This is a genomic window from Streptomyces sp. SYP-A7185, assembly GCF_046103685.1.
Taxonomy (GTDB): Bacteria; Actinomycetota; Actinomycetes; order Streptomycetales; family Streptomycetaceae; genus Streptomyces.
Genome location: NZ_CP122310.1, coordinates 7,180,067 through 7,293,808, shown reverse-complemented (window position 1 = coordinate 7,293,808; position 113,742 = coordinate 7,180,067). Strand labels below are relative to the sequence as shown.

Genomic DNA, 113,742 nt, shown 5'->3' with positions numbered 1-113,742 from the left:
CGGGAAGAAGCGCAGGAGTTTGCCGAAGAACGGTCCGATGGCGAGGCAGAAGACGCCCGCGACCATCACCGCGCCATAGATGGCCGGGAGTTGTTCGCCTTTGGCGTTGGTCTCGGCGATGGCGAGGATGGGTGCGATGCCCGCCGACGAGGCGGCGTTGACGAAGGGGAGCCGGTTGCCGACGAATCCCTTGACGCCGAGCGTCTGGAGGATGGTGGCGAGTCCGGCGATCAGCAGCCCTGCCGCGATGAGCCGGGTCTGGGCCACGGTGTCCAGGCCGCAGGCCTGCCCGATGATCAGCGGCGGAGTGACGACGCCCGCGTACATGGCGGCGATGTGCTGGAGTGCGGCGGGGACGAGCCGCGAGGGGTGAAGCTTCTCGTCCACCGGGTGACAGTCGGGAGTTGACCGGCTGTCAGCTATGTCCGGTGGGGTGGAACACGGGCCTTTCGACGGCCCTTTTGCAGGCTGTGCCATTGCTGCTGTTCCCTCCGGTGTGGCGCGCCCCCGTCCGCTGCGGACGGGCGGGGGCGCGCGTCCCGCGTCAGAGGTTGGTCATGTCGACCGGGATCTTCGGCTGGACCCCGTCCCTGAGAACCGTGGCCTCGATGAGGCCGTAGGGGCGGTCCGCCGCGAAGTAGACCTCGTTGTCGTTCTTCAGCCCGAAGGGCTCGAGGTCCACCAGGAAGTGGTGGTTGTTCGGCAGCGAGAAGCGGATCTCGTCGATCTCGCTCCGGCTGTTGATGACGCGCGAACCCATTTGGTAGAGGGTCTGCTGGAGCGAGAGGGAGTACGTCTCGGCGAAGGCCTGGAGGATGTGCTTCTTGGCCTGCTCGTACGACTTCTCCCAGTTGGGCATCCGGTCGGCGTCGCTGGTCCAGTTGTAACGCCAGGCGGCGGCGACGTCGGTGCACAGGATGCGGTCGTACGCCTCCTTCAGCGTCGTGTACTTGTCCTTGACGTAGCCCCAGAACTCCGAGTTGGTGGAGTTCATGACCGTGAGGTCCTTGAGCCCGGAGATGATCTCCCAGTTCTCGCCGTCGAAGGTGATCTGCGTGGTGCGCAGCTCCTGGCCCTTGCGGGCGAAGGAGTGGTTCACCTCGTCCGAGCCGATGAACTTGGAGTTGTTGTCCGAGGTCGCTATGCGCTCCCAGGAGTACTCCTGGATGCGGATCCGGGCGCGGTGGATCGGCTCCTGCGTCGTCACGAAGTGACGGGCGAGGTGGATGCCGAACTGCTCGGCGGACTCGATGCCGAACTCCTTGGCGAACGCGAACACCGTGTTCTTGGTGGTGTCCGTGGGCAGGACGTTGGCGTTCGAGCCGGAGTAGTGGACGTCGTCCATGTCGCCGGAGAGGGCGACCGAGACGTTCAGGTCCTTGATGTGGTGGGTGTCGCCGTCCCGCGTGATCTTGACGACGCGGTTCTCTGCTTTGCCGTACTGGTTCTGGCCGAGAATCGTGGGCATGTCTGCTAGCTCCCTCGGTAAACGGAGTAGCCGAACGGGTTGAGCAGCAGCGGTACGTGATAGTGCTCGCCCGGCGTGACGGCGAACGTGATCGCCACCTCCGGGAAGAACGCACCGCTGTCCCTTACGCGGGGGGCGTCCTGCTGCGCCTCGGCTTGCTTCTTGGAGAAGTAGGTCTCGACCTCGAAGTCGAGTCGTACGTGGGTCGTGCCTTCCGGCAGGGCCGGAAGGTCCTTGCAGCGCCCGTCCGCGTCGGTCGCGGAGCCGCCGAGCGCCACCCACTCGGCGTCACGGCCGCTGCGGGCGGTGAGCGAGATGGCGACGCCCTCGGCGGGGCGTCCGACGCTGGTGTCCAGGATGTGCGTGGACACCGAGGCGGTGGTGTCAGTGCTCATCAGTCGTTGTCCTCTTCCACGAGACGGGTCAGCCGGATTCGGTTGATCTTCCCGAGTTCGGTGCGCACGTTGCCGCGCTCCTCCTCGGCGGTGTTGCCGATCCGGGTCTTCACCGCATCGCGCATCTGCTCACCGGTCGCGCCGGTGGCGCAGATCAGAAAGACGTGGCCGAACTTCTCCTGGTAGGCCAGGTTCAGTTCGAGCATCTCTGCCTTGAGCTCTTCGGAGGCCCCGGCCATGCCGCGCTGTTCACGCGACGACGTGGGGTCCCCGGGCTTCGGGCGGCCGATCGGCGGGTGCCCGGCCATCGCCTCGGCCAGATCCTCGGCGGTCAGCTCGGCCGTGGCGGCGTCACTGGCGGCGAAGAGGGCTTCGACGGTGGGGAAAGGGCGCTGGGAGAGCAGTTTGCTTCCCCAGGCCGATGAGGCGCAGGCCTCGTGGAGAGCGGCGGTGGCCGCAGCCTCCGGCAAGGCGTTGAACCGGGCAAGGCCCGGCGTCGAGCTCGAAGTCACGGGTGCCTCCGTGGCCATAGGGCCTTGTGCTGGACGGGCTGCGGATAGCTAACGCCAGCCGAAACACCACGTCAACACTTTGTTGAAAACTTCGAGTAACAAAGGCCACCGTCCGGTTAACGGACGGCGGCCTTCGGGTGTGCTCTGACCTGCGGTGACCCGGGACGGTCCGGAACCTCAGGTGGAGCGGTTGAGATAGTTGTACACGGTGAAGCGCGAGACGCCGAGTGCGCCGGCGACCGTCTCCACCCCGTGCCGCACGGCGAAGGCGCCTCGCGCCTCCAATATCCGTACGACCTCCTGCTTGGCCTTGCGGTCCAGCTCCGACAGGGGCATGCCGCGCTTGCGCTCCAGGGCCAGCAGGATGTGGTCCAGGGAGTCCGCCAGCTGCGGGAGCCGCACGGCGAGCACGTCCTGGCCCTCCCAGGCGAGGACGACGTCGTCGGCGCCCGCCTCGTCGGGGGCCACGATCTCGCCGCCCATGGCGTCCACGAGCGGCTTGACGGCGGCCACGAAGGGGCCGTGATCGTCTCTTGATCCGGTCATCCGATGGCCTCCCCCGACTCTCCGAGCACGTTCACCTGGAGCGAGACGCGTGTCGCGCCCGCCTCCAGGGCCTTGCGCAGCAGTGCGTCGACGGCGGTCAGGACCTCGTCCGCACCGCCTTCCGCGGTGTTGCCGAAGGGGCCGACGTCCACGGCGTCGAGCTCGGCCCCCTGGATGACGTCACGGGCCACCACCGCGTGGGCGGGCGCCTCGTCCAGGTCGAAGGGTTCGGTCGTGAACTCCACTCTCAATCGCACGCGCACAACCTACTGCCGCGTGGCGATTTTCCGGCAGCCCCCTCTTGACAAGCGCGGATGCTCGACGGCAATCTTCCATCAGACAGAAATTAACTTCCGCAATACGGAAGGAGCGCGGAAGCCCCATGGGATACTCCGACCAGCGCTTCAATGTGAACCTGTCGATCCTCTTCACGGAACTCCCGCTCCTGGAGCGCCCCGCGGCCGCCGCCGCGGCGGGCTTCACGGCGGTCGAGCTGTGGTGGCCCTGGGTCGACGCCCCCACCCCCGAGCAGTCCGAGCTCGACGCCCTTCGGGACGCGATCAAGGACGCCGGTGTAGAACTGGTGGGCCTGAACTTCTACGCCGGGCAGCTGCCCGGACCGGACCGCGGCGCCCTGTCGATCCCCGGTGAGGAGAGCGAGAAGTTCCGCGCGAACCTCCCGGTGGCCGCGGACTTCGCCCAGTCGCTCGGCTGCAAGGCGCTCAACGCGCTCTACGGCAACCGGGTCGAGGGCGTGGACCCCGCGGTCCAGGACGACCTCGCCCTGGAGAACCTGGCGCTGGCGGCCCGCGAGGCCGACCGCGTGGGCGCGATCCTGCTGATCGAGGCCCTGAACAAGCCCGAGTCGCCGCGCTGCCCGATCGTCAGCGCGGACGCGGCCATCGCCGTGGTGGACAAGGTGAACTCGGCCACCGGGCTCGGCAACGCGAAGTTCCTCATGGACCTGTACCACCTGTCCATGAACGGCGAGGACCTGCCGGCCGTCATCGATCAGTACGTCGCCCAGACCGCGCACGTGCAGATCGCCGACAACCCCGGCCGCGGGGCCCCGGGCACGGGATCGCTGCCGCTGGAGGAGCTGCTGGATCAGCTCCGCAAGGCCGGTTACGAGGGGTTCGTCGGGCTGGAGTACAAGGCCGGGGACCGGCCCAGCGCCGAGGCCTTCGGCTGGCTGCCGGCTGCGGACTAGCCGCCGCTTGGCGGCGGATCTTTCCTCCCGCCCGCCCACCCGATCACCCCGCATCACCCCGTAGCTAGAAAGGCTCCACCATGAGCAACCTTCCCAAGATCGCGTGGATCGGACTCGGCATCATGGGGTCCCCCATGTCCGAGAACCTGATCAAGGCTGGTTACTCCGTCACCGGCTTCACCCTGGAGCAGGACAAGCTGGACCGCCTCGCCGCGGCCGGCGGCACGGTCGCCAAGTCGATCGCCGAGGCCGTCAGGGACGCCGACGTCATCGTCACGATGGTGCCCGCGTCCCCGCAGGTCGAGGCCATCGCGTACGGCGAGGACGGCATCCTGGAGAACGCGCGGTCCGGTGCGCTGATCGTCGACATGTCGTCGATCACCCCGCAGACCTCCGTGGACCTGGCCAAGGCCGCCAAGGACAAGGGCATCCGCGTCCTCGACGCCCCCGTGTCGGGCGGCGAGGCCGGCGCCATCGAGGCCGTGCTCTCCATCATGGTCGGCGGCGAGCAGGCCGACTTCGACGAGGCCAAGCCGCTTCTGGACGCCCTCGGCAAGACCATCGTGCTGTGCGGTCCGCACGGCTCGGGTCAGACCGTGAAGGCCGCCAACCAGCTCATCGTCGCCGTGAACATCCAGGCCTGCGCCGAGGCCGTCGTCTTCCTGGAGAAGTCCGGGGTGGACCTGACCGCCGCCCTCGACGTCCTGAACGGGGGGCTCGCGGGTTCGACCGTCCTGACCCGCAAGAAGGACAACTTCCTCAAGCGCGACTTCAAGCCCGGCTTCCGGATCGACCTGCACCACAAGGACATGGGCATCGTCACCGACGCCGCCCGCAACGTCGGTGCCTCGCTCCCGGTCGGCGGTGTGGTGGCCCAGCTGGTCGCCTCGCTGCGCGCGCAGGGTGACGGCGGCCTCGACCACTCCGCGCTGCTGCGCGGCGTGGAGCGCCTCTCGGGCGCCGAGCTCTAAGAGCTCCCCGAACTTCCGGGCCGCGGCGGCGCTGACACCTGTCCTGTCGCGCCCAGGCGTCGCCGCGGTCCGGAACCCAAGCCGCACCACGAACCACCGAGCAAGCCTCGCCCAAAACTTCAACAAACTGTTGACGTAGCTGTTCAGGCGTACTTACGCTCACGTCACTTCAGCAGTTTCAGCAGTCCGTACGGAAGGTCAACCCCGCCACCATGTCGAAGCGTGTGCTCACGACCGAGTCCGGCGCCCCCGTCGCCGACAACCAGAACTCAGCCACCGCCGGCGTCGGTGGCCCGCTCCTCCTCCAGGACCAGCACCTCCTCGAGAAGCTCGCCCGCTTCAACCGCGAGCGCATCCCGGAGCGTGTGGTGCACGCGCGCGGTTCCGGTGCCTACGGCTACTTCGAGGTGACCGACGACGTCACCGCGTACACCTCGGCCGACTTCCTGAACACCGTCGGCAAGCGCACCGAGACGTTCCTGCGCTTCTCCACGGTGGCGGACAGCCTCGGCGGCGCGGACGCGGTCCGCGACCCGCGCGGCTTCGCGCTGAAGTTCTACACCGAGGAGGGGAACTACGACCTCGTCGGCAACAACACCCCGGTGTTCTTCATCAAGGACCCGATCAAGTTCCCCGACTTCATCCACTCGCAGAAGCGCGACCCCTTCACGGGCAAGCAGGAGCCGGACAACGTCTGGGACTTCTGGGCGCACGCCCCCGAGGCGACGCACCAGGTGACGTGGCTGATGGGCGACCGCGGCATCCCCGCGTCCTACCGCCACATGAACGGCTACGGCTCGCACACCTACCAGTGGACGAACGCGGCGGGCGAGGCCTTCTTCGTGAAGTACCACTTCAAGACGAACCAGGGCGTGCGTAGCCTGTCGTCGGAGCAGGCCGCCGAGCTCGCGGGCAAGGACGCCAACTCGCACCAGACGGACCTGCTCCAGGCCATCGAGCGCGGCGTGAACCCGTCCTGGACGCTGCACGTGCAGATCATGCCGGCGGCCGAGGCGGCCGACTACCGCTTCAACCCCTTCGACCTGACGAAGGTGTGGCCGCACAGCGACTACCCGCTCCAGCGCGTGGGCCGGCTGGTCCTCGACCGCAACCCCGACAACGTCTTCGCCGAGGTCGAGCAGGCCGCCTTCTCCCCGAACAACTTCGTTCCGGGCATCGGCCCCTCCCCCGACAAGATGCTCCAGGGCCGCCTGTTCGCCTACGCGGACGCGCACCGCTACCGCCTGGGCGTCAACCACACGCTGCTCGCGGTGAACGCGCCGAAGGCGACCACCGCGGACAACTACGGCCGCGACGGCCTGATGGCGTCCAACGCGTACGGCCGCGACCGCAAGAACTACGAGCCCAACTCGTACGACGGCCCGGTCGAGACCGGTCAGCCGCTCTCCGCCCCGCTGGCCGTGAACGGCCACACGGGCACGCACGAGGCGCCGCTGCACACCAAGGACGACCACTTCTTCCAGGCGGGTGAGCTCTACCGCCTGATGTCGGCCGAGGAGCAGGCACGCCTGGTGGCGAACATCGCCGGCGGCCTCTCGCAGGTCTCCCGCGACGACGTCATCGAGAAGAACCTGGCCCACTTCCACGCCGCCGACGCCGAGTACGGCAAGCGCGTCGAAGAGGCCGTCCGCGCCCTGCGCGAGGACTAGAACTCCCGGACTGCGCCAGGAGGCTGACGGGAGGTCGGTTTCCTGGCGCTGCGCCCGCAACCACCATGGAACCCGGATGAGGGGTGGTCCCGTGGTGGCCGGGCCGGACGAGGACCGCGGCGGCTTCGCGAGCCAGTGCGGTGGTAAAGGTCAGGCGGCTCCCTTCTCGACCTGAGGGAGGGGAACCCGCCGGTCCATTCGCAGCCGCCGCGGTCCCAGCCGAATCCCTCGGGGTTCCCCATGAACTCCGTCCGGCAGCGCGTATGCATGTTCCGCCAGTCGCGCGCGGTCGGACGGCAACAACTCCTCGGCCAGAGCGGCGAGTACGGACGGTCCCGTACTCGCCGCTCTTCTTTGTCCGCGGCCGTGTCGTGGCCGGCCGCGCCGTTCCCCGCGTCCTACGGGGCACTCCCTCGTTCCAGCTTCTCGATCATTCGCTCCAGGCGGGCCGCGCGCGTGACGGGGGTCCTGGCCGTCATCAGCCTGTGCAACACCACGTACTGGCCGGACTTGCCCAGGGCCTCGAAGGTCTCGCGTGCCGCCGGGCTCGCCTCCAGGGCCGCCCGCAGGTCGTCCGGGACCTCGGCGTTGCGCTGGGACTCGTAGGCGGCCTCCCAGCGTCCGTCCGCCTTTGCCGCCGCCACCTCCGCGAGGCCCGCCTCGCGCATGCGCCCCGCGGCGGTCAGGTCCGCCACCTTCTGGACGTTCACCTTCGACCAGAGGCCGCGCGGCCGGCGCCGGGTGATCTTCTGGAGGTAGTACACGTCGTCGTACGACCTTCTCTGACCGTCGATCCAGCCGTGGCAGAGCGCCACGTCGATGATCTCCCCCGCCGTCACGGACGGCACGCCCGAGGCCTTCTTGGCGACCTTCAGCCACAGGCCCGGCGCGGTGTCGTGGTGGGCGGCCAGCCAGGCGTCCAACTCGCCGGCGTCCGCACACGTCATGACGGGCAGCCCCTCCAGTGCGTCCATGCGCACACACTAAAGGGGCCCACGCTGACGGGGCACACACCAAAGGGGCGGTCCACCCCGCTCGGGTGGACCGCCCCTCAGTGGGCCGTGGAGACCTGCCGTCAGACCTTCAGGGGCCGGATGGCGGTGGGCGCGTGGCCCGGCTCCGTGGCCAGCTCCTCGAACTCCTTGACCGCGCTGATGTCGGCCGTGGGGCTCATGGAGATGTTCGTGATGCGCTCCAGGATGGCCTCGACGACGACCGGGACCTGGTGCTCCTGGGCCAGCTTCTTGGCCTTCTCGAAGGCCTCGCCCAGCTCGTTCGGGTCGGTGACCCGGATCGCCTTGCAGCCCAGGCCCTCGGCGACCTTGACGTGGTCGACGCCGTAGACGCCCAGCTCGGGGCTGTTCTGGTTCTCGAACTCCAGGTTGACCTGGAAGTTGATGTCCAGACCGATCTGCGCCTGGCGGATCAGGCCCAGGTAGGCGTTGTTCACCAGGACGTGGACGTACGGGATGCGGTGCTGCGCGCCGACCGCCAGCTCCTCGATCATGAACTGGAAGTCGTAGTCACCCGACAGGGCGACGACCGGGGTGTCGCGGTCCGCGGTGGCGACACCGAGCGCGGCCGGGATCGTCCAGCCCAGCGGGCCCGCCTGGCCGCAGTTGATCCAGTGGCGCGGCTTGTAGACGTGCAGCATCTGGGCGCCGGCGATCTGCGAGAGGCCGATGGTGGTCACGTAGCGCGTGTCCGGGCCGAAGGCCTTGTTCATCTCCTCGTAGACGCGCTGCGGCTTCATGGGGATGTTGTCGAAGTGCGTGCGGCGCTGGAGGGTCTCCTTGCGCTCCAGGTGGGAGGCGACCCACGCGGAACGGTCGGGGAGCTTGCCCGCGGCCTTGAGCTCCTTGGCCACCTCGACGAAGAGCTCCAGGGCGACCTTGGCGTCGGAGGCGATCCCGTAGTCCGGCGCGAAGATCTTGCCGATCTGGGTCGGCTCGATGTCGACGTGCACGAACTTACGGCCCTGGGTGTACACGTCCAGCTTGTAGCCGGTGTGACGGTTGGCCCAGCGGTTGCCGATGCCGAGGACGAAGTCCGACTCCAGGAACGTGGCATTGCCGTAGCGGTGGCCGGTCTGCTGGCCGACCATGCCCGCGTTCAGGTCGTGGTCGTCGGGGATCGTGCCCCAGCCCATCAGGGTCGGCACGACCGGGGTATTGGTGATCTCCGCGAACTCGACCAGGAGGTCGGAGGCGTCGGCGTTGATGATGCCGCCGCCGGCGACGATCAGCGGACGCTCGGACTCGACCAGGTACGTGATCGCCTTCTCGATCTGGGCGCGGGTCGCGGACGGCTTGTAGACCGGCAGCGGCTCGTACGTGTCGATGTCGAACTCGATCTCCGTCTGCTGGACGTCGATCGGCAGGTCGATGAGGACCGGACCGGGGCGGCCCGAGCGCATCAGGTGGAAGGCCTGCTGGAAGATGCCGGGGACCTGCGCGGCCTCCAGGACCGTGACGGCCATCTTGGTGACCGGCTTGGCGATCGTCGCGATGTCGACGGCCTGGAAGTCCTCCTTGTGGAGCAGGTGCGTCGGCGCCTGGCCCGTGATGCACAGGATCGGGATCGAGTCACCGATCGCCGAGTACAGACCGGTGATCATGTCGGTGCCCGCCGGGCCCGACGTGCCGATGCAGACGCCGATGTTGCCCGGGTTGGCGCGGGTGTAGCCCTCGGCCATGTGCGAGGCGCCCTCGACGTGCCGGGCGAGCGTGTGGTCGATGCCACCGCCCTGCTGCAGCGCCTTGTAGAAGGGGTTGATCGCAGCGCCGGGGACACCGAACGCGTTGGTGACGCCCTCGCGCTTGAGGATCTCAACTGCCGCGCGGACAGCGGTCATACGAGCCATGGGGTTCTCCTGCTTCGACAACAGCTTCGACAGCTGCGCCGACCTTTCGGCCGGCGTGTTCGGCTGGCGGATCCGGCTCCCGTCGCGCCCCGCGGTGAGCTTCTGTTTCCGCATTGTGGAAATTTTGTTCTGCTATATGGAAGCAATGTAGGCGGGCGCGGTGGAGACCGTCAAGAGATGTCCGGGAACCGGCCGGCGCGAAGGGCGCGTCCCAGTCGTTGAATTCGGGCCGACCATCGGGGGGTCGCGCGTGGCCAGCTCACCGGACGCGACACCCGCCGGGCCGGGCCCGCCGGACTACGGCCGCTGGACGGCCGGCCCCCTCCTGGGGCAGGGGCGCCTCGGGCGCGTCCATCTCGCGCACGACGAGGAGGGGCGGGCCGCCGCCCTGCGGGTCGTGCACCCCTCCCTCGCCCGTGACCAGGAGTTCCGTGCACGCTTGGGCCGCGAGGTCCGGGCGCTCGGCGCGGTCCGGGGGCGCCGCGTCGCCGCGCTGATCGACGCCGATCCGCACGGGGCGGCGCCCTGGCTCGCCACGGAGTACGTCGAGGGGCCGACGCTCGCCGCCCGGGTGCGGGGCCCGGACGGGCCTCTGGGTACGCCGGAACTGCGCGCCCTGGCGAGCGCCCTCGCCGGGGCGCTGGACGACGTCCACCGGGCGGGGCTCGTGCACGGGGACCTGCGGCCGTCGCACGTGCTCCTGGGCGCCGACGGACCGCGCGTGACCGGCTTCGGGGTGTGCGGGTGCGTGGAGCGGGCCGAGGAGATGGGAGCGGCCTGCGGCTGCGGGACGCCGGGGTACATGGCGCCGGAGCGTCGCGCCGCACCCCGGGGCGAGGTCAGGCCGCCGTCGGACGTCTTCTCGCTGGGCGCGGTCCTGGCCTTCGCGGCGACGGGGCGGGACCCCTTCGCCGCGGGCGGCGAGGACCCCGGACCGACGGAGCGCGTCGCTGCGGATCCCGGTCCGGCGGGCGTTCCGGCGGAACTGCTCCCCCTCGTCACCGCCTGCCTCGCCCGGCATCCCACGGCCAGGCCCGCCCCGCGCACCGTCGCCCGCATGGCGGGACTCCCCCTGCCGGGCAGCCGCCGCCGCGCCCTGACCCTGGCGGCCACGCTGACCCTGGCGGACACGTTGGCCTTGGCGGGCGGACTGACCTTGACGAGCACCCTGATCCTGCCCCAACTGGCTGCCGCGGCATGCCCACTTGGTGGACGATGGGCATCACGAACCGGCGTGCGGTGACGGTAATGGTGACGGGTGAGAGCGATGACGGACAGCGGCGTTCCGGTACGGTGCCCGGTCTGCCGGCGAGAGCATCTGTACGCCCCGCCGTCCTACCCCTGCGCGTGCGGCGCCCCCGTGGTGCCGCCGGTGGCGCGCGGGGCGACGGTGACCCCGGTGACCGACCGGACGTGGGCGGAGGAGTGGGTGACCGTGCGGTGCCGGACCTGCGGGCGCCGGGACCAGTGGCCGCAGCCCGAGCTGGGGTGCGGATGCGGGGCGGTGCTGCGCATTCCGGTGCGGGCCGTGCAGGCACCCTCGCAGGCGCCGTCGACGCCGCCGCAGCCTCAGGAACCCCCGCAGCCTCAGGAACCTCAGCCCTCGCCGACACCGCCGACACCGCCGACGCCTCAGACACCTGAGACGCCTCAGACGCCCCCGGCAACTCCCGCCCCGCCGTCCGCTCCGGCCCACATCTCGCTCCCGCGCACGGCTCCGACGCCCCGGCCCGCGTTCCGCCCCGTCCCGGTGCGTACGGCGCGGGACGCGGTGACGGTGGCGGGGCTGTATCTGCGCTGGCTCGGGTACGAGGACGTCCGCGACGCGGTGAAACGGGCGCCCTCCGGGGTGCGGGTCTCGGCGCGGGGCGTGATCGCCCTGATCGAGCCGTCCGTGCAGCCGACGTCCCTGCGTGACGTGGAGTGCGTGTGGCTCAGCGCGATGTCCGACGCCGTGAGCTGCGTCTGCTTCTCCCTCGCGGGGTACGAGGGATCGGCGCGCGCCCGTGCGGACTCGCTGTCCATCCCCTTGTTCGTCATCGACCTCACGGGCACCCCGCAACCGGTGAACGGCGCGGCGGAGGAACTCATCGCCACGGGGTGAACCGCGCTCCGGGCGCCGGGCATACTCGACGGATGCGCATCCGCCTGGCCGCTGGCGCCGATCTCCCGCTCCTCCAGGACATCGAGCGGGCCGCGGGCGAGCCCTTCCGCGCCCTGGGCATGGCGGCGATCGCCGACGACGAACCCCCCGCCGTCGAGACCCTGGAGGCCTTCCGCGACGCGGGCCGGGCCTGGGTGGCCGACGACGGCGACGGCACCCCGGTGGCGTACCTCGTCAGTGCGCCCGTGGACGCCGCGGAGCACGTCGAGCAGGTCTCCGTGCACCCCCGGGCGGCCCGCCGCCGCGTCGGCCTGGCGCTGATCGAGCACGTCGCCGACCTGGCCCGGGCGGCGGGCAGGCAAGCCCTCACCCTGACCACCTTCGCGGACGTCCCGTGGAACGCCCCGTACTACGCCCGCAACGGCTTCCGCGTGCTCGGCGAGGCCGAACTCACCCCGGGGCTGCGGAAGATCCGCGCCCACGAGGCCGAGCTCGGCCTCGACCGCTGGCCGCGCGTGGCCATGCGCCGCGAGCTCACTCCGGGTGGGTCTCCGCCCCGTACCGCTCCCTGAGTTCGATCTTCCGGACCTTGCCCGACACCGTCATGGGGAAGGCGTCCAGGAGGCGCAGGCCCGCCGGGATCTTGTAGTGCGCCAGCTGCCCCGCGCAGAATTCCCGCAGTTCCCCGAGCGTCAGCGGATCCTCCGGGTCCCGCACGATCACGCAGGCCAGCGGCACCTCTCCGTAGCGCTCGTCCGGGACGCCCACCACCTGGACGTCCGCGATCTTCGGGTGGCCGTAGAGGAACTCCTCGATCTCGCGCGGATAGATGTTCTCGCCGCCCCGGATGATCATGTCCTTGATGCGGCCGACGATCTGGACGTAACCGTCCTCCCGCATGACCGCCAGGTCACCGGTGTGCATCCAGCGCCCGGCGTCGATCACCTCCGCCGTGCGCGAGGGTTCGTCCCAGTAGCCGAGCATCACGCTGTAGCCCCGCGTGCACAGCTCGCCGGAGGCACCGCGCGGCAGGGTCACGCCGCTGACCGGGTCGACCACCTTCACCTCGATGTGCGGCAGCACGCGGCCCACCGTGCCCGTGCGCCGCTCCAGGTCGTCCGTGCGGCGCGTCTGCGTCGAGACCGGGGACGTCTCCGTCATGCCGTAGCAGATGGAGACCTCCTCCATGTGCATCTCGGCGACCACCCGCTTCATCACCTCGACCGGGCAGGGCGAGCCCGCCATGATGCCGGTGCGCAGCGAACTCAGGTCGTACGTCGCGAAGTCGGAGAGGTTCAGCTCGGCGATGAACATCGTCGGCACGCCGTACAGCGAGGTGCACCGCTCGCGCTCCACCGCGTGCAGCGTGGCGACCGGGTCGAAGGACGGCGCCGGGACGACGATGCAGGCGCCGTGCGAGGTGGCTCCCAGGTTTCCCATGACCATGCCGAAGCAGTGGTAGAACGGCACGGGCAGGCAGACCCGGTCCTGTTCCGTGTAGCCGACCGTCCGGCCCACCCAGTAGCCGTTGTTGAGGATGTTGTGGTGGGAGAGCGTCGCCCCTTTGGGGAAGCCGGTCGTGCCCGAGGTGTACTGGATGTTGATCGGGTCGTCACAGCTCAACTCGGCCTCACGAGCCGCCAGTTCATCCGCCGTCACCGTCCCGGCCGCGTCGAGCAGCTCGTCCCAGGAGCCGTCCTGGATGTAGTGCACGGATCTGAGCTCGGGGCAGCCGGGCCGCACCTGGTCCACCAGTGCCCGGTAGTCGCTCGAGTTGTGCGCCTGCGAGGCGACCAGGACGCTCACCCCGGCCTGCTTGAGCACGTACTCCAACTCGTGTGCCCGGTACGCCGGGTTGATGTTCACCATGATCGCGCCGATCCGCGCGGTGGCGTACTGCACCAGCACCCACTCGGCGCAGTTCACCGCCCAGATGCCGACGCGATCGCCCTTGCCGACCCCGATCCCCATGAAGCCGCGCGCCAACTGCGCTACTGCTGCACCGAATTCGGCGTACGTCCAGCGCGTCCCCGCCGCCACGTCCACCAGCGCGTCCCGCTCCGGCCAGGCCTCGACGGCCCGGTCGAGGTTGCGCCCGATGGTGTCGCCGAGCAGCGGCGTCGAGCTGACACCGTGGGCGTACGACGGCTCGCCCGTCGTCGTCAGAGACTCACTCACCGGAAGTCCTCCTCGCGGTACTCGGCGTCGGAGCCCGCGGCCGTCGCCTCGCGCAGCTCGATCCGGCGGATCTTGCCCGAGACGGTCTTGGGGAGCGGGCCGAACTCGATGCGGCGCAGCCGCTTGTAAGGGGCGAGGACCGCACGGGAGTGCTCGAAGAGCAGCTTCGCGGTGTCCGGTCCCGGTTCATGTCCGGCGGCGAGCACGACATACGCCTTGGGAACGGCGAGCCGCAGCGCGTCGGGCGCGGGCACGACCGCCGCCTCCGCCACCGCCTCGTGCTCCAGGAGGGCGCTCTCCAGCTCGAACGGGGAGATCTTGTAGTCCGAGGCCTTGAAGACGTCGTCGGCGCGGCCCACGTAGGTGATGTAGCCGTCGGCGTCGCGGGTGCCGATGTCGCCGGTGCGGTAGTAGCCGCCGGCCATGGACTCGGCGGTGCGCTGCGGGTCGCCGTGGTAGCCGGCCATCAGGCCGACCGGGTTCGCGGCGAGGTCCAGGGAGATCTCGCCCTCCCGCGCTCCCGGCTCTCCGGTGACCGGGTCGAGGAGTTCGACGGCGAAGCCCGGCGTGGGCCGCCCCATCGAGCCGACCTTCAGCGGCTGGCCGGGCGAGTTGGCGACCTGGACGGCGGTCTCGGTCTGGCCGAAGCCGTCCCGGATGGAGACGCCCCAGTCGCGCCGCACCTGCTCGATGACCTCGGGGTTGAGCGGCTCACCCGCGGCGACGGCCTCGCGCGGCGGTGTGCGCAGCTGGGTCAGGTCGGCCTGGATGAGCATGCGCCACACGGTCGGCGGGGCGCAGAAGGACGTGACGCCGGCCCGGTCCATCTCGGCCATCAGGCGGCCCGCGTCGAAGCGCGTGTAGTTGTGGATGAAGACCGTCGCCTCGGCGTTCCAGGGCGCGAAGAGATTGGACCAGGCGTGCTTGGCCCAGCCGGGCGAGGAGATGTTCAGATGGACGTCGCCGGGCTTGAGCCCGATCCAGTACATGGTCGCCAAGTGTCCGACGGGATACGACACATGGGTGTGCTCGACCAGCTTCGGGCGGGCCGTCGTGCCCGAGGTGAAATAGAGCATCAGGGGGTCGTCGGCGCGGGTGACGCCGTCGGGCTCGAAGGTCTCCGGGGCGCCGTCAGTCCCGTCCGGGCCGGCGTACGAGATCCAGCCGGTCCTGTCGCCGCCCACCACGACGCGGGTGTAGTCGCCGGGCACGTCGTCGAACTTCTCGGTGTCCTCGGGGCGCACGACGACGTGCTTGGCCCGGCCGCGGTCGATGCGGTCCCGGAGGTCGACGGGGCCGAGCAGGGGCGTCGCCGGGATGACCACGGCGCGCAGCTTCATCGCGGCGAGGGCGATCTCCCAGAGCTCGACCTGGTTGCCGAGCATCACGACGACGCGGTCACCGGCGCGGACGCCCCGGGCGCGGAGCCAGTTGGCCACCCGGTTGGAGCGGGCGGACAGATGTGCGAAGGAGAAGCGGGTGGCGTGCCCGTCCTCCTCGACGACGTGCAGCGCGGTCTTGTCGTTGTCCCGCGCGATGACGTCGAACCAGTCGAGCGCCCAGTTGAACCGCTCGGGCCGTGGCCAGGCGAAACCCTCGTAGGCGGCGGCGTAGTCCTCGCGGTGCCGCAGCAGGAAGTCCCGAGCCGTGCGGAACTGTCGCGTGCCGCTGGTGGCCGTCCTCGTCATTGCGCTCTCCTCGTCGCCGGTCCGCTGCCCGGCATCATCGCCGCGCACTTCGCCGGAGTCATTGCCGGACGCTACGTAACATCGTGTAATTCGTGATGCGGGTCTCACCACCCCCGGACGGGGGTGTCCCGAGGTGAAAGGTCTGACGCGTGACGGCTGACGGAGGCGAGGCGGTCGAACTGCGGTCCGCGCTGCTGCGGCTGCGGCGCGGCACGGGGCTGCCGGTGGCCTTCGGGGGGCTCGTCGAGGGACAGCGGCAGGTGCGGATCGGCGAGCTGTCGGGCACGGGGACGCGTGCCCTGTGCGGGCTCGCGGTGTCCTCCGGGAACGGCCTGGGCGGCAAGGCGGTCGCGCTCTCGCGCCCCTGCGCCGTCACGGATTACCACGACTCGCGCCACATCAGCCATGAGTACGACAGTGCCGTCGCCGCCGAGGGCCTGCGCTCGGTCCTCGCGGTGCCGGTGGTGGTCCGGCGCAGGGTCCGGGGCGTCCTGTACGGGGCGCTGCGCTCGGCCCAGCCGCTGGGCGACCGGACGCTGTCGGCGGCGGTGGCGGCCGCGCGGGACGTGGAGCAGGCCCTGCTCGTCCGGGACGAGGTGCACGCGCTCATCGCGGCCGCGCGGGAGCCGCAGGCGGGTTCCGGGCCGGCCTGGGAGCAGGTCCGCGAGGCGCACGGCGCGCTCCGGGAGCTGGCCCCGCGGATCGCCGACCCGGCCCTGCGGGCGGACATACTGGCGGTGTGCGGGCGGCTGGCGTCGGCGGCGACCATGCCCGCGGGCCCGGAGCGCGCGGTGTCCCTCGCCCCACGCGAGGTGGACGTCCTGGCGTGCGTGGCCGGGGGCGTGACGAACGCGGTGGCCGCGGAGCGGCTCGGCCTGCGGCCGGAGACGGTGAAGGGATACCTCCGGGCGGCCATGCGGAAGCTCGGCGCGCACACGCGCCTGGAGGCCGTGGTGGCGGCGCGGCGCGCCGGACTGTTGCCGTAGGTGTCTTACGGGGCGAGGCCGGCGGCGGGTTGAATGAGCGGCCAGGGGGTGATGGGCATGGTGTCCACGGACCGTTTTCTCGCATTCGCCGCGATGTCGCTGCTGGTGATCGTGATCCCGGGACCGAGCGTCCTCTTCGTGATCGGCCGGGCCCTCGCCCACGGCAGGCGCACCGCCGTGGCGACGGCCCTCGGCAACGTCCTCGGGTCGTACGCCCTGGTCGTCGCGGTCGCGTTCGGCATCGGGTCGCTCGTGGAGCGTTCGGCGGCGGTGTTCATGGCGGTGAAGCTCGCGGGCGCCGCCTATCTGGTCTTCCTCGGCGTGCAGGCCTTCCGGCACCGCAAGGAGATGCGGGCCGGGTCCCTGGGGGCGGACTCCGCGGGAGAGGCCCGCACGGATACGCGTACGGTCCTGGACGGCGCGCTCGTCGGCGTGACGAACCCGAAGGGCATCGTGTTCTTCGCGGCGGTGCTGCCCCAGTTCGTCGACCACTCGGCGGGCCGCCTGCCGGTGCAGATGCTGCTCCTCGGCCTCGTCCCGATCACCATCGGCCTCATCACGGACACGCTGTGGGGGCTGACGGCGTCCGCGGCCCGCACGTGGTTCGCCCGCTCGGAGCGGCGCCTTTCGATGATCGGCGGGGCCGGGGGCGTCACGATGATCGGGCTCGGGGTGACGGTCGCGGCGACGGGGCGGGCGGATTAGGCCGGTTGGGCGGGGGCGGGGCGACGGAGGGATGGGTACGGACTGTGAGCCGGTGAGGAGGCGGGCCGGGGGGCCGGGGGGCAGGCGGCCCGGGGGGCCGGTGGGCAGGCGAGCCGGTGGGTAGGCGGGCCGGTGGGCTTCGCCCGTTCAGCGCTCGATGACGGTGCCGAACCGGATGTCGTACGAGGCGGCCCCGCTCATGGGACCGCGCAGCAGCCGCTCCGCCTCCTCGGTGAGTTCCTGCCGCCGCGCCTTGGTCAGCGTGCCGAAAGGCTCGATGGTGAGGACGGCGGAGTCCTTGGCCGCTCCCCCCGCTCCCCCGCCCTCTTCGAGACGCCATACGCCCGCCAGGAAACCGTCGACCAGGAAGACGCTGTAGGCGAAGTTCCCCTTCCAGGTACGGCCCTTGAGGTCGGGCGGCACGATCCTGGAGCGGTCGGCGTGCGACAGGAGGAGGTTGTCGAACTCGGGCAGGAAGCGTGCCGGGGCCGGGGTGTCCGCGTCGGGGCGCGGCGCGTCGGGGAGGTCGAAGAGCTCGACGCCGTTCTCGTCGCGGAACGCGCGCAGCTGGGGCCGCAGCCGCTCGAAGGCATCCCGCAGCCGCGTCAGGCCGGCCCAGGTCTGCATGTCCTTGACGGAGGCGGGCCCGAAGGCGGCGAGGTAGCGCAGGACGGTGGCGTCGGGCGCGGGCACCGGCTCGCTCGGGCGGCCGAGCCAGTGCTCGGCGGTGGTGAGCGCCACCTGCCCGCTGCGGCGCCACAGGCCGCGCGGGGTGACCTGCACCAGGGGCAGAGTGCAGCGGGCGGCGACGGCGAGCGCCTGCGGGTCGGCGTCGGGCCAGCGGGGCAGCAGGAGTTCCCGTAGCTGCTTCATGGTGCGGGGCTCCTCCTCGACGGCGGCGCGGGCGAGCGAGGCGAGTTCCGCCAGGTCGACGCCGGGCAGCCCCTTGCGGAAGGCGTGCAGTTCGCGGTCGCGCGCGCCTTGCACCAGCGGGCGCAGGGTGAGGGCGTCGTCGGCGGTGTGCAGATGGATGGTGGAGCGCATCGTGACGATGCGGACGAGGTCGCGCGAGGCGAGGAGCGCGGACAGCGCCTCCGGGTCGAACCCTTCGAGGCGGGCGGCGAGGGCGTAGTAGGGCGGTTTCACGTTCTGCGCCTGGAGGCCGAGGAGGTGGGCGACGGCGTCCTGGACGGAGAGGTCGGCCGAGCGGCGCAGGAGGAGCTGACGGTCGAGGGTGGCGCGATTGAGGGCACGCGTGCCGAGTACGGGGTCGGCGGGACGGGCGACGGCTTTGGACCGGGAGCGGGGGGTGGCCGGGGTGCCCGGGGCGCCCGGGGTGTTCGACGTACGCGGCGTGTTCGTCATGCTCCGCACGCTAGCGGGACTTGCGGACATGTTCAGTCCGCGAGTGCGCAGGAACACGGACCGGGAGTGCGCCGGAACACGGATGGCGAGTGCACCGGAACACGGACCGGGAGTGTGCTGGAGCACGGATGCCGAGTGCACCGCCACACGGACCGGGGGTGCACCGGAGCACGGATGGCGAGTGCACCGGAACACGGACTGGGAACGGTCCCCGTAGCATCGAGCGGCGGGCGCCACACTCGCGACTTTTGGGATGGATGTCCCGCTTCGAATATCCTGCTCCGAAGCCGACAAGACACCCGTTCGACGTCCCACCCCCGCAGACGGCGACCGACACACCGGAGGCAGCAAGCATGGCGGAGCGCCGGGCCCGGCCCGTACCGAGCGTGAGCGTGAAGCGGCACGGCTGGCGGCGCACCGCCCCGGCCAAGGCCTCCTCGGCCGCGGGGAACGGCGCCGCAGCCCCCGAGGCGACGCCCGCGCCCTCCTCCCCCGCGGCGCCGGAAGCGGCGAGCGTCGTCCAGGCGGCGCTGTACCGCGACGGGGTCCGCGTCGCGACGCCCTCCTCCCTCGCCGACACCTTCCGCGAGCTGCGGGAGCAGCGCGACGGCATGGCCTGGATCGGCCTCGCCCGCCCGACGGAGGCCGAACTGCTGTCGCTGGCGGCCGAGTTCGACCTGCACGAGCTCGCCGTCGAGGACGCGATGGAGGCCCACCAGCGGCCGAAGCTCGAACGCTACGGCGAGACACTCTTCGTCGTCCTGCGCGCGGCCCGCTATCTGGACGCCCCCGAGGAGGTCGACTTCGGGGAGCTGCACGTGTTCGTGGGCCCCGACTTCGTCATCACGGTCCGCCATGGCGCCGCCCCGGATCTGACGGCCGTACGCCGTCGCATGGAGGAGAGCCCCGACCTCCTCAAGCTCGGCCCCGAGGCGGTCCTCTACGCGATCCTGGACGCGGTGGTCGACGGGTACGCGCCGGTCGTGGCCGGAGTCCAGAACGACATCGACGAGATCGAGACCGAGGTCTTCGGCGGCGACCCCGAGGTCTCCCGCCGCATCTACGAACTCTCCCGCGAGATGGTCGAGTTCCAGCGGGCGACCCGCCCCCTGGTGGCCATGCTGCACTCCTTGATGGCGGGCTTCGCGAAGTACCGCACCGACGAGGAACTCCAGCGCTACCTGCGCGACGTGGCCGACCACGTCACGCACACCAGCGAACGCGTCGACGGCTTCCGCCAGGCCCTCACCGAGATCCTGACGGTCAACTCCACCCTGGTGACCCAGCAGCAGAACGCGGAGATGCGGGCACTGGCGGAGGCGGGCTTCGAACAGAACGAGGAGATCAAGAAGATCTCCTCCTGGGCCGCCATCCTCTTCGCCCCGACCCTGGTCGGCACCATCTACGGCATGAACTTCGAGACGATGCCGGAACTGAAATGGGCGGCGGGCTACCCGTTCGCGATCCTCCTGATGGCCGTGGTCTGCGTGAGCCTGTACTTCATCTTCAAAAAGCGCGACTGGCTGTAGACCGCGGGGGCTTGAGGCGCCCGCCCCTGTCCGCCCGCCTCCCGCCCATTGCCGTTCGGGGGGCTTCGCTGCTATCGCTGGGGCATGGCTGGGAGCAGTGGGTGGCGGCGAGGCCATGGCTTGTGGCGTAGAGGGGCTCGGGGGCGGCGGGGGCGTGTCGCGGGGAAAGTCGCCCTTGTCACCGGGGCGGCCGGAGGGCTGGGGCGCAGTCATGTGCGGCGGCTGGCCGAGGAGGGTGCCGATCTCGTCGTCGTGGACCTGTGCGGGCCCGTCGACACCGTGCCCTACCCGCAGTCGACCCCGGAGCAGTTGGACGACGCGGTGGAGGAGGCGCGGGCCCTTGGCCGGCGGGTCGTGGCCCGGCGGGCCGACGTGCGGGACCGGGCCGCGCTGCAAGAGGCGGTCGACGCCGGGCTCGACGCGTTCGGGCGGCTCGACGTCGTCGTCGCCAACGCCGGGATCGCTCCCCTGCTCGTCGAGGACCGGGTGGAGGCGTGGCACGACGCCATCGGCGTGAACCTCACCGGCACCTTCCACACCGTCGAGGTGGCCGTCCCCTCGATGGTCGCCGCCGAGCGGGGCGGCTCGATCGTCCTCGTCAGTTCCACCGCGGGCCTGGTCGGCATCGGCGGCGCGAGCAACGGCGGGCTGGGGTACGCCGCCTCCAAGCACGGCGTGGTCGGCCTGATGCGCACGTACGCCAACAACCTCGCCCCGCACAGCATCAGGGTGAACTCCGTGCACCCCACGGGCGTGGCCACCCCCATGGTCACCGACCCCGCCGTCGTCGCGTTCGTCGCCCAGGACCCGGTGCTCTCCGCGACGGCGCCGAACGCCCTGCCGGTGGCGACGGTCGAGCCGGTCGACGTCTCCAACGCCATCCTGTGGCTGGCCTCGGACGAGGCCCGCTACGTCACCGGCGTCACGTTGCCCGTCGACGCCGGGTTCATCAACCGCCGCTGAGGCACCGCGCCGGGGAGGCAGACCCATGACCGATCAGTACGCGGACACGATCTTGGTGGGCGGGCACGTGAGGGCGTCGTCGGGCTGGGCCGACGGGCTCACCGTGCGCGCCGGTGTCATCGAGGTGGTCGGCGACCGCGAGGAGGTGCTGCGTCGGCGGGGACCGGGCACGCGGGTGCGGGAGCTCGGCGGCGACACCGTCCTGCCGGGCCTGCACGACCTGCACGTGCATCCGATCTACGCCGGTGTCCGCGAGCGCCGCTGCAAGGTGCCGCAGGGTTCGACGCTGGCCGCCACCCTGCGGATCGTCGCCGCGCACGTCTCCCGGGCCGCCCCCGGCGCGTGGGTCCTCGGCGGGCAGTGGGACACCTCCGCGCTCGGCGTCACCCCGGACCGGACCCTCCTGGACGCCGTCGCCCCGCATAACCCGGTCCTCCTGGAGGACACCAGCGGGCACAGCTCATGGGCGAACAGCGCGGCGCTCGCGGCCGCCGGCATCGGCCCCGGCACACCCGACCCGGCGGGCGGTGTCTTCGAGCGGGACACCGCGGGCCGTCCGAGCGGCATCCAGCGCGAGACCGCCGCCGATCTGCTCGCCGCCTCGGCGCCCAGGCCGACCGACGAGGAGGTGGAGGCGGCTCTGCGATGGGCCCTCGGGGAGATGCTCTCCCACGGGATCACCTCGTTCACCGAGGCGGCGGTCGGCTTCACCGCGGGGCCACGGGCCGAACTGCGCGCCTACACCCGCCTCGCCGCGGCCGGAGCCGTCAAGCAGCGCGTGCGCCTCTGCCTCGTCTGGTCCCCCGCCGACCCCACGTCCGACGACGTGATCGCGGCACGGAACCTCCACGCGAGCGGTCATGTGGCACCCGACTGCGTGAAGATCTTCCTGGACGGCGTCCCGACCGACAGCCATACGGCGGCGATGATCGAGCCCTACCAGGACACCGCGGAGGGGCGGGACGACGACGTCAGGCGGCACGGCATGCTCGCGATCCCACCGGCGGTCCTGGACCGGGCGGTCACCCGGTTCGACCGGATGGGCCTCACGGTCAAGTTCCACGCGGCCGGTGACGCGGCCGTCAGGGCGGCACTCGACGCCGTCGAGGCGGCCCGCGCGGCCAACGGGCACGGCCCGTGCATGCACAACGTGGGGCACTGCACCTTCGTGGCGAAGACGGACATCGAGCGCGCGGCGCGGATCGGCGCGACGTTCGAGGTCTCCCCCTACTTGTGGCGGCCCTCCCCCATCTGCTCCGACATAGCCACCGCCGTCGGCCCGGCGGCGGTGGAACGCGCGTGGCCGGTGCGCGAGATGCTGGACGGCGGGGCGCTGGTCGTGGCGGGCTCGGACTGGTGTGTCGTGCCGTCGGTCGACCCGTGGTCCGCCATCGAGACGCTCGTGACCCGGCAGGAGCCGGGCGGCGGCGGCGACCGCTTCGGCGCGTCCCAGGCGATCACGCTGGAAGAGGCCTTCGACCTCTTCACGGTCAACTCCGCGCGCCAGGAACACCTGGCGCACCGCGTCGGACGCATCGAACCCGGCATGCTCGCCGACCTCATCGTCGTCGACCAGAACCCCTTCGACGTGCCGATCACCCAGGTGCACAGGACCGGGGTCAGGGCCACCTTCGTCGAAGGCGAGCCCGTCTGGCCGTAGCGCGTCTTCCGCACTCGAGGGCCCTGGCCTCGTCAGGGCCGGGGGCGGGGCGTCCGGCCGCATGAAGGATGATGTCCTCGAACAGCATCTACTCAATCGGCCGGACTCTTGATACCTACCCTTTCGCGGATCATCCCGCGGACAAGCCGCGAAAGCAGCGGCACGGACGGCACCGGGATCCCGGTGTGGCGCCGGCCGCGCGTGATCCTGTGGACCGCCGCGGGCGTGGTGGCCCTCGGTTTCCTCGTCGCCCTGGAGATCGCCGCGCGTCACTACGGCGGCGTGCCGGGACCGATCACCAACCAGGCGCGCGAGGTCCTCTTCCCGCCCAAGCCGGGACCGCTGTACGGCGGTCTCGCGCTGATGATGGTGGTGCTGACCTGGCGGCAGCGGTTCATCGCCGCCGGGTTCGCCGTCGGCGTCGACGTCGTGTTCGTGCTCGTCCGGTGGGCCGCCGACGTCGAGGTGCCCGAAGGGCAGTTCTTCGGCAACGGCGCGCTGTGGGCGATGCTGGGCTGCGCGGTCTTCGCGCTCACGCGCCGCACCGGCGAGGACCGCGTGCTGCTCCTGAAGGGCGTCGGCCTCGGCCTGCTCCTGGTGACCGGCCGCAAGACCGGTGACACCTGGCTGCTCATCACGGCGAAGACCCGCCCGACCGTGCTCGACCCCTATGTGGCGATGGCCGATCACGCGCTCGGCAACCCGTCCTGGCTCGCGGGCCGGCTCCTTGAGGCCTCCGGCCCGGTCAGCCCCGTACTCGACCTGGTCTACGCCCAGCTCGCGGTGGCCGCCGTCGCCGTCGCCCTCTACCAGCTGCGCAACGTGGCGGCCGAGCGCCGGTTCCCGCGCCACCACCTGGTGCGCACGTTCCTGGTGATCGGGCTGATCGGTCCCGCCTTCTACATGATCTTCCCGGTGGTCGGCCCGATCTTCGCCTACGGTCCCGGCACCTCCGGCACGGGCGGCGTGGAGTGGGCCGTGGCCGACCTCTGGCCGCACACGCTCCCCCCCGTCACCGTCCCGCACCCCGTGCCCTACGACGGGATCACCCCGCGCAACTGCATGCCGAGCCTGCACACGGCCTGGGCGTGCACGATCTTCATCCACTCCCGCAAGGGCCCGCGCCTGCTGCGGTACGCGGGCACGTTCTGGCTGACCGCCACGCTCGGCGCGACCCTCGGCTTCGGCTACCACTACGGCGTGGACCTTCTCGCCGGTGTGGTCTTCGCGCTCACCGTCGACGCGGCGCTGCGCACGTACGACCACGGCTGGGACCGGGCGGGCGTCCGGCTGGTCGCCTACGGCACGGCGGTCTTCGGGGTGCTCCTGGCCTCGTACCGCTATCTTCCGCTGGAGATGGCCGCACACCCCTGGGCGTCCGGCCCACTCGTCCTGGTGGCGACGGCCTCGGTGATCTACCTCTACGTACGGACGACCGGCGCGTGGGAGCCGAAGGCCGCGCCGGCGCTCCGGCCCGAGCCCCGGCCCGAGATGGTGTGAGCCGGGCGGGCCGCGAGGGCCCGCCCGGTCGTACGTCCGCCCGGGGCCGGTCTCAGGGGCGGGTCCGGCTTTCGGTCTCCGTCACGGGACGGTCCTGCCGCAGCTCGGCGAAGAGCCGGGCCGACGCGTCGGGGTCCCACTTCAGCACGTTGCCCTTGGAGGTGGGCACGCCGAAGCCGGACACGGGCACGTTGATCCGCTTGCCCTTGCCGCCCGAGACGCTCTGCACGGCACGGAACATCTCGCCGAGATCGCGCAGGCTCATGTCCTCGTCGACGATCAGCGTGTCGAGCCCGGCCCGCACGGCCGGGCCGATCTCCGTCGGGTCGAAGAGCGTGCCGGGCCGGGCGGCCTGGTGGGCGAGGGTCGCCAGGAACTTCTGCTGGTTCTTCGACCGGCCCAGATCGCCCTCCCGCTCCTGGTGCCGCTGGCGGACGAAGGCCAGGGCCTGCTCGCCGTCCAGGACGTGACAGCCCTTGCGCAGATCGGCGCCCGACTTCTTGTCCTTGATGTCGCGGTCCAGACACATCCGGACACCGCCGATGGCGTCGACGATGTTCACGAACCCGGCGAAGCCGATCTCCGCGTAGTGGTCGACGCGCAGCCCGGTGTTCCGCTCCACGGTGTGCACGAGCAGTTCGGGGCCGCCGTAGGCGAAGGCGGCGTTGAGCTTGTCCCTCTCGGGCCGCCTGGTCTTGCCGGTCGTCGTGTCGAGGCGGCCGGGCAGGGTGACCCAGGAGTCGCGCGGCAGGCTGACCATGCTGGTCCCGTTGGCCCCGGTGTGCAGCAGCATCATCGAGTCGGTGCGCCGCCCGCCGCCCCCGCCCGCGCGCAGGTCCCGCACGGCGTCCTCCGAGAGCCCCTCGCGGCTGTCGGAGCCCACGATCAGGTAGTTGGTGCCCTCGCCGGGTGCCGGACGGTCCCCGTACGCGGCGAGGTCGACGTCACGCCGGAGCCGGGTCTCGGCCCAGCCGTACGTGCCGCCCGCCGCGACGAGCGCACCGGTCAGCAGGACGAGCACCGCCCGCCGCGTCCGCCTGCGCTTCTTCGGCCGCCGGGCGTGGGCCCGCCGGGGCCCGTAGCGCGAGCTGGGCCGGTCGGCGAAACGCTCACGGGTGGCGGCGTCGCCGCCCGGGGCGGGCGCCGGTCCCCGCCGGCGGGGACCGCTCCGGGCCCGCTGGTCAAGCGGGTCTGTCATGGTCAACTCCCTTGGTCACGTGGGCAACTCATGGGTAGACACGGCGGGCGCCTGGAGCAGGTACGGGTCGGCGGTGCCGGTCCGCTTCATGCTGTGCCACTTCAACCGGGTGCCGAGCAGCGCCGTGATGACCGAGTGGATGACCACCAGGTACATCAGCTGCCGGTAGACGAACTGCTGGAGCGGCAGCGCCCACAGCACCCGCAGCCGTTCGCGGTCCAGCCGCAGCGCGTACGCGGCGGTCACCAACTGGACGGCGAGGAAACCGGACCACACGAGGGCGGCTTCGAGCGGGTCGCGGAAAAACGCCCCGAACAGGGCGAACATGTCCACCACCGGCGCGCACAGCGGCAGCACGATCTGGAACAGCGTGACGTAGAGCAGCACGCGCCGGCCGAAGCGTCCGGCGGGACCGACCTCCACCGCCGCGTGCCGGTGCTTCCACATCGACTGGAGGGTGCCGTAGCACCAGCGGTAGCGCTGGCGCCACAACTGCCGGACGCTGACCGGCACTTCGGTCCAGGCGACGGCCGACTCCTCGTAGACGACGCGCCAGCCGGCCCGCCAGAGCGCCATCGTGAGGTCGGTGTCCTCGGCCAGGGTCTCGTCGCTGACGCCGCCGACCCCCATCAGCGCGTCCCTGCGGAACGCCCCGATCGCTCCCGGCACCGTCGGCATGCACTCCAGGACCTCGAACATCCGCCGGTCGAGGTTGAAGCCCAGTACGTACTCCAGGTGCTGCCACTTGCCCATCAGGGTGCGCCGGTTGCCGACCTTGGTGTTGCCGCTGACCGCGCCGACCGCCGGGTGGGCGAGGGGCTGGACGAGACGGGCCAGGGCCTCCGGTTCGAAGACGGTGTCCGCGTCGACCATGACGACGATGTCGTGCCGGGCGTACGCCAGACCGGTGTTGAGGGCGCTCGGCTTGCCGCCGTTGGGCTGCCGGATCACCGTCACCCGGGGGTCGTCGATGTCCTCGGCGATGGCGGCGGTCGCGTCGGTCGAGCCGTCGTCGATCACGATGATCTGGACGTGCGGGTGCGTGGAGGCGAGCAGCGAGTACACGGTGGAGGCGATACCGGCCTCCTCGTTGTACGCGGGCACCAGCACCGTCACCGGGTCCCGCACCTCCCGCAGCCGTGGCGCGCCGGGCCGCGGCCGGTGCAGCCTGCGCACGTGCAGCCGGGCGAACAGCGCGAACAGGAGCATCCGCAGGACGCCGAGCACGCCCGCGAGGGTCAGCGTCCACACCATCACGGTGAGGAAGGCGTGCCCGAGCCGCTGGGACCAGATCAGGCCCTCCCCCTCGATCTCCCGCGCGACGGGGACCCCGGTGGTGAAGGAGGGGCGGCCGAGGCCGCCGCTGACGGTGGTGAACGACCTCACCCTGCGGTCCCGCAGCAGTGCCTCGGCCTCGCGGTAGCCGAGGTCGGTCTGGCTGTGCTGGGTCACCACCCCGCGCCACGGCGCGCGGTCCTTGCGGTCGGAGGCGACCACGAGGTACCCCTGCCCGGCGGCACGCCGCGCGGCCGGCCACTGCGGGCCGCAGAGGGTGTCCGCGGCCGTGGTGTGCGGCAGCCTCAGCAGCGAGGTGTGGACGCCGGCCGCGCCCGCGAAGGCGCTCTGGGTGAGGGACAGTTCGAGCCGCGCCCGCAGCGGCGACGCGACCCCGAGGTCACCGCCGCTGTAGGTGTACGAGCCGACCTCGTGGCCCTCGCGCACGATCCGCCGCATCAGCGCGGGATGCCGGGCGGCGTCCTTCCCGTAGACGAAGAACGTCGCCCGTGCGTGGTGTCCGCGCAGCAGGTCGAGCACGCGCGGCGTCCACTCCGGGTCGGGCCCGCCGTCGAAGGTGAGGGCGGCGGTGCCGGGCGGCATGCCGGCGGTGGTCACCCCCTGCGGGCCGAACCGCAGCAGCGGCTTCCCGTCGTCCGCCGCGCGCGGTATCGGCCGGGTGCAGAGCGGTTTGGTGCGCGCGGCGTCGACCTGATGGGTCGTCCAGCCCTCGAAGAGGAGGGTCACGGTGACCACCAGAAGGACCAGCAGGAGCACGAGCCAGTGTCCGCGCGGCGGGCGGCGGACAGCGGCGGTGCGCGGGCTCACCGCCCCGGGTCTCCGGCCGGCGGCGGGGCGGATCTCCCGGTGGGCGGGCGGCGGCGGTCGTCGCGGTCCGCGTGGGCCTGGCCCGAGGTGTCCGTGCCGGGTGCGTCCCGGGCGGCGGACGCCGGCACGCCCGTACCGGGCGGCCGGGTGCCGACGGGCTGGAGGAGCCCGCCGACCAGGGTGCCGACGAACACCAGGTACCCGAGGCAGGCACAGCCCACGACGAGGGCCACGCCCTGAAGGGTGCGCCTGCGCAGGCCCGACCGGTCGATGAAGACGGGCAGTTGGTCCACGGCGGCCGGGGGACGTCGTGCGGCCGGGTTCGCGCGCGGGGCGGCCCGGTGCGGGACGTGGCGCGTCATGGCGTGCCCCGGGTGGGGCGTTCTGCGCGCGGAGGGTGTCGGCGCGGGGGGTGGTACGGGTGCGGATCGCCCGTCGTGCGGTGTGCTGGCTATGTGGGGGGTGCCCTGCACTGGTGCTCCTGATCTGCGGCCGCGCACGCGCGGCTCTTTGTGTGGGGGGTGCGGGCCCGGGGGCCCGCCGTGCTGCACGTGAGACGTCGGGAGCCGCATGCCGGTGCCCGGCGCGTGACGGGGTTCCCGTACGCGCGTGCCTCGCGCTCTCCCGGGTGGGGCCGGGAAGACCGCGTAAGCATGGCCCTGACAAGGACCGGAGGGCCACAAGGCGGCCGTCAGCCGTCACGCAGGCCCTGACCCTACTCGGACACCCGGGTGCCACGGCAACAGGCGGCGTGCGCGCGGCAGTCGGTGAAACGCCTGCCCACGGGGGTCTCGTACGCGGGGACGTGAGATATGCCATGCCCTGTCCGACGCCGCCGACACGGCCGACGGCGGTGGGAGGCGCCCCACCCGGGCACCCGGGTCCCATGGGCGACATTCTGGTGGGCACCTGCTCGTGGACCGATCCGGCGCTCGTGCGCAGCGGCTGGTACCCGAAGGGGCAGCGCGACGCGGCCGGCCGGCTGCGGTACTACGCCGAGCGGTTTCCCGTGGTCGAGGTCGACTCGACGTACTACGCGCTGCCCGGCGAGCGCAACAGCCGGCTGTGGGCCGAGCGGACGCCGGAGTCCTTCACGTTCGACGTGAAGGCGTTCTCCTTGCTGACCGGCCACCCCACACGGCCGGCCGCGCTGCCCGCGGGGGTGCCGGCGAACACCAGGGACCCGGGCGTCCTGGACGAGGTGTGGGCGCGGTTCACCGCCGGGATCGAGCCACTGCGGCAGGCCGGGCGTCTTGGCAGCGTGCTGTTCCAGTTCCCGCCGTGGCTGCGGCCCGGGGAGCAGGCCGACGAGCTGCTCGCGCTGACCGCCCGGCGGACCCGGGGCTGGCAGGTGGCCGTGGAGTTCCGGCACCCCGACTGGTGGCGCGCGGAACGGGCCGAGGCCACCCGGGCGCTGCTGGCCGGCCACGGCATGGCGGCGGTCGACGTCGACATGAACCGGACCTTGCCGTCCGCCATGCCGCCCGGCACGCCGGTCACCTCGCCCCGGCTGTCCGTCGTCCGCTTCCACGGCCGCAGCACGTCCTGGGGGCGGGGCAGCAAGGAGGACCGCTTCCGGTACGCGTACTCCGACGAGGAACTCGCGGCGTGGGTGCCCCGGTTGCGCGGGCTCGCCGAGGAGGCCGACCGGGTCCACGTCCTGTTCAACAACTGCTGCGCGGACGCCGCCGTACGCGCGGCCGAGGCCATGACGCGGCTGCTCGGGACGGACGGCGAGGGGTGATCGACGGCGTGGCTCGATTCCGCGCGTGTACGGCCGGGGCGGCGGGGTTACCCGGCCGGTGCGCCCCGAGCCAACACCCAACCGAGCGCGGAAAGGACCGTGTGATGTCACAGCAAGCCGAAACCGGCGAGGTCACGGGCACGGCGGACAAGAACTACAACTTGTTCTGGTACGTGGAGGCCTGTCTCAGCAACGCACTGCGTCTGGAGAGGTACATCCAGGACGCGGAGCGCGAGAAGGACACCGAGGTGGCGGACCTGTTCCGCAAGGCGCAGGCGGACAGCCGCAAGGGTGCGGAGCTGGGCAAGCGCCTGCTGCGCGGCCGGCTCGACGACTGACGCGGCGCGGGCCGGAGCACGGCCCGCACCCGGCGGGAGGCGTCCCAGGGGCCCCTCCCGCCGACGGCCCGCCCCGCTGGCCCTACTGGTCGGGCGTCGCGGCTCCACCGGACGCGGCGGGAGCCATGAAGTAGTCGAAGGTGCAGGTGAGGCGCAGCAGCCGGTCCAGGGACTCGGGGCGGCGGCTGAGCCGCAGGGCGACCCCGCGGGCGTCGGTGACGCGGCGGGCCATCAGCAGGGCGGCCAGGCCCATGGAGTCCACGAACGTCACCCCGGCCAGGTCGAGGTTCAGTTGACGCACCGGGCGGCTGCCCGCCAGGGCGCGGTCGAGGTGGTCGGTGACGGTGGCGAGGAGGCTGTCCGTCACCCCGAACTCCAGGCTTCCACCGACGTGGACGGTGACGACGCCCTGCTGGAACTCGGCGTGCAGGCTGAGGCGGGAGACGGGGCGAGTCATACGTTTTCTCCGGTCTGGTGTGCTCCGGTGCGGCCGTCTCCGGCCGGCAGGACGTCGCGGGCCGCGTTCAGGACGCGCGTGGCGCGCGGGAAGTCGGCCAGCCTCCCGCCCAGGACGTCCAGGGCGATGAGGAGGCTGCGGGCGGGGACGTCCCGCGCGGTGAGGATGTCCGCCGTCCAGTCGAGGAACCGGGTGAAGAGGCCGTCGTCGTCCACGTAGAGCGCCGTGGCGAGGTGGTCCACGATGTGCGCGATGTCCTCGGCGGTGTGCTGCCGCTGGAGGACCGTGTAGCCGGCCATCGGCGGGAAGAGCCGCTCCAGTTCGGCGAGGACCTCCTTGACCAGCTCGCCCCGGGTGCGGGCGACCATCGAGTACTCCTGGTCGATGAGGTGGGGCAGGTCGTCCACGGCCTGGTGGAGCAGGACGTCCGGGCGGGCGAGACCCCGGTCGAGCAGTTCGGCGGCGTCCCGCGCGTCGGCCGCCCAGGCGTCGGCGCCGAGGAGCCCGGCGTACCGGCCGCCGGGCCCGAAGGCCGCGCCGCCGACGAGGACCGGCGTCCCGACGGCCTGGCAGGCGGTGAGCGCGGCATGGGCGACCGGGAGGTTCGTCGGGATGGACGAGGAGAGCGCCACCGCGTCGGGCACCTGCTGGTGCAGGTGGCGCACCAGGTGCGGGGCGGGGGTGTGGGCGCCGAGGAAATCGACCCGCCAGCCGCGCAGGCGCAGCACCTCGGCGAGCAGCCTCGCGGGCAGCGCGTGCCACTCCCCGTCCACGCAGGCGACGGTGATCCGCCCGCGCGGCGGCGCCGGTCGCGGGTCCGGCACGCCGGCGGCCGCGGTGAGGGTGATGACCCGGTCGTTGATGGCCGTCGCCGCGTGCTCCTGGGCCACGCTGATGCGGTTGGCCGCCCATTCGACGCCGACCCTGCGCTGTACGGGGGCGATGACGTCGAGCAGGACGCTCTCGTAGGGGTGGCCCGCGTCGACGGCGGCCCGTACGGTGCGGGCGGCGGCCACCTCGTCGCCTTCGCGCACGTCGTCCCACAGCCGAGCCCGAGCCGGTGCGAGCGGGTCAGGGGTGTCCGTCGGACCAAGGGTCCCGGTCCGACCGGAGGTCCTGGTCCGACCAGGGGCCCCGGCCGGATCGTGAGGGGGAGCGATCATCCGGTGTACCTCCCTCGGGTGTGTCCGTCCACGGCGCTGAGGTGCTGGTGGCGCGGCGCGGCTATGGCGACCACGGCCATGTCGTCGTGGGGGCCGTGGCCCACCCACTGCGACGCCAGCATCTGTACGCGTTCGACGACGGCTTCGGCCATCATGCCGAAGCACTCCGAGAGCGCCCGCGAGAGCCTCTCCTCGCCGAACATCTCCGTTCCCAGTGGTCCTCCCTTGGCCTCGACGATGCCGTCGCTGAACAGGAGACACACCTCCCCCGGCTTCAGCCGGACATGCGCGGTGCTCGACGTGATCTGCGGCAGGGCGCCGATCAGGGTGCCCCGCGTCTCGGCCTCGTCGACGCTGCCGTCCGCCCGGGCGATCAGCGGCGGCGGGTGGCCCGCGCTGGTCAGACGCAGGTCCACGGCGTTCCCGCGGCGGCTCACGGACGCGAGGGCCAGCGTGGCGAACCGGGCGTCCTCGGTCCGCAGGAGCGATTCGTTGAGCAGGGTGAGCAGCTGCTGGTGGTCGTGGCCCATCGGGCGCAGCGCCTGCACCGTGTTGCGGATCTTGCCGGTGAGCGCCGCCGCTTCGAGGCCCTTGCCGCAGACGTCGCCGAGGACGGCGAGCGTCTCGTCCTCCGGTGTCCGGCCCGCGTGCACGTCGTAGAAGTCCCCGCCGACGTGTTCTCCCGCGCCCGCGGCGAGGTAACCGCCCGCGAACTCCACGCCGTTGACCGGCCGCAGCTCGGGCGGCAGCAGGTCGCGCATCAGCGTACGGGAGATGGCGCTCTGTTCGGCGTACAGCCGGGCCGCGGAGACCGCGGCCCCGGCGCGGGCGGCGAAGACCCGGGCGAAGACCTCTTCGGCGTCGGTGAACGCGTGGCGCCCGGTGGACCGCAGCAGCATCAGGACGCCCGCGGGGACCCCGTGTCCGGGCAGCGGGGTGATCACCACCGAGCACACCGGACCGGCGAAGTGCGCGGGCACGGCCCAGTCCGGCAGCGTGGCGGGGTCGATCCAGCGCGAGGGCACCGGCGGGAAGCCCTGCATCGCCTCGCTGAGACCGGGCACTTCGGTCAGGTCGAGGTGCAGGGTGGTGTGGGTGGCCGCCCCCGCCGGTCCGGTGTAGGTCACGGGGTACACGTTTCCGCGGCCCGGGGCGATCACGATCGCCGCCTCGCAGAGATGTTCCGCCGCCATGGTGGCCGTCACCTCCATGCATCGTTCGACGTTGAGGGAGGCCAGCAACTGCCGGGAGACGTCGGCGAGAAGAGCCGTGCGTCCGCGTTCCGCGCGCAGGTCGTCCTCGGCCCGGCACCGGTGGGTGTCCTCCGCCAGCCACCAGGCCCAGTGACCGGCGTCCAGGCGGCTCGGGCGGGCTTCGAAGCTGCGTCCGCCGATCTCGCCGCGTACGGCGTGCGGTTCCTGCCGCGTCGTCGCTCCGGCGAGCAGGGTGTGTGCCTCGGCGAGCCACTCCGGTGCGGCCTCGCGCAGGGCGGTGCCGCCGCGCGCGTCCGGCAGGAGAAGCCGTCCGGCCTCGTTCGTGGCCGCCACCAAGCCCGCGCCGTCGGCGACGAGCACGGCGTGCGGTGCGGTGATCCAGGCGTCGGCCAGGACCGGTGGCGCGTTGCGCGCCGTAGTTTCCCGCTGTTCCAACTGCTCCAACTGTTCCGACTGTCTCGGTGCGCTCATGGCGTTGGGCACGCGATGCGAACCCCACCTCCCTTCCGAAGCGTGTCGGTGGACGTCACGACCGTCTCCCCTTGAGTACGGCGGAAGCAACCCATTGCACGGATTCCACCCCATTCGGGGGGATTTGCGTAACTGGCCCCACCGGCCACCCGGGTACCTCGGGTCCGTCCGGCCAAACCGGCCAGGTCAGAGCTCAGGCCATGGCTCAGGCGAGCGGCAGCGAGACGGTGATGAGCTTGCCCTCGCTCCGGTCCAGAACGAGGGTGACGTCCGTGGCCAGTTGCCGGACGAGGGGCCAGCCGTAGCCGCCCTCGCCGCCCGGAACCGCGAGGTGTCCGGAGGGTCTCCGGTTCTGGGGCAGCTCCGCCGAGCGGTCGCCCACCGTGACCCGTATCACCTGGTCACCGGCGCTCACCTCGAAGCGGGTGACGCCGCCGCCGTGCCGCAGCGCGTTGGTGAACAGCTCCGAGACGACGAGGAGGACGTCGGCCAGGGCGCGCTCGCCGACCGCGTCGCCGCACCGGTCGGCCCTCTCCTGAAGGACGCGCAGGACGTGTCCGCGCGCCGCTTCCGCCGTGGCGGGGAGCGCGGGGGAAGCGGCCGGCGAGCCGGCCGGCTGCGGCGCCGACGGCCCGTTCTCGCGCGGCCAGTCGGATGGTGCGTCGGCAGTCACGCGCACAACCTCCTTACCGGGCCGGGGACAGCGCGGTGTCGAGGTCCGCCGTCAGCTCGAAGTACGCCGATGTGCCCGTCACCTCGAACAGCCGGTGCACCACGTGCCGGTAGGGACCGCAGACCACCAGCCGTTTCCCGACCGCCCGGTGCCGGCGCTGGGACGCCAGGAGGGCGTGCAGCACCGACGAATCCGCGAATTCGAGACCCGAGAGGTCCAGAATCGTGCGGACGCGCTCCTCGGAGGAGTCGACCGCCCGGGCCAACGCCTGTTCCAGATCGCCCACATTGTCCGCGTCCAGCGCACCGGCCGCGGACACGACCGAGGCCCGGCCGCGTTCCGTGACGGTCAGCTCAGCCGTCACCTCACGTCGCATCTTCACACCGCTTCGCCCTCTTCGTCCTCTTCGTCATGGGCAACTCCCTTGGCCTGGCGCGAGAACGCCGAAGCCGAAACAGTGGCACCCGGCGATTCTACGGACAGTCGGCACCGCCCCGATCCCGTGAGGGCCGCGGGACACCTGATGCCGTCCGTTCACTTCGCGGACCGCCGCCCGTCACACCATCCGACGGAGAGTCTTCACGACAAGATCACAGAGTGGATGCGCCCTGCGGTACCCATGACAGAAAGGGATCCCTCGATGGCCAAGCCCCGCAGACCCCGATCCGGCCTCCCCCGCCCCGCCTTCGCCCGCATCGCCCTCGTCGCGGCCCTCGCGGCGGTGGCCGCGACCGCGCCGCTGAGCTCCGGTGCCGTCGCGGTCTCGCCGCTGCCCGCCGTCCAGCCGCGCGCCGAGACCCCCGCCCTGCACGACGACACCGCGGGCGGCGACGCCGACGCCGACGACCCCGCGATCTGGCGCAATACCGCCGACCCGGGCCGCAGCCTGGTCGTCGCCACCGCCAAGCAGGGCGGACTGCGGGTGTACGACCTCTCCGCGCGCGAGGTGCAGTCCGTCCCCGCGCCCGCGGCGCCGGGCCCCGACGACGCCCCCGGCCGCTTCAACAACGTCGACCTGGTGCACGGTCTGCGCCTGCCATCGGGCCGCGCCGACCTGGCGGTCACCAGCGACCGCGGCAACGACCGGCTGCGCGTCTACCGCATCGACCGCGACCGCGCGGGCGGCCCGCTCACCGACGTCACCGACCCGTCGGCGCCGCCCGTCTTCTCCACCTCGCAGGAGGAGATCAACGAGCAGCGCACGGCCTACGGCCTCGCGACGTGGACGGACTCCTCCACGGGCCGGTCGTACGCCTTGGTCAGCCGACGGGAGCGGACCGCGATCGCGCTCCTCGAACTGACCCCGAAGAGCGACGGCACGGTCGGCTACCGCAAGGTGCGCACGCTCGACCTGCCCGCCGCTTTCCGCCTGCCGAACGGCACGTCGTGGACGCCCTGCGGTGAGCCCGGCGAACTGCCCCAGGTCGAGGGCATGGTGGTGGACCCGGCCGACGGCACGCTGTACGCGGGCCAGGAGGACGTCGGCATCTGGCGGCTGCGCGCCGACCTGACGGGCAAGCCCCAACTGGTCGACAAGGTGCGCGAGTACGGCGTCCCCGCGACGTACGACCCCGCGACCGAGGAGTGCACCGCGGGCGCCGACCCCGGTTACGGCGGCAAGCGCCTCAAGGCCGACGTCGAGGGGCTGACGCTCCTCGAAGAGGAGGACGGCGACGGCTACCTGCTGGCGTCGAGCCAGGGTGACGACACCTTCGCGGCCTACGACCGCGAGCTGTCCGACCGCAACGAGTACGAGGGCGGCTTCCGTGTCACCGCGGCCTCCGCCACGCTCGACGGCTCCGAGGAGTGCGACGGCGCCGCGGTCCTGAACAAGCCGCTCGGCGAGAAGTACCCGCACGGGCTGCTGGTCGTGCAGGACGGCCACGACGCCCCGGGCGACTCCGAACGGCCGTCCACCGGCTTCAAGTTCGTGGACCTGGCCGACGTGCTCGACGCCGTCGACGACTGACCGGCCGTCCACGGCAGCTGACGGCAGCCGTGGACACCAGAGGCCGGCGGACCCACGGGGCCGCCGGCCTTTCTCTTTTCTCGTTCCCTCACACGGCACGCTCCTTTGGCACGGCCGACCATGGCCAGAAGCCGTCCCGAAAGGAATCGGACGCTCCTCCCGACAGGAACACGACGAACTGGCCGGTCACATGACCATGGCAAAACTTTTTCGCCGCTGACGAGATCCCGACGGCGAATCCCCCCTTCAGCCCTTGTGCGGCCCGGAAACGGAAGGCCGGCCCCCTGTCCGAAAGCCGAGTAGGACGCCCGACGGCTGAGGTACTTGTGAACACAGATGTGGCCAAGAGTTATTGACGACCCATCAGGCGGGGCGCGCTATTTTTTGGACAGACCATTGCAAGGGTCACCTCTTCGAAACATTTACCTCTACGGTGCTCCACGTGGGGGGAACCACGAAGGAAAGGCGGCCCTTTCCAGGGGTTCCGTGCGGCTGCCACTGACCAGGGCACCGGCGGAGCGGATGAGTCACCGCCCGGCTCGACCAGCCGGGCCGTCCCATCGCAATCGAATCGGCATTCGAATTCCTTACGCCCGTCGGCATGCTCGACCACTGGATTCTGCGCAGGTCGCGTCCGCCCACACCCACATGTCGGGTAACACAGGGACTTTCCGAAGGAGACCCCCGTGACGGAATCTCGGCCGCACCATCCCGCTTCCGACAAGAGCGGGTTACTGCTCGAGGCGTTCGACGCCCAGCTGTTCCGGGCGACTTCCGAAACCGCCCTCGCGAAGCTGGAGAAGCACCTTTCGGATCTCTCGATCAGAGGGCTCGAACTGACCGATCCCGCGAGCCTGTCGCATGCGGCGAAAGCGCTGATGACGACGGAGCGCGAGCGGGTGGCGGCGTTCGACGAGGAGAAGCTGGCAGGGATCATCGACCTGTACGTCAGGACCGGTATCCAGGTGCACTCGCCCGGCTACATGGGCCGTCAGTTCTCGGGCGTCGTACCGCTCGCCGGCGTCATCGACTTCGTCAGCTCCGTCGTCAACCAGCCCGCTTCGTTCTACGAGGCGGCCCAGCTGCCCAACGCGGTCGAACGGATCATGGCCGACGAACTGAACCGCTTCATCGGCTGGGATCCGGCACGCTTCACCATGGTGACCACCTCGGGAGGGTCGCTGGCCAACCTCACCGCCCTCCTCGCGGCCCGCAACCAGAAGCTGCCCGGCTACTGGTCGGAGGGCGGTTCCGCCCTGCGGGGCCAGCCGCGGCCCGCCATCGCCGTGGGCGCGGACGTGCACTACAGCGTCGCGCGCGCGGCCGGTGTGATGGGCATCGGCGAGGCCCAGCTCGTCCGGCTGCCGCTGAACGGCCGGGGGCAGATCTGCGTGGCCGACGCACGGCCCGCGCTGGACGCGGCCGAGCGGCAGAACCTGAAGGTGTTCTGCCTCGTCGCGTCGGCGGGCAGCACGTCCCTCGGCGCCTTCGACCCCCTCGACGAACTCGCGGCGCTGGCCCGGGAGAGGGACCTGTGGCTGCACGTCGACGGCGCCCACGGAGCGAGCCTCCTGGTGTCGGACACGCTCCGCGGGAAGCTGCGGGGCATCCACGAGGCGGATTCCCTGACCTGGGACGCGCACAAGATGATGTTCGTTCCCGCGCCCTGCACGCTGCTCTTCTACCGGGACAAGGAGGCGTGCCGCACCGCGTTCCGGCAGCGGGCCAGTTATGTGTTCGACGAGGAGCCGGACATATACACCGCGTACGACAGCGGTGGCAAGAACTTCGAATGCACGAAACGTCCGATGATCATGACCCTGTGGTCACTCTGGGCCATGTACGGAAGGGCCTTGTTCGCGGAGAAGATCGAGTATCTCTGCCAATTGACGGAGGAGGCCCACGCCATCATCAGGGCCGAGCCGGACTTCGAGACGCTGCACCGCCCGGAAGCGAACATTCTGTGCTTCCGATATCACCCGGCCGGCCTCCGGAAAGAGGACGTCCATCGTCTCCAGATCGCCATACGCAACAGCGTGAAGCTCCGGGGAAACTTCTTCATCTCCAAAGTGAACGTCGACGGGGTGGCCGCCCTGCGCGTGGTCATGATGAACCACCAGATCACCGGCGAACACTTCCGGATGCTGATCTCCGAAATCAGAAGGACAGGTCAGGACCTGCTCAGCAGCGAAAAGGGAACAGAAACAGCTTAGAGGGGACGGATGTTGAGTACATCGCATGTTCCACAGGCCACACACGTTCCACCGATCGCACCGGCGCCCGGCGGCGCCCGCGAACTGGCCGACTGGCTCATCCCGGACTGGGAGTTGTCGCCGGAATCCATTGAAGCCGTCACCGTTCTTCCCTCGTTCGCGAGCAAGCTGCGCGAATGCGAGCGGGTCTGCCAGACGCCGTACAGCGAGATCGCGCACGAGATCCAGGAAGCCGTGGTGCTGCGCCGTCTGAAGCAGATGGTGAACACGGTCATGCTCAATCCCCTGTGGCGCGACCGCCTGCGCGGCGCGGGCACCGTGCGCGCCCCCGAGACGTACGAGGCGTGGCAGCGCATCCCGCTGTCGGACAAGGACACCCAGCGCGACTTCTTCATGGAGTCCCGGCCGGGCATGGTGGTGCCCCTCACCCGGGGCGAGTTCGAGATCGTGGCCAGCGGCGGCACCAGCGGCGGCCGTCCGCTCGAAGTCGTCTACTCCCTCAGGGAGTTGAAGGACACGTACGAGATCGCCGGGCGCTTCATGGGGACCTATCAGCTCGCCGGGTTCCTCGCCGGCACCGACCCCAAGTGGCTGTTCACCACGCTGGCCGACTACCAGATGTGGAGCAGCGGCACGATGGTCGGCGGTGTGCTCCAGCACGTGCCCGGGGTCAACTACGTCGGCGCCGGCCCGGTCACGGCCCCCGTTCTGGAGCACATGTTCTCCTACCGGGGCCCCAAGGCCCTGATGGGCATCTCGGCGGGCATCGGCATCCTGAGCGAACTCGGCGTGGGCATGCGCCAGGAGTACCGGGAGAGCTTCCGGGTCGCCCTGTACGGCAGCGGGGTCCTGTCGCAGCGCAAGCGGGTGGAGCTCCGGGCCCTGTACCCGAACCTGTCGATCCTCAGCTACTTCGCCGCCACCCAGGCCGAGACCATCGGCCTCCAGCTGGACCCCGCGTCGCCCCACCTCTCTGCGGTGCCCGGCCTGCACTTCATCGAGATCGTCGACGAGGAGGGGCGCTGGGTCCCCGAGGGCGAGGAGGGCGAACTCGTCGTCACCCGCCTGCACGCCCACGAGGCCCCGCTCCTGCGGCTCAAGCTGGGCGACCGGATGATCCGGCGGCCGAGGACGGAGGGCCCCGGCCTGAAGACCCAGCGGTTCGAGTTCGCGGGCCGCACCGGCGACGTGCTGCACATCAACGACAGCCAGTACTCGGCGGCCCGCGCCTACGACGCGGTGCGCGACGAGCTGAAGGCGGCCGAGGCGGTGGACCTGGACGCGGTGGCGCACGAGGTCCAGTTCGTGAACCACCGGGAGGCCAAGGTCATCACGCTGTTCGCCTCGGTCGACGACGTGCTCGGCCTGACGTACCGGACGGACACGGCGCTCGGCCCCCACGGGGTGCAGCAGCTGTTCGTGAACGCCCTGCCGCGCTCCCTGTCGCTCTTCAACCACGGCGAGGCGAACCCCGCGTCGATCCAGAAGACCGGTTACACCTTCCAGCTCACGTTCGTGCCCCGTCTGTCGGCCGAGATCGAGCGGACGGCCGTCGGCAAGGTCCCGCTGGTGCGGGACCGGGGCTAGCGCCTACAGGAGGAGTGAGGATGAAGCCGCAAGTGAACATCATCGCGGTCGTCGACGTCATCGGAGCGCTCTCGGGCAGCACGCTGCTCGACGGCAATCTCTGCATGATGGACGACGGCGGGCACGACAGCGCCCATCAGGGGACGCCGGACCTGTGCACCGTGGTCAGGCCGGGCCAGGTCGTCTCGTGGACCGCCCTGGCCGTGGACCTCCAGACGCCGGTCGAGATCAAGAACATCTCGTTCGTCCCCGAGAACCAGAACCAGGGACGGAGTGCGGCGCAGGGCCAGCAGTACGGCCAGCAGCACCACCAGCCCCACGGCCAGGCGCACGGCGCCCCGGGCGGGGGCGACTCCGAGGGCGACAAGCTCGACCTCGACGTCTGGACCGGCGTGGTGCCCAACTGGCTGACGCCCGGCGTGGCCTACCGCTACCGCCTGGAGCTCCAGATGTACGAGGGCGAGAACAGCGTCATGCACGTCGACACCCCCGCGCTGATGTGCCGGTAGCGCCGGCGTGGGCCGGAGCGCCACGGCAAGGGCCGGGAATCCAGTAACGGCGACAAAGGCGGAGACATGCCCCAACAATTGGCGATCATCGTGCTCGTGGACGTCGGCAGCGCGCTGGAGTCCGAGTCACTCGAAGGCAACACCTACCTGTTCGACAACATGAAGCTGCACGGTTCGACGAACCAGGGAACCGGCGATCTCGTGACCGCGATCAACGGCTCCTACTGGCGGGACGGCTCACAGGCCAGCGAGCAGGTGCTCAACTGGCTTCCGTACAGCCTCGGTTCCATCCCGCCGACCGTGCCGCGCGGCTACGAGTTCGACCGCGCGCGGCAGACCGACGAGCAGGCCCTGGCCGCGCTCCAGGACCTCGCGGGCAAGACCTCGGTGGCCGGCGCCGACCAGACCGAGGAGCTGAGCCAGGTCCGCAGGACCGTCGGTGCCCGCGTCAAGACCACGCGGCGCACGCGCGGGCGGCTGTCCGGCCAGAAGATCCTGGACGTCACCGGCAAGGTCCTCACCGAGGACAACACGGCCGCGTACACCTACCCCGCCCCGGTGATCACCGACATCTACGGCGAGGCCGTGGACTCGAAGATCATGTACCCGGCGGAGTACGGCTCCCCGGACCTGGTCACCGACGGCTGGTACTGGTCGGCGACGGTCGACACCTCACGGCCCGGCACGTACTCGTACGTGATGCGGATCCAGCTGCACAAGCTGGTGGGGCTCAACGGCGAACTGCGCTGGGAGGCGGTCGACCTGACCTGTCCCTCGACCCTGAAGATCACCTCGGAGCCCCGGCGGAACGCCTTCACCAAGGCGGGCATGGGCATGCTGCCGATCCCTCCGGACGCGGGCGCGCGGCCCGGCACCCCCTGATCCCGCACGGACTTCAGCCAGAAGGAGGAGCAGATGACGACGACCACGCCCAGGCGGCGGGAGACCGGAGCCGCGAGGCGCCCCATCTCGATCACCGCCGTGGTGGACTGTGTGGGCGCCCTGGCAGCCGGCAGTCTCCAGGGCCACCTGTACATGTACGACACGAACAAGTCCGCGGGATCCACCGGCTTCGGCACCGAAGAACTCCAGACGCGCGCCAAGAAGGGCGACCAGCTCCTGTGGAACGCGCTCGCGCTGGAGTGCGAGGCGTTCGTGGCGATCGACGGGATCGTGATCGACAGCTCCATCTGCGTGCCGGAGCGCAAGGTCTATCCGGGCACCGACGTCGCCTACTGGACCGGCACGGTCAAGCGTGACGTCGCGAACGTCACGTACCAGCTCAAGTTCAAGCTGGGCACGAGGGACGAGCCGATCGCCACCACCCTGTCCTCGTCCCTCGTCGGCTAGCGCCCGACACGACGACGTACGCGAAGGAGGAGAGTTGACCAGCAGCGTGCAGGAGAAGTCGGCCGGCGTGCACAAGCAGAACCCCGGCCAGCTGAACTCGGTCCAGCTGAACATCGTGACGCTCATCAACATGGAGCGGGCCACGGAGACGGGCTCCCTGAGCGACTCGATGTACATGATGGACAACAGCATCGGCGGCAAGGGGCAGGGCACGTCGTCCCTGGAGACGGTCTGCAAGCAGGGCCAGGTCCTGAACTGGATCGTGCGCCCGATCGACATGGAGAAGCGGCCGGACGGCACCTGGCCCCCCATGCCGAAGATCAACAACATCACCTTCCTCGACACCGAGCTGGGCGACGAGGAGGACGTGGCCGAGCGGAAGATCTTCACCGAGCTGAAGATCTACGGGATGGCGGACCGCATGCGGTCCCCGCTGACGCCGGTCTACTACTACTGGGCCGGCACGGTCCTGAGCAACGCCAAGCCGGGCGTGCACCGGTACCGCCTGGTGATGGAGCTGGAGCAGGAGCGCAAGAAGGAGAAGCTCTACCTGAACACGGCCATCCACCCGTCGATCAGGATCCTCGGGGTCTGAGCACGAGCGCACCACCGCGTGTCCGCCAGGCCGGATATCGGCCTGGCGGTCATGCGGCGCCGGGCGTAGAGAGGAAAGTTCAGGCCAGCGATCCCAGGGAGGCCGTCATGGACAGGACCATCGGCAAGGGAACGTTCCGGGACGCGTTCAAGAACCAGAGCGTCGCGCTCTCCGCCCTGCCGCCGGGCACGGGACGGCGGCTGGCCGAGCGGGCCAACGCGGCGGCGGGCCCGGCCGATGCCTCGCTGCGCACGAAGGCCGAGTTCAGCGCGTTGTACGACCTGCTGCTCGCCGAGCAGGGTGATCTCTCGGGGGCCTCGGCCGACGGGAGCCTCGTGCTCCTCGACGCGGACGGACGGCTCACGGAGATGGGGCGGATCGTCGACGAGCTCCTCAATACGGCCGAGAACAAAACGGAGTTCTTCGCTCAGGACATGTATCAGGTCAAGGTCACCGGCTGGCCGCCGGGCGTCCTGACGGCCGACGAGGTGATGGAGGCGCCGCCGGGCGCCCGGCTCACCCTGGCGAGGAGCGCGACCCCGGCCGACACCCTGCTCGCGACACCGTCGTTCTCGATGGTCAACAGCGGCAACATGACGGCCCATGCCCCCAAGCGCTCCTGGAAGATCGACTTCGAGGTCGGCGACAGCGAGGACCGGCTCTACGGCATGGAGCGGATCAACCTCAAGGCGATGTACAACGACCCGTCGCAGATGCGCGAGGCCGTGGCCTGGCGGCTCCTGGAGCGGGCGGGCATCCCCGCCGCGCAGCACACGTACGCCACGTTCTTCCTCAACGACCGCTACATGGGCCTCTATTCGGTGATCGAGCAGGTCGACAAGAAGTTCCTGAAGGACCACTTCGGCAAGAACGCCGAGGGCAACCTCTACAAGGCGTACTGCGGCGACGTCGGCTGCGCGACCCTGGAGCACCGCTCGGGCACGGACGGCACCGACGACGGACGGCAGTACTTCACCCGGGGCAGCCAGGAGGACGAGCGCACCTACCGCCTGAAGACGAACGAGGACGATCCCTCGGCCAACACCTACGACGACCTCGCGACGCTCGTACGGGCCATCAACGGCGTGCGACTCGGCGGCGGCAGCGACCGGTTCGCGTCCGACGCGTTCCGCGACGCGGTCGAGCAGATCCTGAACGTGCCGGCCTTCCTGCGCTGGGCGGGCGCCAACGTCCTGCTGGGCAGCTGGGACAACTACTTCGCGACGCCGTCGAACTACTACCTCTACAACGCGGGCCGCCTCGGCGACCCGGCGGGCTTCATGTCCCGCCCGCACTTCACCTTCATCCCCTGGGACTACGACAACAGCTCCGGCATCGACTTCTTCTCGACGCCGTGGCAGTACACGGACCTGCTCGACTGGCCCGCGATGACCCGTGACTACTGCCGCCTCACGCACGCGCCGCACGCGGAGTCACGGATCCCGCTCTTCACCAACCTGCTGCGCAACCACGACTTCTGCCAGTACTACCTCGACCACATCGAGTACCTCCTGGACACGGAGTTCGGCCCCGACCGGGTCGCCGCGCTGCTCGGTGCGGAGGGCTCCGGGCAAACCGACGGGCTGTGGCAGCTGGTCGCGCCGGCCGCGTACGGCGAGTCCACGACCCCGCACGGACAGCCCTTCACCGGACGGCAGTTCACCAACGACGAGGTGTACCGCGCGGCGTACCGGCAGTGGGAGCTGAGCCGCGGCCGGCAGTTCACCCACGGGATCTTCCACTACACGCGGATGCGCTACGACCACGCACGACAGCAGCTCGCCGAGCTGCGCAAGACCTATCCCAACGGCGCCAGCGGGGCGTCGTTCCCGGGTGCGATGGAGGTACTGCCGTCATGACCGCGACGAAGAAGCCGGCCAAGGCCGACGCCGTGCACGAGCTCCGCCTGGTCAAGGAAGCCAAGATCAAGGACCTGATCGGTGACGGGGCGGGCTCCCGTCTGGAGGCCAGCGGTGTCGTCTACCGCGACGGCGCCTTCCTGATCGTCTGCGACAACCTGCCCTCCTTCATCCGGGTCAGCAGCGAGCTGTCGCCCAAGGCACCGGAGAACGGCGTCCTCGACCCCCGCAAGAGCAAGGGCAAGGGCAAGACGGCCGGCCAAGGCAAGGGCAAGGGGACCAAGGGGAAGGCCGGCGGGGCGCGGGCGAACGAGGGCTACGAGGATCTCGCCCACGACGACCGACGCGACCACTACTTCACGCTGAGCGAAGCCGAACCGGTCAAGCCCAAGGGCTTCCGCGCCCGCGTCCACGAGTTCGACGAGAAGCTGCGCCCGGTCGGCTCCACCCTGCTCGACTTCGATCTCACGGACGCCAACAAGGGCATGGAAGGCCTGGAGTGGGTCGAACGCTCGGGAGCGAACCATCTGCTCGCCTTGTGCGAGGGAAACCGGTGCGCGGGCGGCAAGAAGGGCAGGACCCCGGGCGGCGGCCGCATCCAGGTCTTCCGGCAGGGCGGCAAGCGCTGGATCCGCACGGCCACGATCCGGCTGCCCGCGTCCCTGCCCTTCGAGGACTACGCCAGCGTGTCGGTGCGCGACGGACGTATCGCCGTCCTGTCGCAGGCCTCGTCCGCGCTCTGGGTGGGCCGCATCGACACCAAGAAGTGGCGGGTCGACGAGGGCACGGTCCACCGCCTCCCCACGGACGGCAAGGGCCGCGCGGTCTACGGCAATCCGGAGGGCGTGTCCTGGGTCTCGCCGGACTACGTGGTGATCGTGTCCGACCGGGCGAAGAAGGGCGCGGCGAACGAGCGCTTCCGCGCCAAGGACCAGTCGATCCATCTGTTCCTGGTCCCGGGCGACGGCGTCTGAGCTGACGGGCGTCCGGGCTGGCGGCCTCTGCGCTACTCGGCGGCCCACAGGCCGCGCACATGGCCGAGGTGTCGGGTCATGACCGCGCGCACGGCGTCCTCGTCGCGGGCGAGCAGCGCGTCCAGGATCTCCAGGTGCTCCTCGGCCGACGCCTCCAGGCGGCCCGCGTCGACCAAGGCCTGGAGCCCGTACAGGCGCGAGCGCTTGCGCAGGTCGCCCACCACCTCGACCAGGTGGTCGTTGCCGGAGAGCGCGAGCAGGCCGAGGTGGAAGCGGATGTCGGCCTCGACGTACGCGATGAGGTCGCCGTCCGCCGCCGCGGTGACGATCTCCCGCGCGGTGGGGCGCAGGGCCTCGAGCGCGGCGGGGTCGGCCGACGTGGCCAGCTCCGCCGTGGTGGGGATCTCGATCAGGGCGCGGATGTGCTTGTACTCGTCGAGCTGCTTCCCGGAGACCGCGGTGACCCGGAAGCCCTTGTTCGGCACCGTGTCGACGAGCCCCTCCTTGGCGAGGTCGAGCATGGCCTCGCGCACCGGGGTGGCCGAGACGCCGAAGCGCACGGCGAGGGTGGGCGCGGAGTACACCTCGCCCGCGCGCAGTTCACCCGCGATGAGCGCGGCACGCAAGGCGTCGGCGACCCGCTCGCGGTAGCTGCTGCGCGTGCCGCCCAGGCTCGGCAGGGCGGCGGGGGCGGCGGATGGGGCGGGGGTGCGCCGGGCGGCCATGGGAGCGGTTCCTCCAGGGTGCAATGTCACGTGCTACGAGTGCCACGGGGCCACGATTATCCCAGCCCGCCGGGGAACGGATCCCCGCCTAGAGGACGAACCCCGCGGGGAACGGGTCGTCCGGGTCGAGGAGGTACTGCGCGGTGCCGGTCACCCAGGCGCGCCCGGTGAAGCTGGGCAGCACGGCGGGGACGCCCGCGACCTCGGTGGTTCCAAGGAGCCGTCCGCCGAACCGCGTGCCGATGAAGGACTCGTTGACGAACTCGGTGTCCAGGGGCAGCTCCCCGCGCGCGTGCAGCTGGGCCATGCGCGCGCTCGTCCCGGTGCCGCAGGGCGAGCGGTCGAACCAGCCGGGGTGGATGGCCATCGCGTGCCGGGAGTACCGGGCGGTGGCGCCGGGAGCGTAGAGGTGGACGTGGTGGCAGCCGCGGATGGACGGGTCCTGCGGGTGCACCGGTTCCTCCTCCGCGTTGATCGCCGCCATCAGCGAGAGGCCCGCCGCGAGGATCTCGTCCTTGCGCCCGCGCTCGAAGGGGAGACCGAACTGCTCCAGGGGCAGGATCGCGTAGAAGTTGCCGCCGTAGGCCAGGTCGTACGTCACCGGGCGGCCGTCGGGCAGGGTGATCTTGCGGTCGAGGCCGACGGCGAAGGACGGCACGTTCTTCAGCGTGACGGCCTTCGCCGCGCCGTCCTCGACGGCCACGTCGGCGACGACGAGGCCCGCGGGCGTGTCCAGGCGGATCGTGGTGACCGGCTCGACGACCTCGACCATGCCGGTCTCGACGAGGACGGTGGCGACGCCGATGGTGCCGTGCCCGCACATCGGCAGATAGCCCGACACCTCGATGTAGATCACGCCGTAGTCGCAGTCGGGCCGGGTGGGCGGCTGGAGGATCGCGCCGCTCATCGCCGCGTGGCCGCGCGGTTCGTTCATCAGGAGCTGCTTGATGTCGTCGCGGTGCTCGCGGAAGTGGAGCCTGCGCTCGTTCATCGTGGCGCCGGGGACGGTGCCGATGCCGCCGGTGATCACCCGCGTCGGCATGCCCTCGGTGTGCGAGTCGACTGCGTGCAGGACGAGTTTGCTGCGCATGTGCGGTGCCTTTCCGTACGCGGGCGGGTGCGGGCGGCGCTGCTAGCGGAGGCCGGCGGCGATGGCCCGCTCGGTGGCCTCGCGCACCGCCTTCTCCTGCTCGGGCAGCAGCGGCACCCGCGGGGGCCGGCACGGGCCGCCGTGGCGCCCCGCGATGTCCATGGAGAGCTTGATGGCCTGGACGAACTCCGGCCGGGAGTCCCAGCGGAGCAGGGGGTGCAACTGGCGGTAGAGCTTGCCCGCCGTGGCCAGGTCTCCGGCGACGGCCGCGCGGTAGAGCTCGACGGACGCGGCGGGGAGCATGTTCGGGTAGCCCGCGACCCAGCCCTTGGCGCCCGCGACGGCGAGTTCCAGCAGGACGTCGTCGGCGCCGGCCAGCAGGTCGAGTTCCGGGGCGAGTTCGGCGATGCGGTAGGCACGCCGTACGTCGCCGGAGAACTCCTTGACGCCCTGTACGTACCCCTCGGCGTGCAGTTGCGCGAGGAGCTCGGGCACGAGGTCGACCTTGGTGTCGACGGGGTTGTTGTACGCGACGACGGGCAGGCCCGCTCGCGCGACCTCGGCGTAGTGGGCGAGGACGGAGCGCGCGTCGGCGCGGTAGGCGTTCGGCGGGAGCAGCATCACGGACGCGCAGCCCGCGTCCTTGGCCTGCTCGGCCCAGCGGCGGGCCTCCGCGGAGCCGTAGGCGGCGACGCCGGGCATCACGCGGTGCCCACCGACCGCCGCGACGGCGGTCTCCACGACCTTGGCGCGCTCCTCGGGGGTGAGGACCTGGTACTCGCCGAGCGATCCGTTCGGCACGACGCCGTCGCAGCCGTTCTCGACGAGCCAGGCGCAGTGCGCGGCGAAGCGGCCGTGGTCGACGGAGAGGTCGTCGTTCAGCGGCAGCGCGGTGGCGACGAGGACACCGTGCCAGGGGCGGGAGCGGTCGGGGGGCGTGGTCATGGGCGTGGTCCCTTCGGTGCAGGTGAGGAGGGAGGCGGCGGGTGACTGGCGGGTGGGGTGCAGTGGGGTGCGGTGACGGCGGGTCAGCGCGGGGCGGGCGGTTCGTCCTCGTCGCCGTCCCGCGCTTCGGGGGTCTGCGCGAGGACGCCGAGCGGTACCGGCCGGGCGAACGGCCGGCGCGCGGACCGCTCGGCGCAGCCCACGAGTCCGGCGACGGCGGCCGAGCACATGCGACCCTGGCACCAGCCCATGCCGGCCCGGGTCAGGAGTTTCACGCTCCGCGCGTCGGTGGCCCCCAGTTCCCCGACGGCCGCGCGGACCGCCGATGCCGGGACCTCCTCGCAGCGGCAGACGAGGGTGTCGTCGCGCAGCTGCTCGGCCCAGTGCGCGGGCGGCGCGTACACGGCGTCGACGGCGGCGGCGAACGTCCGGGCCTTCGCACGGGACGCGGCAGCGGCGGCCCAGGCACGTGGGTCGGGCACCTCGCCCCGGAGCCGGGCGGCGGCCGAGCGGCCGGCGATGTGCCCCTCGGCGAGCGAGAGGGCGGCGCCTCCGATGCCGGTGGTCTCGCCCGCGGCCCAGACGCCGGGGACGTCGGTGCGCTGCTCGGCGTCGACGGCGACGTCCGGCCCCTCGACCCGGCAGCCGAGCCCCTCGGCGAGATCGGTGTGCGGCAGCATGCCGTGACCGACGGCCAGGGTGTCGCAGGGGATGCGCCGCCCGGTGCCGGGCCTGACCCGCCCTGCCGGGTCGAGGGCGGCGACGGTCACCGCGTCGAGCGCGCCCTTGCCGTGTGCCTCGACGACGGTGTGGCGTGGCAGCGAAGGAACCCGGTGGCGCAGCAGGCGTGCGGCGTATCCGGCGCCCTCGGCGAGCTTGTCCGGGTGGGCGGCGAAGGCGGCCGCGTGCCGCGCGAAGGCCTGGGGGCCGGTGGACTCGACCAGGGCGGCGACCTTCGCCCCGGCCGCCGCGAGCCCCACGGCCACGGGCAGGAGCAGCGGTCCGGTCCCGGCCACGACGGCGGTACGCCCGGGCAGGACGAGGCCTCCCTTGAGCATGGCCTGCGCGCCGCCGGCGGTGAGCACTCCGGGCAGGGTCCAGCCGGGGAACGGCAGGACCTTCTCGTATCCCCCGGTCGCCAGGAGAACGGCGTCGGCGTGCACGGCCGCGGACCGCTCCTGTGCGGGTCCGAGGAGCGCGTGGACGGTGAAGCGGTGTCCGCCGGGGGGCGGGGGCAGGGGCCTGGCGTGCGCGGCGGCGGGTTCGTCGTCCCCGAAGTGCCGCTCCACGCACCAGACATGATGCTCGGTCAGGTGGGCCACGCGGCCCTCGGCGATCAACGACGCCAGTCCGTCGCGCAGTTGCTCCCACGTACGCCACCGGTGGTGCAGGGCCCGCGGCCTGCGCGCGCCGAGCTCCGCCGCGGGCTGCCGGTAGAACTGCCCGCCCGCCTGCCCGGCCGCGTCGATCAGGATCACCCCTGCCCCGCGCCGCGCCGCGGCGAGCGTCGCCGCGAGTCCAGCGGGTCCGGCGCCGACCACGGCGAGCGTGCCGCCCGGCGGTGCGTCTGCGCGCGATCCGTTCATCGCCCCTCCCCCGGCTCCCCGTCGTGGCCGTCGCCGTCCTGCGTCCGGATCGTGTCGCCCGGTGCGGCCGGTGTCAGGCAAGCCCGTTGGTTCGGACGGCCGTTGATCTCCACCAGGCAGTCGAAGCAGACGCCGATGCCGCAGAAGACCCCCCTCGGTTCGCCGTGCCGTCGCGTGGTGCGCCAGGCGGTGACGCCCGCCGCCCAGAGCGCGGCGGCCACCGTCTGGCCCGGCAGGGCCGGGATCGCGCGGCCGTCGAAGGTGACGGTGTGCGGCGGTTTCGGGCGGGCGCGGGTCAGGGCCAGGGGGGTGCGTTCCTTCACGGGGCCTCCTGGGGCGGGGTGTCGGCGAAGCGGTCGGGGCGGAAGGGGGCGAGGTCGAGCTCCGGGGCCGCCCCGGTGAGCGCCTGGGCGATCACGTGCCCGGTCCCGGTGGCGAGTCCGATCCCCGCGCCCTCGTGGCCGCAGGCGTGGAAGAGTCCCGGCACCCGGGCGTCGGGACCGATGGCGGGGAGGTGGTCCGGCAGATAGGGGCGGAAGCCGACGTACGTCCGCAGCGCGCGGACCTCCGCGAGGAACGGGAAGAGCCGGGTCGCTCCCGCCGCCAGGGCCCGCACGACCGGCAGCGAGAAGCTCCGGTCGAAGCCGACCCGCTCGCGGCTCGCGCCGATCAGGACCGGCCCCGCCGCCGTGCCCTCGACCACCGGTGAGGTCTGGAGCGCGGCGGATCCGCTGGCCACGTCGGCCACGTAGTCGGCGGCGTACACCTTGTGCCGGATCCTGCGCGGCAGCGGCTCGGTGACCAGGACGAAGCCGCGCCGCGGCAGCACGGGCAGGCCGACCCCGGCGAGGGCGGCCACCTCGCCGCCCCAGGTGCCGGCCGCGTTCACCACGTACGGGGCGTGGATCTCGCCCCGGTCGGTGCGGACCCCGCGCACGCCATGGGCCGCGGTCCGCAGCACGGCGGTGACGGTCGGGCCCGTACGGAGTTCGGCCCCCGCTCCGCGCGCCAGGCGCACGAGGTGGGCGGCCGCCAGCGACGGCATCACCTGGGCGTCCTGCGGGTACAGGACGCCGCCCGCCACGTCCGGAGTCAACCACGGTTCGAGAGCGCGGAGTTCGGAGGGCGTGACGGGCCGTGCGTCGACCCCTGCCGCACGCTGCCCGGCGGCGAACTCCGCGAGCGCCGGGAGCCCTTCACCGGACGACGCGACGACCACGCCGCCCTTGGCGTCGTACTCGATGCGGGTGCCGATGCCGGGCTCGGCGGCCAGCTCCGTCCACAACCGGCCCGAGAGAAGGGCCAGTTCGAGCTCGGGGCCGGGTTCCTTGTCGGAGACGAGGAGGTTTCCCTCGCCGGATCCTGTCGTGCCGCCGGCCACCGGGCCGCGGTCCACCAGGACGACGGACAGGCCGGCCCGCGCGGCGTACAAGGCGCAGGCGGCGCCCACCATCCCGGCGCCGATCACCACAACATCGCAGGTCAGCCGCTTTGTCACGCCAGTACTATGTCACATGTTCCCTTACGGGCCAAGGGTCTCTACGCTGGCGGTACCGCCAGCCGCACCCGCGCCACGAGCCCCCGAACGGGGAAGAAAAGGTGAACCGCATGGCCAAGTCCACGGCACGCAAGAACAGCCTCTACCCCGGGATCTCCCCCGAGCTCTCCGCCCTGATGAGGACCGGCTGGGCCGACACGGAACAGCGCGACCTGCGCCCGGCCGAGCAGGCCCCGCACGCCGCGCGCCGCCGCGCCGCCCTGTCCGCGCTGTTCCCGGGCGAGCGCCTGGTGATCCCCTCCGGCAAGCTCAAGACCCGCTCGAACGACTGCGCTTACCCCTTCCGCCCGTACTCCGCGTACGTCCACATGACCGGCGACCAGGCCAGGGACTGCGCCCTCGTCCTGGAACCGCGCGAGGGAGGCGAGGGCCACGACGCGTACGTCTACCGACTCCCCCGCGACAGCCGGGACGGCGACGAGTTCTGGACCGGCATGACCGCCGAGCTGTGGATGGGCCGCCGGCGCAGCCTCGCCGAGTCCGAGCTGCTCCTCGGTCTGCCCTGCCGCGACATCCGCGAAGCCCCCGCCCGACTCGCCGCGTCCGGCGCACCCACCCGGATCGTGCGCGGCCACGATGCGGCGCTCGAAGAGGCGGTGACGAGCGACGAGGAGCGTGACGCCGAACTGGAGGCGGCGCTCTCGGGCCTGCGCCTGGTCAAGGACGACTGGGAGATCGGCGAGCTGCGCAAGGCGGTGGACTCCACCGTCCGCGGATTCACCGACGTGGTGCGGGAGTTGGCCGTCGCGATCGACACCTCGGAGCGCTGGATCGAGGGAACCTTCCACCGCCGCGCCCGCCTTGAGGGCAACGACGTCGGCTACGGCTCGATCTGCGCGGCGGGCGAGCACGCCACGATCATGCACTGGGAGCGGAACGACGGCCCGGTCCGCCCGGGCGAACTCCTGCTCCTGGACGCGGGCGTGGAGACCCACACCCTCTACACCGCGGACGTCACGCGCACCCTGCCCATCAGCGGCACCTTCACCCCGCTCCAGCGGAAGATCTACGACGCGGTGTACGAGGCGCAGGAGGCCGGCATCGCCGCCGTGAAGCCGGGCGCCGCGTACCGCGACTTCCATGACGCGGCGCAGCGGTACCTCGCACACAAGCTCGTCGAGTGGGGCCTTCTCGACGGCGACCCGGAGCGGGTCTTCGAGCTCGCCCTCCAGCGCCGCTTCACCATGGCGGGCACGGGCCACATGCTCGGCCTCGACGTCCACGACTGCGCCCAGGCGCGTACGGAGGAGTACGTGGGCGGCGTCCTGGAAGAGGGCATGGTCCTCACCGTCGAACCCGGCCTCTACTTCCAGCCGGACGATCTCACCGTGCCCGAGGAGTACCGCGGCATCGGGGTCCGCATCGAGGACGACCTCCTGGTGACGGCCGAGGGCAACGAGAACCTCTCGGCGGGTCTGCCCCGGCGCGCCGACGCCGTCGAGGCCTGGATGCGCGACCTGACCGGCGACCGCGGCCAAGGATCGCAGCACTAGGGCTCCCACCAGGGCGGATGCCGCTGAACACACGGTCCGGCGGGCTCCGCGACCCCGCTATACACTCCGTATATACACGCTATGTATAGTGCTCGCATGCCCGCTGCGAAAAGCAAGATGAACAAATCGGCCAAAGGGTTCCGTCGCGCCGCCTCCATGACGGCCATGACCGCCGTGGTCATGGCCGTCGCCCTGACGGGATGCACCAAGGTGGACACCATCGCCCCCAGCTCCGCGCGCAAGGACGCGGCGTCGGTGAGCGTCAAGAGCCAGGGGAAGCTCGGCACCGTCGACTGCCGCAAGGCGAAGTGCGTGGCCCTGACGTTCGACGCGGGCCCCAGCGAGAACTCGCCGCGGCTGCTCGACATCCTCAAGGAGGAGAAGGTGCCCGCCACCTTCTTCCTGCTCGGCAAGAACCACATGGCCGAGCACCCCGAGCTCGTGAAGCGGATGGCCGCCGAGGGACACGAGGTCGCGAGCCACACCTGGTCGCACAAGATCCTCACCGACATCACGCCGGAAGAGGCCCGCGAGGAGCTGCGCAAGCCGAACGAGGCGATAGAGAAGCTGATCGGCCACAAGCCGACGCTGATGCGCCCGCCGCAGGGCCGCACCAACCCGGACGTCAACAAGATCTCGCGCGAGGAAGGCCTCTCGGAGGTCCTGTGGAGCGTGACCGCCAAGGACTACACGACCGACGACTCGGACCTGATCAAGAAGCGCGTCATCGACCAGACCGGCCGGGACGGCATCATCCTGCTGCACGACATCTACAAGGGGACGGTCCCCGCGGTGCCGGGCATCATCGCCGAGCTGAAGAAGCGCGGCTACGTCTTCGTGACGGTTCCGCAGCTGCTCGCGCCGGGGAAGGCCGAACCCGGCAAGGTCTACCGCCCGTAGCAGCCGCGTTTCGCCGCCCGGTACTGGCAGGATCGACGTGTGGCTCTCTTCCGTATCGACCGCGCATCGTCCCTGCCCGCCGACGAGGTCTGGCGCCGGCTCACCACGTGGGAGCGGCACGCCGACGTCGTCCCGCTGACCCGGGTGACCGTCCGGACGCCGCCGCCCAGCGGGCAGGGGACGGTGTTCGTCGCCCGCACCTCGCTCGGCCCCGTGGGCTTCGACGACGTGATGGAGGTCGTCACCTGGCGTCCCGCTCCCGGGGGCGGCGGGATGTGCCGCCTGGAGAAGCGGGCCACGCTCGTGACGGGATGGGCCGAGATCGAGGTCTCCCCCCGGGCCGGGACGACCGGTTCCGCGGTCGTCTGGCGCGAGGACCTGAGCGTGCGGGGGCTCCCGAAGGCCTTCGACCGGGTGCTCCTGGCCGCCGCGCGCTGGATGTTCGGGCGGGCGGTGGACGGACTGCTCTCCTCGCCCTCGCCGCGCTCACCCGCCTGACCACAGCGCTCACCCGCCTGACCACCGCGCCCCTGCGCCTGACCGCCGAGCCCCTCCGCCTGACCGCCGCGCTGCTCGTCAGCCCCGCGGGGCCTGCGCACGCCCGTGCAGCGTCCGTGCCACCCGCGGTCCCAGCCACCGCTTCATCCGGCGCAGCGGCTCCAGCTGCTCGGCCGCGCGGTCGATCCGGTAGTACAGCTGCGGCGGGACGTGCGGGAGCAGCGGGGAGTGGCGCTGGCCGAGGAGCGCGAACATCTGGGCCGGGTCGAGGCCGATGTAGCGCGGCAGGTTCTCGTACCACTGGGCGCTGTAGCGGGCCGCGCTCTGGACGGACAGGAGGGCGGACCGCCGCTCGCGCTCGTAGCGTGCGAGGGCGGGGGTCAGCTCCGGGCTCCCCCGCAGCGCGTCCGCGAGGGCGATGGCGTCCTCCAGGGCGAGCGTCGTGCCCGCGCCGATGGAGTAGTGCGTGGTGTGCGCGGCGTCGCCGAGCAGGACCACGTTGCCCCGGTGCCAGGTCCGGTTGGTCAGCGTCCGGAAGCTGAGCCACTGCGCGCTGCCGTCGGCCTTGGCGCGGCCGATCAGCCGGTGCCCGTCCAGCGGTCCGGCGAAGAGCCGCTCCAGGAGGGCGATGCCCTCGGCCTCGCTCGCCTCGTGCAGGCCGAGGCCCGTCCAGGTCTCCGGGGCGCACTCGATGACGCACGTGCTCTTCTCGTCGCTGAAGCGGTAGCCGTAGCACCAGATCCAGCCGTGCGCGGTCTCCACGAAGGCGAAGGTGAAGGAGTCGAAGACCTTGGTGGTGCCGAGCCAGATGTACTTGTTGCGGCCGAGGGCGACCTGCGCGCCGAAGTGGTCCGTGTGCCGCTCGCGCAGCGCGCTCCTGACGCCGTCGGCGGCCACGATCAGATCGGCGTCGGGCAGCTGCGCCGCGTCGGTGATCTCCCGTTCGTACGCGACGTGTACGCCGAGCGCCCTGGCCCGGTCCGCCAGGATGTCCAGGAGGCGGTGGCGCCCGATGCCGTGGCCCTCGTCGCCGTGGTGGACCGTCGTGCGGTCGCCGACGTGCGCGACGCCGTCGCTCCAGCGGACCGAGTGCTCGCTGACGGCCCGCGCGGACTCGGGGTCACCGGCGCGGAGTTTGTCGAGCAGGCCGCCCCAGTAGGTGACCCCCCAGCCGTAGGTCGAGCCGGCCGGGTCGCGTTCGTGGACGGTGATGTCGTGGGACGGGTCCTGCCGCTTGAGCAGGATCGAGAGGTACAGGGCGGCGGGACCGCCACCGACGCAGGCGACCTTCACGGATGCTCCTGTTGCGTCACAAGGTGATCAATTCGTCACGCAAGGTAGCAGCAATGCGGGGCGGGCCCGGGGATCTTGGACGGCGGGCGGAGCCGGGGCGTCAGGCCACGGACCCGATGCGCCGTGCGGGCCGCGAGCCGTCGTGGTGGATCGGCGTGTGGGCGCCCGTGAGGGAGACGCCGCTGCCGCCGCGCCGGTTGGCGACGATCTCCGCGGCGATGGAGAGGGCCGTCTCCTCCGGGGTGCGCGCCCCCAGGTCGAGGCCGATGGGCGAGCGGAGCCTGGCCAGCTCCAGTTCGCTGACGCCGACCTCCCGCAGCCGCTCGTTGCGGTCCTCGTGGGTGCGGCGCGAGCCCATCGCGCCCACGTAGGCGACCGGGAGGCGCAGGGCCAGCTCCAGCAGGGGCACGTCGAACTTGGCGTCGTGGGTCAGGACGCACAGCACGGTGCGTGCGTCGACCTCCGTGCGCCGCAGGTACTGGTGGGGCCACTCGACGACGACCTCGTCCGCGTCGGGGAAGCGGGCCGCCGTGGCGAACACGGGCCGTGCGTCGCAGACGGTCACGCGGTAGCCGAGGAACGCGCCGACCCTGACGAGCGCCGACGCGAAGTCGATCGCGCCGAACACGATCATGCGGGGCGGCGGGACGCTCGACTCGACGAGGAGGGTGAGCGGCTGCCCGCAGCGCGAGCCGTCCTCGCCGATCTCCACCGTGCCGGTGCGCCCCGCGTCCAGCATCGCGCGGGCCTCGCCCGCGGCGGTGCGGTCCAGCTCGGGATGGCCGCCGAGGCTCCCTTCGAAGCCTTCGGCGGCACCGGACCGTACGAGAAGGGCCCGGCCCACGAGGTCCGCGGGTCCGGCGGTGATGCGGGCGACGGCCGCGGCCTCGCCCGATGCCGCGGCCGCGAGCGCGGCGGCGACGACCGGCCGCGCGGTGGAGTCCGCGCGGACCGGGGTGACCAGGATGTCGATGATGCCGCCGCAGGTCAGACCGACGGCGAAGGCGTCCTCGTCGCTGTAGCCGAAGCGCTCCAGGACGCTCTCGCCGTCTTCCAGTGCCTGCTGGCACAGGTCGTAGACGGCGCCCTCCACACACCCGCCGGAGACGGAGCCGATCGCCGTGCCGTCGGAGTCGACGGCCAGGGCCGCACCGGGCTGCCGGGGCGCGCTGCCGCCGACCGCCACCACGGTGGCGACGGCGAAGTCGCGTCCCTGCTCGACCCACCGGTTCAGCTCCTCGGCGATGTCCAGCATGTCCGTCTCCTAACGGGTGTGTGATTCCAGGATGGGCTACTTGACGCCCATCCAGTTCTCGATCGGGTGGAGGGCGAAGAAGGCCAGGAACACGAGCGCGAGCACCCACATCAGCCAGCCGATCTCACGGACCTTGCCCTGGGCGGCCTTGATCAGGACGTGGGCGATGACACCGGCCGCGATACCCACCGTGATGGAGTACGTGAAGGGCATCAGGACCGTGGTCAGGAACACCGGAATGGCGGTGGCCTGGTCGGTCCAGTCGATGTGCCGGGCGTTGGTCAGCATCATCGCGCCGATGACCACGAGCGCGGCGGCCGCGACCTGCGTCGGGATGAGCTGGGCCAGCGGGGTGAAGAAGAGGCACAGGGCGAAGCCGAGGCCGGTGATCACGCTCGCGAAGCCGGTGCGCGCGCCGTCGCCGACGCCCGCGGTGGACTCGACGAAGACGGTCTGGCCGGAGGCACCGGCGAAGCCGCCGACGACGCCGCCGGCACCGTCGATGGCAAGGGCCTTGTTCAGGCCCGGCATCTTGCCGTCCTTGTCGGCGAGGTTGGCCTGCTGGCCGATGCCGATGATGGTGCCCATGGCGTCGAAGAAGCCGGCGAGGACCAGGGTGAAGACGATGACGCCCACGGTGATGGCGCCGATGTCGCCGATGCCGCTGAAGGACACCTCGCCGAAGAGGCCGAAGTCGGGCGACGCGACGATGGAGCCGTCGAGCTCCGGGGCGTTGAGGCCCCAGTCCTTCTGGCTCAGGCCCGCGACCTGGTTGACGATCGCGGCGAAGACGGTGCCGCCGACGATGCCGATGAGGATCGCGCCCGGCACCCTGCGGACCTGGAGCACGAAGATCAGCAGGACGGTGACGGCGAAGCACAGGACGGGCCAGCCGATGAGCTTGTCGTCGATGCCCATCTGGATCGGCTTGGCGCCCATGTCGCCGTACTTGGACGGCATGGAGGTGACGAAGCCCGCCTGGACCAGGCCGATCAGCGTGACGAACATGCCGATGCCCATGGTGATGGCGTGCTTCAGCGCCAGCGGGATCGCGTCCATGATCAGGGTACGCAGCCCGGTGAGGACCAGCAGGATGATGATGACGCCGTAGATGACGCACATCGCCATCGCGTTGCCCCAGGTCATCTCCGGGGCGACCTGGAAGGCCATCACGGCCGAGACGCCGAGTCCCGCCGCAAGGGCGAGCGGCACGTTGCCGAGGATGCCCATGACGATGGTGGTGGCCGCGGCCGCGAAGACCGTGGCGGTGGTCAGCTGATCACCGTCGAGGCGGTGTCCCGTGGCGTCGGGCACCGAGAGGATCACCGGGTTCAGGAGGATGATGTAGGCCATCGCCATGAAGGTGGTGATGCCGCCACGCACCTCCCGCCCGACGGTCGACCCTCTCTGGGTTATGTGGAAATACCGGTCCAGCCAAGACCTTCCGGCCGGGACGCGCGAGCCGTTGCCCGCGTCCTCCGCCGTGGTCTTCGGCTCCGTTGACTGCTGGGTCATGGTGCCTAACTCCCAAGGTTCATAGGGGCACCCGCAACAGGCTGGTCGTACAAGGGTCGGGCCTGTGGAGACTGCGGGATTTGGGATGCTGCGTTGGGCGCACGACCCGGGGGACGGCCCGAGACGAACTGGGGCTCCGAAGAGCGTGGGTGCTGCGTGGGTGTCGCTTTAGGTGCTGCGTGGGGTGTGTGTTGCGTGGGGTTCCGGATGACCGCGAGCGGTGCGGTACGGGGGTTCTCCGGGCGGCACGGGCGCGTCGGGAAGTGTGACGTTCCGTGGGAGGCGCGCGCCGCCCGGAGAGATCGTGGGAACAGGGGCCGGTCAGGTCCCGGTCAGGTGCTCGGGGCGTACCGGCGTCTTGTTCAGCTCCAGGCCCGTCGCGTTCCGGATGGCCGCGAGGACCGCCGGGGTGGACGAGAGGGTCGGGGCCTCACCCATGCCGCGCAGGCCGTAGGGCGCGTTCGGGTCGGCCAGTTCGAGCACGTCGACCGGGATCGTCGGCGTGTCGAGGATGGTCGGGATGAGGTAGTCCGTGAAGGAGGGGTTGCGCACCTTCGCGGTCTTCGGGTCGACGATGATCTCTTCCATCACCGCGACGCCCAGGCCCTGGGTGGTGCCGCCCTGGATCTGGCCGACCACGGAGAGCGGGTTGAGCGCCTTGCCGACGTCCTGGGCGGTGGCCAGTTCGACGACCTTGACCAGGCCGAGCTCGGTGTCCACCTCGACGACCGCGCGGTGCGCGGCGAACGAGTACTGGACGTGGCCGTTGCCCTGACCGGTCTTCAGGTCGAAGGGCACGGTCGGGCGGTGGCGCCACTCGGCCTCGACCTCGACGCTCTCGCCTTCGAGCAGTTCGGCCAGGTCCGCGAGGGCCTCGCCGCCGTCCGTGAGGACCTTGCCGCCTTCGAGCACCAGCTCGGCCGTCGCCCACGCGGGGTGGTACGAGCCGAACTTGCGGCGGCCGATCTCCAGGACCTTCTCGCGGACGAGCTCGCAGGAGTTCTTGACCGCGCCACCGGTGACGTACGTCTGACGGGACGCGGACGTCGACCCTGCGGAGCCCACCTGGGTGTCGGCGGGGTGGATGGTCACCTGCTGGACGCCGAGCTCGGTGCGGGCGATCTGCGCGTGGACGGTGATGCCGCCCTGGCCGACCTCGGCCATCGCGGTGTGCACGGTCGCGACCGGCTCGCCGTTGATGACCTCCATGCGCACCTTGGCGGTGGAGTAGTCGTCGAAGCCCTCGGAGAAGCCGACGTTCTTGATGCCGACCGCGTAGCCGACGCCGCGGACGACTCCTTCGCCGTGCGTGGTGTTGGAGAGGCCGCCGGGCAGCGCGCGCACGTCGGCGCCCTCACTGGACTCCCACTGGCGCTCGGGCGGCATCGGACGGGCCTTGACGCGGCGCAGGATCTCGGCGACCGGGGCCGGCGAGTCCACCGACTGACCCGTCGGCAGGAGCGTGCCCTGCGACATGGCGTTGAGCTGGCGGAACTCGACCCGGTCCATGCCCACCTTGTCGGCGAGCTTGTCCATCTGGGCCTCGTAGGCGAAGCAGGCCTGGACGGCGCCGAAGCCGCGCATCGCGCCGCACGGGGGGTTGTTGGAGTAGAGGGCGATCGCCTCGATGTCGACGTCCTCGATCACGTACGGACCGACGGACAGGGACGAGGCGTTGCCCACGACCGCCGGGGAGGCCGACGCGTAGGCGCCGCCGTCCAGGACGATCTTGCACTTCATGTGCGTGAGCTTGCCGTCCTTGGTGGCGCCGTGCTCGTAGTAGAGCTTCGCCGGGTGGCGGTGGACGTGGCCGAAGAAGGACTCGAAGCGGTTGTAGACGATCTTGACCGGCTTGCCGGTGCGCAGCGCCAGGAGGCAGGCGTGGATCTGCATCGAGATGTCTTCACGGCCGCCGAAGGCACCGCCGACGCCGGAGAGCGTCATGCGCACCTTATCCTCGGGCAGGCCGAGGACGGGGGCGATCTGGCCGAGGTCCGAGTGCAGCCACTGGGTGGCCACGTACAGGTCGACGCCGCCGTCCTCCGCCGGGATGGCGAGGCCGGACTCCGGGCCGAGGAAGGCCTGGTCCTGCATGCCGAAGGTGTACTCGCCCTTGACGATGAAGTCGGCCTTCTTGGCGGCCTCGTCGGCGTTGCCGCGCACGATCGGCTGGCGGTGCACGATGTTGGGGTGCGGGACGTGGCCGATGTGGTGGTCGTCGCGGCCCTCGTGGACCAGGACGGCGTCGGGCGCGGTGGCCGAGGCCTCGTCGGTGATGAGGGGCAGTTCGCGGTACTCGACCACGATCTTCGCGGCGGCACGGCGGGCCGTCTCCGGGTGGTCGGCGGCGACGAGGGCGACCGGCTCACCGTGGTGGCGGACCTTGCCGTGGGCGAGGACCGGGGTGTCCTGGATCTCCAGGCCGTAGTTCTTCATCTCGGCCGGCAGGTCGTCGTAGGTCAGGACGGCGTAGACGCCGGGCGTCTTGAGTGCCTCGACGGTGTCGATCGAGAGGATCTCGGCGTGCGCCACGGGGCTGCGGAGCGTCTGGCCCCAGAGCATGTCCTCGTGCCACATGTCCGAGGAGTAGGCGAACTCTCCGGTGACCTTCAGGGTGCCGTCCGGACGCAGGGTGGACTCGCCGATGCCGCCCTTGTTGTGCTTCTGGGTGACTTCGGTGGGCGCGCCCGTGGTGGTCTTCGTTCCAGCCATGATCAGACCGTCTCTTCCTGACGGGCGGCCGCCAGGCGGACCGCGTCCAGGATCTTCTCGTAACCGGTGCAGCGGCAGAGGTTGCCGGAGAGCGCCTCACGGATGTCGGCGTCCGACGGCGAGGCGTTGCGCTCCAGGAGCTCGTCGGCCGCGACCAGGAGGCCGGGGGTGCAGAAGCCGCACTGGACGGCGCCGGCGTCGATGAACGCCTGCTGGATGGCGGAGAGTTCGCCGCCTTCGCCGGTCTGGCCGTCCGTTCCCTTGGCCTGCCACTGGCGGGCCTCCTGGAGGGTGGTGCCGCCGCAGACGGAGCCGCAGGCGCCGCCCGGGTGGGCGTCGTCGCGGTGCTTGGCGTAGTCCGCGAGGCCCTCGACCGTGACGACCTCGCGGCCCTGGACCTGACCGGCCGCGACCAGACACGAACACACCGGTACGCCGTCCAGGCGGACGGTGCAGGATCCGCACTCGCCCTGCTCGCAGGCGTTCTTGGAACCGGGAAGCCCCATGCGCTCACGCAGGACGTAGAGGAGGGACTCGCCCTCCCACACGTCGTCGGCTTCCTGCTGACGGCCGTTGACCGTGAAGTTCACGCGCATTATGCGACTCCCTCAGTGCTGCGGCCGTTGCCGCGGTACGACTCCCAGGTCCAGCCGAGCGTGCGGCGGGCCATGATGCCGACGGCGTGGCGGCGGTAGTTCGCCGTGCCCCGGACGTCGTCGATCGGGTTGGCGGCACCGGAGGCGAGCTCCGCGAACTGCTTGGCGATCGAGGGGGTGATGATCTTCTTGCTGTCCCAGAACCCGCCCTCGTCGAGCGCGGCGTTCAAGAACTCCTCGGCCGCCTTCGCCCGGATGGGGGTGGGGGCCGCGGAGCCGATGCCGGTCCGTACGGTCCGCGTCTCGGGGTGCAGGGCGATGCCGAAGGCGCACACGGCGATGACCATCGCGTTGCGGGTGCCGACCTTCGAGTACTGCTGGGGGCCGTCCGCCTTCTTGATGTGGACGGACTTGATCAGCTCGTCCTGGGCGAGGGCGTTGCGCTTCACGCCGGTGTAGAACTCGTCGATCGGGATGAGGCGCGAGCCGCGGACGGACTCCACCTCGACCTCGCAGTCGGCGGCGAGCAGCGCCGGGTGGGCGTCGCCGGCCGGGGAGGCGGTGCCGAGGTTGCCGCCGACGCCGCCGCGGTTGCGGATCTGGGGGGAGGCGACCGTGTGCGAGGCGAGCGCGAGGCCGGGGAGCTCGGTGCGCAGCTCCTCCATGATCCGCGTGTAGGGAACCGAGGCGCCCAGCTGGACCGTCTCCTCGCCCACCGCCCACTCGCTCAGCTCGGCGACGCGGTTGAGGTCAAGCAGGTACTCAGGACGGCGGTGGTCGAAGTTGATCTCGACCATCACGTCGGTGCCACCCGCAATCGGCACAGCTGTCGGGTGCTCGGCCTTGGCGGCGAGCGCCTCCTCCCAGCTGGCGGGGCGAAGGAAGTCCATGAGGCTCTCTTCTTCGTATCGTGGGTCGTTCGCTTCGGGGGACTTCGTTCAGGCCACTCGGGCCGTTCGTCCCTCGACTGCTCGTTCATGTGCTGTTAACGCGGAGTGGGGCAAGTACACCGCCCCTGCGTCCGATGGGGTCAGTCACCGAAACCATGAAGGAGTTGGCTGGCCAAGGCGCGCGTCTTGTAGATTCGTATGAAGAACGGGCCCCAGTTACCTCGCGGATTCCCCCCGGAAACCGGAGGTGCCCCGGGACACGCGGGCCCGGGCCCACCCGTCAGCGACACAGAGTCGACAGACGCGAACTGTCTGTACATCCCATTCGAGACAAGATCGGCGGCGACCACCATGCGGCTGCGCGCACTCCTTGACACCGACGCGCTGGGCCTGCGACTGCTCGGCGGCGAGGACGAGCTCGACCGCACCGTGCGCGGTGTGATGACCACGGACCTGCGCGACCCCAGCCGGTACCTCACGGGCGGCGAGCTGGTCCTGACCGGCCTCGCCTGGCGCCACGACGCCTCGGACACCGAACCCTTCGTACGGATCCTGGCGAGCGCCGGGGTGGCGGCCCTGGCCGCGGGCGAGGCCGAGCTCGGGGCCATTCCGGACGACATCGTGGAGGCCTGCGCACGGCACCGCCTGCCGCTGTTCGCCGTGAACGAGTCGGTCGCCTTCGCGACGATCACCGAGCACGTCGTGCGCCAGGTCTCCGGCGAGCGGGCCGGCGACCTGGCAGCCGTCGTGGACCGGCACCGTCGCCTGATGACCTCGGGCCCCACCGGCGGCGGCCCCGACGTCGTCCTCGACCTGCTCGGCTCCGACCTGGACCTGCGGGCCTGGGTCCTGTCCCCCGCGGGCCGCGCCGTCGCGGGGTCGAGCGCGGCGGGCCCCGCCCTGCCGACGGCCGTATGCGCGCGCCTGGCGGGCGAACACCTGGCCGCGGCCCGCACGGGGCGCCGGGGCCCCCACCGGGTCCAGGTGGACGGCACGACGTACTCCCTGTTCCCCGTTCGGAGCAGCGGGCGCGGTCCGGCTTCCGCCGCGGCGGCGGCGAGCACGGCGGCGCTGCGCGACGTGCGCGAGACGGTCCTCTCGGACTGGCTCCTCGCGGTCGAGGCGGACGCGGGCGACTGGCCCGAGGAGCGCCTGGACCTGTTGCAGGGCGTCACCCAGCTGATCGCCGTGGAGCGCGACCGGCGCGACGCCGCGCGGACCGTGCGGCGCAGACTCGCCCAGGAGGTCCTCGAACTGGTCCAGACGGGCGCGGCACCGGCGGAGATCGCGGCGCGCCTGCGGGTGGCCGCCCCCGTGCTGCTGCCCGGCCTGGGCGCGGCGCCGCACTGGCAGGTCGTGGTGGCCCGCGTGGAGTGGGACGGCGGCGAGATCGAGGGCGGCCCGGTGGCCCAGTCCCTCCTGGAGGAGATCCTCGTCGATCCGCTGTCGGCGGGCCCCGAGCCGTCCGACCGCATCGCGGTGGCCCATACGGGTGACGAGGCGATCGCGCTGGTGCCGCTGCCCGCGGTCTCCTCGGAGCACGACGGGTCGGAGACGGGCCTGCTGGCCGACTCCCTCCTGGAGTCCGTCCGCGACCCCCTGTCGGCGGGCCTGGACGGCGACGGCCGCCTCACGCTGGGCGTCAGCGCGTCCGTGCACTCGGCGGAGGGGCTGCGGGGCGCCCTGGAGGAGGCACGGCACGCCCGCCGGGTCGCGGCGGCCCGTCCGGGGCGGGTCTGCGCGGCCGGCCACCAGGAGCTCGCCTCGCACGTCCTGCTGCTGCCGTTCGTCCCGGACGACGTGCGCCGGGCGTTCACCGCGCGCCTGCTCGACCCGCTGCGGGACTACGACCGGCGCCACCGCGCCGAACTCATCCCGACCCTGGAGGCGTTCCTGGACTGCGACGGTTCCTGGACGCGGTGCGCGGCGCGGCTGCACCTGCACGTCAACACGTTGCGCTACCGGGTGGGCCGTATCGAGCAGTTGACGGGTCGTGACCTCTCGCGCCTTGAGGACAAGCTCGATTTCTTCCTGGCACTGCGGATGAGCTGACACGGGCGGGCTCGGTCACGGACCTTTCATGGCCCGCCCTTTGTGAATTCTTTCACCCAGCCCCTTGGCCGGGTGCGCCGATCCATGCTGAGATGCGCCCACGACTCAACAGCTCAATGGCGTGCTCGGGGAGGGCAACGTGGCGCATACCGCCATGTCTGGTTCCGGAACGACTGCAGGGGACGATCCACTCCAGACCGCGGTATGGCGGCTGCGCTCGCGCGGCTGCTGGACCGACGCGGCCGCGCTGCTGGCCTCACGGGAGGGGCCCGGACCCGCGCTCCAGAGAACCTCGCTCCTGGTCGAGCGGTGCCTGTTCACCGGTGAGGGCTGGGCGGAGGCCGAGGACGGGCTGCGGACGGCGGAGGCGCTGGCCGTGGCGGACGACGACCGCGGGGCCGCGGCCTGCGAGCGCGGCCAGCTGGCGTACGCCTCCACGGTGCTCGCCGTGCGGGACCGGGCGGACGAGGCGCGTACGGCCCTGGGGCGGGCGGCGGCGCTGCTGGCCCCCACGGCTTCGGGGCGGCCGCTGCTCGACTTCCGCCGGGGGCTGATCGCCGAGCACATCGCGGACTCCCCCCAGGCGGCGCGGGCGGCCTACCGGCGGGCCCACGCGGGCGCGACGGCTCACGGCGACACGCTGCTGCTGTCCTTCACCTGGCGCCATCTGGCCGGACTGGCCCTGCGGGAGGGCGAGTTGGCGGAGGCGCGGCACGGCTTCGCGGAGTCGCTGCGGATCCGGGAGGAGCTGGGGTACCTGGTGGGGACGGCGCCTGCCCTGGCCGCTCTCGCCGACGCGGAGCCCGAGCCGGAGGCCGGGCGGCTTCGGGCCGAGGCGGCGCGGCTGTTCCGGTTGATGGGTGGCGTGCCGTCCTGGCTGGCGCAGCATCTGACGCCCCCGGCGCCTGCGGCGTAGGCCTCCGGCCCCCGGTCGCCCTCCGCACGAGACGCCGGCCGGGCTGGAGCATCCAGCCCGGCCGGCGTCCGAGGGCATCTCGCCCGAGCCTCAGCCCCCCGCCCCCGCGAAGTGCTCCCGCACCAGGGACTGGACCACTGCGAGGTCCTGGGCCACCAGGGCCTCGAGGAGGGCCATGTGCTCCGCCGCGTCCGCCACGAGGTCAGCCCGGCGGCCGTGGACGGGGCCGGTCACCAGGGGCCACTGGGAGCGCCGGTGCAGGTCGTCCGCCACCTGGACCAGCTGCTGGTTGCCCGAAAGGCCCAGTACGGCCCCGTGGAAGGCCCGGTCCGCCTCGGCGTACCGGGCCAGATCCCCGCCCGCCGCCGCCACCGCGCTCGCCTCGGCCAGCGGCCGCAGCTCGCACCACCGCGCCGCGGGCACCGTGCGGGCCAGGCGCAGCATCACCGGCACCTCGATCAGCGCCCGCACCTCCGCCAGCTCCCCCAGCTCGCGCGCGCTCCGCTCGGTGACCCGGAAGCCGCGGTTGGGCACGACCTCCACCGCGCCCTCGGTCGCCAGCTGCTGCATCGCCTCGCGCACCGGAGTCGCCGACACGCCGAAGCGCTCGCCGAGCACGGGCGCGGAGTACACCTCGCCGGGCGCGAGGTCGCCCCCGACGAGCGCGGCCCGCAGGGCGTCCAGGACCTGTCCGCGGACCGAGGTGCGCTGCACCGTCTTGCGGGGCGCCGGCACGGGCACCCGCACCGGCGCGGGCACCGCCGCCTCTCCGTGCGTGTGCTCGCCGCGGGCGGCGGCCGGCGGCGCCGACCGGCCCGCGTCGCGGGCCGTGGAGGCCTGCACCTGCGCCGGCACACGGACGGCGAGGCGGTACGCGTCATGCGCTCCGGCCTGCTCCACGAGGTCCACCCCAAAGTCCGCTCGGTCCGAAAGGTACGAGAGGCACCATAGGCGGACAGCCCCGCAGTTGAAACCTCGATCATTCTGGGTAAGGTTAGGCTTACCTGTAATCGATCGTGATGCGGTGGTCCTCGCATGTCCGTTCCCACCTTGGCGAAGCCCGCCCCGAGCGCCCTCACGGGCGCCTACGCCCGCCTCACCGACGTGTTCCCCGGACTGCGCGTGACCGAGCTCGGTCACGAGGAGCAGGCCCCACAGGGCGACGGCTGGGTCACCGCCGCCCGGCTCGCGGAGGGCGGGGCCGACCTCGACGCGTTTCTCGCGTGGGACGACGCACAGGTACGGAAGGACTACGGCCAGACAGGCCGTCCGGACGTCATCGCCAGCTTCGGTCTGCACCGCTACGCCTGGCCGGCCACCCTGCTCATCACCGTGCCGTGGTTCCTGCACCGCAGGGTGCCGCGCTTCCCCGTGGAGAACGTCTCCTTCCAGCGCGCCCTGGGCCGGCTGGCCGTGCGGGACGCGGGCTTCGCCTGCCTGCCCGGCGATCCGGCCGCCACGCTGCCCGGCGCCCGCGTCGTCCCGGACGAGGAGGCCCTGCGCGCGGAGGTGCGGGCCTCCGTCGCCGAGCACCTGGGTCCGCTCCTGGACGCCTTCGGGCCCCGCATGCGGCGCCGCTCGCGCGCGCTGTGGAGCGTCGCCACGGACGAGATCGTCGAGGGACTCTGGTACATCGCGCATCTGCTGGGCGAGGAGCAGCGCGCCACGACCGAGCTGGAGCGGCTGCTGCCGGGCGCCACCAAGCCGTACGTGGGCACGGCGGGGTTCCGTGAGCTGACCGGACCGGACGGCGAGCCGCTGCCGACCCGGGACCGCGCGAGCTGCTGCATGTTCTACACGCTGCGCCCCGAGGACACCTGTGTGACGTGCCCGCGCACCTGTGACGCGGAGCGTGTGGCACGGCTGAGCGCCGCCGCCACGGCCTGACCCGGGCCCCGGCCCGAGCCGAAATCGCAGCCCCTCCCCTTTGAACCACCCTTTCGTGTTCGTTTAATCGAACTCAACTCCTCTTGCCGGGTGCTGAGTTCGAGCAAAACGGCGCGCGTCGCACCCCTTTGCACCCCCCTTGGCGTTCTCTTGTCCGGAAACCCCTCTGAGGGCCATCGGGATTGGGTCACTATGGCGCCCGAACGCCCTACCGCGACGCAAGGGACCCCAGATGAGACTGACCGACATATCGCTGGACTGGCTGCTTCCGGGCTGCGTCCTGCTCCTGGGCATGCTGGTGGCGGTGGCGGTGCTCGCACGCGGCAAGCGCGCCGGGAAGGCGGCCGCCGGCGCCTCCAGCGACGAATCCTGGGAACGCAGCGAGGAGCGCCGCAGGCGCAAGGAAGCCGTCTATGGAACGGCCTCGTACGTTCTGCTGTTCTGCTGTGCGGCGGTCGCCGCCGCACTCTCCTTCCACGGTCTGGTCGGCTTCGGCCGGCAGAACCTCAACCTCACCGGTGGCTGGGAGTACCTCGTCCCGTTCGGCCTCGACGGCGCGGCGATGTTCTGCTCCGTGCTCGCCGTGCGCGAGGCCAGCCACGGTGACGCGGCACTCGGCTCGCGGCTCCTGGTGTGGACGTTCGCGGGCGCGGCCGCCTGGTTCAACTGGGTGCACGCGCCCAGGGGACTCGGCCACGCGGGCGCCCCGCAGTTCTTCGCGGGGATGTCGCTCTCGGCGGCGGTGCTCTTCGACCGGGCGCTGAAGCAGACCCGCCGTGCGGCCCTGCGCGAACAGGGCCTGGTGCCGCGGCCGTTGCCGCAGATCCGGATCGTACGGTGGCTGCGCGCGCCCCGGGAGACCTTCGGCGCCTGGTCGCTGATGCTCCTCGAAGGCGTGCGCACCCTGGACGAGGCGGTCGAGGAGGTCCGCGAGGACCGGCGCGAGAAGGAGCGCACCCGGATCAGCAGGCGGGGCGCGGAGAAGCTGGAGCGTGCGCAGCTCAAGGCGATCAGCAGAGGCCATCGCGGCCTCCCGTCCCGCGGCGGCGCACGGCAGGTCGATCTGCCGGCCGTCGCTCCGGCCGCCGGGTCCGCGCAGGTCGCCGCGGACCCTGTCATAGCGCAGCAGGAACAGGAACAGTTGCCGCTGCGCTCCCGTCCCTCCCTCCAGGCCGTGAAGAGCGGCACTGAACCCGTCACCGTCGACCTCACCGCCGAGGACGACACCCAGGCGCTGCCGCGGCTCGACTCCCTTGAGCGCAAGCTCAAGGATCTGGAGCAGCAGTTCGGCTGATGTCAGCGGCGCAGGACGGGAGCCGGCCGGCGGCCCGGTGTCATGCCGGGCCGCCGTCCAGCTCGAACCACACCGCCTTCCCGACCCCGTGCGCCCGCACGCCCCACGCGTCGGCGAGGGACTGCACGAGCATCAGGCCCCGGCCGTGCGTGCTGTCGTCGGCGTCGGGCGCGCAGACCTTTGGGCGGCGCCCCACGAAGTCCCTGACCTCGACGCGCAGCCTGCCCGGCCGCACGGTCGCCGTCAGCACGGCGTCGCGGTCGGTGTGCACCAGTGCGTTGGTGACCAGTTCGCTGGTCAGCAGCTCGGCTATCTCGGATCGTCCGGGCCTCCCCCAGGTCCGGAGCAGTTCGCGCAGCGCGCCCCTGACCTCAGGCACCGCTCGTAGGTCGGATCTCCCCAATCTGCGCCGGAGTTGAGCCCGATGGAGCTCCACCGGCTTGCCTTCGGCCGGATCGTCCCCTGCTTTCGGCGAGGAAGTCCCGAAATGAAGGGGACCTCCTTCTCTTACCTGCCTTGTCATGACCCCCGCCCATAAACGAGTCCATTCCTCCCTGCTCGAACACGCTCACGGAATGCATGCCCCCCTCGGATGGAGGCACTCATGTCCAAGCGTCAACCATTGGCGTGGGTGCGCCCGAGCCCGGCGGGGAAGTGAAGCGGTGGACCGTTTCTTCTTGATCCTGACCGGGCCCGGCACCGTCCTGTCCGGCCCGCCCGAGCTTTCCGAGGAGCCGCCGTGCACGACGACCGACTGCTGGTGGAGGGACGCCTGGAGCGCGCCCTGCGGCAGTTCATCCGCCCCGCCCAGTACGCGGACCGCGTGCCGCTCACCCTCTCCGTCTGGCACGCGCCGGGCGAGCCGGTCCCCGTGGCCGAGGCCATCGACGCCGCCTACGAGCCCTTCGAGACGGGCACGGCCTGGGGAAAGCCCTGGTCAACGAGTTGGTTCCGGCTGCGCGGTCAGGTGCCGGAGTCCTGGCGCGGGCGGCACGTCGAGGTGGTGATCGACCCCGGCTTCACCGGTGACGGCCCGGGCTTCCAGGCGGAGGGCCTGGTGTACGACGCGGAGGGCGTCCCCCTCAAGGGGATTCACCCCCGCAACCGGCACATTCCCGTGGCAGCTGCCGCGCGGGGCGGAGAGCCGGTGGACCTCCTCCTGGAGGCCGCCGCCAACCCGGCCGTTCTGCACGACTTCGAACCGACACCCCTGGGCGACGTTCTGACCGCGGGCGATGGCCTCATCTACCGATTCGCGTCTGCCGATCTCGCCGTACTGGACGAGGACGTCTGGCGGCTGACCCTGGACATCGAGGTCCTGTCCGAGCTGATGTACGAACTGGACGCCGCCCGCCCGCGGCGCCACGAGATCCTGCGCGCCCTGGAGCGCTCGCTCGACGCGCTCGATCTGCACGACGTGCCGGGCACCGCGGCGGCGGCCCGGGCCGAGCTCGCGGAGGTCCTCGCGAGTCCCGCCCATGCCAGCGCGCACCGGATCTCGGCCACCGGGCACGCCCACATCGACTCGGCGTGGCTGTGGCCGCTGCGCGAGACGGTGCGCAAGGCTTCGCGCACCTTCGCCAATGTGACGGCTCTGGCGAAGGACTATCCCGAGCTGGTCTTCGCCTGTTCGCAGGCCCAGCAGTACGCCTGGGTCAAGGAGCACCAGCCGCACATCTGGGAGCGCGTCAAGAAGGCCGTCGCGGACGGGAACTGGGCGCCGGTGGGCTCCATGTGGGTGGAGTCGGACGCCAACATGCCGGGCGGCGAGGCGCTGGCCCGGCAGATCACGCACGGCATGCGGTTCTTCCGCGAGGAGCTGGGCGTGCAGACCGAGGAGATCTGGCTGCCGGACTCCTTCGGCTACACGGCGGCGTTCCCGCAGCTGGCGAAGCTCGCGGGCGTGCGCTGGTTCCTCACCCAGAAGCTGAGCTGGAACCAGTCCAACAAGATGCCGCACCACACCTTCTGGTGGGAGGGCATCGACGGCACCCGCGTCTTCACGCACTTCCCTCCGGTGGACACCTACAACTCCCAGATCCACGGGGCCGAACTCGCGCACGCGGAGCGGAACTTCACCGAGAAGGGCCGCGCATCGCGCTCCCTGGTGCCGTTCGGCTGGGGCGACGGGGGCGGCGGCCCCACCCGCGAGATGCTGGAGAAGGCGCGGCGCACGCGCTCCCTGGAGGGATCGCCGCGCGTCGAGATCGAGAAGCCGTCGGCGTTCTTCGCCGCCGCCGAGGAGGAGTACGGGGCCGCGGCGCCGGTCTGGTCGGGCGAGCTCTACCTGGAGCTGCACCGCGCGACGTACACGACGCAGGCGGCCACCAAGCGCGGCAACCGCCGCACCGAACACGCGCTGCGCGAGGCCGAGTTGTGGTGCACGGCCGCCGCGGTCCGCGACCCGGCGTACGTCTACCCGTACGCGACCCTCGACCGGCTGTGGAAGACCGTGCTCCTGCACCAGTTCCACGACATCCTGCCGGGCTCGTCGATCGCCTGGGTGCACCGTGAGGCCCGCGACACGTACGCGCGCGTGCTGGCCGAGCTCGACGAACTCACCGCGGCGGCGGTCCGCTCCCTGGGCCCGGGCGGGCCCACCGCGTTCAACGCCTCGCCGTACGCGCGCAGCGAGGTCGTCACGGCCGAGGACGGCGGCCTGGTGCACGTGAACGTCCCGGCCCTGGGCAGCAAGAGCCTGGCGGAGGCCGCGTCCTACACGCGGGAGACCGGGGCGACCGCGCTGCTCGCCGACGGCGAGATCCAGCTCCTGAACGAGCATCTGCGGGTCGCGGTCGACGCGGACGGGCTGCTGACCTCCGTGCACGACATCGCCGCGCACCGCGAGGTCCTCTCCCCCGGCTCGCGCGGCAACCTCCTCCAGCTGCACCCCGACCACCCCACGCACTACGACGCCTGGGACCTGGACAAGCACTACCGCAACACGCACACCGACCTCACGGCGGCCGAGTCCGTGGAGCTGGTCGAGGACGGGCCGCTGCGGGTCGCCGTCCGCGTGGTGCGGGCCTTCGGCGCGTCGCGCATCACCCAGGAGATCCGGCTCGCGGCGGGCAGCCGACGCGTCGAGATCGTCACGGACGTCGACTGGCAGGAGTCGGAGAAGGTGCTCAAGGCCGCCTTCCCGCTGGACGTGCACGCCGAACGGTCCGCCGCCGAGATCCAGTTCGGGCACGTGCACCGCGCCACGCACGCCAACACCGGTTGGGACGCCGCCCGTTTCGAGATCTGCGCCCACCGGTGGCTGCGGGTCGCCGAGGAGGCGTACGGCGTGGCGGTGCTCAACGACTCGACGTACGGGCACGACGTGACGCGCACGCCGCACGGCGAGGGGCTGGGCACCACCGTGCGCCTGACGCTCCTGCGCGCCCCGCACAGCCCGGACCCTCAGACGGATCTGGGCCCGCACCGGTTCACGTACGCCCTGCTGCCCGGCGCGACGACGGGTGACGCGGTCGAGGAGGGGCTCGCGCTGAACCTGCCGCTGCGGGTCGCGGCGGCGCCCGTGCTGCCCTCGCTGGTGAGCGTCGACAATCCGGCGGTGACCGTGGAGTCGGTGAAGCTCGCGGACGACGGCAGCGGTGACGTCGTGGTGCGGCTGTACGAGTCGCGGGGCGGACGCGCGGCGGCCACGCTCACCACGTCGTTCGCGGTGAGCGCGGCCGAGGTGACCGACCTTCTGGAGCGTCCGCTGGAGGCGGCCCACACCGACAACGCGGGGCTCGTGCTCGCACTGCGGCCGTTCCAGATCGTGACGCTGCGGCTGCGGCCGGTGCGCTGACCGTACGTCAGGGGCGTGGCAAGTTCCGCAGGTTGGAGCGTGCCATCTGCACCATGCGGCCGACACCGCCGTCCAGGACGATCTTGCTGGCGGAGAGCGCGAAGCCGGTCACCATCTCGGAGCTGATCTTCGGCGGGATGGAGAGGGCGTTCGGGTCGGTGACGATGTCGACGAGGGCGGGGCCCTTGTGCGCGAAGGCGTCCTTCAGCGCGCCCGCGAGCTGCTTGGGCTTCTCCACGCGCACGCCGTAGGCACCGGCCGCGCGGGCGACGGCGGCGAAGTCGGGGTTGTGGTTGGCCGTGCCGAACGACGGGAGGCCGGCCACCAGCATCTCCAACTCGACCATGCCAAGCGATGAGTTGTTGAAGAGGACGACCTTCACCGGCAGGTCGTACTGGACGAGGGTGAGGAAGTCGCCCATCAGCATCGAGAAGCCGCCGTCGCCGGACATCGAGATGACCTGGCGCTTGCGGTCGGTGAACTGGGCGCCGATCGCCTGCGGCAGGGCGTTGGCCATCGAGCCGTGACTGAAGGACCCGATGATGCGGCGCTTGCCGTTCGGCGAGAGGTAGCGGGCCGCCCAGACGTTGCACATGCCCGTGTCGACGGTGAACACCGCGTCGTCGGAGGCCAGTTCGTCGACGACGGACGCGACGTACTCGGGGTGGATCGGGACGTGCTTGTCGACCTTGCGGGTATAGGCCTTGATCACGCCTTCGAGGGCGTCCGCGTGCTTCTTCAGCATCTTGTCGAGGAACTTGCGGCTGGTCTTGGGCGTGACGCGCGGGGTGAGACAGCGCAGGGTCTCGCGCACGTCGCCCCAGACGGCGAGGTCCAGCTTGGAGCGGCGGCCGAGGCGCTCGGGGCGCACGTCGACCTGCGCGATCTTGACGTCGTCGGGCAGGAAGGCGTTGTACGGGAAGTCCGTGCCGAGCAGGATCAGCAGATCGCACTCGTGGGTGGCCTCGTAGGCGGCGCCGTAGCCGAGCAGGCCGCTCATGCCGACGTCGTACGGGTTGTCGTACTGGATCCACTCCTTGCCGCGCAGGGCGTGGCCCACCGGGGACTTGATCTTCTCGGCGAACTCCATCACCTCGGCGTGCGCGCCGGCCGTGCCGCTGCCGCAGAAGAGGGTGACCTTGCCCGCCTTGTCGATCATCTCGGCGAGCTTGTCGATCTCCGCGTCGCCGGGGCGCACGGTGGGCCGCGAGGTGACCAGGGCGCTCTCGGGCGACTTGTCCGGCGCGGGCTCGTCGGCGATGTCTCCGGGCAGGGTGACGACGCTGACGCCGGACTGCCCGATGGCGTGCTGGATGGCCGTCTGGAGCAGCCGCGGCATCTGCTTGGGGTTGGAGATCATCTCGCTGTAGTGACTGCACTCGCGGAAGAGCTGATCGGGGTGGGTCTCCTGGAAGAAGCTCAGACCGATCTCGCTCGACGGGATGTGCGAGGCGAGGGCGAGGACGGGCGCCATGGAGCGGTGGGCGTCGTAGAGACCGTTGATCAGGTGGAGGTTGCCGGGGCCGCAGGAACCGGCGCAGACGGCGAGGCTCCCGGTGATCTGAGCCTCGGCGCCCGCCGCGAAGGCGGCGGTCTCCTCGTGCCTGACCTGGATCCAGTCGATGCCCTTGGTGCGCCTGATCGCGTCCACGACCGGGTTGAGGCTGTCGCCCACGACTCCGTACATCCGGCGCACGCCGGCGCGGTGGAGGATGTCGACGAACTGTTCGGCGACGTTCTGCTTGGCCATGGCTTCACGAACCCTTCAGTCCCCTTGACTCTCTTGGGTCCATGAAGTCACGGTTGGGGCGCTCACGCCTCCCAAACGGCGGCGGCCGTTCGATCGTCCGCGTACCCCTTGACCCGGACCTGGATGTCCGCGAGGAAGGTCGCGAGGCCCGGCGGGCCGCTCTTGGCCCACCGCTGGGTGAGGTGGGCGGCGAGGTCGGGCTCGCCGCGCAGGGGCTCGGCGAGGCCGCCGGTGCAGAGCATCAGGGCGTCACCCGGGCGGGCTACGGAGGCCCGGAAGCGGAAGGGTTCGCGGGGCGGCGGCTCGGGGGCAGGTTCGTACGGACTCGGGGGCGTGATGATCCCCATGTCCATGGTCAGGCGATCGCCCTCGGGGGTCTGCGGCGGCACGGAACCGAACCCGACGACGGGCGGCCCCGCGTCCCCGGCCGTGTCGCTGACGCGGGGCTCGATGTCCTGCCAGGAGCCGTCCCTGAGCCTGAAGAGCCCGCCACCGCCCACACCGAAGAAGACGCGGGTACGGCATTCGGGGTCGGCCGGCAGGAGCAGGCAGCGCAGCGAGGCGGCGTACTCCTCGGGCTCGATGCCCAGGTCGACCGCGTGCGCGCGGAGCTTGCCGAGGCTGCGGTCGGTGAGGCGGTGCAGTCCGCTCTTGAGGTCGCCGCGCCGGGCGGCCCTGATGTCCTCGGACAGGCGCTGGTGGCTGCGGCCCACGGCCCGCCCGATCCAGGCGCAGGCCTCGGCCGCCGCGCGGTGGGCGCCGGGCGTGGCACGCGCGCCGGTGGCCATCGCCACCAGGACGAGAGCGCTCTCCCCGGTCCCGAAGCGCGCGGTGAGCAGCGAGTCCCGGCGCGGCTCGCCGCGGTAGCGCGCGGAGTCCCCGCGCACGGAGACCGCCCGCAGGGTGGAGGTGCCGTACCGGGCGCCGTCCAGGACGGTGTCGGCGACGAGATCGCCCAGGTCGTCCGGGTCGGCGGCGGGCAGGACCGTGGGCTCGGCGTCGTAGGTGGGCGGTCCGTCGCCGACGTACCCGACGGTGTCCGCGGCGACCGGCGCCACCGGCGGCTCGGGTCCCAGCGGTGCCGGTGCGCGCGGTTCCGGCACCGCGGACTCCTCGGGCGCGCGGGACGCGGGGACGGCGGCGGTGCGGCCCGGGTCGCCGGACGGCTGAGACGGCCCCGCCGGGAAGGTGACCGGCCCGGCGGGCGCGGCGGAGGGCTCCCACGGGGCGGCGCCCGGGGGGATGCGGGTGATGGGCGGCTCCTGCGACGGGGGCGGCCCGGGCCGGGCAGCCCCGCCCCGCGTGAACGGTTCGCCTCGCGCGCCCGCGCCCGGCGCGCCACGGCGCCGGTCGTGGAGTCCCGGGGGCGGCGGCTCCGGGTCGGGGAAGCGGCCGGGGCGCTGAAGCGTTCCCTCCGCGTCAGGGTCCCCGGCGGCGCTGACATCCCCGGCATCCCTGGCGGCCCCGGCGTCCCTGGCGGCCCCGGGGCTTCCGGGGCCGCCAGGGACGGAATCGGCCACGTCCTCGCCCGCCGCCGCGGAGACCGCCGACGCGAACCTGTCGTCGAGGGTGTCGGCCGCCTCGGCCGGACCCGTGTCCTGAGCGGAGTCGTCGTAGAGCTGACCCCACCAGTCGTCCTCCTGGCCGGAGGCTCCGTCGTGCCTCTCCCCCTGCTGGCTCATGCCCCTATTGTCCACCGCAAAGGCCGCACGAAAACGGTGCATCCGGAAATTCCGGCCACCGGAAGGGTGATGGGGGCCGCCGGGCGGGCCCACCCCCCACGGGAGGACCGCCCGGCGGTGTCTGTGTGTTTATCGCACGTCGTAGGCGCGGGCCACCGTCTGCGTGACGGAACTTCCGTTCGCATCCGTCGGTTCGCTTCTGAGCCAGACCTGCCGGCCCGTGGCGCCCGCATGGTTCGACCCGATCTTCCGGGTGCTGAGGGTGAGTTCGTACGCGGAGTCCTCGGCCGGGACCTCGAACACCCCGACGGCGGCGGACGCCGCCCCCAAGGCCGTGCGCGCCATCGGGCACATCGCTCTCCCCAGGGTTGACGGGCATGCGGAACCACAGCCGAAAGGTGACCAAAGGCCGTCATACCGGCTGCCGTTGGCGCTGCGGTGGCGTCACCTTGGCAGAGAGGCGGGGGGTGCGGGGATGATGTCCTTGGGCGGGTTTACGCCGTGGCTGTTTTCCGCCAGGGCGCCGTCGGAACGGATCCTCGGGGAGGGGCGTCGCCGCATGCTGGCTGCGATAGGTCTGGATGAGCTGCACGAATCGGCGTACCGCGCGCTGGTCGCGGTGGGCGCCGCCGACGTGCCCGATCTCGCGCGCAGGCTCTCGCTGGGCGAACCGGAGACGGTACGGGCGCTGCGCCGCCTGGAGCTGCACGGCCTGGCGGCCCAGGCCTCGGGCAAGGCAGGCCGGTGGGTGGCGGCGCCGCCCGGTGTCGCGCTCGGGGCGCTCCTGACCCAGCAGCGGCACGAGCTGGAGAAGGCCGAGCTGGCGGCGAAGCTGCTCGCCGAGGAGTACCGCGCCCAGGCCGCCGAGCCCACCGTGCACGACCTGGTGGAGGTGGTCACCGGCGCGGGCGCGGTCTCGCAGCGCTTCCTCCAGCTCCAGCTGGGCGCGAGCGACGAGGTGTGCGCGCTGGTGACCGGCAACCCCGTGGCGGTCACCGGCATGGAGAACGACGCGGAGGAGCAGGCCGCCGGCCGTGGCGTGAGCTACCGCGTGGTCGTCGAACGCTCCGTCCTCGCGATGCCCACGGGCCTGATCGAGCTGTCGACGGCGATCGGCCGCGACGAGCAGGTGCGCGTGGTGGACCGCGTGCCGACGAAGCTGGTCATCGCCGACGGCTCGCTCGCCATGGTCCCGCTGACCTCGCGCAGGGCGGAGCCCGCCGCACTCGTGGTGCACGCGAGCGGCCTGCTCGAATCCCTGACGGGCCTCTTCGAGGCGGTGTGGCGCGGCGCGCTGCCGCTGCGGCTCGGCGAGGACGGCCGTTCGGTGAACGAGGACGCCCCCGAGGGCCCGGACGGCGCGGACCTGGAGATCCTCTCGCTGCTCCTGGCGGGCCTGACGGACGCCAGCGTGGCCAAGCAGCTCGATCTGGGGCTGCGGACGGTGCAGCGCCGGGTCAAGCGCCTGATGGAGCTGACGGGCGTGACGACGCGGCTCCAGCTGGGCTGGCACGCGTACGAGCGGGGCTGGGTGGCCCGCTAGCCGCCGGTCACCGGGGCCGCACGGACTCGCGCGACCTGCGGTTTTGCCCCGTTTCCTGCACGCTTGGCAGATGGGAGCGTGGGAACTCCTGCTGGTCGGAGTGGTGCTGCTGCTCGGGATCGGCGGGGTGCTTGTGCCCGGGGTGCCGGGACCGTGGCTGGTGTGGGCCGCGGTGCTGTGGTGGGCGCTCCAGGACCCGGAGCCGGTCGCCTGGTGGGTACTGGTCGGGGCCTCCGTCGTACTCCTGGTGGCGCAAGGCGTGCGCTGGCTGCTGCCGCCCCGCCGCTTCCGGCAGAGCGGAGCCACGCGCCGGACGGCCGTGTTCGCGGGGGCGGGGGCCCTGGTCGGGTTCTGCGTGGTGCCGGTGATCGGGTCGCTGCCGGGGTTCATCGGCGGGATCTACCTGGGCGAACGGCTGCGGCTCGGCCGCCACGGAGAGGCGGTCACGGCGACGCGGACGGCGATGCGCGCGGGCGGGTGGAGCGTGCTGACGGAGCTGTTCGCGTGCCTGTTGATCGCGGGAGCTTGGCTGGGGGCCGTGATCTGGGGGTGAGGGGGTCCCGGAGGCTCCCGGAGGCGGCGGAGGCGGCGGAGGCGGCGGAGGCGGCGGCGGAGGCGGCGCCTTGGGGGTCACCATCATGCGCCCATATGTGCATACGACAGCTATTCACGTAGACGGACGGGCATCGGATCTCTCCCGACTCATTGACGGAATGCCGCACCCTCTCTAGCTTTCAGCGAGGTAAAGCTCCGATGACTCGGGAGACGCGATGCCAGAACCGTCCAGAAGAACCGTGCTCGCCACCGGATCCGCGGCCGGCGGCGCGCTCCTCGCCGGTGGCCTGCCCGCCCAGGCCACCGCCGCACCCCGGGAGGCGTCGGGGAGGGGCACGACGGAGGTGAGCACGCCGGGCGACCCCTGGCGCACCGTCCTCGACGACGCCGACCTCGTCTGGCGGGAGCTGCCGAAGACCTGGTACGAGGGCCCCTACCTCGGCAACGGCTTCCTCGGCTCGGGCATCTACGCGGAACCGGGCACGCGGCCGGACGGCACGGCCACCGCCCTGCGCTTCAACGTCCAGCACTCCGAGGTGCAGGACCACCGCCCGGAATTCGGCTCCCTCTTCGGCCTGGCCCGCCTGCCGATCGGCCACTTCACGCTGGAGCCCGTCGGCCGGATCACCGGCGTCGACTGGCGCCTGCGGCTGCGCGACGCCGAACTGACCGGCACCCTCACCACCGACCGGGGCACCCTGACGCTCCGCGCGCAGGTCCACGACACGCGCTCCGTCCTGGTCGTCGAGGTGACCCCCAGCGCGGGCGAGCGCGGCTTCGGCTGGGTGTTCCACCCCGCGGAGGCGATCAGCCCGCGCGCCGCGTTCAAGCCGCTGCCGAAGGGGTACGCGGGCAACCCGCCCGCCGAGACCGAGGAGCACGACGGGGTCACGGCCGCCGTGCAGCCCCTGCTCGCGGGCGGGCAGCACGTCACCGCGTGGCGGGAGCGGACCCGGGGCGACACCCGGACGCTGTACGCGCACGTGGCGCACTCGCACCCGAGGACGACGGCACGCGACCGTGCCGTGCGCGCGGTGCGGGGCGCGGCGGGCCTCTCGTACGACCGGCTCGCGCGGTCGCACCGGGCGTGGTGGCACGCGTACTACCGCAAGAGCTTCCTGTCCCTGCCGGACGCCAGGATGCAGCGCTTCTACTGGATCCAGCTCTACAAGACGGCGGCCGCCGCGCGCCGCGACGCCCCGGTGATGGCGACCTGTGGCCCATGGCTCGAACCCACGCCGTGGCCCAACACCTGGTGGAACCTGAACGTCCAGCTGGAGTACTGGCTCATCCACGGCTCCAACCACCTCGAACTGGACGCCGTCACGCGCGCGTTGAGCGAGTTCCGCGGCAACCTCACCAAGGAGATGGCGGCCCCCTACCGCGCGGACTCCCTCGGCATCCCCCGCACCACGGACCCGTCCCTGGTGAACGGCGCGTCGGTGACGGACGGCGGCTACGGGGTCGGCATTCCGGGCCAGGACCCGCCGACCCCCGAGGTGGGCAACCTCCTCTGGGCGCTGCACAACGTCTGGCTGAGCTACCGCCACACCATGGACGAGTCGATCCTGCGCGACGTGCTGTTCCCCTTGCTGCGCAAGGCGGTCACCTACTACCTGCACTTCCTGGAGCCGGGCACGGACGGCAAGCTGCACCTGCCGGCGACCTACTCCCCCGAGTACGGCGGCAACTCCCGTGACTGCACCTACGACTTGATGCTCCTGACGTGGGGCTGCCGCACGCTCATCGACGTGGCGGACATCCTGGGCGTGGACGACGAGTCGGCCGCCCGCTGGCGGGAGGTGGTCGGCCGGCTGACCCCGTACCCGACCGACGCGAACGGCTACATGATCGGCGCGGACATCCCCTTCGCGAAGTCGCACCGCCACTACTCCCATCTGCTCGCGGTGTATCCCCTGTACGAGGTGACGGGCCGCACGGCGGACGAACGCGCCCTGATCGAGCGGTCGTTGGCGCACTGGGTCGGCTTTGAAGGCGCCTTGCAGGGCTATACGTTCACGGGCGCCGCGTCGATGTCGGCGCTGCTCGGCAAGGGCGAGGACGCGCTGAAGTACCTCGGTGAGCTGATGGCCCGCTTCATCCGGCCCAACACGATGTACAAGGAGTCGGGTCCGGTCATCGAGACCCCGCTCTCCGCCGCGCAGTCCCTGCACGACATGGTCTGCCAGTCCTGGGGCGACGTCATCCGCGTCTTTCCCGCGCTGCCGTCGGCGTGGGCGGACCTCACGGTGCACGACTTCCGTACGCAGGGGGCGTTCCTGCTGAGCGCGGTGCGCGAGGGCGGGGTGACGCGGTGGGTGCGGCTCGTGAGCGAGGCGGGGGCGCCGTGCGTCGTACGGCACGGGATCGCGGGGGCGGTGGAGGTGCGGGACGGGCGGGGGCGCGGGCTGCCGTACGAGGAGGTGGGCGAGGGCACCGTCCGGATCACCCTCGGGCGGGGCGAGTCGGCGCTGATCACGGCCGAGGGTGATCGGCCGCGGCTGCGGATCACTCCGGTGGAGCCGAACGAGGCGGCGCCGAGCTGGGGTCTGCCGGGTACGCGTGCGAGGCTCGCGCCATGACCGAATTCAGCGAGGCCGAGCGGGCGTACCTCAAGTCCCAGCGTCTGGGCCGTATGGCGAGCGTCGACGCGACGGGGCAGCCGCAGGCGAATCCCGTGGGATTCTTCCCGCAGGACGACGGGACGATCCTGATCGGCGGGTACGCGCTGGGCGCCACCAAGAAGTGGCGCAACCTCCAGAAGAACCCCAAGGTGTCGCTGGTCGTCGACGACATCGTGAGCGAGCGGCCCTGGAAGGTGCGGGGCGTGGACATCCGCGGCGAGGCGGAACTCCTCACCGGGCCGCACGACTTGGGCCCTCACTTCAGCGAGGAACTGATCCGCATCCACCCGCGCCGGATCCACAGCTGGGGCTTGGAGGAGTGAGCTCTCCCCCACCCCGCCCCTTCCGGAAACGCGGGGCTACGCCGGACGGGCCGGATACCGCAGATGCCGCACCCCGTACGACCGCCACGGCCGCCACCCGTCCGGCACCGCCTCACCGGGCAGCCCCACGTCCGGATCCCCCAGCGCCCGCATCCGGATCAGCCCCACCACCTCCGCGTCCATGCCGCGCAGAGCCAGGAGCCCCGCCCCCGCCTCCTCCCGGTCCGCCCCCGCGTCCAACCGCACCCGCCCCTCGGCGAGCGCCCGCGCCAACTCCCCCACCGGGCCCGCCTCATCGGCCAGCGCACCCGCCTCGGGGAAGACGTGGCTCAGCGCACCGCACGGCGCGTCCAGCGCCTTCCCGTACCGCTCCACCAGCAGCGCGGCCTCCGCAGGGCCCACCAAGGCCCGCACCGCGAACTCCTCGGGATCGGCCGCCCCCGGCGAGCGCAGGCCGGGCCGCGCGGCGACCAGCGGGGCGAGCCGCGGATCGGCGCCGAGCCGCTCGTCCACGGCGTACGGGTCCGCGTCGAGGTCGAAGAGCCGCCGCAACCGCTGGACGGCGGTCGTGAGGTCCCGCAGATCGGTCAGGTGGAGCCGGGCGTCCAGCCATCCGCCGACCCCGTGGTCACTCTCCTCGACGGCCACGATCCCCGTGCCGTACGGCAGCCGCAACGTACGCCGGTACGTCCGCGCACCCCGCTCCCCGGCGACCTCCTCGACCCCGGCGACGGCCTCCTCGGCGAGCAGGTCGAAGACGGCCCCGGCCTGGTAGGCCCCCCGGTAGGCGAGCCGCAGCGGGACCCCGGCGGCCGGGGTCGCCCGCCCCGCACCCCCGCCCCGGGGCGCGGCGGCCCGCAGCGCGGTGGGCGTCAGGGCGTACACGGCCCGGATCGTGTCGTTGAACTGCCGGACGCTGGCGAACCCCGCGGCGAACGCGATCTCCGTGATGGGCAGGGCCGTCGTCTGGAGCAACACCCGCGCGGTGTGGGCGCGTTGGGCCCGCGCGAGAGCCACAGGACCGGCGCCCAGCTCGGCGGTGAGCTGGCGCTGGACCTGCCGGGAGCTGTAGCCGAGCCGTACGGCGAGTCCCGAGACGCCCTCGCGGTCGACGACGCCGTCGCCGATCATGCGCATGGCACGGCCCACCACGTCCGCGCGGACGTTCCACTCCGCCGACCCCGGCACGGCGTCCGGCCGACAGCGCCGGCAGGCTCGGAAGCCGGAGCCCTGGGCGGCGGCAGCGGTGGGGTAGAAGCGGACGTTGCGCCGCTTCGGGGTGATGGCGGGGCAGCTGGGCCGGCAGTAGATGCCGGTGGTCTCGACGGCGAAGAAGAACTCACCGTCGAAGCGCGCGTCGCGGCTGCGCACCGCCTCGTACCTGGTCTCTTCATCGATCACACCACCCAGTGTGCGGGGTGCCCGCCCCACCGGCTGGCGGGTTTCGGACACCACGCTGGGCGGGGAGGGGCGGGGCGCGGCCCGGCGCGCGGCGGTCGGGGAAGCCGTGGCCGCACGACGCCGGAAGCGCCCCGCGCCACGGCCCGCGCGGACCACGGGCCGGGCCCCGGCCGCCCCCTCAGCGGATGCGCCCCCGCTTCGCCTCCATCGCCGCCTTGCCCTCCGCGCCCCGCAGTTTCCACGTGCGGCGCATGTCCGCCCGGAGTTTCGCGTCCGTCTTGGCGACGATGCGCTGGTTCTCGCGGATCAGCTTGCGGTAGCTCTCCAGGCGGCGGTCGGGGAGCGTGCCGTCCTCCACCGCCGCGAGCACCGCACAGCCGGGTTCGGCGGTGTGGGCGCAGTCGTGGAAGCGGCAGTCGGCGGCCAGCTCCTCGATCTCGGAGAAGACCTGGCCGACGCCCGACCCGGCGTCGAAGAGGCCGACGCCGCGCAGCCCCGGCGTATCGATGAGGACACCGCCCGCCGGGAGCACCAGCAGGTTGCGCGTGGTCGTGGTGTGGCGGCCCTTGCCGTCCACGTCACGGGCGGCGTTGACCAGCATGACGTCCTCGCCGACCAGGGCGTTGGCCAGCGTCGACTTGCCCGCACCGGACTGGCCGAGCAGGACGGACGTGCCGCCGGCGACGACGGCGCACAGGACGTCGACGCCCTCTCCGGTCGTGGCGCTGACCGGGAGCACCTGGACGCCGGGGGACGACGTCTCCACGTCCTCGACCAGATAGGACAGCCCCGTGGCGTCGGGGACGAGGTCGGCCTTGGTGAGGACGACCAGCGGCTGCGCGCCGGACTCCCAGGCCAGGGCGAGGAACCGTTCGATGCGGCCGAGGTCGAGCTCGACGGCGAGCGACACCGCGATGATCGCGTGGTCGACGTTGGCCGCGAGGATCTGTCCCTCGGACCGCTTGGACGAGGTGGAGCGCACGAAGGCCGTACGGCGCGGCAGCAGCGTCCGTACGTACCGCGGATCGCCGCCCTCGGGGTCGACGGCGGCCCAGTCGCCCGTGCACACGACCTTCATCGGGTCGCGGGGCACGACGAACTCGGTGTCGGCCCGCGTCACGCCGTCCGGCGTGACGATGTCGCACTGGCCGCGGTCGACCCGCAGGACACGGCCGGGCAGCAGGCCCTGCGCCGCGTACGGGGCGAACTCGGCTTCCCACGTCTCGTCCCAGCCGTAGGGCGCGAGCGGGTGGGCGGACGGAGAGGTGGAGCGGGACGACAGGTTGGAGACAGAGGAGAGAGAGGAAGCAGACTGCGGAGTCGCAGAGGAGGACAAGGGGTGACCCTTCACATGGGTGGCCCCGGCACGCACGCACAGGGCGCGCGGAAGGAAGAGGTAGGTCAGCCGGTGGCCACGGAGGTGGAATGAACGGACTTCTCGATGCGGGCAGCGCCCATCTCAACGACAGCCATCGGTCACACCTCCTGGATCCCTGGGTCACACACGTCCGACGCCGGCGGCCGGCAGGCCGCGCGGAAGAACGGAGCCAACCTTAGCCCCGGCCTCAGGCGGAGCGCCAACTCTTTTCACGTCCGGCCGTGACGGGCTTTCCGGCCGCCTCCGCGGCCGGGTTGCCGACCGCTTCCGCGCGGGCCCGGCGCACCGCGGACAGCGGTGTGGGGGCGAGGGTCCTGCGCAGGTTGGTGCGCAGGGTCGACGCGGCGTCGAGCACGTAGTTCTGCCGCACCTTCCAGGGGCCGCGGTCGCCCTGCCGGGGGAAGGCGTCGATGGAGCGCTGGACGTATCCGGAGGCGAGGTCGAGCAGCGGACGCTCGGTGAGGGCGCTCGTCGGCCGCGGTTCCACCGCCGCGTAGCCGTTGTCGCGCAGGTGGTTGAGCACCTTGCACACGAGGCGTGAGGTGAGGTCGGCGCGCAGCGTCCAGGAGGCGTTGGTGTAGCCGATGCACACGGCGAAGTTCGGGACACCGGTCATCATGGCGCCGCGCCACACGAACTGCTTGTTCAGTGCGACCGGTTCGCCGTCGACGTGCGGGGTGATGCCGCCGAAGGCCAGGAGCTGGAGCCCGGTGGCGGTCACGACCACATCGGCCTCCAGGACGCGGCCGGACGTGAGCCGGATGCCCTCGGGGACGAAGCGGTCGATGTGGTCGGTGACGATCTCGGCGTCGCCCGACTTCAGGACCTGGAAGAGGTCGCCGTCAGGGACCGCGCACAGCCGCTGGTCCCACGGGTCGTAGGACGGCGTGAGGTGGTCGGCGACCAGCCGGTCGTCCTTGACGATGCGCTTGTTGAGCCCGGTGAGCACCCGCCGCGCGGCCTTGGGGCTGCGGCGGCAGAACTGGTAGAGCCCGATGGCGAAGAGGATGTTCTTCGTCCGTACGACCCGGTGGGCCGCGCCGGCGGGCAGGACGGCCCGGATGCCGTCGGCCAGCCGGTCCCGTGAGGGGAGCGAGCCGATCCAGGTCGGGGTGCGCTGGAGCATGGTGACGTGGGCGGCGGTGCGGGCCATCGCGGGCACGAGGGTGACGGCGGTGGCGCCGCTGCCGATGACGACCACGCGCTTGCCCGCGTGATCCAGGTCCTCGGGCCAGAACTGCGGGTGCACGACCGTGCCGGTGAAGGATTCGGCGCCGGGGAACTCGGGGGCGTGGCCCTGGTCGTAGTCGTAGTAGCCCGCGCAGGAGTACAGGAAGTCGCAGGTGACGGTGGTGCGGGTGTGCCCGCCGTCCTCGCCGGTGTGCTCCAGGGTCACCGTCCAGCGGGCCGTCGCGGTGGACCAGTCGGCGCCGACGACCTTGGTCCCGTAGCGGATGTGGCGGTCGATGCCGAACTCCGCCGCCGTCTCCTTGATGTAGTCCAGGATCGACCGGCCGTCGGCAAGGACCTTCGACGCGCGCCAGGGCTTGAAGGCATAGCCGAGCGTGAACATGTCGGAGTCAGAGCGCACACCGGGGTACCGGAACAGGTCCCACGTACCGCCCATGGACTGCCGCGCCTCGATGATCGCGTACGAGCGCTCGGGGCACTCGGTCTGGAGCCGGTAGGCGGCGCCGACGCCGGAGAGACCCGCGCCCACGATCACGACGTCGATGTGCTCGACCGGGGCGCCGGTGGCGGCGGCGGTGCTTGAGTCTGCGGAGTACGTCATTCCTTCAGTGTCCGGAAGCACACCCGGCAGGAATTGACCCGGGACGACAGATCTTTGACCCTGGACGACATGTCCGTGATCAGATCGGCGGGGCTGCGCGGTTTCCGCGCGACGGTGGCGGAGCTCGGCGGCGACGCCGAGGCGTACGCCCGGCAGGCGGGCTGCCCCACGGCGGCTCTCGACGCGGACGACCTCCTGGTGCCCGAGGAGGCGATGGCCACGGTACTGGAGCTGGCGGCGGAGGATCTCGGCTGTCCTGATCTGGGTCTGCGCATCGCGGCCCGGCAGGACCTCGGCATGCTCGGCGCCCTGGCCCTCGCGATCCAGAACTCCGCGACGCTCGGGGACGCCCTGGAGTGCACGACGCGCTACCTCTTCGTCCACGCGCGCTCGCTGAGCCTGAGCCTGGAGCCGGATCCGTACGGCACGCCGGGGGTGGCCGCCCTGCGCTACGGCGTACGGGAGGGGGTCGAGGCGCCGCCGCAGGGCATCGATCTGTCGCTGGGGTTCATGCACCGAGCGATCGTCTACCTGGTGGGTGAGTACGGCCTCGGCTCGGTGGAGCTGCCGCACCCGCTGCTGGCCCCCTTGCCGGTGTACGAGGAATTCTTCGGCGTACCGGTGAAGGCGGACCGCCCCGCGGCGCTGCTGCGGGTGCCGCTCAGCCTGGCCGACCGGCCGCTGGGCGGCGGCAACGCGCATCTGCGGCGTCTGGCGCTCGCGTATCTGGACGAGCAGCTGCCCGCGGAGCGCACGGACGTCGTCAGCGGGGTGCGGGCCGTGGTGGGGCGCTCGCTCGGCACGTCGCCGCCCGAGATCGGGACCGTCGCGCGGCTCCTGAACGTGCATCCGCGCACCCTCCAGCGGCGGTTGCGCGGCGCGGGCACGACGTTCGCGGAGGTGGTCGACGAGGAGCGGCGCGGCGCGGCCCACCGCTACCTCACGGCCACCGACCTCCCCCTGGGCCAGGTCGCCCTGCTGCTCGGCCTCTCCGAACAGTCGGCCCTGAACCGCTGCTGCCGCCGCTGGTGGGGAGCGACGCCCCGGGCCGTGCGGCGCGGGGAGAGTGTGGAGGCCTGAAGCGGGACGCACAGAGGGAGCCGAGGGGCGAACCACCCGCCGGATCGGCCGCCGCGGGGCGCGGATCCGGGCCGATCCGCCATGCTGACGGAGTGACACTGAATCCGGCCACGGCAGCGATCATCGGCACGACGCTGGGTGCGATCGCCTCGATATCCGGCGCCCTGCTCACCCAGCACGCGACGAACAAACGCGAGCGCGAGAACCGCGTCTGGTCCCGCTGCATGACCGTCTACGAAGAAGCCATGATCACCGTCCACCGACTCGCCGATCTGCGCGAGGAGTTGAGCCGGACGGGCACCTGGCCGCAGGGCGTCGGCACCGGCGCCGCGGTGACCGACAGCCACGCGCTCGCCGCCCGCCTGGAGATCTACGCCACGACCGAGGTCCTGGACGCGCACTGGGCGACCTTCACGGCGATGCGGGGCTGGATCGACGCGTGGGAGGAGTGGGACAGCCAGGAGGGAGACAATCCCCGGGTGTCCGAATCCGACGCGCTGTGGCGGGAATTCACCCGACGGGCCGAGGAGTCGAAGAAGGCCGACCGCGATTTCTGGATCATTCTGCGCGCGGAGGTGCGCGGGAGGAAAAAGGAAACGCGCCTGCCGTGACCAGCGCGGCGCCGGGAAGGTCTTCCCCGTGCGCTCCCTCGGCGGGATCTTCGCAACTCGGCGCGGCGCAAAGATAATTGCGCGGTCTCTCCCGGTCCGGAAGCCTCCGTGGCTACCATTGCATATTCCACGCGCAATGGCGCGATTCGTTCTTGGGATCGGACGGGGGGACGAACCCATGACGCACTCGAAGCACTTGATCCAGATACTCCGGGGAAACCGCCGCATCGCCTCCGGTGTGCGGTTGACCAAGTACTTCGCCCTGACCGCCGCGCACCGCCTGGGAGAGGACCGGGAGCAGCGTCTGCGCCCGGTGGTCGTGCGGCTGCCCGGCGGCCGGCGTCTGGAGGGCGAGGTCAAGGACTGCGACCTGCTCACCGACATGGCCCTCGTGAAGATCAATTTCCGCAAGGGCGAGAGCGTGCCCCTGCCCGGGATCTGCTTCGACGTGGCCCGGCCGGGCGAATGCTGGACGGCGGCCCACCAGGTGCCGGGCAACGGAGTCGTGCTGCGGGGAACCGTGAGCGACGTGTCCGTCATCTATCAGAGCACGCGCGACAACCAAGCCGTCAACTGCCATCAGCTCCGGCACGACGGCGCGTGCGACAACGTACAGAAGTACGCGGGCAGTCCCGTCGACCGGGAGGATCCCGATCCCGACCGCCCGTCGGTCGTGCTCGGCCTCCTCGTCGCCCGGCCCGCCGCCACGACGGCCCCGGCGGACACGCTGTTCGCCGGGGTGATCGACGAGGCGGTGCGCCGGTTCGACTCCTTCCGGTTTCGCCCCGAACCCTCCCGGCCGCTGGCCGATTCCGAGCGGATCTACACGGTCCTCCAGGACCCGCAGGCGGAGGCGGCGGCCCGCAAGGACGAGACGGTCCGGACCGGCCTCCAGAGGGCCGGCGTCTCCAGCTACGTGAACCTGCGCTGGAACCACCGGCCGTGACGAGCACGCCGCGCACGGGAGCGGCCCGCCTCCCGGAGGAGACATGACGACGATCGCGAACATCGGTGAGGCCCTGACGGTGGCCGAGGACGCCTTGGAAGCCCGGGGCAGCGCCCGCGTGGACCTCAAGGAGTCGCTCGCCGGCTACGTGAAACGCCTCACGAGCCCCGAAGCCTCGTACGTCCCGCTGCGGACCACCGCCCGCCAGCACATCACCCTGGCCCAGCTGCTCCTCGCGCTCGGCATGACGGAGCGCTCGTACTCCGTGGCCGACGTGGCCCTGCGGCACATGGAGATCGCCGAGGCCGACCGGGAAGGCTTCACGCCCGACACCTGGAACGAACTGGGCTCGCTGCTCGCCGAGCACGACGATCTCGACCGGGCCCGCATGGTCCTCAACTACGCCCTGAACAGGGCGCAGCGCAGGGCGGCCCCCGAGCACGCCAGGATCCTCGCCAACCTCAGCGCGGTGAGCCTGCGGGCCGGGCATCTGGAGGACGCCTCGGTCTGGGCGCAGAAGGCGGTCACCGTCCTCGGCAAGTCCTACGGCGGCGACCCGGAGGCGCGGCTCACCGCCGACTGGGTGCGGGTGGAGGTGGCCTCGATCCGGCGGGACACCGCGGAACTGAACCGCGCCATCGACGAGTTCGCCTCGTCCGTGGACTGGTTCATCACCAGCCTCACGGACGACGACGACCCCAAGGCCATCGCCGCCCGCTCCGCGCTGGCCCAGGCCCGTTTCCAGGTGGCCCGGGCGGAGCAGGACGAGGCGCGGGCCGAGGCGGAGCTCGGCGAGCTGGAGATCGCCCATCTGCGTGCGGTCGCGCTGCTCGGCGCCGACCACCAGCAGACGCTGATCGCCCAGGCCGCCCTCGCCACGGCGGAGTACGACGCCGCCGACGGCGCCACGCTCGGCGCGACGCGCAAGCAGCAGGCCGTGGCCCTGCTCGACTCGGCCACCGCCAAGGCCACGCTGACCCTGGGCCGCGACCACTCCCAGACGGTGGCGCTGCGGGCGGCGCTGGCGGACATCCGCAGCGACTCGGCCCCGCCGGACGAACTGCCGTACGACATCGAGCACGTCTACACGCCGCAGGAGAGCGCGGCCCGCAACAAGGCCAAGGGCGAGGCGGTCCGGCGCGAGCGGAACATGATCCGGCTGATCGCGCACGCGGGCGCGTCCTTCTTCCTGAAGGACCTGAAACGGTTTCATCCGCAGGTGGTCCACGCGCTGAACCAGGGCAGCAACTTCTACGCCATCATCAGCAGTCCCTGGAACTCCCTGGCGATGTTCACCAAGCACGACGCGGCGGCCGAGCGCCCCAATTCCCACAACATCGTCGACATCGTCGCGGCGAGCGACTATTACGACAAGACGTTCCTTCCGGTGATCGACTCCTACCGCACGCTGGCGGAGACGTACCCCGGCCAGATCGAGTTACGGCTCACCCATATCGACATACCGGGTTCGACGCTGCTGACGACGGACAAGGGTTTCTTCGAGCCTTACATCACGTCCAACCCCGAGCGCAGGACGCGACGCAAGTTCAACGTGTTCGAGGTGGAGTTCCACAAAGACAGCAGGTATTACACCGACAGCGGATACGAATTCGGGATCCAGTGGGAACTCGCCAGCCCCCTCGATCAGTTCGAGGCGAACGAGCGGCAGCACAAGCGGGCGCTGCGGGACGCCGTGCGGGCGCAGGCCGACGACCGTCTGATCAAGGCGACGGGCGCGCCGCGGTCCCTCGCGGGAGAGGACAGCCCCCTCACGGGAGATGAAGAACCCCGCCCCTGACGCTGCGCAGCACCCCCGCCGACCCCACGAACACCGCGTCCGGCAGCTCGTCCAGCGGCCAGAACCGCCAGCGCAGACAGCGTTCGGGCTCCAGGACGCGGGGTTCGCCGGTGAAGTCGAGGATCTCCACGCCGACCTGCATGTGGTGGTTGGCCGCCGGGTCGGGGTCGGTGACGCAGGCGACGCGCGTGCCGGTCGCGCGCAGGCCGGTCTCCTCCGCCAGTTCGCGGCAGGCGGCGTCGGCGAGGGTCTCGCCCACTTCCAGATGGCCGCCGGGCAGTCCCCAGGTGCCGTCGCCGAAGGTGTTGGCCCGCAGTCCGAGCAGCACGCGGCCGCCCGAGCGGACGATCGCCTGAACCCCTACACGTACCTGTGCCGTCATCGCGACCCTTTCACATGTCCGGGTAAGTGCCGGTGAAGTTCTCGACGTTCCTGGCTCCCTCGACCGGAGCGGGCAGCTCCCCCAGGCTCTCCGCGAGCCGGTCGAAGAAGTTGCCGATCCGCCGCTCACCGCCCTCGTCGACGACGACGACCTCGCAGTCCGGATCGATGAAGAAGTAGCTGCCCGTCCGCGTGCGGTTGCGGTACACCCTCAGAGTGATTCCGCGCTCGCGGGCGGCGTCCGCGCACCGGTGGACCACGTCCTCGAACTCCTCGTCGCCGATGGAGAGCCACTCCCGGTTGTCCGCACCGTAATTGGTTTCGGACATTTGGTACACCTTCCACACATCGGGCAGGCTCGCGTCGTCGATCAGGCTCAGGACCCCGGCGGCGCCCTTGACGTTCAGCCTGGTCACGACCGTGCCGAGCTTCACCTTGACGTGCTCGTGGTTCTTGCGCACCTCGCCGAGCAGGTCGAGCATCCGCTCGCGGTGCGGGGCCACGCCGGTGCGCAGCGCCCGGTGCTCGTCCGCGTCGGCGGACTCCAGGGGCAGCGCGATCCAGGAGAGGCTGGGCAGGATCCGCTCCATCGTCCGCAGCGGCGCGAGGCCGTTGGTGCTCAGGACGACCTTCGGGGAGGTGCCGTCCTCGCCGGGTTCGCGCAGCGCGGCGGCGAGTTCGTCGAGGTAGGGGAGCAAGGTCGGCTCACCTCCGGAGATGACGACGCCGCGCACGCCCCCGTCCTTCAGCGCCGCCGCGACCTTGAGCGCGACGCCCCGGGTCATGCTCGGAACCTCGTGCCGGGGACCGAAGCAAAAAGGGCAGCTGAGGTTGCACCTTCCGATGGGTCGCATATCGACGAAGGCGGGGATTTGCATGGAGGGACAGTAGCGATATTTGAGGCGGCCGTTACTGCTTATCGCCCGTACGGTACCGCCGACGAACACTTGCCCGCAGCGGAGGCCCGCCAACCCGCCACGACGGGGCGCCCCAGCGGTGCGGGCCGAGTGGAGGGGGTTGTTCCGGCCAGATTTCTGCGGCGAAACAGCTCTGTTCTGGCTTGTCTTGCGGTGTACCAAGTAGATGCCCCAGGCATCCAATAGGAGAGGTAAAAGGAGCCCCTCCGCTTGTGAGGTACGTCCATGACGGAATCAGTCGCGTCCGAGCCGACCACGGCACGCGCCGCCGAACCAGTCGCCTTCCCGCAGGACCGCACCTGCCCCTACCACCCGCCCCAGTCGTACGAGCCGCTCCGCGAGGCCCGGCCGCTCTCCCGGGTACGCCTCTTCGACGGACGTTCCGTCTGGGTGGTCACCGGCCGCTCCACCGCCCGTGACCTGCTCGTCGACCCACGCCTGTCCACCGACCGCGAGAACGAGGCGTTCCCCGCGCCCACCGAACGCTTCGCGCAGGTGCGCAACCGCCGGGTCGCCCTGCTCGGCGTCGACGACCCCGAACACAACGCCCAGCGGCGCATGCTGATCCCCAGCTTCTCGGTCAAACGGATCGCCGCGCTGCGCCCCCGGATCCAGGAGACCGTCGACCGGCTCCTGGACGCCATGGAGGCCGCGGGGTCGCCGGCCGAACTGGTCGGCGCGTTCGCGCTGCCCGTCCCGTCCATGGTGATCTGCGCCCTCCTCGGCGTGCCCTACGCCGACCACGAGTTCTTCGAGGAGCAGTCGCGCCGCCTGCTGCGCGGCCCCCGCGCCGAGGACACCGAGCGCGCCCGGGACGAACTGGACGCGTACTTCCACGCGTTGATCGACCGCAAGCGGCGCGAGCCGGGCGACGGGCTCCTGGACGAGCTGATCCACCGGCAGCTCTCCGAGGGCGCGCTCGACCGCGAGGAACTGGTCAGCCTGGCGACGATCCTGCTGGTGGCGGGGCACGAGACCACGGCGAACATGATCTCCCTGGGGACGTTCACCCTCCTCCAGCACCCCGAGCGGCTCGCGGAACTGCGCGCCGAGCAGACCCTGATGCCCGCCGCCGTCGAGGAACTGCTGCGGTTCCTGTCCATCGCGGACGGCATGCTGCGGGTGGCGAAGGAGGACATCGACGTCGCCGGCAGCACCATCCGCGCGGACGACGGCGTCATCTTCTCCACCTCCCTCATCAACCGCGACGGCACGGCCTACGAGACACCGGAGGAACTGGACTTCCACCGCGCCGACCGCCACCACCTCGCCTTCGGGTACGGCATCCACCAGTGCCTGGGCCAGAACCTCGCCCGCGCCGAGATCGACATCGCCCTGCGCACGCTCTTCGAGCGGATGCCGGACCTGCGGCTCGCGGTGCCCGCGCGGGAGATCCCGTTCAAACCCGGCGACACCATCCAGGGGATGCTCGAACTCCCCGTCACCTGGTAGGAGTTGACCATGCGCGTAAACGTCGACACGGAGCGGTGCGTGGGCGCGGGCATGTGCGCGCTCACCGCCCCGAGCGTCTTCACGCAGGACGACGACGGCTTCAGCGAGGTGCTCCCCGGCCGGGAGGACGGCGGCGGCGACCCCTTGGTGCGGGAGGCCGTGCGGGCCTGCCCGGTGCGGGCCGTCACCGTCGACGAATCCTGATCCGGCGCGCGAATCCTGACCAGGCCCGCGGCCGGTGATCCGGCCCGCGGCTCGTGATCCGCCCCGCGCGGTGCCTCAGCCGCGCAGGGTCACCGTGAAGCTCCGGCCGTACGCGTGCCGGGTGGCGACGTCGATCCGGGTCCCGCCGTGGACCCGGGTCACGCGCACCCCCGCGTCGGCCCGCACCGCCCGCAGGGAAGGGCCGCGGAGCAGCACGCTGATCCTGTCGCGGTCCATCGTCGGGTCGGACACCGCCACGGTCGTCGGGCCGCGCCGCTCGCGCCGTACGAGGACCGAGGCCGGGCCGTCGATCCGGATCCCGGCGCTCTCGTGGCGGCCGGCCGTGAAGCCGTTCAGGGCGGTCAGGCCGAGCCCGGCGTGGCCGACCGCCTGGAGCCGGACCGTGTTCGCGAGGACCTTCACCGGGCGCCCGCCCCGGTAGGCCCGCAGCCCCGCCTCGCCCGCGTTCGGCACCAGGGCGTAGGCGAGGGAGCCGGGCCGGGCGCCCGCCGCCCGGCCCACCGTCACGCCGAACACCCTGCGGGTCACCGGAGTGTCCGGATTGGCGGTGCGCACGACCCGGCGGCTGCGGGTGACCTCGTCCAGGGCGACCCGCACCTTCGGGGTGTCCAGGAAGACGTAGCCGACGGAGGTGCGCCGCGTGGCGTTGGCGTAGCGCAGCCAGCGCAGGTCGCCCGTGCCCGCGCCGGTCCACGGGCGGCCGTCACGCAGCTCCCCCGTGAGGGAGACCTGGTCGTCCGGCGGTGCGATCCGGGCGTCGACGGTGGTCGTCACGGCCCGCCCCGCCTCGTCGCCCACCCCCGCGGCGAGCACCACGATCTCGTCGTCGAACAGGAACCACGACTTCGTCGCCGTGGCGTTGCGGTAGGTGACGAAGTCGTCCGGCAGCAGCTCCCGGTCCCGGAAGGCGACGTCGCCGGACTGCACCGCCCCGGCCGCGCCGTACGCCCCGAGGACCGCGCCGCCGGAGTACCGGTTGGTGCCGCGCGGGAAGTAGACGTAGGTGTTCTGCGACTCGGAGGACGAGGTGAAGTTCAGCGGGTGGCCGGGGTTGTCGTAGAACGCCTTCCCGTACAGCTCGGGGACCGTCCCGCGCCGCTCGACCGGGGCGGTGACCCCCGCCAGGCCGTAGGGCGGGACCGTGGTGAAGTAGTCGACCCCGTACGCCTGCGTCTGGTCCTGGCCGGAGAGGTAGAGGTAGTGGGCGCCGTCGCCCTGGAACCACGGCATGAGGTTCTCGCCGCTCATGTACTCGTACTTGCTGATGCGGTCGGAGCTGCGGGCGAGCGCGAAGGCGTAGCCCGGTCTGCGGTGGACGGTCCTGTCCATGGCGTTGAAGGCGACGCTGCGCGCGGCGGGGTTGAGGTCGGCGGGCGGCACGGAGGCGTCGCCGATGGTGTCGGCGTACCGCACGATGCTGAGCGGCGAGACGAAGCCGGTCGGGTCGAGCGTGGCGCGCGAGGTCGACCGGACGTGCTTCACGTAGCTCTTCAGGGCGGTGGCGTCGGCGCCGGTGGAGAGGGAGGAGAGGTCGACGACGGCTTCCACGACGGCGGCGGCGTCCGTGTAGCCGCCGTCAGGACGCGACACCGCGCGCCCCTTGACGATCTCCATCATCCAGCCCTCGAAGATGAGCGGCGCGAAGCCGTCGCGCACCCAGCGCCGGATGGTCGCCACCAGTTCCTCGCCGTGCGCGAAGCCCGTGCCGTCCAGGATCTTCAGGGTCTGCACGACCCGGGTGAGCAGGCCTTTGCCGTACGAGCCCGTGTAGGCGACGGAGGCGTGCTGGATGAAGGAGCCGTCGGCGTAGTGGCCGTCGGTCACGCCGTGGTTCAGGCGGTAGGGGTCGACGGTGACGAACACCGTCAGCTGGTCGGTGAGCGCCTTGCGGATGCGGGCCTCGCCGTCCGCGCCGAGGAGCCCGCCCTGGAGGATGCGGTTGGTGGTGATGTCGGCGAGGTTGGCGCCGGTGTGGAAGCGCGAGTCGAGGTCGACGTCCCCGTCGGTGCCGTTGCGCAGATAGGCGTCCATCGAGGCGACGTAGGTGGCGACGAGGTCCGGCCGGTATGTCCGCACCTCGTCGGCGAGCAGCACGAGGGTCTTGCTGACGTGCTGGGAGATGCCGATCTCCCAGTTGAACCAGTTGCCGTAGTAGCCCTTGGACTGGTCGCCGTAGTGGCGCTCGTGCAGCCAGACCAGGCCGTCGATCACCCGGCGCCGCACGCCGGTGTTCCCGTGGAGGTCGGCGGGGAGGCCCGGGGCGCGGGTCGCGAGGGCGATCTCGTACAGCCGCTTGTAGGCCGTGTTGAGCTTGGCGTCGTCCGTGCCGAGCGCGAGGCCCGCGAAGAGTTCGCCGTCGGCCGCGTCGTCCATCGCCTTCAGGTTCGTGCGCGCGGTCTTCTCGACGGCGGCGAGCTTGCCGGCCGTCTCCGGGCGCGCGTTCGACGCGGTGGTCCCCGCGAAGATCGCCACGGTGTTGTCCAGGAGGCGCGCGCCGTCCGCAGCGGCCTGTGCGGCGCTCGCGGGCAGGGCGGGGACGACCGCCAGAAGACCGGCCGCCGACAGGGCGGACAGCAGGCGTCTGCGGGTGATGTCCATGGCGACCTCCGCCGGTGAGTGGGCGATCTGGCGTTCTGGCGGGCGGAGTCAAGCAGATGCCCGGGGTGTCGACAAGGGTGAGTGTGGCACCGCGAGAACGCCGCGGCACCGATCCGACCGGCACCCGCTAGGCTCGGCGTGTGAGGTCGCAACAGCACACATCGGGCTCGTACGCCATCGTGGCTGTCGCGTCGTCCGCCGGAGGCATCCAGGGCCTCGGCGAGCTTCTCGGCGGGCTCGGTCCGCGGCTGCCGGTGCCGGTCCTCGTGGTCCAGCACCTCGATCCGCGCCACCGGACGCTGCTCGCCGAGGTCCTCTCGCGGCGCACGGAACTCACCGTGAAGCTGGCGCGGCACCAAGAGCGCCTCGAACCCGGAACCGTCTATCTCGCGCCGCCCGACCGGCACCTCCTCGTGGAGCCGGAGGGCACGATCACGCTGTCGAACAGTGAGCTCGTGCACTTCGTGCGTCCCTCGGCCGACCTGCTCTTCGAGTCGGTCGCCGGGGCGTACGGCTCGCGGGCCATCGCCTGTGTGATCACGGGCACCGGAGTGGACGGCGCGATGGGCGTGGAGGCGGTCAAGTCGCGCGGCGGCACCGTGATCGCCGAGGACCCGCACAGCGCACAGTTCGCGGGGATGCCCACGGCGGCGGTCGACACCGGCGCCGTGGACTTCGTGCTCCGCATCGACGAAATCGCCGCGGCCATCCGCGGTCTGGTAGAGGACAAGAGGCAGTGATGAGCGAGTCGCCCGGCGCCGGGACCGAGCAGGATTCCGCACCGGACGGGCCGCCGCGCCCGGACAGGGGCAGCGAGACGGAACAGGTGCAGGAGGCGGAACGCGCGAGCGCGGTGGAGCAGGAACGCCAGACGGAACAGGACCACCGGACGGAGCAGGAACACCGGACGGAGCAGGAACGCCGGACGGAGCAGCCGAGGGAGGCCGGGCCCGTGCGCGAGACCGGGTCGGCACGGGAGACCGGGCAGGCGCGGGAGACCGGGCCCGTGCGCGGCTCTGATCCCGACCTGCTCGTCGACCACGGTCTGGAGGATCTCCTCCGGTTCCTCCGGGACGCGCGCGGTTTCGACTTCACCGGGTACAAGCGCTCCACGCTGGGCCGCCGCATCCGCAAGCGCATGGGGGACGTCGGCGTACCGGACTACGCGGACTACCGCGATCTCCTGGAGACCGACACGGACGAGTTCCGCGCGCTGTTCAACACCATCCTGATCAACGTCACGTCGGTCTTCCGCGACCCGGACGCCTGGGGCCTGCTCAAGCGCGACGTCCTGCCCGCGGTGATCGCCGAGGCCGGTCGCGACGACGAGATCAGGGTGTGGAGCGCGGGCTGCTCCAGCGGCGAGGAGGCGTACTCCCTCGCCATCCTCTTCGCCGAGGAGATCGGCATCGAGGAGTGCGTGCGCCGCGTCAAGATCTACGCGACGGACGTCGACGAGGAGGCCCTGCGCGACGCCCGGCTCGGCCAGTACCCCACGAAGACCCTCGCCCCGCTCTCCAAGGAGCTGCGGGACAAGTACTTCGAGCGCGTCGGCACGCAGTGGGCTTTCCGGACCGATCTGCGGCGCCGGGTCATCTTCGGCCGCCACGACATCACCCGCGACGCCCCGATCTCCCGCCTCGACCTGCTCGTCTGCCGCAACACGCTGATGTACTTCAACGTCGAGGCCCAGACGCAGATCCTGGACCGCTACCACTTCGCCCTGCGCCAGGGCGGCTTTCTCTTCCTCGGCAAGGCCGAGATGCTCCTGAACGACGGGGAGCGCTTCGAGGCGGTCAGCATCCGCCAGCGCGTCTTCCGGCGCCGCCCCGGGGACAGCTCGCCGCCCTACCCCGCGCACCCCGCCAAGCTCCGGCCCACCAATCCGGTGCAGGAGCAGGAGGCGGTCCGCACCCGGCAGTTGCTCGACCTGATCCTCGACGCCTCGCCGGGCGCGAGCGTCGCCCTGGACAGCAACGGCATCGTCCTGCTGATCAACAACGGCGCGCGTGCCCAGTTCGGGCTCACGTCCAACGACATGGGCCGCCCGTTCCAGGACCTGGAGCTCTCCTACCGGCCCACCGAGCTGCGCTCCCTGATCGACCAGGCCACCCACGAGCGCCGGACGCTGCGGGTGCACGGCGCCGAGCGGCGGCTCGGCAACGAGCTCCAGTACTTCGACATCGAGATCCAGCCGATCATGGGCGGCCCCGGTCTGCCGGTCGCCATCAACGTCACCTTCACGGACGTCACCCAGGCCACCAAGCTCCGGGCCGAGATCAAGCGGGTGCGCGAGGACCTGGAGACGGCCTACGAGGAACTCCAGTCGACCAACGAGGAGCTGGAGACCACCAACGAAGAGCTCCAGTCGAGCATCGAGGAGCTGGAGACGACGAACGAGGAGCTCCAGTCCACGAACGAGGAGCTGGAGACCACGAACGAAGAGCTCCAGTCGGGCAACGAAGAGCTCGAGACGATGAACGACGAGATGCGGCTGCGCACCACGGACCTGGACGAGGCCAGGGCGTTCCTGGAGGGCGTGGTGAGCAGCATCGCGGCGGGCGTGGTGGTGCTCTCCGCCGACCTGCGGGCCAGGAGCTGGAACCGCGGGGCGGTCGACCTGTGGGGGCTGCGCCCGGACGAGGTGATGGGCGAGCCGTTCTTCGCCCTGGACTTCGGGCTGCCCACCGATCAGCTGCGTGAGGTCATCCAGCAGTGCGTCGCGTCCGGCAAGCGGTCCGGGCCCGTGATCATCCCGGCCGTGAACCGGCTCGGCCGGCACATCGACTGCGCCGTCATCTGCTCTCCGTTCGACGGGCACAACGGCGGTGTCGTCCTGCTGATGGAAGACCTCTCGAACGAGGGCGGCAACTGAACCAGTGCGTCGTATTCTGTGCACATGAGCTCCAGGCAGGGCAGTTCCGGGGTCCCCGGCGGACAGGCCGAGGCCGCCTGGGGGCGTGCCGACCGGGCCTCCCGGCGCGCGGAGTCGGAAGTGGCCAACGCCGAGCGGCACGAGCGGCTGTTCGCGGAGAACGGCCGTGATCTCCACGCGTCCATGGCCCTGCGGCACCGCGCCGTGGCCGAGCGGCATCGCACCACGGCCCGCCTCCAGCGGGCCTACGCCGTCCGCTTGACGGAGGCGGAGACCGAGGGCGGTCGGCGCCCCTTGTTCATGGCCGGGGTCGCGGAGGCCTGCGGGACCCCGAGTGTCGCGCTCACGCTCGTCGGCGCGGACCTGAGCCAGCTCGCGGTCGCCGCTTCGGACCGGCCCGCGCGCGGCGCCCAGGACCTGGAGTACGTCCTGACCGACGGCCCGGCCCATGACGCGGTCCGCGACCGCCGGACGGTGTACGCGTCGGGTGCCGCGCTGGAGAGGCGCTGGCCCGGTTACGGCTCGGGGCTCGCCGCCCTCGGACTGCGGTCGGTCGCGGCGCTTCCGCTGGCGGTGCTCTCGGAGTGCATAGGCGCCCTCGTCGTCTTCGACCCCCCGGCCTCGCTCGCCCGGGCCGGAACGTTCCGCGAGGTCGCCGACGCCCTGGCGCAGGGCGTCCTGATCGGCCCGGACGCCGACCCCGGGCTCTACGGCGGCACGGATCTGCGCTCCGTGGTGCACCAGGCCGCGGGCGTGCTGTCCGAGCAGTCGCGCAGTTCCGTCGACGACGCGTTGGCGCTCATCAAGGCCAGGGCGTTCACCCTGTCCGTGCCCGTCGAGACGGTGGCCCAGAGCGTCATCTCCGGGGAACTGAGGCTCTGACCTCCTCCATCGATGAACGACTGAATCCGCGGCCCGTGCGCCATTCGTCCAACTCCGCCGCCGAGAATCCAACAACCCCCGCCGCGCGCGTGTTGTGACGCCCCGCCTCGCCGCTGTCTGATGGAGGCCATGGAGCTCCCCTATCTTGAGGACGTGTCCCCCGGCACCGGCAGCCTCCCGCCCCGCGCGTGGTACGCGCGCTCGGATGCCATCTCCCTCTCCCTGAACGGCAGTTGGCGCTTTCGTCTCTCCCCCGCCGCCGACACCGCCGACACCTCCTTCGCCTCGGAGGGCTTCGACGCCGGGGCCTGGGAGACGGTGGCGGTGCCCGGTCACTGGGTGCTTCAGGGCCACGGCGCGCCCCAGTACACCAACGTGGCCTATCCGTTCCCGGTCGACCCGCCCCGCGTCCCCACCGAGAACCCCACCGGCGACCATCTGCGCGCCTTCGACCTGCCCGGCGACTGGCCCGCGGCCGGCGGCTGCACCCTGCGCTTCGACGGCGTCGAGTCCTGCGCCCGCGTCTGGCTGAACGGCACGGAACTGGGTGACTTCAAGGGCTCCCGGCTGCCGCACGAGTTCACCGTCGGCCACCTTCTGAAGCCGACGGGCAACGTCCTCGCGGTCCGCGTCCACCAGTGGTCGTCCGGTTCCTATCTGGAGGACCAGGACCAATGGTGGCTGCCGGGCATCTTCCGCGACGTGACCCTGCTGCACCGCCCCGAGGGCTGCGCCCTCGACTTCTTCGCGCACGCCTCGTACGACCACGTGGCGGGGACGGGGACGCTGCGGGTCGCATCGGACGTCGAGGGCCGGGTCACCGTGCCCGAGCTGGGCATCGACGTCGCCACGGGTGAGCCGGTGACGGTGGCGGCCGAGCCCTGGACCGCCGAGACACCCCGGCTGTACGACGGCGTCCTGGCCACGGCCGGTGAGCGCGTCCCGCTGCGGATCGGCTTCCGCACGGTCGCCGTCGAGGACGGGGTCATCAAGGTCAACGGCCGCCGGATCCTGTTCCGCGGCGTGAACCGGCACGAGTTCCACCCCGAGACGGGCCGTACGCTCGATCTCGACACCATGCGCACCGACGTCCTGCTGATGAAGCAGCACAACATCAACGCCGTCCGCACCAGCCACTACCCGCCGCACCCCGCCTTCCTCGACCTCTGCGACGAGCTGGGCCTGTGGGTCGTCGACGAGTGCGACCTGGAGACCCACGGCTTCACCCTCCAGGGATGGCGCGGCAACCCGGTCGACGACGACCGCTGGACGCCCGCCCTCCTGGACCGCGCGGCCCGCATGGTCGAGCGCGACAAGAACCACCCCTCGGTGATCATCTGGTCCCTCGGCAACGAATGCGGGACGGGCCGGGGCCTGACCGCCATGGCCCGCTGGATCCGCGCACGGGACGGCGGACGCCTCATCCACTACGAGGGCGACCGCTCCTGCGCGGACACCGACCTGTACTCGCGCATGTACGCCGACCACGCCGAGGTCGAGCGCATCGGCCACCGGGCGGACACCGAAGGCCCGGAGTCACGGCGCCACCTCCCCTTCATCCTCTGCGAGTACGGGCACGCCATGGGCAACGGCCCCGGCGGCCTGAGCGAGTACCAGGAGCTGTTCGCGGCGCACGAGCGCAACCAGGGCGGCTTCATCTGGGAGTGGATCGACCACGGCCTCGCGCACCCGGAGTTCGGCTACGCCTACGGCGGCGACTTCGGCGAGGAACTGCACGACGGGAACTTCGTCTGCGACGGCCTGGTCTTCCCCGACCGGCTGCCCTCCCCCGGCCTCGACGCCTACAAGCGGGTCATCCAGCCGGTGCGCTTCGCGTACGACCAGGACGCGGGGACGGTCGGGATCACCAATCTGCACGACTTCGCGGACCTGTCCCACCTGTCGTTCGAGTGGTCGTACGCCTGTGACGACGAGGAGGCGCCCTTCGCCGCCGGGAAGCTGGCCGTACCGCTGGACCTCGGCCCCGGCGAGTCCGCCGAGGTGAAGGTCCCCGACCCGCCGTCGGCCTGCCGGGGCGCCGAGACCTTCCTGCACGTCACGGCCGTGGTGGGCGTGGAGACGAACTGGACGAAGCTGGACCACCTCGTCGCGCGGGGCGGGTTCGCCGTCACCCCGCGCCCGGCGGCGCCCCCGGTCGTCGGCGAACGCCCCGTCCAGGGCCAGGACTGCGTCACCCTCGGCCCCGGCACCTTCGACACCCGCACCGGCGACCTGCTCACCCTGCACGGCATCCCGCTGTCCGGAGCGCCCCGCCTGGACGTCTGGCGGGCCCCGACCGACAACGACGACGGGGCGTCCTGGCAGGACGGCCGGCGCAACGGCCCCGCCTGGCGCGAGCTCGGTCTGCACCGGATGCGGCACCGCCTGGACGCGGTCGACGTGGCGGACGACGCCCTCACCGTCCGCACCCGCGTGGCGCCCGCCGCGCGTGACATCGCTCTGCGCGCGGTCTACCGCTGGACGTCCGACGGCACCCGGCTGCGGCTCGCCGTCCGGGTCACGCCCGAGGGCGAGTGGACGGTGCCGCTGCCCCGGCTCGGCATCCGGCTCGGGCTGCCCGCCGCGTACGGGTACGCGCACTGGTTCGGCGGCGGCCCCGGCGAGGCGTACCCGGACACGGCCGCGGCCTCCGACATCGGCCGCCACTCCATGCCGGTGGACCGGATGCAGACCCCCTACGTCCGCCCGCAGGAGAACGGCGCCCGCGCGGACGTGCGCTGGGCGGAGCTGCGGGCCGGGTTCGCCGGTGCGAGGGTGAGGATCGCCGGGGAGCCCGCCTTCTGGTTCACCGCACGCCGCTGGACCACCGAGCAGCTCGACGCCGCCGCGCACCGCACGGATCTGACCCCCGGCGACACGATGTGGGTGCACCTCGACCACGGGCAGCACGGGATCGGCTCGCAGTCGTGCGGTCCCGGGGTGCTTCCGCGCCACGAACTCCACGCGGCACCGGCGGAGTTCGCGTTCACCTTCTCGTCTCAGACCTCGGAGGGCTCGCGCTCCCCCTGGTCCAGCCGGTAGGGCGGGTAGACGTCCGTGAGCAGCAGGCCGTAGGCCATGACGCGGGCCACCCAGCGGTGCAGGCCCATGTTCAGGTCGTACATGCCGCGGGGGTAGCGGCCGGTGCAGAGCAGGGACACGCCCGCGTAGAAGGTGAGGAGCCCGGTGAGGCCGCCGTTGAAGCGGTAGCCGCCCGACATCAGGGCCGCCACCAGGAGCTGCGGCAGGACCAGGAGCCAGCCCTTGACGAGCACGAGTCCCCGGGAGAGGCGCTCGGGGTAGGCGATGTCGAGGTGGGTCGGGTAGTCGGCGTCCTCGCGCAGCGAGAAGGGCGGGTAGCGGTCGGTGCCGAGGGCTCCGTACGCGTAGTACTCGACGCGCCAGCTCCAGCGCAGCACGCCGACGGTGAAGTCGAACAGCAGCCGCGGATAGGCCCCGGTGAACAGGACGGCGAAGAAGGCGACGAAGGTGACGAGGAGGACGCCGACCCACAGGACGGCGAGGACGAGGAAGTGCGGGATCGCGAGCAGCCACTTCACCAGCCACAGCCAGCGGGACAGCTCCGCTTCGTACCGGGCCTCCAGACGGACCGGGCCGACCGGGCCGAGCGACTGCTTGCCGAGATCGGTCGCCGTGGGCATGGCGCACATGGCGGTCAGCTCCCCTCGTCCTGGTACGAGCGGCCATCGCGCTTCTCTCCCACATGTACGACCCCGCGCGGGCAGCGGCAAGGAGTGGCGCGGCGTCCGTTTTCTTCAAGACGGGCGGGGGACGGCTGCCTACGCTGCGAGGCATGGACACGAACATCACACCCCGCTTCGATCTGGTCGGCGTCGTCGTCTCCGACATGGCCGCCACGCTCGCCTTCTACCGCCGTCTCGGCCTGGAGTTCCCCGAGGGCTCCGAGGCCCTGCCCCACGTCGAGGCGGCGCTCCCCGGAGGCCTGCGCATCGCGTTCGACACGGAGGAGACCATCAAGTCCTTCGTCGAGAACTGGGAGCGGCCGCGCGGCTCGGGCCGCATCGGGCTCGCCTTCCACTGTGAGACCCCGGCGGGCGTCGACGCGGCGTACGCGGAACTGGTGGGCGCCGGGTACCGCGGTGAGCTCGAGCCGTGGGACGCCTTCTGGGGCCAGCGGTACGCCGCCGTCCTCGACCCGGACGGCAACGGCGTCGACCTGTTCGCGCCGCTGCCTACCCCGGCCGCGGGCTGAGCAGTTCACCCAGCGGCACGCCCGTCAACTCCTTGACGTCGCGCGCCAGATGGGCCTGGTCGGCGAAGCCCGCGACGACCGCGGTCTGCGCGTACGCCAGGCCTCCCCTGGCCAGGGCCAGCGCGCGCTGGAGCCGCAGGACACGGGCCAGCGTCTTGGGGCCGTAGCCGAACGCGGCGAGTGAACGCCGGTGCAGGAGGCGGGCGTTGATGCCCGCCTCCGCGGCGGTCGACGCGATGCTCCGCCCGGCGTCCAGGGCCTCGACGACGTGCGCGAGCAGCGGGTCGGGCGGCTCCGACTCGCGCGCCCTGGCCAGCGCGACGGACTCCAGGACGGCCGCCGGATCGCGGGCCGCGTCCATGCGCTCGGTCAGCCGCCGCGCCTCGGCGGACGGCCACAGGTCGGCGAGACCGACGCGCCGGTCGCACAGTTCGTGCGCGGGCACGCCGAGGAAGGCGGGGGCGGTGCCGGGGTAGAAGCGGATGCCCACATAGCGGGCGGCGCCGTCCGGCTCGGGGCGGTGGGCGCGGGTGTCGGGGCCGGCGACAAGGAGCCTGCCGCCGCTCCACAGCAGGTCCATGCAGCCGTCGGGCAGGACGGGATACACCGGGCCGTCCGCACGGCCGCCGGTCCGGGTCCACAGGACCGCGCCCGCGACCCGGGACGGCCGCTCCGCGTACTCCACGGTCTCGTACGACACGCTTCTCAGGCTACGCCGCCCGGGGTCACGCGGCCCGTGTGCGGTGCTCCTGCGGGCTGACCCCGTACACCCGCTTGAAGGCGCTGGACAGGGCGAACGCGCTGCCGTACCCGACGCGGCGGGCGATCGCGGCGATGGTCTGCTCGCCGTCCCGGAGCAGGTCGGCGGCGAGCGCGAGCCGCCAGCCCGTCAGGTACGCCATCGGCGGCTCACCAACGAGTTCGGTGAACCGCCGGGCGAGCGCGGCCCGTGAGACCCCCGCCTTCGCGGCCAGCGCGGCGATCGTCCACGGGTGCGCGGGATCGTCCTGGAGCAGCCGGATCGCCTGTCCGACCACGGGGTCCCCCATCGCGCGGTACCAGGCAGGGGCCGCCGCTTCCGGCCGGGAGAACCAGGCGCGCAGCGTGGCGATCATCAGCAGGTCGAGCAGCCGGTCGAGCACGACGTCCTGGCCGGGGTCGTCCTTGGTGATCTCGTCGGCGAGCAGCGGGGTGAGCGGGCAGTCCCACACCTCGGTGGGCAGGACGAGGAGCTGGGGCAGCGCGTCCAGGAGCCGCCCGGTGATCTCGCCGCGCGCCTGGTAGGTGCCGATCAGCATCTCGGCGGGGCCCTCGGGGCTCTGGCCCCAGGTGCGCCGGCCGAGGTCGCGGTAGCGGTCGGGCGGGGTGCCGCCGAGGGGCACGCAGTGTTCGCCGGGGCGGATCTCGACCTGGGGCTCGCGCGTCCGGTCGTCGGCGACGGTGTAGTGGTCGGGGCCGCGGGCGACGGCGATGTCGCCGGGACGGATCAGCTGGGGTTCGCCTTCGTCGGGCACGATCCAGGCGGTGCCGCGCACCATGATCATGACGGAGAGCGGTGCCTCGTCCGCGATGCGGACGGACCAGGGCGGGTCGAAGCACGCACGGATCATGAAGGCTCCTCGCGCGCGAGGGCCTTCCAGCAAGCCTGCGAGTACGTCCATGGCGGAAGCCTAGACGCAGGCGTATGGAGGCGAGTTCCTCACGGATGGTTGCTCGCGGCGCCGGGCGGTTCACTGAGGTCATGACGGAGAACGCAGTGCACACGCGGCACACGAAGGACATGACGGTGCTGGTCACGGGCGCCACGGGCAAGACGGGACGCCGGGTCGTGGAGGCCGCCGAGGCGGCGGGCCACACCGTGCGGGCCGCGTCGCGGTCGGGGGCCGTGCGGTTCGACTGGCACGACCCCTCGACGTGGGAGGAGGCCCTGCGGGGCGCGGACGCCGCCTACCTCGCCCACATGCCGGACGTCGGCGCGCCCGGCGCGGGCGAGGCGGTGGGCGCGCTCGCCCGGCAGGCGGTGGCGCTCGGCGTACGGCGGCTGGTGCTGCTGTCCGCCCGGGGCGAGGACCAGGCGGAGCCGGCCGAGCGCGCGGTGCGGGAGTCCGGGGCCGAGTGGACGGTCGTACGGGCGAGTTGGTTCGCCCAGAACCTCAGCGAGGGTCCGCTGCTCGACGGCATGCGGGCCGGGGAGCTGGTGTTCCCCGGCGGTGAGGTCCTCGAACCGTTCATCGACGCGCGGGACATCGCGGATGTGGTGGTGGCGGTACTCCGCCCCGGTTCGGGATACGCGGGGCGGGTGGTGGAGATCTCGGGGCCGCGTCTCCTGTCGTTTGGCGAGGCGGTGGCCGAGGTGTCCGCGGCGGCCGGGCGCGAGATCCGGTATGTCCCGGTCTCGGCACGGGAGTACGGGGACGCGCTCGCGGAGTTCGGGGTGCCGCCCGAGGAGCGGGAGTTCCTGATCGAGCTGTTCGAGACGAACCTGGACGGGCGCAACGCCCGCCTCTCGCACGGGGTCCAGGAGATCCTGGGCCGGGAGCCCCGTGACTTCGCCGAGTTCGCCCGGGAGCAGGCGGAGGCGGGCGTCTGGAAGGCGTGAGCCGACCGGCACGCCCTGGGCGGCGGCTACTCCGGAGGGTCCTGGCTGCCGCCGCTGCCCGCGTTGCGCTTCCCGTGCGTCCGCAGCCGGGACGTCACGTCGTCCGGCGGCAGGAAGCGCGACCAGCGCTCGGGGAACTCGGACGGCATGTCCGGATCGTCCGGGTCGTTCGAGGCTTCCCGCGCCGCCACCGCACGGGCCACGACCTCCACCGCCCGGGCCTCCCGGATCCGGTCGTTGGCCGCGCGCGCGGCCGCCGTGGCGACGGAGGGCCACACCCGGTCGATGGCGGCGTTCACCGCCGCTCCCACGAGGACCGCGAACGCCGACACACCGATCCACAGGAGCACCGCCACGGGCGCCGCCAACGAACCGTAGATCGTGGGCCCTTCGACCGTGCTCGTCAGGTAGATCCGGAGCAGGAAGCTGCCCAGGACCCACATGCCCAGGGCGATGAGCGCCCCGGGCATGTCCTCCACCCAGGGCGAACGCACCGGCACCGACACGTGGTAGAGCGTCGTCAGGAAGACCACCGACAGCAGGGTCACCACCGGCCAGTACAGGATCTGCACCACCGTCGTGGAGCCGGGCACCAGTTTCACCACCGCGTCCGGACCGGCCACCATCAGCGGCAGCGCCACCGAGCCGATCAGCAGCGCCACGATGAAGAGGCCGAACGCGAGCAGGCGGGTCTTGACGATGCCGCGGGCGCCGTCCAGCCCGTACATCACCGTGATCGTGTCGATGAAGACGTTCACGGCGCGCGAGCCCGACCACAGGGCGAAGAGGAAGCCGATGGAGATGACGTCGGGCCTGCTGACCCGCATCACGTCCTCCAGTATCGGCTGCGCGATCTGGCTGACGCCCCGGTCGGACAGGACCGTGCGCGACGCTTCGAGGATGTTGTTCTCGACGCTGGCGATGGTGTTCGCGCCGGTCCACCGGTCCACGTACGCGAGCAGGCCGATGAGGCTCAGGAGCAGCGGCGGCACGGACAGCAGCGTGAAGAACGCCGCCTCGGCGGCCAGCCCCAGGATGCGGTACTCCACGCACGAGTTGACCGTGTCCTTGAGCAGCAGCCAGGCAGTCCTGCGCTTGGAGACGTTGCTGTAGAGAGCGCGGGCCCGGTTCCAGCGGCCCGTCGGCCTCCCGGGAGTTTCTTTTGCCTGGTGCACCTCCTTACCGTAGCGGCATGGCAGCCACCACCCACACAGTGACCAACCAGGCTCCGCCCCTGGTGGGATATGACGTTTTTACGTCGGACCGCGCTCTCGCGGAAGGAGTGGAACGGCACCTCGATCCCGCCCTTCTCGGCACGGCGCGCGAGCAACTCTCCGAACTGGGGCGTGCCGCGGGCTCCGAGCAGGCACGGGAATGGGGCTTTCTGGCCAACGAGAATCCGCCCGTTCTGCACACCCATGACCGCTATGGGAATCGCATCGACGAAGTCGCTTTCCATCCGGCGTGGCACCGGCTGCTCGGCAAGGCCGTCTCGTCGGGGCTGACCACCGCCTGGTCGCGGCCGGGCGGCCATCTGCGGCGCGCGGCCGGATTCCTGGTGTGGTCGCAGGTGGAGGCCGGTCACGGCTGTCCGGTCTCGATGACGCACGCGGCGGTTCCGGCGCTGCGGGCCGATCCCGCGCTCGCCGCCGAGTGGGAGCCGCGGCTCTCTTCCCTCGTCTACGAACAAGGCCTGCGACCCGCTTCCCGCAAGGCCGGCGCGCTCTTCGGAATGGGCATGACGGAGAAACAGGGCGGCAGCGACGTACGCGCGAACACGACGCGTGCGCGTGCCCTCGCCGAAGAGGGCACCTATGAACTCACGGGGCACAAGTGGTTCTGTTCCGCACCCATGTCCGACGGCTTTCTCGTGCTCGGCCAGACCGAAGCGGGACTCACGTGTTTCCTCGTGCCGCGGGTCCTTGCGGACGGCACCCGGAACGCCTTCGCCATTCAGCGCCTGAAGGACAAACTGGGCAACAGGTCGAACGCGTCGAGCGAGGTCGAGTTCGACGGGACGTGGGCGCGGCGGGTCGGTGACGAGGGGCGCGGGGTGCGCACCATCATCGAGATGGTGGCCGCCACGCGGCTGGACTGCGTCGTGGGCTCGGCGGCGCTCATGCGCCAGGCCGTCGCGCAGGCCGTGCACCACGCCACGTACCGCGAGGCGTTCGGCGGCAAGCTCGTCGACAAGCCGCTCATGCGCAACGTCCTGGCGGATCTGGCCCTGGAGTCGGAGGCGGCCACGACGCTCGCGCTGCGCCTGGCCGCCGCGTACGACGACGGGGGCGAGCAGGAGCGGGCCTTCCTGCGCATCGCGGTGCCCGCCGCGAAGTACTGGGTGACCAAGCGCTGCACGCCGCACGTGGCGGAGGCCCTGGAGGTGCTGGGCGGCAACGGCTACGTCGAGGAGTCGGGGATGCCGCGGCTGCTGCGCGAGTCGCCGCTCAACTCCATCTGGGAGGGCTCGGGGAACGTCCAGGCGCTGGACGTGCTGCGGGCGCTTCAGCGGGAGCCGCTGGCCCTGAACGCCTTCCTCCAGGAGGTCGGTCTGTCGCGTGGCGCCGATCACCGGCTGGACGGCGCGATCAAGGCACTGCTCACCGAACTGGCCGACCTGGACGGCATCGAGGCGCGGGCGCGGCGGCTCGTGGAGCGGATGGCGTTGGTGCTCCAGGGCTCGCTGCTCGTGCGGTACGCGCCTGCGGAGGTCGCCGACGCGTTCTGCGCCTCGCGCCTGGGCGGGGACTGGGGCTCGGCGTTCGGGACGCTGCCGCACAGCCTCGACCTCGCGACGGTGGTGAAGCGGGCGGCTCCGCACGGCGATCAGCAGGACGGCGCCTAGCGGGAAGGGCTCCGGCGGGCTCCGGCGGGCTCCGGCGGGAAGGTCTCCGGCGGGAAGCCGGCCGGCGGAAGGCCGGCGGAAGGGCGGGGGTGGTGCTGCGCCGACACGGCACCACCCCCGCTTTCCCGGCCCCGTCACAGGGGCGTGGACACCGCGTGAGCGGCGCCGACATCAGCTTCGGTCGCCACACGCCTGTCCGCGAGAGTTGCAGAGGGTTGCAACTCCGCCGGTGCGCGTCCGCCGTTCATCACTGAACCAATACCTTCGCGGGCGCGCACGAGGCACGATGTGGGGATGCCGATCAACCTCGCGAGAATCTCCGCGATGGACGGTGCGCAGGCCGCACGGCTGCTCGCCGGTGTCCGCCATGCCGCCCTCGCGGGGCGGCGGACCCACGTGCAACCACGTCCGGTGATCGAGGCGTCCTGGGAGCGCATGAGACTCGACGGGGTCGATCCCGACCGTGACGTCCGCTCCCGGCTGCTGAGCGTCGAGGAGCAGGAGGAGCGCCGGCGCGCGTCGCCGCTCGCGGGGATCATGCCGGTGCTGCGGGAAGCCCTGGTCTCGGTCGCGGACGCGGCGCACCACATCATGGTCGTCTGCGACGCGGAGGGCCGGGTGCTGTGGCGCGAGGGCAACTCCGCGGTGCTGCGTAAGGCGGACTCGCTCGGCTTTGAACTGGGCGCGGACTGGGGCGAGAGCACCGTCGGCACGAACGGCATAGGGACACCGCTCGTCGTGCGGCAGCCCGTGCAGGTGTTCTCCGCCGAGCACTTCGTGGAGACGCACCACGCGTGGACGTGTTCGGGCGCGCCCATCATCGATCCCCGCGACGGCCGCCTGCTCGGCGTGGTCGACATCAGCGGCCCGCTGAACACGATGCACCCGGCGATGCTCGCCCTGGTCGGATCGGTGGCGAAGCTCGCCGAGGCCCGGTTGCGGGAGACCCATGTGACGGCGCTCGACCGGCTGCGTTCGGTGGCAGCGCCGGTCCTGGCCCGCTTGAAGGGGCGCGCCCTCGCGGTGGACTCCCACGGGTGGACGGCGGCGGTCACGGGCATGCCGCCGACCGACCGGGTCGCCCTGCCCAGGGCCATGGCGGCGGGGCACCTGTGGCTGCCCTCGCTGGGCACCTGCGCGGTGGAGCCGCTGCCCGGCGGCTGGCTGCTGCGGATCGAGGAGGACCCCCGGCCGCTGCCCGCGACCCGCGTCGTCCTGGACGTGCGCGGGCCGCGCGGCTGGTCGGTGACCGTCGAGGGCGGTGGCGCGGGCGGCTGGACGCATGAACTGAGCCCCCGGCACGCCGAACTGCTCTTCCTCCTGAGCGCCCACCGCAAGGGCCGCAGCGCGTCGGGCCTGGCCGAGGACCTGTTCGGCGACCCGGCGCGCACGGTGACGGTGCGCGCCGAACTCTCCCGCGTGCGCCGCTATCTGGGCGGCCTCCTGGCCCACCGCCCCTACCGCTTCACCGAGGAGGCGGCCGTGGAGGTGCTCCTGCCGGACGACCCGTCGCATCTGCTCCCCCACTCGACGGCCCCGGCGATCGTGGCGGCCCGAAGGGTGCCGGAGCCTTGAGTACGGTCATGCGGCGGCCACGGACGGTGACCTCAGGTCCGCCCCGCCTTGGTCGGCGCCCCCGCCCCATGATTCGCTGACCCGCATGAGCAGCCTCACTGTCACCACGTGGTCCCTGGAGCAGACCGCTCCCACCGATCTGCTGCCGGCGGCGGCACCGGAGGGAGACGTCACGATCGCCCGGGCCGAGGTCCCCTCCCCCGAGTTCAGCCGCTTCCTCTATGCCTCCGTCGGCGGCGACATCCGCTGGACGGACCGGCTCTCCCTCTCCTACGCCCAGTGGCAGGAGCAGCTCGCGCAGCCGGGCGTGGAGACCTGGGTCGCGTACGAGAAGGGGACGCCCGCCGGGTACGTGGAACTGGCGGCGCAGGACGACGGGGTCGTCGAGATCGTCTACTTCGGGCTCATCCCGGCCTTCCGGGGCCGCCGGATCGGCGGCCACCTGCTCTCGTACGCGACGGCCCGGGCCTGGGACCTCGCCGAGCGCTGGCCCGCGCTCCCCCCGACGAAGCGGGTATGGCTGCACACCTGCTCCAAGGACGGCGAACACGCGATGGCCAACTACACGCGCCGCGGCTTCAAGCTCTTCGACACCAAGGTGGACCAGGAGCCGGACGTGCCAACACCGGGCCCTTGGCCGGGGGCGTGAGCCGAGAGCGGTATGTCCCGGGGGCGGGACGGGGGCCGATCGTGTCGTTCAGTGACCTAGATCACCCTGTCCCATCAAGTGAGACGATAATGTCCAGATCATGGACAGTGGTGGACTGAGCCGAAAGTCCCGTGACACGCTTCCGTCATGGATCGCACTGGAATTGCCTTGGTGAGTCGGCGTCACGTCGATCTCTGCCGCATGTCCAGCGCCATGTGTCCGGCGAGCTGACAGCACCAGCGCCGACGCCCTCCTTTTCCTGACCGCCCTGTTGCGCACCGCCGCGCCTCCTGCGCGAAGTGTGCAGGTCAGCCCCGCCCTCAGCCCGCCTTGAAGGACGTATAGCCATGGCTGCCACCCCCGAAAAGCCCACGACTGCCGCGCCCCGGCGCAAGGCGAGCCGTCACCGTGGTGAGGGCCAGTGGGCCGCAGGCCACTTCACGCCGCTCAACGGCAACGAACAGTTCAAGAAGGACGACGACGGTCTCAATGTGCGGACACGCATTGAGACGATCTACTCCAAGCGCGGGTTCGACTCGATCGACCCGAACGATCTTCGTGGGCGTATGCGCTGGTGGGGGCTCTACACCCAGCGCCGGCAGGGAATCGACGGCGGCAAGACCGCGATCCTGGAGCCGGAGGAGCTGGACGACGAGTACTTCATGCTGCGGGTCCGCATCGACGGCGGGCGGCTGACCACCGAGCAGCTGCGCGTCATCGGCGAGATCTCGCAGGAGTACGCGCGCGGCACCGCCGACCTCACCGACCGGCAGAACGTGCAGTACCACTGGATCCGCATCGAGGACGTGCCCGCCATCTGGGAGCGGCTGGAGGCCGTCGGCCTCTCCACCACCGAGGCCTGCGGCGACACGCCCCGCGTCATCCTCGGCTCCCCGGTCGCCGGAGTCGCCGCGAACGAGATCATCGACGGCACGCCCGCCATCGACGAGATCCAGCGCCGCTTCATCGGCAACCCGGAGTTCTCGAACCTGCCGCGCAAGTTCAAGACGGCGATCTCCGGCTCGCCCCAGCTGGACGTCGCGCACGAGATCAACGACATCGCCTTCGTGGGCGTGCACCACCCCGAGCACGGCCCCGGCTTCGACCTCTGGGTCGGCGGCGGCCTCTCCACCAACCCGAAGCTGGGCGTGCGGCTCGGCGCCTGGGTGCCGCTCGACGAGGTGCCCGAGGTGTGGGCCGGCGTCATCGGCATCTTCCGCGACTACGGCTACCGCCGGCTGCGCACCCGCGCCCGCCTGAAGTTCCTCGTCGCCGACTGGGGCCCGGAGAAGTTCCGGCAGATCCTCCAGGACGAGTACCTCAAGCGCGAGCTCGTCGACGGGCCCGCGCCCGAGCAGCCCGCCGACACCTGGCGCGACCACCTCGGCGTGCACCGGCAGAACGACGGCCGCTTCTACGTCGGCTTCGCCCCCCGCGTCGGCCGCGTGGACGGCGCGACGCTCACGAAGATCGCCGACGTGGCCGCGGCCCACGGCTCGGGCCGCCTGCGCACCACCGCCGAGCAGAAGATGATCGTGCTCGACGTCGAGGAGACGCAGATCGACTCGCTCGTGGCCGGGCTCGAAGCCCTGGACCTGCGGGTCAACCCCTCGCCCTTCCGGCGCGGCACCATGGCCTGCACCGGCATCGAGTTCTGCAAGCTGGCGATCGTCGAGACCAAGGCGCGCGGCGCCTCGCTCATCGACGAACTGGAGCGCCGCATCCCGGAGTTCGACCAGCCGATCACCATCAACGTCAACGGCTGCCCGAACGCCTGCGCCCGCATCCAGGTCGCCGACATCGGCCTCAAGGGCCAGCTGGTCCTGGACCGCGACGGCAACCAGGTCGAGGGCTTCCAGGTGCACCTGGGCGGCGCGCTCGGCCTGGAGGCCGGGTTCGGCCGCAAGGTCCGCGGCCTGAAGGTGACCTCGGCCGAGCTGCCCGACTACGTCGAGCGGGTCCTCAAGCGCTTCGAGCAGGAGCGCGCGGACGACGAGCGCTTCGCCACCTGGGTGGCCCGCGCCAGCGAGGAGGCCCTGTCGTGAGCGAGCGTGCCGCCCCCTTCCACTGCCCCTACTGCGGCGACGAGGACCTGCGCCCGAACGAGACCGGTCACGGCGCATGGGAATGCGCCGCGTGCAATCGAGCCTTCCAGTTGAAGTTCCTCGGGCTGCTCGCCCGCGGGGTTCAGGGCAACACTGGTGGAGGGGAAGAGATATGACGACCGCTCAGGATCAGGGACAGCGCACCGACGAAGAGCTGAAGGCGCTGGCCGAGCAGGCCGGGCGGGACCTGGAGGACGCCTCCGCGTCGGAGATCCTCCGCTGGGCCGCCGACACCTTCGGCGAGCGCTTCTGCGTGACCTCCTCCATGGAGGACGCCGTCGTGGCCCACCTCGCGTCCCGCGTCCGCCCCGGCGTGGACGTCGTGTTCCTCGACACCGGCTACCACTTCCCCGAGACCATCGGCACCCGCGACGCCGTCGCCGCCGTGATGGACGTCAACGTCATCACGCTCACGCCGAAGCAGACGGTCGCCGAGCAGGACGCCGAGTTCGGCGCGAAGCTGCACGACCGCAACCCCGACCTGTGCTGCGCGATGCGGAAGGTCAAGCCCCTTGAGGAGGGCCTGACGGCGTACGCCGCGTGGGCGACCGGGCTGCGCCGCGACGAGTCCCCCACCCGGGCGAACACCCCGGTCGTCGGCTGGGACGAGAAGCGCCGCAAGGTCAAGGTCTCGCCGATCGCCCGCTGGACGCAGGACGACGTGGACGCCTACGTCGCCGAGCACGGCGTCCTGACCAACCCCCTCCTGATGGACGGCTACGGCTCCGTGGGCTGCGCCCCCTGCACCCGCCGCCTCCTGGAGGGCGAGGACGCACGCGCCGGCCGCTGGTCGGGCAACGCCAAGACCGAGTGCGGGATCCACTGATGACAGAGCCTCAGGTGGCGCCAGCGCCCCATGACGTAACGGAGAAGCACGTGACCACCGGAGCCACCATCTGGCTCACCGGCCTGCCCAGTGCGGGCAAGACCACCATCGCGTTCGAGCTGGCGGAGAAACTGCGCGGCGAGGGGCAGCGGGTGGAGGTGCTCGACGGCGACGAGATCCGCGAGTTCCTCTCGGCGGGCCTCGGCTTCAGCCGCGAGGACCGGCACACGAACGTGCAGCGCATCGGCTTCGTCGCCGAGCTGCTCGCCCGTAACGGCGTGAAGGTCCTGGTCCCGGTGATCGCGCCCTTCACGGACAGCCGCGAGGCGGTGCGCAAGCGCCACCAGACGGCCGGCACGCCG

The 113,742-nt window shown here is 71.7% G+C and carries 101 protein-coding genes (2 of these 101 only partly in view); 55 read left to right on the top strand and 46 right to left on the bottom strand.

Annotated elements, in window-relative coordinates; translation table 11 throughout:
* From QBL25_RS31980 to QBL25_RS31955, 6 genes are all read right to left on the bottom strand, one after another.
* Positions 1-477, bottom strand: partial view of a nucleobase:cation symporter-2 family protein gene (locus QBL25_RS31980; RefSeq protein ID WP_409060417.1) — the 5' portion only. The gene continues 936 nt to the left of window position 1, outside the view; only the first 477 of its 1,413 coding nucleotides appear in the window; its start codon is at positions 475-477; its stop codon lies off the left edge, out of view.
* A gap of 67 nt (positions 478-544) precedes the next feature.
* On the bottom strand, positions 545-1,468 hold the full coding sequence (gene pucL / locus QBL25_RS31975; protein WP_409060416.1) for a factor-independent urate hydroxylase: 924 nt from the start codon (positions 1,466-1,468) through the stop codon (positions 545-547).
* 5 nt (positions 1,469-1,473) lie between these two features.
* Positions 1,474-1,863 (bottom strand): hydroxyisourate hydrolase, encoded by a 390-nt coding sequence (gene uraH / locus QBL25_RS31970; RefSeq protein WP_160507956.1) that lies wholly within the window; start codon positions 1,861-1,863, stop codon positions 1,474-1,476.
* Positions 1,863-2,375 carry a 2-oxo-4-hydroxy-4-carboxy-5-ureidoimidazoline decarboxylase gene (gene uraD / locus QBL25_RS31965; RefSeq protein WP_409060415.1) on the bottom strand — a complete coding sequence of 171 codons (513 nt, stop codon included), beginning with the start codon at positions 2,373-2,375 and terminating at the stop codon, positions 1,863-1,865. The genes uraH and uraD overlap by 1 nt, the downstream gene beginning before the upstream one ends.
* A gap of 177 nt (positions 2,376-2,552) precedes the next feature.
* Positions 2,553-2,921, bottom strand: coding sequence for a helix-turn-helix domain-containing protein (locus QBL25_RS31960; protein WP_409060414.1), 369 nt, complete (start codon positions 2,919-2,921; stop codon positions 2,553-2,555).
* The gene (locus tag QBL25_RS31955; RefSeq protein ID WP_409060413.1) at positions 2,918-3,178 is read right to left on the bottom strand and encodes a hypothetical protein; all 261 of its coding nucleotides are present in this window, start codon (positions 3,176-3,178) and stop codon (positions 2,918-2,920) included. The genes QBL25_RS31960 and QBL25_RS31955 overlap by 4 nt, the downstream gene beginning before the upstream one ends.
* A 125-nt stretch (positions 3,179-3,303) precedes the next feature.
* Here QBL25_RS31955 and QBL25_RS31950 point away from each other — a divergent pair, with 125 nt between their 5' ends.
* From QBL25_RS31950 to QBL25_RS31940, 3 genes are all read left to right on the top strand, one after another.
* A complete protein-coding gene (locus tag QBL25_RS31950) occupies positions 3,304-4,131 on the top strand; it encodes a TIM barrel protein (protein WP_409060412.1) in 828 nt (275 codons plus the stop codon).
* An 80-nt stretch (positions 4,132-4,211) separates the two neighbouring features.
* Positions 4,212-5,102, top strand: coding sequence for a 2-hydroxy-3-oxopropionate reductase (locus QBL25_RS31945; protein WP_409060411.1), 891 nt, complete (start codon positions 4,212-4,214; stop codon positions 5,100-5,102).
* Between the two features lie 212 nt (positions 5,103-5,314).
* Entirely contained in the window at positions 5,315-6,772 is a 1,458-nt protein-coding gene (locus tag QBL25_RS31940) for a catalase (protein ID WP_409060410.1), read from the top strand.
* A gap of 398 nt (positions 6,773-7,170) precedes the next feature.
* Here QBL25_RS31940 and QBL25_RS31935 read toward each other — a convergent pair whose 3' ends face one another.
* Together QBL25_RS31935 and gcl are read right to left on the bottom strand one after the other, a co-directional pair.
* Positions 7,171-7,746: a YdeI/OmpD-associated family protein gene (locus QBL25_RS31935; protein WP_409060409.1), complete on the bottom strand. Its 576-nt coding sequence runs from the start codon at positions 7,744-7,746 to the stop codon at positions 7,171-7,173.
* A gap of 101 nt (positions 7,747-7,847) precedes the next feature.
* Positions 7,848-9,635: a glyoxylate carboligase gene (gene gcl, locus QBL25_RS31930; protein WP_409062843.1), complete on the bottom strand. Its 1,788-nt coding sequence runs from the start codon at positions 9,633-9,635 to the stop codon at positions 7,848-7,850.
* Between the two features lie 250 nt (positions 9,636-9,885).
* Between gcl and QBL25_RS31925 the strand changes: the two genes are divergently transcribed.
* The 3 genes from QBL25_RS31925 to QBL25_RS31915 are packed head-to-tail and all read left to right on the top strand — an operon-like array spanning position 9,886 to position 12,311.
* The gene (locus QBL25_RS31925; protein ID WP_409060408.1) at positions 9,886-10,878 is read left to right on the top strand and encodes a serine/threonine-protein kinase; all 993 of its coding nucleotides are present in this window, start codon (positions 9,886-9,888) and stop codon (positions 10,876-10,878) included.
* Between the two features lie 24 nt (positions 10,879-10,902).
* Entirely contained in the window at positions 10,903-11,739 is an 837-nt protein-coding gene (locus QBL25_RS31920) for a hypothetical protein (RefSeq protein ID WP_409060407.1), read from the top strand.
* Positions 11,740-11,771: 32 nt separating this feature from the next.
* Positions 11,772-12,311 (top strand): GNAT family N-acetyltransferase, encoded by a 540-nt coding sequence (locus tag QBL25_RS31915; RefSeq protein WP_409060406.1) that lies wholly within the window; start codon positions 11,772-11,774, stop codon positions 12,309-12,311.
* Here the strand turns inward: QBL25_RS31915 and QBL25_RS31910 are convergent.
* Both QBL25_RS31910 and QBL25_RS31905 read right to left on the bottom strand, forming a co-directional pair.
* Positions 12,274-13,917 carry an AMP-binding protein gene (locus QBL25_RS31910; protein WP_409060405.1) on the bottom strand — a complete coding sequence of 548 codons (1,644 nt, stop codon included), beginning with the start codon at positions 13,915-13,917 and terminating at the stop codon, positions 12,274-12,276. The two genes, QBL25_RS31915 and QBL25_RS31910, sit on opposite strands and share 38 nt — an antisense overlap.
* The gene (locus tag QBL25_RS31905; RefSeq protein ID WP_409060404.1) at positions 13,914-15,605 is read right to left on the bottom strand and encodes an AMP-binding protein; all 1,692 of its coding nucleotides are present in this window, start codon (positions 15,603-15,605) and stop codon (positions 13,914-13,916) included. The genes QBL25_RS31910 and QBL25_RS31905 overlap by 4 nt, the downstream gene beginning before the upstream one ends.
* Positions 15,606-15,754: 149 nt before the next feature.
* Between QBL25_RS31905 and QBL25_RS31900 the strand changes: the two genes are divergently transcribed.
* The gene (locus QBL25_RS31900; RefSeq protein ID WP_409060403.1) at positions 15,755-16,591 is read left to right on the top strand and encodes a response regulator transcription factor; all 837 of its coding nucleotides are present in this window, start codon (positions 15,755-15,757) and stop codon (positions 16,589-16,591) included.
* Positions 16,592-16,648: 57 nt separating this feature from the next.
* Positions 16,649-17,296, top strand: coding sequence for a LysE family translocator (locus tag QBL25_RS31895; protein ID WP_409060402.1), 648 nt, complete (start codon positions 16,649-16,651; stop codon positions 17,294-17,296).
* A 147-nt stretch (positions 17,297-17,443) separates the two neighbouring features.
* Here the strand turns inward: QBL25_RS31895 and QBL25_RS31890 are convergent, their stop codons facing one another.
* Positions 17,444-18,661 carry a winged helix DNA-binding domain-containing protein gene (locus QBL25_RS31890; RefSeq protein ID WP_409060401.1) on the bottom strand — a complete coding sequence of 406 codons (1,218 nt, stop codon included), beginning with the start codon at positions 18,659-18,661 and terminating at the stop codon, positions 17,444-17,446.
* A 353-nt stretch (positions 18,662-19,014) separates the two neighbouring features.
* Between QBL25_RS31890 and QBL25_RS31885 the strand changes: the two genes are divergently transcribed.
* The 4 genes from QBL25_RS31885 to QBL25_RS31870 all read left to right on the top strand — a co-directional run bounded on the left by QBL25_RS31885 (position 19,015) and on the right by QBL25_RS31870 (position 24,313).
* Entirely contained in the window at positions 19,015-20,190 is a 1,176-nt protein-coding gene (locus tag QBL25_RS31885) for a magnesium and cobalt transport protein CorA (protein WP_409060400.1), read from the top strand.
* Positions 20,191-20,274: 84 nt separating this feature from the next.
* Positions 20,275-21,153, top strand: a complete 879-nt coding sequence (locus tag QBL25_RS31880; RefSeq protein ID WP_409060399.1) for a mycofactocin-coupled SDR family oxidoreductase — start codon at positions 20,275-20,277, stop codon at positions 21,151-21,153.
* 25 nt (positions 21,154-21,178) lie between these two features.
* Entirely contained in the window at positions 21,179-22,813 is a 1,635-nt protein-coding gene (locus QBL25_RS31875) for an amidohydrolase (protein ID WP_409060398.1), read from the top strand.
* Positions 22,814-23,017: 204 nt separating this feature from the next.
* Complete coding sequence (locus tag QBL25_RS31870) at positions 23,018-24,313, top strand: phosphatase PAP2 family protein (protein ID WP_409062842.1); 1,296 nt, start codon at positions 23,018-23,020, stop codon at positions 24,311-24,313.
* Positions 24,314-24,365: 52 nt separating this feature from the next.
* On the opposite strand, the gene QBL25_RS31865 is transcribed toward QBL25_RS31870, so the two are convergent.
* Genes QBL25_RS31865 through QBL25_RS31855 form a run of 3 tightly spaced genes read right to left on the bottom strand, consistent with a single transcriptional unit; the run spans position 24,366 to position 27,976 of the window.
* A complete protein-coding gene (locus QBL25_RS31865) occupies positions 24,366-25,511 on the bottom strand; it encodes an LCP family protein (RefSeq protein WP_409060397.1) in 1,146 nt (381 codons plus the stop codon).
* 15 nt (positions 25,512-25,526) lie between these two features.
* A complete protein-coding gene (locus tag QBL25_RS31860) occupies positions 25,527-27,614 on the bottom strand; it encodes a bifunctional polysaccharide deacetylase/glycosyltransferase family 2 protein (RefSeq protein WP_409060396.1) in 2,088 nt (695 codons plus the stop codon).
* On the bottom strand, positions 27,611-27,976 hold the full coding sequence (locus QBL25_RS31855) for a hypothetical protein (protein ID WP_409060395.1): 366 nt from the start codon (positions 27,974-27,976) through the stop codon (positions 27,611-27,613). Before QBL25_RS31855 ends, QBL25_RS31860 begins: the two co-directional genes overlap by 4 nt.
* 524 nt (positions 27,977-28,500) lie before the next feature.
* On the opposite strand from QBL25_RS31855, the gene QBL25_RS31850 reads away from it, so the two are divergent.
* The gene (locus QBL25_RS31850) at positions 28,501-29,358 is read left to right on the top strand and encodes a DUF72 domain-containing protein (RefSeq protein WP_409060394.1); all 858 of its coding nucleotides are present in this window, start codon (positions 28,501-28,503) and stop codon (positions 29,356-29,358) included.
* A 104-nt stretch (positions 29,359-29,462) separates the two neighbouring features.
* The gene (locus tag QBL25_RS31845; RefSeq protein WP_409060393.1) at positions 29,463-29,696 is read left to right on the top strand and encodes a hypothetical protein; all 234 of its coding nucleotides are present in this window, start codon (positions 29,463-29,465) and stop codon (positions 29,694-29,696) included.
* An 82-nt stretch (positions 29,697-29,778) separates the two neighbouring features.
* Here the strand turns inward: QBL25_RS31845 and QBL25_RS31840 are convergent, their stop codons facing one another.
* The 5 genes from QBL25_RS31840 to QBL25_RS31820 form a co-directional block, all read right to left on the bottom strand.
* Positions 29,779-30,153, bottom strand: coding sequence for an STAS domain-containing protein (locus tag QBL25_RS31840; RefSeq protein WP_409060392.1), 375 nt, complete (start codon positions 30,151-30,153; stop codon positions 29,779-29,781).
* Positions 30,150-31,316 (bottom strand): B12-binding domain-containing protein, encoded by a 1,167-nt coding sequence (locus QBL25_RS31835; protein ID WP_409060391.1) that lies wholly within the window; start codon positions 31,314-31,316, stop codon positions 30,150-30,152. The genes QBL25_RS31840 and QBL25_RS31835 overlap by 4 nt, the downstream gene beginning before the upstream one ends.
* Positions 31,313-33,001, bottom strand: a complete 1,689-nt coding sequence (locus QBL25_RS31830; RefSeq protein WP_409060390.1) for a PP2C family protein-serine/threonine phosphatase — start codon at positions 32,999-33,001, stop codon at positions 31,313-31,315. Before QBL25_RS31830 ends, QBL25_RS31835 begins: the two co-directional genes overlap by 4 nt.
* Positions 33,002-33,206: 205 nt before the next feature.
* Positions 33,207-33,674 (bottom strand): ATP-binding protein, encoded by a 468-nt coding sequence (locus tag QBL25_RS31825; RefSeq protein WP_409060389.1) that lies wholly within the window; start codon positions 33,672-33,674, stop codon positions 33,207-33,209.
* Positions 33,675-33,687: 13 nt separating this feature from the next.
* Positions 33,688-34,050 carry an STAS domain-containing protein gene (locus QBL25_RS31820; protein WP_409060388.1) on the bottom strand — a complete coding sequence of 121 codons (363 nt, stop codon included), beginning with the start codon at positions 34,048-34,050 and terminating at the stop codon, positions 33,688-33,690.
* Positions 34,051-34,314: 264 nt separating this feature from the next.
* Here QBL25_RS31820 and QBL25_RS31815 point away from each other — a divergent pair, with 264 nt between their 5' ends.
* The 9 genes from QBL25_RS31815 to QBL25_RS31775 all read left to right on the top strand — a co-directional run bounded on the left by QBL25_RS31815 (position 34,315) and on the right by QBL25_RS31775 (position 44,730).
* Positions 34,315-35,643 (top strand): phytase, encoded by a 1,329-nt coding sequence (locus tag QBL25_RS31815; RefSeq protein WP_409060387.1) that lies wholly within the window; start codon positions 34,315-34,317, stop codon positions 35,641-35,643.
* 686 nt (positions 35,644-36,329) lie between these two features.
* The gene (locus QBL25_RS31810; protein ID WP_409060386.1) at positions 36,330-37,856 is read left to right on the top strand and encodes a pyridoxal phosphate-dependent decarboxylase family protein; all 1,527 of its coding nucleotides are present in this window, start codon (positions 36,330-36,332) and stop codon (positions 37,854-37,856) included.
* A gap of 12 nt (positions 37,857-37,868) precedes the next feature.
* Positions 37,869-39,443, top strand: coding sequence for a hypothetical protein (locus tag QBL25_RS31805; RefSeq protein ID WP_409060385.1), 1,575 nt, complete (start codon positions 37,869-37,871; stop codon positions 39,441-39,443).
* A 20-nt stretch (positions 39,444-39,463) separates the two neighbouring features.
* Entirely contained in the window at positions 39,464-39,952 is a 489-nt protein-coding gene (locus QBL25_RS31800; RefSeq protein WP_409060384.1) for a hypothetical protein, read from the top strand.
* A gap of 66 nt (positions 39,953-40,018) precedes the next feature.
* Positions 40,019-40,834, top strand: coding sequence for a hypothetical protein (locus tag QBL25_RS31795; protein WP_409060383.1), 816 nt, complete (start codon positions 40,019-40,021; stop codon positions 40,832-40,834).
* Positions 40,835-40,867: 33 nt separating this feature from the next.
* Complete coding sequence (locus tag QBL25_RS31790) at positions 40,868-41,302, top strand: hypothetical protein (RefSeq protein WP_409060382.1); 435 nt, start codon at positions 40,868-40,870, stop codon at positions 41,300-41,302.
* 34 nt (positions 41,303-41,336) lie between these two features.
* Positions 41,337-41,897 carry a hypothetical protein gene (locus QBL25_RS31785; protein WP_409060381.1) on the top strand — a complete coding sequence of 187 codons (561 nt, stop codon included), beginning with the start codon at positions 41,337-41,339 and terminating at the stop codon, positions 41,895-41,897.
* A gap of 107 nt (positions 41,898-42,004) precedes the next feature.
* Positions 42,005-43,756, top strand: a complete 1,752-nt coding sequence (locus tag QBL25_RS31780; RefSeq protein WP_409060380.1) for a CotH kinase family protein — start codon at positions 42,005-42,007, stop codon at positions 43,754-43,756.
* Positions 43,753-44,730: a hypothetical protein gene (locus QBL25_RS31775; protein WP_409060379.1), complete on the top strand. Its 978-nt coding sequence runs from the start codon at positions 43,753-43,755 to the stop codon at positions 44,728-44,730. The genes QBL25_RS31780 and QBL25_RS31775 overlap by 4 nt, the downstream gene beginning before the upstream one ends.
* Before the next feature lie 32 nt (positions 44,731-44,762).
* Here QBL25_RS31775 and QBL25_RS31770 read toward each other — a convergent pair whose 3' ends face one another.
* From QBL25_RS31770 to QBL25_RS31745, 6 genes are all read right to left on the bottom strand, one after another.
* Positions 44,763-45,455: a GntR family transcriptional regulator gene (locus QBL25_RS31770; protein WP_409060378.1), complete on the bottom strand. Its 693-nt coding sequence runs from the start codon at positions 45,453-45,455 to the stop codon at positions 44,763-44,765.
* A gap of 88 nt (positions 45,456-45,543) precedes the next feature.
* A complete protein-coding gene (locus tag QBL25_RS31765) occupies positions 45,544-46,545 on the bottom strand; it encodes a proline racemase family protein (protein ID WP_409060377.1) in 1,002 nt (333 codons plus the stop codon).
* Positions 46,546-46,587: 42 nt separating this feature from the next.
* Positions 46,588-47,490: a dihydrodipicolinate synthase family protein gene (locus QBL25_RS31760; protein ID WP_409060376.1), complete on the bottom strand. Its 903-nt coding sequence runs from the start codon at positions 47,488-47,490 to the stop codon at positions 46,588-46,590.
* A gap of 83 nt (positions 47,491-47,573) precedes the next feature.
* The gene (locus tag QBL25_RS31755; RefSeq protein WP_409060375.1) at positions 47,574-49,076 is read right to left on the bottom strand and encodes an FAD-dependent oxidoreductase; all 1,503 of its coding nucleotides are present in this window, start codon (positions 49,074-49,076) and stop codon (positions 47,574-47,576) included.
* Positions 49,073-49,399, bottom strand: coding sequence for a (2Fe-2S)-binding protein (locus QBL25_RS31750; protein WP_409060374.1), 327 nt, complete (start codon positions 49,397-49,399; stop codon positions 49,073-49,075). The genes QBL25_RS31755 and QBL25_RS31750 overlap by 4 nt, the downstream gene beginning before the upstream one ends.
* A complete protein-coding gene (locus QBL25_RS31745; protein ID WP_409060373.1) occupies positions 49,396-50,574 on the bottom strand; it encodes an NAD(P)/FAD-dependent oxidoreductase in 1,179 nt (392 codons plus the stop codon). The genes QBL25_RS31750 and QBL25_RS31745 overlap by 4 nt, the downstream gene beginning before the upstream one ends.
* 110 nt (positions 50,575-50,684) lie before the next feature.
* Here QBL25_RS31745 and QBL25_RS31740 point away from each other — a divergent pair, with 110 nt between their 5' ends.
* The 3 genes from QBL25_RS31740 (at position 50,685) to QBL25_RS31730 (ending at position 53,525) form a co-directional block, all read left to right on the top strand.
* Positions 50,685-52,127, top strand: coding sequence for an aminopeptidase P family protein (locus tag QBL25_RS31740; protein ID WP_409060372.1), 1,443 nt, complete (start codon positions 50,685-50,687; stop codon positions 52,125-52,127).
* 117 nt (positions 52,128-52,244) lie between these two features.
* Complete coding sequence (locus QBL25_RS31735) at positions 52,245-53,027, top strand: polysaccharide deacetylase family protein (RefSeq protein ID WP_409062841.1); 783 nt, start codon at positions 52,245-52,247, stop codon at positions 53,025-53,027.
* Positions 53,028-53,066: 39 nt separating this feature from the next.
* Entirely contained in the window at positions 53,067-53,525 is a 459-nt protein-coding gene (locus QBL25_RS31730) for an SRPBCC family protein (protein WP_409060371.1), read from the top strand.
* A gap of 78 nt (positions 53,526-53,603) precedes the next feature.
* Here the strand turns inward: QBL25_RS31730 and QBL25_RS31725 are convergent, their stop codons facing one another.
* From QBL25_RS31725 to QBL25_RS31700, 6 genes are all read right to left on the bottom strand, one after another.
* On the bottom strand, positions 53,604-54,818 hold the full coding sequence (locus QBL25_RS31725; RefSeq protein WP_409060370.1) for an FAD-dependent monooxygenase: 1,215 nt from the start codon (positions 54,816-54,818) through the stop codon (positions 53,604-53,606).
* Positions 54,819-54,918: 100 nt separating this feature from the next.
* Positions 54,919-56,073 carry an XdhC family protein gene (locus QBL25_RS31720; protein ID WP_409060369.1) on the bottom strand — a complete coding sequence of 385 codons (1,155 nt, stop codon included), beginning with the start codon at positions 56,071-56,073 and terminating at the stop codon, positions 54,919-54,921.
* Positions 56,074-56,109: 36 nt separating this feature from the next.
* Complete coding sequence (locus QBL25_RS31715) at positions 56,110-57,588, bottom strand: NCS2 family permease (RefSeq protein ID WP_409060368.1); 1,479 nt, start codon at positions 57,586-57,588, stop codon at positions 56,110-56,112.
* Between the two features lie 321 nt (positions 57,589-57,909).
* Complete coding sequence (locus tag QBL25_RS31710; protein WP_409060367.1) at positions 57,910-60,300, bottom strand: xanthine dehydrogenase family protein molybdopterin-binding subunit; 2,391 nt, start codon at positions 60,298-60,300, stop codon at positions 57,910-57,912.
* 2 nt (positions 60,301-60,302) lie between these two features.
* Positions 60,303-60,896 carry a (2Fe-2S)-binding protein gene (locus tag QBL25_RS31705; protein ID WP_409060366.1) on the bottom strand — a complete coding sequence of 198 codons (594 nt, stop codon included), beginning with the start codon at positions 60,894-60,896 and terminating at the stop codon, positions 60,303-60,305.
* Positions 60,896-61,786, bottom strand: coding sequence for an FAD binding domain-containing protein (locus tag QBL25_RS31700; RefSeq protein ID WP_409060365.1), 891 nt, complete (start codon positions 61,784-61,786; stop codon positions 60,896-60,898). Before QBL25_RS31700 ends, QBL25_RS31705 begins: the two co-directional genes overlap by 1 nt.
* Before the next feature lie 351 nt (positions 61,787-62,137).
* Between QBL25_RS31700 and QBL25_RS31695 the strand changes: the two genes are divergently transcribed.
* Both QBL25_RS31695 and QBL25_RS31690 read left to right on the top strand, forming a co-directional pair.
* A complete protein-coding gene (locus QBL25_RS31695; protein WP_409060364.1) occupies positions 62,138-63,838 on the top strand; it encodes a PucR family transcriptional regulator in 1,701 nt (566 codons plus the stop codon).
* A 154-nt stretch (positions 63,839-63,992) separates the two neighbouring features.
* The gene (locus tag QBL25_RS31690; RefSeq protein WP_409060363.1) at positions 63,993-64,754 is read left to right on the top strand and encodes a hypothetical protein; all 762 of its coding nucleotides are present in this window, start codon (positions 63,993-63,995) and stop codon (positions 64,752-64,754) included.
* A 90-nt stretch (positions 64,755-64,844) separates the two neighbouring features.
* Here QBL25_RS31690 and QBL25_RS31685 read toward each other — a convergent pair whose 3' ends face one another.
* The gene (locus tag QBL25_RS31685) at positions 64,845-65,654 is read right to left on the bottom strand and encodes a GntR family transcriptional regulator (protein WP_409060362.1); all 810 of its coding nucleotides are present in this window, start codon (positions 65,652-65,654) and stop codon (positions 64,845-64,847) included.
* Between the two features lie 135 nt (positions 65,655-65,789).
* On the opposite strand from QBL25_RS31685, the gene QBL25_RS31680 reads away from it, so the two are divergent.
* Together QBL25_RS31680 and QBL25_RS31675 are read left to right on the top strand one after the other, a co-directional pair.
* Positions 65,790-66,641, top strand: coding sequence for a (2Fe-2S)-binding protein (locus QBL25_RS31680; RefSeq protein WP_409060361.1), 852 nt, complete (start codon positions 65,790-65,792; stop codon positions 66,639-66,641).
* 232 nt (positions 66,642-66,873) lie between these two features.
* Complete coding sequence (locus QBL25_RS31675; protein WP_409060360.1) at positions 66,874-67,935, top strand: DUF2637 domain-containing protein; 1,062 nt, start codon at positions 66,874-66,876, stop codon at positions 67,933-67,935.
* 40 nt (positions 67,936-67,975) lie between these two features.
* On the opposite strand, the gene QBL25_RS31670 is transcribed toward QBL25_RS31675, so the two are convergent.
* Entirely contained in the window at positions 67,976-68,458 is a 483-nt protein-coding gene (locus QBL25_RS31670; protein WP_409060359.1) for an ATP-binding protein, read from the bottom strand.
* A 216-nt stretch (positions 68,459-68,674) separates the two neighbouring features.
* Between QBL25_RS31670 and QBL25_RS31665 the strand changes: the two genes are divergently transcribed.
* Positions 68,675-71,734, top strand: a complete 3,060-nt coding sequence (locus tag QBL25_RS31665; RefSeq protein ID WP_409060358.1) for an alpha-mannosidase — start codon at positions 68,675-68,677, stop codon at positions 71,732-71,734.
* A gap of 7 nt (positions 71,735-71,741) precedes the next feature.
* On the opposite strand, the gene QBL25_RS31660 is transcribed toward QBL25_RS31665, so the two are convergent.
* The 3 genes from QBL25_RS31660 to QBL25_RS31650 form a co-directional block, all read right to left on the bottom strand.
* Positions 71,742-73,484 (bottom strand): pyruvate dehydrogenase, encoded by a 1,743-nt coding sequence (locus QBL25_RS31660; protein ID WP_409060357.1) that lies wholly within the window; start codon positions 73,482-73,484, stop codon positions 71,742-71,744.
* 62 nt (positions 73,485-73,546) lie between these two features.
* Entirely contained in the window at positions 73,547-75,166 is a 1,620-nt protein-coding gene (locus tag QBL25_RS31655) for a protein phosphatase 2C domain-containing protein (protein ID WP_409060356.1), read from the bottom strand.
* Between the two features lie 129 nt (positions 75,167-75,295).
* The gene (locus QBL25_RS31650; RefSeq protein WP_409060355.1) at positions 75,296-75,511 is read right to left on the bottom strand and encodes a hypothetical protein; all 216 of its coding nucleotides are present in this window, start codon (positions 75,509-75,511) and stop codon (positions 75,296-75,298) included.
* 214 nt (positions 75,512-75,725) lie between these two features.
* On the opposite strand from QBL25_RS31650, the gene QBL25_RS31645 reads away from it, so the two are divergent.
* From QBL25_RS31645 to QBL25_RS31630, 4 genes are all read left to right on the top strand, one after another.
* Entirely contained in the window at positions 75,726-76,709 is a 984-nt protein-coding gene (locus QBL25_RS31645) for a helix-turn-helix transcriptional regulator (protein WP_409060354.1), read from the top strand.
* Between the two features lie 70 nt (positions 76,710-76,779).
* Positions 76,780-77,262, top strand: coding sequence for a DUF456 domain-containing protein (locus QBL25_RS31640; RefSeq protein ID WP_409060353.1), 483 nt, complete (start codon positions 76,780-76,782; stop codon positions 77,260-77,262).
* Between the two features lie 217 nt (positions 77,263-77,479).
* On the top strand, positions 77,480-79,846 hold the full coding sequence (locus QBL25_RS31635; RefSeq protein ID WP_409060352.1) for a glycosyl hydrolase family 95 catalytic domain-containing protein: 2,367 nt from the start codon (positions 77,480-77,482) through the stop codon (positions 79,844-79,846).
* Complete coding sequence (locus QBL25_RS31630) at positions 79,843-80,211, top strand: PPOX class F420-dependent oxidoreductase (protein WP_409060351.1); 369 nt, start codon at positions 79,843-79,845, stop codon at positions 80,209-80,211. The genes QBL25_RS31635 and QBL25_RS31630 overlap by 4 nt, the downstream gene beginning before the upstream one ends.
* 36 nt (positions 80,212-80,247) lie before the next feature.
* Here QBL25_RS31630 and QBL25_RS31625 read toward each other — a convergent pair whose 3' ends face one another.
* The 3 genes from QBL25_RS31625 to QBL25_RS31615 form a co-directional block, all read right to left on the bottom strand.
* Positions 80,248-81,609 (bottom strand): DNA-3-methyladenine glycosylase 2 family protein, encoded by a 1,362-nt coding sequence (locus tag QBL25_RS31625; protein WP_409062840.1) that lies wholly within the window; start codon positions 81,607-81,609, stop codon positions 80,248-80,250.
* 181 nt (positions 81,610-81,790) lie between these two features.
* Positions 81,791-82,948, bottom strand: a complete 1,158-nt coding sequence (gene rsgA, locus QBL25_RS31620) for a ribosome small subunit-dependent GTPase A (RefSeq protein ID WP_409060350.1) — start codon at positions 82,946-82,948, stop codon at positions 81,791-81,793.
* Between the two features lie 229 nt (positions 82,949-83,177).
* A complete protein-coding gene (locus QBL25_RS31615) occupies positions 83,178-84,782 on the bottom strand; it encodes a flavin-containing monooxygenase (protein WP_409060349.1) in 1,605 nt (534 codons plus the stop codon).
* Between the two features lie 69 nt (positions 84,783-84,851).
* Here QBL25_RS31615 and QBL25_RS31610 point away from each other — a divergent pair, with 69 nt between their 5' ends.
* The 4 genes from QBL25_RS31610 to QBL25_RS31595 all read left to right on the top strand — a co-directional run bounded on the left by QBL25_RS31610 (position 84,852) and on the right by QBL25_RS31595 (position 89,217).
* Positions 84,852-85,862, top strand: coding sequence for an AraC family transcriptional regulator (locus QBL25_RS31610; RefSeq protein WP_409060348.1), 1,011 nt, complete (start codon positions 84,852-84,854; stop codon positions 85,860-85,862).
* A 92-nt stretch (positions 85,863-85,954) separates the two neighbouring features.
* Positions 85,955-86,473: a hypothetical protein gene (locus tag QBL25_RS31605; protein ID WP_409060347.1), complete on the top strand. Its 519-nt coding sequence runs from the start codon at positions 85,955-85,957 to the stop codon at positions 86,471-86,473.
* A 178-nt stretch (positions 86,474-86,651) separates the two neighbouring features.
* Positions 86,652-87,419: a hypothetical protein gene (locus tag QBL25_RS31600; protein WP_409060346.1), complete on the top strand. Its 768-nt coding sequence runs from the start codon at positions 86,652-86,654 to the stop codon at positions 87,417-87,419.
* A gap of 43 nt (positions 87,420-87,462) precedes the next feature.
* Positions 87,463-89,217, top strand: a complete 1,755-nt coding sequence (locus QBL25_RS31595) for a hypothetical protein (protein WP_409060345.1) — start codon at positions 87,463-87,465, stop codon at positions 89,215-89,217.
* Here QBL25_RS31595 and QBL25_RS31590 read toward each other — a convergent pair.
* Both QBL25_RS31590 and QBL25_RS31585 read right to left on the bottom strand, forming a co-directional pair.
* A complete protein-coding gene (locus tag QBL25_RS31590) occupies positions 89,189-89,599 on the bottom strand; it encodes a nucleotide triphosphate diphosphatase NUDT15 (RefSeq protein ID WP_409060344.1) in 411 nt (136 codons plus the stop codon). The genes QBL25_RS31595 and QBL25_RS31590 overlap by 29 nt on opposite strands.
* 10 nt (positions 89,600-89,609) lie before the next feature.
* Complete coding sequence (locus QBL25_RS31585; protein ID WP_409062839.1) at positions 89,610-90,452, bottom strand: radical SAM protein; 843 nt, start codon at positions 90,450-90,452, stop codon at positions 89,610-89,612.
* A 288-nt stretch (positions 90,453-90,740) separates the two neighbouring features.
* Between QBL25_RS31585 and QBL25_RS31580 the strand changes: the two genes are divergently transcribed.
* Positions 90,741-91,967, top strand: a complete 1,227-nt coding sequence (locus tag QBL25_RS31580; RefSeq protein ID WP_409060343.1) for a cytochrome P450 — start codon at positions 90,741-90,743, stop codon at positions 91,965-91,967.
* Between the two features lie 9 nt (positions 91,968-91,976).
* Positions 91,977-92,171 carry a ferredoxin gene (locus tag QBL25_RS31575; RefSeq protein ID WP_409060342.1) on the top strand — a complete coding sequence of 65 codons (195 nt, stop codon included), beginning with the start codon at positions 91,977-91,979 and terminating at the stop codon, positions 92,169-92,171.
* A 75-nt stretch (positions 92,172-92,246) separates the two neighbouring features.
* Here QBL25_RS31575 and QBL25_RS31570 read toward each other — a convergent pair whose 3' ends face one another.
* Positions 92,247-94,790 carry a polysaccharide lyase family 8 super-sandwich domain-containing protein gene (locus QBL25_RS31570; RefSeq protein ID WP_409060341.1) on the bottom strand — a complete coding sequence of 848 codons (2,544 nt, stop codon included), beginning with the start codon at positions 94,788-94,790 and terminating at the stop codon, positions 92,247-92,249.
* 140 nt (positions 94,791-94,930) lie between these two features.
* On the opposite strand from QBL25_RS31570, the gene QBL25_RS31565 reads away from it, so the two are divergent.
* From QBL25_RS31565 to QBL25_RS31550, 4 genes are all read left to right on the top strand, one after another.
* The gene (locus QBL25_RS31565) at positions 94,931-95,530 is read left to right on the top strand and encodes a chemotaxis protein CheB (protein ID WP_409060340.1); all 600 of its coding nucleotides are present in this window, start codon (positions 94,931-94,933) and stop codon (positions 95,528-95,530) included.
* Complete coding sequence (locus QBL25_RS31560) at positions 95,530-97,665, top strand: CheR family methyltransferase (RefSeq protein ID WP_409060339.1); 2,136 nt, start codon at positions 95,530-95,532, stop codon at positions 97,663-97,665. The genes QBL25_RS31565 and QBL25_RS31560 overlap by 1 nt, the downstream gene beginning before the upstream one ends.
* Positions 97,666-97,689: 24 nt before the next feature.
* The gene (locus tag QBL25_RS31555) at positions 97,690-98,547 is read left to right on the top strand and encodes an ANTAR domain-containing protein (RefSeq protein ID WP_409060338.1); all 858 of its coding nucleotides are present in this window, start codon (positions 97,690-97,692) and stop codon (positions 98,545-98,547) included.
* A 129-nt stretch (positions 98,548-98,676) separates the two neighbouring features.
* Complete coding sequence (locus tag QBL25_RS31550; RefSeq protein ID WP_409060337.1) at positions 98,677-101,589, top strand: glycoside hydrolase family 2 TIM barrel-domain containing protein; 2,913 nt, start codon at positions 98,677-98,679, stop codon at positions 101,587-101,589.
* On the opposite strand, the gene QBL25_RS31545 is transcribed toward QBL25_RS31550, so the two are convergent.
* A complete protein-coding gene (locus QBL25_RS31545; protein WP_409060336.1) occupies positions 101,547-102,218 on the bottom strand; it encodes a DUF4389 domain-containing protein in 672 nt (223 codons plus the stop codon). The genes QBL25_RS31550 and QBL25_RS31545 overlap by 43 nt on opposite strands.
* A gap of 143 nt (positions 102,219-102,361) precedes the next feature.
* Between QBL25_RS31545 and QBL25_RS31540 the strand changes: the two genes are divergently transcribed.
* The gene (locus QBL25_RS31540; protein ID WP_409060335.1) at positions 102,362-102,781 is read left to right on the top strand and encodes a VOC family protein; all 420 of its coding nucleotides are present in this window, start codon (positions 102,362-102,364) and stop codon (positions 102,779-102,781) included.
* Here QBL25_RS31540 and QBL25_RS31535 read toward each other — a convergent pair.
* Both QBL25_RS31535 and QBL25_RS31530 read right to left on the bottom strand, forming a co-directional pair.
* Complete coding sequence (locus tag QBL25_RS31535; RefSeq protein ID WP_409060334.1) at positions 102,762-103,481, bottom strand: DUF6597 domain-containing transcriptional factor; 720 nt, start codon at positions 103,479-103,481, stop codon at positions 102,762-102,764. The two genes, QBL25_RS31540 and QBL25_RS31535, sit on opposite strands and share 20 nt — an antisense overlap.
* A gap of 25 nt (positions 103,482-103,506) precedes the next feature.
* Positions 103,507-104,442: an AraC family transcriptional regulator gene (locus tag QBL25_RS31530; protein ID WP_409060333.1), complete on the bottom strand. Its 936-nt coding sequence runs from the start codon at positions 104,440-104,442 to the stop codon at positions 103,507-103,509.
* A gap of 80 nt (positions 104,443-104,522) precedes the next feature.
* On the opposite strand from QBL25_RS31530, the gene QBL25_RS31525 reads away from it, so the two are divergent.
* On the top strand, positions 104,523-105,380 hold the full coding sequence (locus QBL25_RS31525) for an NAD(P)H-binding protein (RefSeq protein WP_409060332.1): 858 nt from the start codon (positions 104,523-104,525) through the stop codon (positions 105,378-105,380).
* A gap of 26 nt (positions 105,381-105,406) precedes the next feature.
* Here the strand turns inward: QBL25_RS31525 and QBL25_RS31520 are convergent, their stop codons facing one another.
* Positions 105,407-106,555: a YihY/virulence factor BrkB family protein gene (locus QBL25_RS31520; protein ID WP_409060331.1), complete on the bottom strand. Its 1,149-nt coding sequence runs from the start codon at positions 106,553-106,555 to the stop codon at positions 105,407-105,409.
* 17 nt (positions 106,556-106,572) lie between these two features.
* On the opposite strand from QBL25_RS31520, the gene QBL25_RS31515 reads away from it, so the two are divergent.
* The 8 genes from QBL25_RS31515 to cysC form a co-directional block, all read left to right on the top strand.
* Complete coding sequence (locus QBL25_RS31515; RefSeq protein WP_409060330.1) at positions 106,573-108,225, top strand: acyl-CoA dehydrogenase family protein; 1,653 nt, start codon at positions 106,573-106,575, stop codon at positions 108,223-108,225.
* Positions 108,226-108,519: 294 nt separating this feature from the next.
* Complete coding sequence (locus QBL25_RS31510; RefSeq protein WP_409060329.1) at positions 108,520-109,800, top strand: GAF domain-containing protein; 1,281 nt, start codon at positions 108,520-108,522, stop codon at positions 109,798-109,800.
* An 85-nt stretch (positions 109,801-109,885) separates the two neighbouring features.
* Positions 109,886-110,449, top strand: coding sequence for a GNAT family N-acetyltransferase (locus QBL25_RS31505; protein WP_409060328.1), 564 nt, complete (start codon positions 109,886-109,888; stop codon positions 110,447-110,449).
* A gap of 147 nt (positions 110,450-110,596) precedes the next feature.
* Positions 110,597-110,680, top strand: coding sequence for a putative leader peptide (locus tag QBL25_RS31500; RefSeq protein WP_323178717.1), 84 nt, complete (start codon positions 110,597-110,599; stop codon positions 110,678-110,680).
* A gap of 116 nt (positions 110,681-110,796) precedes the next feature.
* Positions 110,797-112,494: a nitrite/sulfite reductase gene (locus tag QBL25_RS31495; RefSeq protein WP_409060327.1), complete on the top strand. Its 1,698-nt coding sequence runs from the start codon at positions 110,797-110,799 to the stop codon at positions 112,492-112,494.
* Positions 112,491-112,670: a hypothetical protein gene (locus QBL25_RS31490; RefSeq protein WP_409060326.1), complete on the top strand. Its 180-nt coding sequence runs from the start codon at positions 112,491-112,493 to the stop codon at positions 112,668-112,670. Before QBL25_RS31495 ends, QBL25_RS31490 begins: the two co-directional genes overlap by 4 nt.
* The gene (locus tag QBL25_RS31485) at positions 112,667-113,380 is read left to right on the top strand and encodes a phosphoadenylyl-sulfate reductase (protein WP_409060325.1); all 714 of its coding nucleotides are present in this window, start codon (positions 112,667-112,669) and stop codon (positions 113,378-113,380) included. The genes QBL25_RS31490 and QBL25_RS31485 overlap by 4 nt, the downstream gene beginning before the upstream one ends.
* Positions 113,380-113,742: the 5' portion of an adenylyl-sulfate kinase gene (gene cysC / locus QBL25_RS31480; protein ID WP_409060324.1), read on the top strand. 225 nt of this gene lie beyond the right edge of the window; 363 of the gene's 588 nt are visible here — the first part of the coding sequence; its start codon is at positions 113,380-113,382; its stop codon lies off the right edge, out of view. Before QBL25_RS31485 ends, cysC begins: the two co-directional genes overlap by 1 nt.

What these genes read in the sequence shown, in the direction of transcription:
- QBL25_RS31695 (WP_409060364.1), top strand. Translation starts at nt 62,138, where the DNA reads ATGCGGCTGCGCGCACTCCTTGACACCGACGCGCTGGGCCTGCGACTG.
- QBL25_RS31505 (WP_409060328.1), top strand. Translation starts at nt 109,886, where the DNA reads ATGAGCAGCCTCACTGTCACCACGTGGTCCCTGGAGCAGACCGCTCCC.
- QBL25_RS31790 (WP_409060382.1), top strand. Translation starts at nt 40,868, where the DNA reads ATGACGACGACCACGCCCAGGCGGCGGGAGACCGGAGCCGCGAGGCGC.
- QBL25_RS31530 (WP_409060333.1), bottom strand. Translation starts at nt 104,442, where the DNA reads ATGGACGTACTCGCAGGCTTGCTGGAAGGCCCTCGCGCGCGAGGAGCC.
- QBL25_RS31935 (WP_409060409.1), bottom strand. Translation starts at nt 7,746, where the DNA reads ATGGACGCACTGGAGGGGCTGCCCGTCATGACGTGTGCGGACGCCGGC.
- QBL25_RS31655 (WP_409060356.1), bottom strand. Translation starts at nt 75,166, where the DNA reads ATGAGCCAGCAGGGGGAGAGGCACGACGGAGCCTCCGGCCAGGAGGAC.
- QBL25_RS31600 (WP_409060346.1), top strand. Translation starts at nt 86,652, where the DNA reads ATGACGCACTCGAAGCACTTGATCCAGATACTCCGGGGAAACCGCCGC.
- QBL25_RS31765 (WP_409060377.1), bottom strand. Translation starts at nt 46,545, where the DNA reads ATGCGCAGCAAACTCGTCCTGCACGCAGTCGACTCGCACACCGAGGGC.
- QBL25_RS31495 (WP_409060327.1), top strand. Translation starts at nt 110,797, where the DNA reads ATGGCTGCCACCCCCGAAAAGCCCACGACTGCCGCGCCCCGGCGCAAG.
- QBL25_RS31890 (WP_409060401.1), bottom strand. Translation starts at nt 18,661, where the DNA reads ATGACGAACACGCCGCGTACGTCGAACACCCCGGGCGCCCCGGGCACC.
- QBL25_RS31650 (WP_409060355.1), bottom strand. Translation starts at nt 75,511, where the DNA reads ATGGCGCGCACGGCCTTGGGGGCGGCGTCCGCCGCCGTCGGGGTGTTC.
- QBL25_RS31540 (WP_409060335.1), top strand. Translation starts at nt 102,362, where the DNA reads ATGGACACGAACATCACACCCCGCTTCGATCTGGTCGGCGTCGTCGTC.
- QBL25_RS31580 (WP_409060343.1), top strand. Translation starts at nt 90,741, where the DNA reads ATGACGGAATCAGTCGCGTCCGAGCCGACCACGGCACGCGCCGCCGAA.
- QBL25_RS31850 (WP_409060394.1), top strand. Translation starts at nt 28,501, where the DNA reads ATGGGCGACATTCTGGTGGGCACCTGCTCGTGGACCGATCCGGCGCTC.
- QBL25_RS31780 (WP_409060380.1), top strand. Translation starts at nt 42,005, where the DNA reads ATGGACAGGACCATCGGCAAGGGAACGTTCCGGGACGCGTTCAAGAAC.
- QBL25_RS31830 (WP_409060390.1), bottom strand. Translation starts at nt 33,001, where the DNA reads ATGAGCGCACCGAGACAGTCGGAACAGTTGGAGCAGTTGGAACAGCGG.
- QBL25_RS31590 (WP_409060344.1), bottom strand. Translation starts at nt 89,599, where the DNA reads ATGACGGCACAGGTACGTGTAGGGGTTCAGGCGATCGTCCGCTCGGGC.
- QBL25_RS31840 (WP_409060392.1), bottom strand. Translation starts at nt 30,153, where the DNA reads ATGACTCGCCCCGTCTCCCGCCTCAGCCTGCACGCCGAGTTCCAGCAG.
- QBL25_RS31510 (WP_409060329.1), top strand. Translation starts at nt 108,520, where the DNA reads ATGCCGATCAACCTCGCGAGAATCTCCGCGATGGACGGTGCGCAGGCC.
- QBL25_RS31835 (WP_409060391.1), bottom strand. Translation starts at nt 31,316, where the DNA reads ATGATCGCTCCCCCTCACGATCCGGCCGGGGCCCCTGGTCGGACCAGG.
- QBL25_RS31940 (WP_409060410.1), top strand. Translation starts at nt 5,315, where the DNA reads ATGTCGAAGCGTGTGCTCACGACCGAGTCCGGCGCCCCCGTCGCCGAC.
- QBL25_RS31640 (WP_409060353.1), top strand. Translation starts at nt 76,780, where the DNA reads ATGGGAGCGTGGGAACTCCTGCTGGTCGGAGTGGTGCTGCTGCTCGGG.
- QBL25_RS31950 (WP_409060412.1), top strand. Translation starts at nt 3,304, where the DNA reads ATGGGATACTCCGACCAGCGCTTCAATGTGAACCTGTCGATCCTCTTC.
- QBL25_RS31855 (WP_409060395.1), bottom strand. Translation starts at nt 27,976, where the DNA reads ATGACGCGCCACGTCCCGCACCGGGCCGCCCCGCGCGCGAACCCGGCC.
- QBL25_RS31555 (WP_409060338.1), top strand. Translation starts at nt 97,690, where the DNA reads ATGAGCTCCAGGCAGGGCAGTTCCGGGGTCCCCGGCGGACAGGCCGAG.
- QBL25_RS31945 (WP_409060411.1), top strand. Translation starts at nt 4,212, where the DNA reads ATGAGCAACCTTCCCAAGATCGCGTGGATCGGACTCGGCATCATGGGG.
- QBL25_RS31960 (WP_409060414.1), bottom strand. Translation starts at nt 2,921, where the DNA reads ATGACCGGATCAAGAGACGATCACGGCCCCTTCGTGGCCGCCGTCAAG.
- QBL25_RS31525 (WP_409060332.1), top strand. Translation starts at nt 104,523, where the DNA reads ATGACGGAGAACGCAGTGCACACGCGGCACACGAAGGACATGACGGTG.
- QBL25_RS31560 (WP_409060339.1), top strand. Translation starts at nt 95,530, where the DNA reads ATGAGCGAGTCGCCCGGCGCCGGGACCGAGCAGGATTCCGCACCGGAC.
- QBL25_RS31645 (WP_409060354.1), top strand. Translation starts at nt 75,726, where the DNA reads ATGCTGGCTGCGATAGGTCTGGATGAGCTGCACGAATCGGCGTACCGC.
- QBL25_RS31660 (WP_409060357.1), bottom strand. Translation starts at nt 73,484, where the DNA reads ATGGCCAAGCAGAACGTCGCCGAACAGTTCGTCGACATCCTCCACCGC.
- QBL25_RS31715 (WP_409060368.1), bottom strand. Translation starts at nt 57,588, where the DNA reads ATGACCCAGCAGTCAACGGAGCCGAAGACCACGGCGGAGGACGCGGGC.
- QBL25_RS31700 (WP_409060365.1), bottom strand. Translation starts at nt 61,786, where the DNA reads ATGGACTTCCTTCGCCCCGCCAGCTGGGAGGAGGCGCTCGCCGCCAAG.
- QBL25_RS31880 (WP_409060399.1), top strand. Translation starts at nt 20,275, where the DNA reads ATGGCTGGGAGCAGTGGGTGGCGGCGAGGCCATGGCTTGTGGCGTAGA.
- QBL25_RS31815 (WP_409060387.1), top strand. Translation starts at nt 34,315, where the DNA reads ATGGCCAAGCCCCGCAGACCCCGATCCGGCCTCCCCCGCCCCGCCTTC.
- QBL25_RS31710 (WP_409060367.1), bottom strand. Translation starts at nt 60,300, where the DNA reads ATGGCTGGAACGAAGACCACCACGGGCGCGCCCACCGAAGTCACCCAG.
- QBL25_RS31575 (WP_409060342.1), top strand. Translation starts at nt 91,977, where the DNA reads ATGCGCGTAAACGTCGACACGGAGCGGTGCGTGGGCGCGGGCATGTGC.
- QBL25_RS31610 (WP_409060348.1), top strand. Translation starts at nt 84,852, where the DNA reads ATGTCCGTGATCAGATCGGCGGGGCTGCGCGGTTTCCGCGCGACGGTG.
- QBL25_RS31690 (WP_409060363.1), top strand. Translation starts at nt 63,993, where the DNA reads ATGTCTGGTTCCGGAACGACTGCAGGGGACGATCCACTCCAGACCGCG.
- QBL25_RS31500 (WP_323178717.1), top strand. Translation starts at nt 110,597, where the DNA reads ATGGATCGCACTGGAATTGCCTTGGTGAGTCGGCGTCACGTCGATCTC.
- QBL25_RS31635 (WP_409060352.1), top strand. Translation starts at nt 77,480, where the DNA reads ATGCCAGAACCGTCCAGAAGAACCGTGCTCGCCACCGGATCCGCGGCC.
- uraH (WP_160507956.1), bottom strand. Translation starts at nt 1,863, where the DNA reads ATGAGCACTGACACCACCGCCTCGGTGTCCACGCACATCCTGGACACC.
- QBL25_RS31770 (WP_409060378.1), bottom strand. Translation starts at nt 45,455, where the DNA reads ATGGCCGCCCGGCGCACCCCCGCCCCATCCGCCGCCCCCGCCGCCCTG.
- QBL25_RS31865 (WP_409060397.1), bottom strand. Translation starts at nt 25,511, where the DNA reads ATGACAGACCCGCTTGACCAGCGGGCCCGGAGCGGTCCCCGCCGGCGG.
- QBL25_RS31740 (WP_409060372.1), top strand. Translation starts at nt 50,685, where the DNA reads ATGGCCAAGTCCACGGCACGCAAGAACAGCCTCTACCCCGGGATCTCC.
- QBL25_RS31705 (WP_409060366.1), bottom strand. Translation starts at nt 60,896, where the DNA reads ATGCGCGTGAACTTCACGGTCAACGGCCGTCAGCAGGAAGCCGACGAC.
- QBL25_RS31615 (WP_409060349.1), bottom strand. Translation starts at nt 84,782, where the DNA reads ATGACGTACTCCGCAGACTCAAGCACCGCCGCCGCCACCGGCGCCCCG.
- QBL25_RS31515 (WP_409060330.1), top strand. Translation starts at nt 106,573, where the DNA reads ATGGCAGCCACCACCCACACAGTGACCAACCAGGCTCCGCCCCTGGTG.
- QBL25_RS31720 (WP_409060369.1), bottom strand. Translation starts at nt 56,073, where the DNA reads ATGCTGGACATCGCCGAGGAGCTGAACCGGTGGGTCGAGCAGGGACGC.
- QBL25_RS31795 (WP_409060383.1), top strand. Translation starts at nt 40,019, where the DNA reads ATGCCCCAACAATTGGCGATCATCGTGCTCGTGGACGTCGGCAGCGCG.
- QBL25_RS31680 (WP_409060361.1), top strand. Translation starts at nt 65,790, where the DNA reads ATGTCCGTTCCCACCTTGGCGAAGCCCGCCCCGAGCGCCCTCACGGGC.
- QBL25_RS31670 (WP_409060359.1), bottom strand. Translation starts at nt 68,458, where the DNA reads ATGACAAGGCAGGTAAGAGAAGGAGGTCCCCTTCATTTCGGGACTTCC.
- QBL25_RS31545 (WP_409060336.1), bottom strand. Translation starts at nt 102,218, where the DNA reads ATGTGCGCCATGCCCACGGCGACCGATCTCGGCAAGCAGTCGCTCGGC.
- QBL25_RS31760 (WP_409060376.1), bottom strand. Translation starts at nt 47,490, where the DNA reads ATGACCACGCCCCCCGACCGCTCCCGCCCCTGGCACGGTGTCCTCGTC.
- QBL25_RS31570 (WP_409060341.1), bottom strand. Translation starts at nt 94,790, where the DNA reads ATGGACATCACCCGCAGACGCCTGCTGTCCGCCCTGTCGGCGGCCGGT.
- QBL25_RS31875 (WP_409060398.1), top strand. Translation starts at nt 21,179, where the DNA reads ATGACCGATCAGTACGCGGACACGATCTTGGTGGGCGGGCACGTGAGG.
- QBL25_RS31485 (WP_409060325.1), top strand. Translation starts at nt 112,667, where the DNA reads ATGACGACCGCTCAGGATCAGGGACAGCGCACCGACGAAGAGCTGAAG.
- QBL25_RS31905 (WP_409060404.1), bottom strand. Translation starts at nt 15,605, where the DNA reads ATGACGAGGACGGCCACCAGCGGCACGCGACAGTTCCGCACGGCTCGG.
- QBL25_RS31895 (WP_409060402.1), top strand. Translation starts at nt 16,649, where the DNA reads ATGGTGTCCACGGACCGTTTTCTCGCATTCGCCGCGATGTCGCTGCTG.
- QBL25_RS31775 (WP_409060379.1), top strand. Translation starts at nt 43,753, where the DNA reads ATGACCGCGACGAAGAAGCCGGCCAAGGCCGACGCCGTGCACGAGCTC.
- QBL25_RS31630 (WP_409060351.1), top strand. Translation starts at nt 79,843, where the DNA reads ATGACCGAATTCAGCGAGGCCGAGCGGGCGTACCTCAAGTCCCAGCGT.
- QBL25_RS31755 (WP_409060375.1), bottom strand. Translation starts at nt 49,076, where the DNA reads ATGAACGGATCGCGCGCAGACGCACCGCCGGGCGGCACGCTCGCCGTG.
- pucL (WP_409060416.1), bottom strand. Translation starts at nt 1,468, where the DNA reads ATGCCCACGATTCTCGGCCAGAACCAGTACGGCAAAGCAGAGAACCGC.
- QBL25_RS31735 (WP_409062841.1), top strand. Translation starts at nt 52,245, where the DNA reads ATGAACAAATCGGCCAAAGGGTTCCGTCGCGCCGCCTCCATGACGGCC.
- QBL25_RS31585 (WP_409062839.1), bottom strand. Translation starts at nt 90,452, where the DNA reads ATGCGACCCATCGGAAGGTGCAACCTCAGCTGCCCTTTTTGCTTCGGT.
- QBL25_RS31595 (WP_409060345.1), top strand. Translation starts at nt 87,463, where the DNA reads ATGACGACGATCGCGAACATCGGTGAGGCCCTGACGGTGGCCGAGGAC.
- QBL25_RS31915 (WP_409060406.1), top strand. Translation starts at nt 11,772, where the DNA reads ATGCGCATCCGCCTGGCCGCTGGCGCCGATCTCCCGCTCCTCCAGGAC.
- QBL25_RS31920 (WP_409060407.1), top strand. Translation starts at nt 10,903, where the DNA reads ATGACGGACAGCGGCGTTCCGGTACGGTGCCCGGTCTGCCGGCGAGAG.
- QBL25_RS31800 (WP_409060384.1), top strand. Translation starts at nt 39,464, where the DNA reads ATGAAGCCGCAAGTGAACATCATCGCGGTCGTCGACGTCATCGGAGCG.
- gcl (WP_409062843.1), bottom strand. Translation starts at nt 9,635, where the DNA reads ATGGCTCGTATGACCGCTGTCCGCGCGGCAGTTGAGATCCTCAAGCGC.
- QBL25_RS31675 (WP_409060360.1), top strand. Translation starts at nt 66,874, where the DNA reads ATGAGACTGACCGACATATCGCTGGACTGGCTGCTTCCGGGCTGCGTC.
- QBL25_RS31885 (WP_409060400.1), top strand. Translation starts at nt 19,015, where the DNA reads ATGGCGGAGCGCCGGGCCCGGCCCGTACCGAGCGTGAGCGTGAAGCGG.
- QBL25_RS31820 (WP_409060388.1), bottom strand. Translation starts at nt 34,050, where the DNA reads ATGCGACGTGAGGTGACGGCTGAGCTGACCGTCACGGAACGCGGCCGG.
- QBL25_RS31845 (WP_409060393.1), top strand. Translation starts at nt 29,463, where the DNA reads ATGTCACAGCAAGCCGAAACCGGCGAGGTCACGGGCACGGCGGACAAG.
- QBL25_RS31550 (WP_409060337.1), top strand. Translation starts at nt 98,677, where the DNA reads ATGGAGCTCCCCTATCTTGAGGACGTGTCCCCCGGCACCGGCAGCCTC.